117 protein-coding genes and 6 tRNA genes (2 of these 123 cut by a window edge) are annotated in these 115,343 nt (G+C 37.0%); 76 read left to right on the top strand and 47 right to left on the bottom strand.

The window, feature by feature from the left end:
- Positions 1–256, bottom strand: the 5' portion of a protein-coding gene (locus G415_RS09720) for a MoaD/ThiS family protein (protein ID WP_022670244.1). Its footprint begins 11 nt before the window's first position; only the first 256 of its 267 coding nucleotides appear in the window; it begins with the start codon at positions 254–256; the stop codon falls past the left edge of the window.
- A 93-nt stretch (positions 257–349) separates the two neighbouring features.
- Here G415_RS09720 and G415_RS0103700 point away from each other — a divergent pair.
- Positions 350–434 (top strand) — tRNA-Leu (locus tag G415_RS0103700).
- Here G415_RS0103700 and G415_RS0103695 read toward each other — a convergent pair.
- The 4 genes from G415_RS0103695 to G415_RS0103680 form a co-directional block, all read right to left on the bottom strand.
- Positions 435–815, bottom strand: coding sequence for an HIT family protein (locus G415_RS0103695; protein WP_022670243.1), 381 nt, complete (start codon positions 813–815; stop codon positions 435–437).
- On the bottom strand, positions 808–1,098 hold the full coding sequence (locus G415_RS09715) for a DUF134 domain-containing protein (RefSeq protein ID WP_022670242.1): 291 nt from the start codon (positions 1,096–1,098) through the stop codon (positions 808–810). The genes G415_RS0103695 and G415_RS09715 overlap by 8 nt, the downstream gene beginning before the upstream one ends.
- A gap of 46 nt (positions 1,099–1,144) precedes the next feature.
- Positions 1,145–3,028, bottom strand: a complete 1,884-nt coding sequence (locus G415_RS0103685; protein WP_022670241.1) for an oxidoreductase — start codon at positions 3,026–3,028, stop codon at positions 1,145–1,147.
- 109 nt (positions 3,029–3,137) lie between these two features.
- Positions 3,138–5,015, bottom strand: coding sequence for an EAL domain-containing protein (locus G415_RS0103680; RefSeq protein ID WP_155825430.1), 1,878 nt, complete (start codon positions 5,013–5,015; stop codon positions 3,138–3,140).
- Positions 5,016–5,156: 141 nt separating this feature from the next.
- On the opposite strand from G415_RS0103680, the gene cobT reads away from it, so the two are divergent.
- Genes cobT through G415_RS09710 form a run of 5 tightly spaced genes read left to right on the top strand, consistent with a single transcriptional unit; the run spans position 5,157 to position 10,320 of the window.
- Positions 5,157–6,230, top strand: coding sequence for a nicotinate-nucleotide--dimethylbenzimidazole phosphoribosyltransferase (gene cobT / locus G415_RS0103675; RefSeq protein ID WP_022670239.1), 1,074 nt, complete (start codon positions 5,157–5,159; stop codon positions 6,228–6,230).
- Positions 6,227–6,943 (top strand): adenosylcobinamide-GDP ribazoletransferase, encoded by a 717-nt coding sequence (gene cobS / locus G415_RS0103670; RefSeq protein WP_022670238.1) that lies wholly within the window; start codon positions 6,227–6,229, stop codon positions 6,941–6,943. Before cobT ends, cobS begins: the two co-directional genes overlap by 4 nt.
- Positions 6,924–7,964 carry a pyridoxal phosphate-dependent aminotransferase gene (locus G415_RS0103665; protein WP_022670237.1) on the top strand — a complete coding sequence of 347 codons (1,041 nt, stop codon included), beginning with the start codon at positions 6,924–6,926 and terminating at the stop codon, positions 7,962–7,964. Before cobS ends, G415_RS0103665 begins: the two co-directional genes overlap by 20 nt.
- The gene (locus G415_RS0103660; protein WP_022670236.1) at positions 7,949–9,337 is read left to right on the top strand and encodes a cobyric acid synthase; all 1,389 of its coding nucleotides are present in this window, start codon (positions 7,949–7,951) and stop codon (positions 9,335–9,337) included. Before G415_RS0103665 ends, G415_RS0103660 begins: the two co-directional genes overlap by 16 nt.
- Positions 9,334–10,320, top strand: a complete 987-nt coding sequence (locus tag G415_RS09710; protein WP_022670235.1) for a cobalamin biosynthesis protein — start codon at positions 9,334–9,336, stop codon at positions 10,318–10,320. The genes G415_RS0103660 and G415_RS09710 overlap by 4 nt, the downstream gene beginning before the upstream one ends.
- On the opposite strand, the gene G415_RS10660 is transcribed toward G415_RS09710, so the two are convergent.
- The 3 genes from G415_RS10660 to G415_RS0103640 form a co-directional block, all read right to left on the bottom strand.
- Positions 10,309–12,270, bottom strand: a complete 1,962-nt coding sequence (locus G415_RS10660; protein WP_155825428.1) for a diguanylate cyclase — start codon at positions 12,268–12,270, stop codon at positions 10,309–10,311. The two genes, G415_RS09710 and G415_RS10660, sit on opposite strands and share 12 nt — an antisense overlap.
- 64 nt (positions 12,271–12,334) lie before the next feature.
- Positions 12,335–14,050 carry a DUF2207 domain-containing protein gene (locus tag G415_RS0103645; protein WP_022670233.1) on the bottom strand — a complete coding sequence of 572 codons (1,716 nt, stop codon included), beginning with the start codon at positions 14,048–14,050 and terminating at the stop codon, positions 12,335–12,337.
- Positions 14,031–14,585 (bottom strand): LemA family protein, encoded by a 555-nt coding sequence (locus G415_RS0103640; protein WP_022670232.1) that lies wholly within the window; start codon positions 14,583–14,585, stop codon positions 14,031–14,033. The genes G415_RS0103645 and G415_RS0103640 overlap by 20 nt, the downstream gene beginning before the upstream one ends.
- A gap of 112 nt (positions 14,586–14,697) precedes the next feature.
- Here G415_RS0103640 and G415_RS0103635 point away from each other — a divergent pair, with 112 nt between their 5' ends.
- Complete coding sequence (locus G415_RS0103635) at positions 14,698–16,167, top strand: bifunctional metallophosphatase/5'-nucleotidase (protein WP_022670231.1); 1,470 nt, start codon at positions 14,698–14,700, stop codon at positions 16,165–16,167.
- Positions 16,168–16,200: 33 nt separating this feature from the next.
- Here the strand turns inward: G415_RS0103635 and G415_RS0103630 are convergent, their stop codons facing one another.
- Together G415_RS0103630 and G415_RS0103625 are read right to left on the bottom strand one after the other, a co-directional pair.
- On the bottom strand, positions 16,201–16,902 hold the full coding sequence (locus G415_RS0103630; protein ID WP_022670230.1) for a peroxiredoxin: 702 nt from the start codon (positions 16,900–16,902) through the stop codon (positions 16,201–16,203).
- Positions 16,903–17,046: 144 nt separating this feature from the next.
- A tRNA-Leu gene (locus G415_RS0103625) sits at positions 17,047–17,133 on the bottom strand.
- 185 nt (positions 17,134–17,318) lie between these two features.
- Here G415_RS0103625 and G415_RS0103620 point away from each other — a divergent pair.
- From G415_RS0103620 to tsaA, 3 genes are all read left to right on the top strand, one after another.
- Entirely contained in the window at positions 17,319–18,758 is a 1,440-nt protein-coding gene (locus tag G415_RS0103620; RefSeq protein WP_022670229.1) for a 4-hydroxyphenylacetate 3-hydroxylase N-terminal domain-containing protein, read from the top strand.
- Positions 18,759–18,826: 68 nt separating this feature from the next.
- Positions 18,827–19,744 carry a calcium/sodium antiporter gene (locus G415_RS0103615; protein ID WP_022670228.1) on the top strand — a complete coding sequence of 306 codons (918 nt, stop codon included), beginning with the start codon at positions 18,827–18,829 and terminating at the stop codon, positions 19,742–19,744.
- A 197-nt stretch (positions 19,745–19,941) separates the two neighbouring features.
- The gene (tsaA, locus tag G415_RS09700; RefSeq protein ID WP_022670227.1) at positions 19,942–20,400 is read left to right on the top strand and encodes a tRNA (N6-threonylcarbamoyladenosine(37)-N6)-methyltransferase TrmO; all 459 of its coding nucleotides are present in this window, start codon (positions 19,942–19,944) and stop codon (positions 20,398–20,400) included.
- Here the strand turns inward: tsaA and G415_RS0103600 are convergent.
- The 5 genes from G415_RS0103600 to G415_RS0103580 form a co-directional block, all read right to left on the bottom strand.
- Positions 20,370–21,587: a molybdopterin molybdotransferase MoeA gene (locus tag G415_RS0103600; RefSeq protein WP_022670226.1), complete on the bottom strand. Its 1,218-nt coding sequence runs from the start codon at positions 21,585–21,587 to the stop codon at positions 20,370–20,372. The genes tsaA and G415_RS0103600 overlap by 31 nt on opposite strands.
- A 120-nt stretch (positions 21,588–21,707) precedes the next feature.
- Positions 21,708–22,241 carry a YqhA family protein gene (locus G415_RS0103595; protein WP_022670225.1) on the bottom strand — a complete coding sequence of 178 codons (534 nt, stop codon included), beginning with the start codon at positions 22,239–22,241 and terminating at the stop codon, positions 21,708–21,710.
- A 12-nt stretch (positions 22,242–22,253) separates the two neighbouring features.
- Complete coding sequence (locus G415_RS0103590) at positions 22,254–23,009, bottom strand: ABC transporter permease (RefSeq protein ID WP_022670224.1); 756 nt, start codon at positions 23,007–23,009, stop codon at positions 22,254–22,256.
- Positions 22,976–23,707: an ABC transporter ATP-binding protein gene (locus tag G415_RS0103585; protein ID WP_022670223.1), complete on the bottom strand. Its 732-nt coding sequence runs from the start codon at positions 23,705–23,707 to the stop codon at positions 22,976–22,978. The genes G415_RS0103590 and G415_RS0103585 overlap by 34 nt, the downstream gene beginning before the upstream one ends.
- A complete protein-coding gene (locus G415_RS0103580; RefSeq protein ID WP_022670222.1) occupies positions 23,691–24,611 on the bottom strand; it encodes an ABC transporter substrate-binding protein in 921 nt (306 codons plus the stop codon). Before G415_RS0103580 ends, G415_RS0103585 begins: the two co-directional genes overlap by 17 nt.
- A 118-nt stretch (positions 24,612–24,729) precedes the next feature.
- On the opposite strand from G415_RS0103580, the gene G415_RS0103575 reads away from it, so the two are divergent.
- From G415_RS0103575 to G415_RS0103430, 30 genes are all read left to right on the top strand, one after another.
- A complete protein-coding gene (locus tag G415_RS0103575; RefSeq protein ID WP_022670221.1) occupies positions 24,730–25,905 on the top strand; it encodes an iron-containing alcohol dehydrogenase in 1,176 nt (391 codons plus the stop codon).
- Positions 25,902–26,108, top strand: a complete 207-nt coding sequence (locus G415_RS0103570; protein ID WP_022670220.1) for a hypothetical protein — start codon at positions 25,902–25,904, stop codon at positions 26,106–26,108. The genes G415_RS0103575 and G415_RS0103570 overlap by 4 nt, the downstream gene beginning before the upstream one ends.
- Positions 26,108–26,620: a hypothetical protein gene (locus G415_RS0103565; RefSeq protein WP_022670219.1), complete on the top strand. Its 513-nt coding sequence runs from the start codon at positions 26,108–26,110 to the stop codon at positions 26,618–26,620. Before G415_RS0103570 ends, G415_RS0103565 begins: the two co-directional genes overlap by 1 nt.
- Positions 26,617–27,576, top strand: a complete 960-nt coding sequence (locus G415_RS0103560) for a 6-phosphofructokinase (protein WP_022670218.1) — start codon at positions 26,617–26,619, stop codon at positions 27,574–27,576. Before G415_RS0103565 ends, G415_RS0103560 begins: the two co-directional genes overlap by 4 nt.
- A gap of 63 nt (positions 27,577–27,639) precedes the next feature.
- On the top strand, positions 27,640–28,176 hold the full coding sequence (locus G415_RS0103555) for a 2-oxoacid:acceptor oxidoreductase family protein (RefSeq protein WP_022670217.1): 537 nt from the start codon (positions 27,640–27,642) through the stop codon (positions 28,174–28,176).
- On the top strand, positions 28,173–29,309 hold the full coding sequence (locus G415_RS0103550; RefSeq protein ID WP_022670216.1) for a transketolase C-terminal domain-containing protein: 1,137 nt from the start codon (positions 28,173–28,175) through the stop codon (positions 29,307–29,309). The genes G415_RS0103555 and G415_RS0103550 overlap by 4 nt, the downstream gene beginning before the upstream one ends.
- On the top strand, positions 29,306–30,178 hold the full coding sequence (locus G415_RS0103545) for a 3-methyl-2-oxobutanoate dehydrogenase subunit beta (RefSeq protein ID WP_022670215.1): 873 nt from the start codon (positions 29,306–29,308) through the stop codon (positions 30,176–30,178). Before G415_RS0103550 ends, G415_RS0103545 begins: the two co-directional genes overlap by 4 nt.
- A gap of 10 nt (positions 30,179–30,188) precedes the next feature.
- On the top strand, positions 30,189–30,488 hold the full coding sequence (locus G415_RS0103540) for a hypothetical protein (RefSeq protein WP_022670214.1): 300 nt from the start codon (positions 30,189–30,191) through the stop codon (positions 30,486–30,488).
- A gap of 4 nt (positions 30,489–30,492) precedes the next feature.
- Positions 30,493–32,841 (top strand): Lon protease family protein, encoded by a 2,349-nt coding sequence (locus tag G415_RS09695; protein ID WP_022670213.1) that lies wholly within the window; start codon positions 30,493–30,495, stop codon positions 32,839–32,841.
- Positions 32,834–33,985, top strand: coding sequence for a chorismate synthase (gene aroC, locus G415_RS0103530; protein ID WP_022670212.1), 1,152 nt, complete (start codon positions 32,834–32,836; stop codon positions 33,983–33,985). The genes G415_RS09695 and aroC overlap by 8 nt, the downstream gene beginning before the upstream one ends.
- The gene (locus G415_RS0103525; protein WP_022670211.1) at positions 33,982–34,482 is read left to right on the top strand and encodes a shikimate kinase; all 501 of its coding nucleotides are present in this window, start codon (positions 33,982–33,984) and stop codon (positions 34,480–34,482) included. Before aroC ends, G415_RS0103525 begins: the two co-directional genes overlap by 4 nt.
- Entirely contained in the window at positions 34,479–35,339 is an 861-nt protein-coding gene (locus G415_RS0103520; RefSeq protein WP_022670210.1) for an HDOD domain-containing protein, read from the top strand. Before G415_RS0103525 ends, G415_RS0103520 begins: the two co-directional genes overlap by 4 nt.
- Positions 35,336–36,244, top strand: a complete 909-nt coding sequence (locus tag G415_RS0103515) for an NAD-dependent epimerase/dehydratase family protein (protein ID WP_022670209.1) — start codon at positions 35,336–35,338, stop codon at positions 36,242–36,244. The genes G415_RS0103520 and G415_RS0103515 overlap by 4 nt, the downstream gene beginning before the upstream one ends.
- Positions 36,231–37,250, top strand: coding sequence for an S-methyl-5-thioribose-1-phosphate isomerase (gene mtnA, locus G415_RS0103510; protein ID WP_022670208.1), 1,020 nt, complete (start codon positions 36,231–36,233; stop codon positions 37,248–37,250). Before G415_RS0103515 ends, mtnA begins: the two co-directional genes overlap by 14 nt.
- Positions 37,251–37,252: 2 nt before the next feature.
- Positions 37,253–38,008 carry an enoyl-CoA hydratase/isomerase family protein gene (locus G415_RS09690; RefSeq protein ID WP_022670207.1) on the top strand — a complete coding sequence of 252 codons (756 nt, stop codon included), beginning with the start codon at positions 37,253–37,255 and terminating at the stop codon, positions 38,006–38,008.
- Positions 38,009–38,012: 4 nt separating this feature from the next.
- Positions 38,013–38,924: a signal recognition particle-docking protein FtsY gene (gene ftsY / locus G415_RS0103500; protein WP_022670206.1), complete on the top strand. Its 912-nt coding sequence runs from the start codon at positions 38,013–38,015 to the stop codon at positions 38,922–38,924.
- Positions 38,925–38,940: 16 nt separating this feature from the next.
- Positions 38,941–40,203: a phosphopyruvate hydratase gene (gene eno, locus G415_RS0103495; protein ID WP_022670205.1), complete on the top strand. Its 1,263-nt coding sequence runs from the start codon at positions 38,941–38,943 to the stop codon at positions 40,201–40,203.
- Positions 40,172–40,477, top strand: coding sequence for a hypothetical protein (locus G415_RS0103490; RefSeq protein WP_022670204.1), 306 nt, complete (start codon positions 40,172–40,174; stop codon positions 40,475–40,477). Before eno ends, G415_RS0103490 begins: the two co-directional genes overlap by 32 nt.
- A gap of 5 nt (positions 40,478–40,482) precedes the next feature.
- Positions 40,483–41,781, top strand: coding sequence for a methylenetetrahydrofolate--tRNA-(uracil(54)-C(5))-methyltransferase (FADH(2)-oxidizing) TrmFO (gene trmFO / locus G415_RS0103485; protein WP_022670203.1), 1,299 nt, complete (start codon positions 40,483–40,485; stop codon positions 41,779–41,781).
- Positions 41,762–42,436, top strand: a complete 675-nt coding sequence (gene thyX / locus G415_RS0103480) for an FAD-dependent thymidylate synthase (protein ID WP_022670202.1) — start codon at positions 41,762–41,764, stop codon at positions 42,434–42,436. The genes trmFO and thyX overlap by 20 nt, the downstream gene beginning before the upstream one ends.
- Positions 42,433–43,110, top strand: coding sequence for a 16S rRNA (cytidine(1402)-2'-O)-methyltransferase (rsmI, locus tag G415_RS09685; RefSeq protein ID WP_022670201.1), 678 nt, complete (start codon positions 42,433–42,435; stop codon positions 43,108–43,110). The genes thyX and rsmI overlap by 4 nt, the downstream gene beginning before the upstream one ends.
- Positions 43,085–44,542, top strand: coding sequence for a murein biosynthesis integral membrane protein MurJ (gene murJ / locus G415_RS0103470; RefSeq protein WP_022670200.1), 1,458 nt, complete (start codon positions 43,085–43,087; stop codon positions 44,540–44,542). Before rsmI ends, murJ begins: the two co-directional genes overlap by 26 nt.
- Entirely contained in the window at positions 44,539–45,393 is an 855-nt protein-coding gene (gene nfo, locus G415_RS0103465) for a deoxyribonuclease IV (protein WP_022670199.1), read from the top strand. The genes murJ and nfo overlap by 4 nt, the downstream gene beginning before the upstream one ends.
- The gene (locus G415_RS0103460; protein WP_022670198.1) at positions 45,393–45,704 is read left to right on the top strand and encodes a hypothetical protein; all 312 of its coding nucleotides are present in this window, start codon (positions 45,393–45,395) and stop codon (positions 45,702–45,704) included. The genes nfo and G415_RS0103460 overlap by 1 nt, the downstream gene beginning before the upstream one ends.
- Before the next feature lie 119 nt (positions 45,705–45,823).
- Positions 45,824–46,903, top strand: a complete 1,080-nt coding sequence (locus G415_RS0103455; RefSeq protein WP_022670197.1) for an ATP-binding protein — start codon at positions 45,824–45,826, stop codon at positions 46,901–46,903.
- Positions 46,904–46,967: 64 nt separating this feature from the next.
- Complete coding sequence (locus G415_RS09680) at positions 46,968–47,564, top strand: 50S ribosomal protein L11 methyltransferase (protein WP_022670196.1); 597 nt, start codon at positions 46,968–46,970, stop codon at positions 47,562–47,564.
- A complete protein-coding gene (gene purL / locus G415_RS0103445) occupies positions 47,561–49,762 on the top strand; it encodes a phosphoribosylformylglycinamidine synthase subunit PurL (protein ID WP_022670195.1) in 2,202 nt (733 codons plus the stop codon). Before G415_RS09680 ends, purL begins: the two co-directional genes overlap by 4 nt.
- On the top strand, positions 49,716–50,051 hold the full coding sequence (locus G415_RS0103440) for a cupin domain-containing protein (protein ID WP_238321441.1): 336 nt from the start codon (positions 49,716–49,718) through the stop codon (positions 50,049–50,051). Before purL ends, G415_RS0103440 begins: the two co-directional genes overlap by 47 nt.
- Positions 50,048–51,847, top strand: coding sequence for an excinuclease ABC subunit UvrC (gene uvrC, locus G415_RS0103435; protein ID WP_022670193.1), 1,800 nt, complete (start codon positions 50,048–50,050; stop codon positions 51,845–51,847). The genes G415_RS0103440 and uvrC overlap by 4 nt, the downstream gene beginning before the upstream one ends.
- 1 nt (position 51,848) lies before the next feature.
- The gene (locus G415_RS0103430; RefSeq protein ID WP_022670192.1) at positions 51,849–52,850 is read left to right on the top strand and encodes a hypothetical protein; all 1,002 of its coding nucleotides are present in this window, start codon (positions 51,849–51,851) and stop codon (positions 52,848–52,850) included.
- Here the strand turns inward: G415_RS0103430 and G415_RS10655 are convergent.
- A complete protein-coding gene (locus G415_RS10655; RefSeq protein ID WP_051129534.1) occupies positions 52,847–55,168 on the bottom strand; it encodes an HD domain-containing phosphohydrolase in 2,322 nt (773 codons plus the stop codon). The genes G415_RS0103430 and G415_RS10655 overlap by 4 nt on opposite strands.
- 127 nt (positions 55,169–55,295) lie before the next feature.
- On the opposite strand from G415_RS10655, the gene G415_RS0103420 reads away from it, so the two are divergent.
- Positions 55,296–56,396: an ABC transporter substrate-binding protein gene (locus G415_RS0103420; protein ID WP_022670190.1), complete on the top strand. Its 1,101-nt coding sequence runs from the start codon at positions 55,296–55,298 to the stop codon at positions 56,394–56,396.
- A gap of 55 nt (positions 56,397–56,451) precedes the next feature.
- Here G415_RS0103420 and G415_RS0103415 read toward each other — a convergent pair whose 3' ends face one another.
- The 3 genes from G415_RS0103415 to G415_RS0103405 are packed head-to-tail and all read right to left on the bottom strand — an operon-like array spanning position 56,452 to position 60,091.
- Entirely contained in the window at positions 56,452–56,955 is a 504-nt protein-coding gene (locus G415_RS0103415; protein WP_022670189.1) for a biotin/lipoyl-containing protein, read from the bottom strand.
- Between the two features lie 18 nt (positions 56,956–56,973).
- Complete coding sequence (gene accC, locus G415_RS0103410) at positions 56,974–58,530, bottom strand: acetyl-CoA carboxylase biotin carboxylase subunit (RefSeq protein WP_022670188.1); 1,557 nt, start codon at positions 58,528–58,530, stop codon at positions 56,974–56,976.
- Positions 58,531–58,546: 16 nt separating this feature from the next.
- The gene (locus tag G415_RS0103405) at positions 58,547–60,091 is read right to left on the bottom strand and encodes an acyl-CoA carboxylase subunit beta (RefSeq protein ID WP_022670187.1); all 1,545 of its coding nucleotides are present in this window, start codon (positions 60,089–60,091) and stop codon (positions 58,547–58,549) included.
- Positions 60,092–60,330: 239 nt separating this feature from the next.
- On the opposite strand from G415_RS0103405, the gene G415_RS0103400 reads away from it, so the two are divergent.
- The 5 genes from G415_RS0103400 (at position 60,331) to G415_RS0103380 (ending at position 64,114) form a co-directional block, all read left to right on the top strand.
- Positions 60,331–61,734 (top strand): phosphomannomutase/phosphoglucomutase, encoded by a 1,404-nt coding sequence (locus tag G415_RS0103400; RefSeq protein WP_022670186.1) that lies wholly within the window; start codon positions 60,331–60,333, stop codon positions 61,732–61,734.
- Positions 61,727–62,806 carry an aminofutalosine synthase MqnE gene (mqnE, locus tag G415_RS0103395; RefSeq protein ID WP_022670185.1) on the top strand — a complete coding sequence of 360 codons (1,080 nt, stop codon included), beginning with the start codon at positions 61,727–61,729 and terminating at the stop codon, positions 62,804–62,806. The genes G415_RS0103400 and mqnE overlap by 8 nt, the downstream gene beginning before the upstream one ends.
- The gene (mqnC, locus tag G415_RS0103390; protein ID WP_022670184.1) at positions 62,803–63,870 is read left to right on the top strand and encodes a cyclic dehypoxanthinyl futalosine synthase; all 1,068 of its coding nucleotides are present in this window, start codon (positions 62,803–62,805) and stop codon (positions 63,868–63,870) included. Before mqnE ends, mqnC begins: the two co-directional genes overlap by 4 nt.
- A gap of 47 nt (positions 63,871–63,917) precedes the next feature.
- Positions 63,918–64,009 (top strand) — tRNA-Ser (locus G415_RS0103385).
- A 10-nt stretch (positions 64,010–64,019) separates the two neighbouring features.
- Positions 64,020–64,114, top strand: a tRNA-Ser gene (locus G415_RS0103380).
- A 222-nt stretch (positions 64,115–64,336) separates the two neighbouring features.
- Here the strand turns inward: G415_RS0103380 and G415_RS09670 are convergent.
- Positions 64,337–64,795 (bottom strand): hypothetical protein, encoded by a 459-nt coding sequence (locus G415_RS09670; RefSeq protein ID WP_022670183.1) that lies wholly within the window; start codon positions 64,793–64,795, stop codon positions 64,337–64,339.
- Between the two features lie 64 nt (positions 64,796–64,859).
- Positions 64,860–64,950: transfer RNA gene (locus G415_RS0103370), tRNA-Ser, on the bottom strand.
- A 102-nt stretch (positions 64,951–65,052) separates the two neighbouring features.
- Between G415_RS0103370 and G415_RS0103365 the strand changes: the two genes are divergently transcribed.
- From G415_RS0103365 to G415_RS0103275, 19 genes are all read left to right on the top strand, one after another.
- The gene (locus tag G415_RS0103365) at positions 65,053–65,322 is read left to right on the top strand and encodes a hypothetical protein (RefSeq protein WP_022670182.1); all 270 of its coding nucleotides are present in this window, start codon (positions 65,053–65,055) and stop codon (positions 65,320–65,322) included.
- Between the two features lie 232 nt (positions 65,323–65,554).
- Positions 65,555–66,589 (top strand): 3-deoxy-7-phosphoheptulonate synthase, encoded by a 1,035-nt coding sequence (gene aroF, locus G415_RS0103360; RefSeq protein WP_022670181.1) that lies wholly within the window; start codon positions 65,555–65,557, stop codon positions 66,587–66,589.
- Positions 66,590–66,652: 63 nt separating this feature from the next.
- A complete protein-coding gene (locus G415_RS0103355) occupies positions 66,653–67,951 on the top strand; it encodes a homoserine dehydrogenase (RefSeq protein WP_022670180.1) in 1,299 nt (432 codons plus the stop codon).
- Positions 67,944–69,794 carry an argininosuccinate lyase gene (gene argH, locus G415_RS09665; protein WP_022670179.1) on the top strand — a complete coding sequence of 617 codons (1,851 nt, stop codon included), beginning with the start codon at positions 67,944–67,946 and terminating at the stop codon, positions 69,792–69,794. Before G415_RS0103355 ends, argH begins: the two co-directional genes overlap by 8 nt.
- Positions 69,757–71,466 carry a single-stranded-DNA-specific exonuclease RecJ gene (recJ, locus tag G415_RS09655; protein ID WP_022670178.1) on the top strand — a complete coding sequence of 570 codons (1,710 nt, stop codon included), beginning with the start codon at positions 69,757–69,759 and terminating at the stop codon, positions 71,464–71,466. The genes argH and recJ overlap by 38 nt, the downstream gene beginning before the upstream one ends.
- Before the next feature lie 10 nt (positions 71,467–71,476).
- On the top strand, positions 71,477–73,654 hold the full coding sequence (locus tag G415_RS0103340) for a vitamin B12-dependent ribonucleotide reductase (RefSeq protein WP_022670177.1): 2,178 nt from the start codon (positions 71,477–71,479) through the stop codon (positions 73,652–73,654).
- Positions 73,655–73,665: 11 nt separating this feature from the next.
- The gene (tyrS, locus tag G415_RS0103335; protein ID WP_022670175.1) at positions 73,666–74,883 is read left to right on the top strand and encodes a tyrosine--tRNA ligase; all 1,218 of its coding nucleotides are present in this window, start codon (positions 73,666–73,668) and stop codon (positions 74,881–74,883) included.
- Positions 74,883–75,641: a type III pantothenate kinase gene (locus G415_RS0103330; RefSeq protein ID WP_022670174.1), complete on the top strand. Its 759-nt coding sequence runs from the start codon at positions 74,883–74,885 to the stop codon at positions 75,639–75,641. The genes tyrS and G415_RS0103330 overlap by 1 nt, the downstream gene beginning before the upstream one ends.
- Complete coding sequence (locus G415_RS0103325; protein ID WP_022670173.1) at positions 75,634–76,629, top strand: NAD(P)H-dependent glycerol-3-phosphate dehydrogenase; 996 nt, start codon at positions 75,634–75,636, stop codon at positions 76,627–76,629. Before G415_RS0103330 ends, G415_RS0103325 begins: the two co-directional genes overlap by 8 nt.
- Before the next feature lie 46 nt (positions 76,630–76,675).
- The gene (locus tag G415_RS0103320) at positions 76,676–77,257 is read left to right on the top strand and encodes a flagellar basal body-associated FliL family protein (protein WP_022670172.1); all 582 of its coding nucleotides are present in this window, start codon (positions 76,676–76,678) and stop codon (positions 77,255–77,257) included.
- Entirely contained in the window at positions 77,254–77,532 is a 279-nt protein-coding gene (locus tag G415_RS0103315; protein ID WP_022670171.1) for a FliM/FliN family flagellar motor switch protein, read from the top strand. Before G415_RS0103320 ends, G415_RS0103315 begins: the two co-directional genes overlap by 4 nt.
- The gene (fliO, locus tag G415_RS0103310; RefSeq protein WP_022670170.1) at positions 77,529–77,846 is read left to right on the top strand and encodes a flagellar biosynthetic protein FliO; all 318 of its coding nucleotides are present in this window, start codon (positions 77,529–77,531) and stop codon (positions 77,844–77,846) included. The genes G415_RS0103315 and fliO overlap by 4 nt, the downstream gene beginning before the upstream one ends.
- Complete coding sequence (gene fliP, locus G415_RS0103305) at positions 77,833–78,579, top strand: flagellar type III secretion system pore protein FliP (protein ID WP_022670169.1); 747 nt, start codon at positions 77,833–77,835, stop codon at positions 78,577–78,579. Before fliO ends, fliP begins: the two co-directional genes overlap by 14 nt.
- 3 nt (positions 78,580–78,582) lie before the next feature.
- Positions 78,583–78,852 carry a flagellar biosynthesis protein FliQ gene (fliQ, locus tag G415_RS0103300; protein WP_022670168.1) on the top strand — a complete coding sequence of 90 codons (270 nt, stop codon included), beginning with the start codon at positions 78,583–78,585 and terminating at the stop codon, positions 78,850–78,852.
- 2 nt (positions 78,853–78,854) lie between these two features.
- Positions 78,855–79,643, top strand: coding sequence for a flagellar biosynthetic protein FliR (locus G415_RS0103295; RefSeq protein ID WP_022670167.1), 789 nt, complete (start codon positions 78,855–78,857; stop codon positions 79,641–79,643).
- A gap of 1 nt (position 79,644) precedes the next feature.
- Positions 79,645–80,700, top strand: coding sequence for a flagellar biosynthesis protein FlhB (flhB, locus tag G415_RS0103290; protein ID WP_022670166.1), 1,056 nt, complete (start codon positions 79,645–79,647; stop codon positions 80,698–80,700).
- A gap of 56 nt (positions 80,701–80,756) precedes the next feature.
- Complete coding sequence (fliD, locus tag G415_RS0103285) at positions 80,757–82,130, top strand: flagellar filament capping protein FliD (RefSeq protein ID WP_022670165.1); 1,374 nt, start codon at positions 80,757–80,759, stop codon at positions 82,128–82,130.
- A 15-nt stretch (positions 82,131–82,145) separates the two neighbouring features.
- Positions 82,146–82,547 carry a flagellar protein FlaG gene (locus tag G415_RS0103280; RefSeq protein WP_022670164.1) on the top strand — a complete coding sequence of 134 codons (402 nt, stop codon included), beginning with the start codon at positions 82,146–82,148 and terminating at the stop codon, positions 82,545–82,547.
- The gene (locus G415_RS0103275; RefSeq protein ID WP_022670163.1) at positions 82,544–82,933 is read left to right on the top strand and encodes a flagellar export chaperone FliS; all 390 of its coding nucleotides are present in this window, start codon (positions 82,544–82,546) and stop codon (positions 82,931–82,933) included. Before G415_RS0103280 ends, G415_RS0103275 begins: the two co-directional genes overlap by 4 nt.
- 2 nt (positions 82,934–82,935) lie before the next feature.
- Here G415_RS0103275 and G415_RS0103270 read toward each other — a convergent pair whose 3' ends face one another.
- Positions 82,936–83,571, bottom strand: coding sequence for a hypothetical protein (locus tag G415_RS0103270; protein WP_022670162.1), 636 nt, complete (start codon positions 83,569–83,571; stop codon positions 82,936–82,938).
- Between the two features lie 133 nt (positions 83,572–83,704).
- Here G415_RS0103270 and G415_RS0103265 point away from each other — a divergent pair, with 133 nt between their 5' ends.
- The 4 genes from G415_RS0103265 to G415_RS0103250 are packed head-to-tail and all read left to right on the top strand — an operon-like array spanning position 83,705 to position 85,739.
- Positions 83,705–84,016, top strand: coding sequence for a hypothetical protein (locus G415_RS0103265; protein WP_022670161.1), 312 nt, complete (start codon positions 83,705–83,707; stop codon positions 84,014–84,016).
- Positions 84,013–84,564 (top strand): dCTP deaminase, encoded by a 552-nt coding sequence (dcd, locus tag G415_RS0103260; RefSeq protein ID WP_022670160.1) that lies wholly within the window; start codon positions 84,013–84,015, stop codon positions 84,562–84,564. Before G415_RS0103265 ends, dcd begins: the two co-directional genes overlap by 4 nt.
- 15 nt (positions 84,565–84,579) lie before the next feature.
- Positions 84,580–85,335, top strand: a complete 756-nt coding sequence (locus G415_RS0103255) for a YebC/PmpR family DNA-binding transcriptional regulator (protein WP_022670159.1) — start codon at positions 84,580–84,582, stop codon at positions 85,333–85,335.
- Positions 85,335–85,739, top strand: a complete 405-nt coding sequence (locus G415_RS0103250; protein ID WP_022670158.1) for a PaaI family thioesterase — start codon at positions 85,335–85,337, stop codon at positions 85,737–85,739. Before G415_RS0103255 ends, G415_RS0103250 begins: the two co-directional genes overlap by 1 nt.
- A 2-nt stretch (positions 85,740–85,741) precedes the next feature.
- Here the strand turns inward: G415_RS0103250 and G415_RS0103245 are convergent, their stop codons facing one another.
- From G415_RS0103245 to G415_RS0103205, 9 genes are all read right to left on the bottom strand, one after another.
- The gene (locus G415_RS0103245; RefSeq protein WP_022670157.1) at positions 85,742–86,887 is read right to left on the bottom strand and encodes a glycosyltransferase family 4 protein; all 1,146 of its coding nucleotides are present in this window, start codon (positions 86,885–86,887) and stop codon (positions 85,742–85,744) included.
- Positions 86,888–86,919: 32 nt separating this feature from the next.
- Positions 86,920–88,236, bottom strand: coding sequence for a sensor histidine kinase (locus tag G415_RS0103240; RefSeq protein WP_022670156.1), 1,317 nt, complete (start codon positions 88,234–88,236; stop codon positions 86,920–86,922).
- The gene (locus G415_RS0103235; RefSeq protein WP_022670155.1) at positions 88,233–88,904 is read right to left on the bottom strand and encodes a response regulator transcription factor; all 672 of its coding nucleotides are present in this window, start codon (positions 88,902–88,904) and stop codon (positions 88,233–88,235) included. The genes G415_RS0103240 and G415_RS0103235 overlap by 4 nt, the downstream gene beginning before the upstream one ends.
- Positions 88,901–89,560: a phosphate signaling complex protein PhoU gene (phoU, locus tag G415_RS0103230; RefSeq protein WP_022670154.1), complete on the bottom strand. Its 660-nt coding sequence runs from the start codon at positions 89,558–89,560 to the stop codon at positions 88,901–88,903. The genes G415_RS0103235 and phoU overlap by 4 nt, the downstream gene beginning before the upstream one ends.
- A gap of 15 nt (positions 89,561–89,575) precedes the next feature.
- Positions 89,576–90,331, bottom strand: a complete 756-nt coding sequence (gene pstB, locus G415_RS0103225; protein ID WP_022670152.1) for a phosphate ABC transporter ATP-binding protein PstB — start codon at positions 90,329–90,331, stop codon at positions 89,576–89,578.
- Complete coding sequence (gene pstA, locus G415_RS0103220; protein ID WP_022670151.1) at positions 90,328–91,173, bottom strand: phosphate ABC transporter permease PstA; 846 nt, start codon at positions 91,171–91,173, stop codon at positions 90,328–90,330. The genes pstB and pstA overlap by 4 nt, the downstream gene beginning before the upstream one ends.
- A complete protein-coding gene (pstC, locus tag G415_RS0103215; RefSeq protein WP_022670150.1) occupies positions 91,166–92,101 on the bottom strand; it encodes a phosphate ABC transporter permease subunit PstC in 936 nt (311 codons plus the stop codon). The genes pstA and pstC overlap by 8 nt, the downstream gene beginning before the upstream one ends.
- 65 nt (positions 92,102–92,166) lie before the next feature.
- Positions 92,167–93,834, bottom strand: coding sequence for an HD-GYP domain-containing protein (locus tag G415_RS0103210; protein ID WP_022670149.1), 1,668 nt, complete (start codon positions 93,832–93,834; stop codon positions 92,167–92,169).
- A gap of 98 nt (positions 93,835–93,932) precedes the next feature.
- Positions 93,933–94,373 (bottom strand): hypothetical protein, encoded by a 441-nt coding sequence (locus tag G415_RS0103205; protein ID WP_022670148.1) that lies wholly within the window; start codon positions 94,371–94,373, stop codon positions 93,933–93,935.
- Positions 94,374–94,530: 157 nt separating this feature from the next.
- Here G415_RS0103205 and pstS point away from each other — a divergent pair, with 157 nt between their 5' ends.
- A complete protein-coding gene (pstS, locus tag G415_RS0103200; RefSeq protein WP_022670147.1) occupies positions 94,531–95,550 on the top strand; it encodes a phosphate ABC transporter substrate-binding protein PstS in 1,020 nt (339 codons plus the stop codon).
- A gap of 10 nt (positions 95,551–95,560) precedes the next feature.
- On the opposite strand, the gene G415_RS0103195 is transcribed toward pstS, so the two are convergent.
- The 12 genes from G415_RS0103195 to G415_RS0103140 form a co-directional block, all read right to left on the bottom strand.
- Entirely contained in the window at positions 95,561–97,207 is a 1,647-nt protein-coding gene (locus G415_RS0103195) for a molybdopterin-dependent oxidoreductase (protein WP_022670146.1), read from the bottom strand.
- Positions 97,195–97,914 carry a Wadjet anti-phage system protein JetD domain-containing protein gene (locus G415_RS0103190; protein WP_022670145.1) on the bottom strand — a complete coding sequence of 240 codons (720 nt, stop codon included), beginning with the start codon at positions 97,912–97,914 and terminating at the stop codon, positions 97,195–97,197. The genes G415_RS0103195 and G415_RS0103190 overlap by 13 nt, the downstream gene beginning before the upstream one ends.
- The gene (locus G415_RS0103185) at positions 97,904–99,427 is read right to left on the bottom strand and encodes an ArnT family glycosyltransferase (RefSeq protein WP_022670144.1); all 1,524 of its coding nucleotides are present in this window, start codon (positions 99,425–99,427) and stop codon (positions 97,904–97,906) included. Before G415_RS0103185 ends, G415_RS0103190 begins: the two co-directional genes overlap by 11 nt.
- 8 nt (positions 99,428–99,435) lie before the next feature.
- Entirely contained in the window at positions 99,436–99,993 is a 558-nt protein-coding gene (locus tag G415_RS0103180) for an isochorismatase family protein (RefSeq protein ID WP_022670143.1), read from the bottom strand.
- 15 nt (positions 99,994–100,008) lie between these two features.
- Positions 100,009–100,326 (bottom strand): hypothetical protein, encoded by a 318-nt coding sequence (locus tag G415_RS0103175; protein WP_022670142.1) that lies wholly within the window; start codon positions 100,324–100,326, stop codon positions 100,009–100,011.
- Positions 100,319–101,242, bottom strand: a complete 924-nt coding sequence (locus G415_RS0103170; RefSeq protein ID WP_022670141.1) for a Ppx/GppA phosphatase family protein — start codon at positions 101,240–101,242, stop codon at positions 100,319–100,321. Before G415_RS0103170 ends, G415_RS0103175 begins: the two co-directional genes overlap by 8 nt.
- 1 nt (position 101,243) lies before the next feature.
- Positions 101,244–102,491, bottom strand: a complete 1,248-nt coding sequence (locus G415_RS0103165) for an inorganic phosphate transporter (RefSeq protein ID WP_022670140.1) — start codon at positions 102,489–102,491, stop codon at positions 101,244–101,246.
- Complete coding sequence (locus tag G415_RS0103160) at positions 102,488–103,153, bottom strand: TIGR00153 family protein (protein WP_022670139.1); 666 nt, start codon at positions 103,151–103,153, stop codon at positions 102,488–102,490. Before G415_RS0103160 ends, G415_RS0103165 begins: the two co-directional genes overlap by 4 nt.
- Before the next feature lie 10 nt (positions 103,154–103,163).
- Complete coding sequence (locus G415_RS0103155) at positions 103,164–104,189, bottom strand: Mrp/NBP35 family ATP-binding protein (RefSeq protein WP_022670138.1); 1,026 nt, start codon at positions 104,187–104,189, stop codon at positions 103,164–103,166.
- A gap of 25 nt (positions 104,190–104,214) precedes the next feature.
- Positions 104,215–105,471, bottom strand: coding sequence for an adenosylhomocysteinase (gene ahcY / locus G415_RS0103150; RefSeq protein WP_022670137.1), 1,257 nt, complete (start codon positions 105,469–105,471; stop codon positions 104,215–104,217).
- Position 105,472: 1 nt separating this feature from the next.
- Positions 105,473–106,633, bottom strand: coding sequence for a methionine adenosyltransferase (gene metK / locus G415_RS0103145; RefSeq protein WP_022670136.1), 1,161 nt, complete (start codon positions 106,631–106,633; stop codon positions 105,473–105,475).
- Between the two features lie 28 nt (positions 106,634–106,661).
- A tRNA-Leu gene (locus G415_RS0103140) sits at positions 106,662–106,749 on the bottom strand.
- 129 nt (positions 106,750–106,878) lie between these two features.
- Between G415_RS0103140 and G415_RS0103135 the strand changes: the two genes are divergently transcribed.
- A complete protein-coding gene (locus G415_RS0103135; RefSeq protein ID WP_022670135.1) occupies positions 106,879–107,268 on the top strand; it encodes an ATP-binding protein in 390 nt (129 codons plus the stop codon).
- 89 nt (positions 107,269–107,357) lie between these two features.
- Positions 107,358–107,957, top strand: coding sequence for an ATP-binding protein (locus G415_RS0103125; protein WP_081639319.1), 600 nt, complete (start codon positions 107,358–107,360; stop codon positions 107,955–107,957).
- A 36-nt stretch (positions 107,958–107,993) separates the two neighbouring features.
- Here G415_RS0103125 and hemW read toward each other — a convergent pair whose 3' ends face one another.
- Both hemW and G415_RS0103115 read right to left on the bottom strand, forming a co-directional pair.
- Positions 107,994–109,106, bottom strand: coding sequence for a radical SAM family heme chaperone HemW (gene hemW / locus G415_RS09650; protein WP_162138532.1), 1,113 nt, complete (start codon positions 109,104–109,106; stop codon positions 107,994–107,996).
- The gene (locus G415_RS0103115) at positions 109,099–109,398 is read right to left on the bottom strand and encodes a hypothetical protein (RefSeq protein WP_238321440.1); all 300 of its coding nucleotides are present in this window, start codon (positions 109,396–109,398) and stop codon (positions 109,099–109,101) included. The genes hemW and G415_RS0103115 overlap by 8 nt, the downstream gene beginning before the upstream one ends.
- Between G415_RS0103115 and G415_RS0103110 the strand changes: the two genes are divergently transcribed.
- On the top strand, positions 109,355–110,464 hold the full coding sequence (locus tag G415_RS0103110) for a class I SAM-dependent RNA methyltransferase (protein ID WP_022670130.1): 1,110 nt from the start codon (positions 109,355–109,357) through the stop codon (positions 110,462–110,464). The genes G415_RS0103115 and G415_RS0103110 overlap by 44 nt on opposite strands.
- Here G415_RS0103110 and G415_RS09645 read toward each other — a convergent pair.
- The gene (locus G415_RS09645) at positions 110,432–110,887 is read right to left on the bottom strand and encodes a GIY-YIG nuclease family protein (protein WP_022670129.1); all 456 of its coding nucleotides are present in this window, start codon (positions 110,885–110,887) and stop codon (positions 110,432–110,434) included. The two genes, G415_RS0103110 and G415_RS09645, sit on opposite strands and share 33 nt — an antisense overlap.
- A 151-nt stretch (positions 110,888–111,038) precedes the next feature.
- On the opposite strand from G415_RS09645, the gene G415_RS0103100 reads away from it, so the two are divergent.
- From G415_RS0103100 to G415_RS0103090, 3 genes are read left to right on the top strand one after another with little or no spacing between them, the layout of a single operon-like run.
- Positions 111,039–111,905 (top strand): VIT1/CCC1 transporter family protein, encoded by an 867-nt coding sequence (locus G415_RS0103100; RefSeq protein WP_022670128.1) that lies wholly within the window; start codon positions 111,039–111,041, stop codon positions 111,903–111,905.
- Positions 111,906–113,090: an L-serine ammonia-lyase, iron-sulfur-dependent, subunit alpha gene (locus G415_RS0103095; RefSeq protein WP_022670127.1), complete on the top strand. Its 1,185-nt coding sequence runs from the start codon at positions 111,906–111,908 to the stop codon at positions 113,088–113,090.
- 12 nt (positions 113,091–113,102) lie between these two features.
- The gene (locus G415_RS0103090) at positions 113,103–114,776 is read left to right on the top strand and encodes a methyl-accepting chemotaxis protein (RefSeq protein WP_022670126.1); all 1,674 of its coding nucleotides are present in this window, start codon (positions 113,103–113,105) and stop codon (positions 114,774–114,776) included.
- A gap of 28 nt (positions 114,777–114,804) precedes the next feature.
- On the opposite strand, the gene G415_RS0103085 is transcribed toward G415_RS0103090, so the two are convergent.
- Positions 114,805–115,343: the 3' portion of a hypothetical protein gene (locus G415_RS0103085; RefSeq protein WP_022670125.1), read on the bottom strand. The gene runs 28 nt beyond the window's last position; 539 of the gene's 567 nt are visible here — the last part of the coding sequence; its start codon lies off the right edge, out of view; the stop codon is at positions 114,805–114,807.

Raw genomic sequence — 115,343 nt, 5'->3', positions numbered from 1 at the left:
CAGCCGAAGGGAATATGTCTATTATGTCTGAGTCGCTTATCTCTGTTGAGAAACAGTTTAGTTGGTGAAAATTTTTGCCATTTATTAGTATTAAGGTGCTCTCATTGTTTATTAAATCGTTGACGAAGTGCTTATTTATCTCTTTCTCTGCTTTTCTTAGAATTTGCATAAGGTCCATGTTTTTGCTTATTTTTATATCTATGTTATCCGTATTTAGTTTTTCTCTTAGTAAAGTGTAAAATCTCAATTTTGCCATGAAATGCCTCCTTTTTTGAAAATACAAAAAAACAGGATAAATTTCAAAATAAATTGACATTTGTAGTAAGGTTTTATATAAAATTTCCGCTTTGCGAGCGTGGCGGAATTGGTAGACGCGCCAGACTTAGGATCTGGTGCCGCAAGGCGTGGGAGTTCGAGTCTCCCCGCTCGCACCATTAAGAGAAGGGATATCGCATCTTTGATGGTATAACCCCCCTTACGCCACCTGTTGGGTTGTCAATATCACCTTTGTATCGCGGTATAAGATGGACATGTAGGTGCATTACGGTTTGGCCTGCATATTTTCCTATATTGACACCAACATTATAACCATCGGGTTTAAATTCACCATCTAAGTATGCTTTTGCTTCTTTTAAAAGTGAGAAAATTGCCTTTATTTCTTTTTCTGTTGCATCAAATAGGCTCTCTATGTGTCTGTATGGAATAATAAGCATATGCCCTTTATTGACGGGATATTTATCAAAAATCGCATAACATAACTCATTTTTTAAAATAACATTGAGTTCTTCATACTTACAAAATATGCAGCTATTCATCTTCGATGTGCTCTTCTATCTCTATGGCTTTAGAATGAATTAACGCTTCTGCAATCTTTTGATGTGCTCTCTCTATGATACGCGAAAATGTTGGTCTTGATACATTCATTAGTTGGCTTGCATCCTGTTGATACATGCCTTCTAAATCTGCAAGCCTAATGGCTTCAAGCTCATCATAGGTTAGAGTAACCTTATCAAGGTTGTATCGTGGCATTCCGCATGGTTTAAAACAAACCTTTCCAAATCTATATCCTATTCTTGCTCTTTTTCTTCTTCTTGGCATGGCTGTTTAGGAGGAAAGGGAAGGCTTTAGCCTTCCCTTTGATGTTTTAATACTTTGCAACGACATTATAAGCCTGTTGCGTTGCTTCGTAAATGTCTGCGACTTTGTTTGCATCGCCTATAAGTTCGACATGCTCAAACTTATCTTTTATCTCTTCATACAGCTTCTGATTCGGTCTTGTTCCAATGCAGGTTATTACAAGGTCAAACTTACCGATATTCTCTTCATTTCCAGCTTTGTTTATTATGACACCATCGCTTGTAAATCTCTCAAGTCTTGCACCTGTAATTATCTTCGCCTTCGGGTTTGTTCTCAATCTGGCAAGCGTGAAATCTTCTGGCAACTCTTCAAGTATATCAACACCTACAACTTCTTCAAATCTATGTTTTAGAATCAAATCTTCCATTATCTCTCTTCCTATCAATCCAACGCCTAAAACGAGAGCCTTCTTTCCTTCCGGTTTGCTTAATTCAAAATATCCAAATGCATCAACGGCGTTTTCGTTTTCAATACCTTCAATCTTTGGAAGTGTAGATGTTGCACCTGTTGCAACGACGACAACATCAGGATTTAATGCCTTGATTTTCTCATAGTCTGCTTCTTCGTATTTTACTTCAACATTATGTCTCTTTAGGTCTTCAATCATAGAATTAAGCGGCCTTCTCATTGAGTCTTTGAATGGTGGCAAGACGGCAAGGTTGAACTGGCCACCAAGCTTGTTTTTCTCAAACAGAACGGCAGAATAACCTTTCTTTGCAGCATAGGTTGCAGCTGCCATTCCAGCAGGACCACCACCAACTACAACAAACTTAAGCTGCTTGTCGCTCTTTGTAAACTCATCCCTATTGATAAATGGATTGACAATACATCCAAGACCTATACCAGCCTTGACTTTTAGTAAGCATCCCTGCAGACATCCGCCACAGTAATAGATTTCGTCATCTCTGCCTTCTTCAAGTTTCTTTACGAATGCTTGGTCGCAGGCCAAAGACTTGCCAAGACCGATAAAATCAGCCCATCCTTCATTTAGAGCCTGCTGAATCTTCTCTTTGTTTGCCATTCTTCCGTCAACGATTACAGGCAGGTTTGTAAGTTTCTTGATAGATTTAAATGCTTCAATCTGCTTTTCAACAGGTGTAAATGCTGCAGAATAGTACCATGGCGGTGTATCACACGCATTACCCAAACCCACATGAATTGCAGCTGCACCGTATTTCTCTGCAAGCTCCAAGATTGGTTTATTGTCTTCTGGTGTAATTCCACCTTCAACAAACTCATTGCCTGCAATTCTTACAATTACATCCATTCCATTTGCATTCGAAAAGATCTCTTCAAACACCTGTTTTGCAAATAGTAGCTTGTCTTTGCCGTATTCGTCTGTTCTTTTGTTTGTTCTCTCTTTTAGGAATTGTGCTATAAGGTAGCCCATTCCAGCCTGCAGTTCAACAGCATCAAAACCGGCTAATTTTGCCCTTTTTGTTGCAACACCAAATGCTTTAATTATCTCTTTAATCTGCTCCTGCGTAAGTTCAAGCGGTGTCTGTTTTGTTGCTGGACACATAACTGCGCTTGGTGCCAAAGGTGGCTGACCGCTTGCCTTTGGGTTTGCTGCCCTTCCTGCGTGGTTAAGGTTTAGGCACGCCAAAGAGCCGTTTTTGTGTATTACATCCGTTATCTTTTTTAGTTCATCGACACAATAATCTTCATCGATACAGAGCTGTTTTGGATGTTCTCTTCCGCTTTTCAAAACTGCAACAGGTTCTGTGATAATTAATGCTATTCCGCCCTTTGCCACCTTTTCGTAAAACTTAAGATGCAGTTCGTTAACTTCTCCTTTTGGATTGCCATATGCTGTTTTAACAGGAGCCATGACGAATCGGTTTTTAAGGTTTAGACTGCCCATCTTTACAGCATCAAACATACCAACCATTTGGAAGCCCTCCTTAAACTAACTAAAACATTTAATTTCTTTTTAAGTAAAAAATCCCACTTAAATAATAGGTTAAACTATATTTTTTGTCAATGATTGAGAAGAGTGGCTATAATTTATCGCATGGTTCTGGTTTATGCAGATAAAAACCCTGAAAGTAATCTATACCCAGTTTTTCCAATTTCTCTATTTTCTCTTTTGAATCAACAAACTCCGCAACGGTTTTTATTCCTATATTTTTGCACATATCAACCAACGATTTTATAAAAACAACCTGTTTGTCGTTTGTTAGTATCTCAGACACAAGGTTTCCGTCTATCTTTATGTAATCTGGATTCATGTTGAAGATATAGCTGTAATTTGCATACCCGCTACCGAAGTCGTCTATGGCAATTTTAACTCCAAGTTTTTTAATATCGGATATAAATTTCTTAACTTCTCTGAAGTTTTCTATGGCTTCTTCTTCTGTAATCTCAAATGTTATCTTCTGTGCTATTTCTGGTTTTTTAAGTAGAATTGTCTTTAGAAATTTTGTTGTGTTTTGGTTTATTATGTCAAGTACGCTTAAGTTGAAGTTTATCTCTATGTCTCTTCTTTCAATTACATCGACGCATTTGAGAAACATTATCTTTGTTGCTTCAAAGTAGAGATATGTATTTTTTAAAATGCTTAGAAATTCCTTTGGCGTTATTGTTTTCTCTTTAAATCTTATTCTCATCAATGCTTCATATTTTGCAGGTTTTGATAAATTGCATGCGTCAAATATACCCTGAAGATAAGGGACAATTTTATCTGATGCCACAGCCACCTTTAGCTGAGCATTGATTGAGAGAAGGTCTTTATTTGAGAGCGATACACCTGCTAAGTTGTTTTTTTCAGATTCTTCTAAATCTATTATATGGTTTTTTAACTTTTTGGTTTTTATTAAACCATATTCTGCAAGCTCGAGTATGTTTGGCTTAATTTTGCCTAAGGCTCCATAGAAAAAGAGCGATATTGTGTGATGATTTATAGTAAATGTCATAGATTCAAGGCTTTTTAGGATCTTGTGGGATTTCTCTTTTGAGTCAATAATAACCGCAAACTCATCGCCTATAAACCTATAAGCTCTGCAGTTTTCTATGCTTTTTAACACTTCTGCCGTGTGTTTTAAGATTTTGTCGCCCGTATCGAATCCATAACTTATGTTTATCTCTCTGAAGTTGCTTATATCTATTAAAAGCAGGTATTTATCCGCATACTTTTTCAAATCTTTCTTCAGTTTAAACTGATTATCGAGCCCAGTTAGATAGTCTGTGTATATAGAGATAATCTCTTCGCTCATGAAGTTTAGAATCAACATGTTTTGCATTTTTGACGAATATCCCATAAATTCCCTGTAAAGCACAGAAAAATAGAAATACTCTCCATTTCTATAAGCTTTCAAAAGTCTTTTTGCCGTTTCTTTAAGAGAATTGTTTATCTTTTTGTAGGTATTGTTATCAAGATTCGGTATCTCAGTTTGTTGAGTTTTGTCTATCCAGCTGTCGAGTTCGCTGTTTTCGTAAATCGTTCCATCAAGGATAGAGTTTATAAAATTGATAATCCAACTTGTATGCATATTTAAAGCTTCCGATAGTTCTTTGCTTTCTGCTGCTATTTTTCTGTTTTTGTATCTTTCAAATAGGTGTTTGTCGAATTTTAACTCTTCTTTAATGTATCCTTTTGCAAGCTCTCTTTTTGCTGAAAGCATATTCTCTAATCTTAGGTTCTTTTTCTCACCTTCAAGAAGGGATACAACCTTTTCAAAGATGTAAAAAAAGTGAGAAAGCAAGATTCCTGATAGAAATAGCCTTTCTCCTAATTTGCTTAAGGAATCCATTTTGTGGTTTAGTAGGCTATAAACAGCTTCGCTTAAAAGTTCAATATCTTTTTTGTCTGCTATATGAGAGAAGTGTTTGGTAAAGTTTTCTCTTATAATCTCACCAATCCTACCTTTTTCGAGCATTTCTTGAATCAGTCTTATTTTTGAAAACCTAATACTTTTCTGAGATAAATTCAAGTTGTTTATTGCTCAATATTCTGATTGTTGACATAAGCGTTTTATATTGTTAAATATTTCCTTAAAGTTTATTAACAGGAGGTTTGTATGCACTTTAATGAACTCATAGTTTCTATAAAAAAACCGGATGAAAAAATACTAAAGAAAGCACAAGAGAGAACCTCCCAACTTATTATGCCTTTTAGGGCAATGGGAAAATTGAATGATATATCTGAGCGGCTTTGTGCTATTCAGGAGACACTTAAGCCTTCAACTGATAAAAGATGCGTATTTGTTATGGCAGGCGACCATGGCGTTGTCGAAGAAGGTGTGAGTGCATATCCACAGGTTGTAACATGTGAAATGGTAAAGGCATTTATAGCTGGTATCGCAACAATTACTGTTCTTGCAAGACAAAATAACGCAAAGGTTGTTGTATGCGACATAGGGACAAAGTGTGAGTTTGATGAAAAAGAGATAGATGGTGAAAATGAGTTTATAAGCAGAAAAGTGAAAAACGGCACGAATAATATGACAAAGACTGCAGCGATGAGTAGAGAAGAAGCTATAGATGCAATAATGGTTGGTTTTGAAATTGCAGACGAAAAGATAAAGAGTGAAGGTTTAAATCTTGTGGCAACGGGTGATATGGGAATAGGCAACACAACGCCATCTGCTGCAATTGCTTCTGTTATTTTAAATAAAAGTCCAGAAGAGATAGCAGGAAGAGGCACGCTCATAAGCGATGATGCTTATTCGAGAAAAATAGATGCCATTAAAAAAGCTATAGAATTAAACAAGCCAGACAAGAACGACCCGATAGATGTGCTCTCTAAGGTTGGTGGGCTTGAGATTGCAGGTATTACAGGCGTTATTCTTGCTGCGGCTTATAACAGAATTCCTGTTATTATCGATGGTTTTATATCAACTGCAGCAGCTTTGATAGCCTATGAGCTAAATGAGAGCGTTAAAGATTACATGTTTGCTGGGCATTTGTCAGAAGAGAAGGGACATAAGCTTATGCTTGAATATTTAGGCCTTGAGCCGATTTTAAGGCTAAATATGAGATTGGGTGAAGGAACAGGTGCAACACTTGCCATGCATATCATAGACGCTGCAGCAAGAATAATAAAAGAAGTTGCAACATTTGAAGAAGCGGGTGTTTCAGAGGCTGAAACTTGAACTCACTTTTAAGCGCTCTATCGTTTCTTACAATTATACGCATAAACTGCAAATTCAATGCAAAAGAGAGCGTTAAGTTTTTCCCTGTTGTCGGGTTGCTCATAGGAGCTGGGCTTTATGGTTTATCCTTTTTAAAAGAACCTTTCTCTGTCTTTTTTATGCTGTTTTATCTTGTTTTTATAACAGGTGGTTTGCATATAGACGGACTTGCCGATGCTTCGGATGCGTTTTTCTCTCACAGAGACAGAGATGAGATGCTAAAAATAATGAAGGATAGCCGAATAGGGACATTCGGCGTCCTTGCTATCTTTTTCGTGCTTTTTGCTAAGTTGCTTGGTTTCTTTGTTGTAAAAGATAAGTTGTTTTATATTTTTCTGCCTGCATACAGCAGGTTTTCGGTTGTTTACTTGATGAAAAAGCTTCCATATGGAAGAGAAAAAGGCACAGCGCATGATTTTTTTAAAGAATTTAAGTTTTTTGATTTTGCTTTTGGATACATAATTGTTGTTTTAAGCTTTTTTGTTTTGCCTATTAGAGTTGCTTTGATTGTAAATTTTGCATTCTTTTTATATGTTTTCTTTATTTTTGAATATTTCAAAAAGAAACTGGGAGTTATAACAGGTGATATGCTGGGTTTTTCCATAGAGACAACAGAAGCGCTGCTTCTTATAATTCTATCACTGGTAAGTGTGTATGCTAAAACATGGTGGTAATCTTTTATATTTTTCAGAAAAATACGGCATAGACAAAAAAAGTCTTATAGATTTAAGCAGTAATACCGTTGAGCCAGAGAGTGCTCTGTTTGATGATTTGGACTATAAATTTCTGCTTTCTGGTTTGTTTTCAGAAACTCCATACAGACTAAGAGATGCAATATCTAAAAAGTTTTCTCTTGATAAAGAAAAGATAATTGCAGGCAGTGGGAGTTTGAGTCTTATTAAAGATTTGTGCATGATTTTTTCAAAAAGAGAAGCACTGATTTATGAGCCTGCATTTTCTGAGTATGAGATTTTGGCTAAAGCATTTGATATGAAAGTCGATTTTAGGTTTGCAAAAGAAGAAAAGAATTTTGAGTTTGAGCTTTTGGAAATCAACCATGACATTGTCTTTATCTGCAACCCAAACAATCCAACAGGTGGTTTTATATCACCGTTAAAACTCAGTCAGTTTATAGAAGAGAACAAGGACACATTTTTTGTTGTTGATGAGTCTTATATAGAGTTTGCATCAGACACTTCGGTTTTTAATTTTGCAAAAAGCGATAATTTTGCCGTTTTGAGAAGTTTTTCCAAGCTTTATGGACTTGCAGGTGCAAGGGTGGGTTGGCTTTATACTCCAAACAGCGAAATTATAGAGAAACTTAATAGAATTAATCTTTCCTGGTCTGTATCGGCTTTAGCCGAAGAGCTTGCTATAAGGGCTTTAGATCTGGATTATTCTAACAAAATAGCTCAGATTGTAAATGTTAGGGATTGGCTAAGAGAGGAGATGAAAAAGAGTGGGTATGTTGAAACCTTCGAAAGCAAGACAAACTTTTTGTTGTTTAAATTAAAGAGAAAAGACTCAGCCTGGCTTTTTGATAAGATGATAAAAGAAGGCTTTTTGATAAGGGATTGCTCGAATTTTAGGGGATTGAGTGATAAATTCTTTAGAATTTCTATCAAGGATAAAAGAACTACGGAGAAGTTTTTAAACTCTTTTTTGAAGGTTTATGGAAGATGGCTAAAGCGATAATGTTCTGCGGAACTGCATCGGGGGTTGGGAAAAGCATAATAACGACTGCATTCTGCAGAATTTTAGCAAATAAAGGATACTCTGTTGCACCGTTTAAATCTCAAAATATGTCGCTAAACAGCATAACAACGCCAGATGGCTTTGAGATAAGCATAGCTCAGAATCTACAGGCAACTGCGGCACGAGTTATGCCGGATTGGAGAATGAACCCTATACTTTTAAAACCAGATGGCGGGAAGACATACATAGTGAGAAAGGGTAAACCATTCAAAACCGTATCTTATGGTGAGTATTACAAGTTCGCAGATGAGCATTTCGAAATAGCAAAGGATGCCTTTGATAGTCTAAGTAGAGAGTTTGACTTTATTGTTATGGAAGGTGCAGGCTCACCAGCTGAGATAAACCTTCAAAAATACGATATTGTAAACTTAAGGATGGCAGGCTATGCCAAAGCGAATGTTTACATAGTTGGAGACATAGACAAAGGTGGTGTGTTTGCAGCATTTAAGGGCACATTCGATTTGATAAAAGATAAATTTAAACCGTTGGTCAAAGGCTTTATAATAAACAAGTTTAGGGGTGATATAAATCTTCTAAAACCTGCCTTTGATATGTTTAAAAATTATTGTAGTGTGCCGATTTTGGGTGTTGTGCCTTTTGTTAGATTGAAGCTTGATGAAGAAGATTCTCTGTTTAAACCATCAAAAAAAGAAGGCTTTGTAAAAATCTGCGTAATAAAGTTGCCCTATATGTCAAACTTTACAGACTTTGGAGTTTTTGAGTTTATCGATGATGTAAGTCTTAAATTTATAGACAAACCAGAGTTTGATGATTGTGATATGGTGATTATTCCGGGTTCAAAAGCTGTTGATTATGATTTAAATTACCTTTATAAGGCAGGTTTTTATGAAGCCTTGTGTAAGATTCTCTCAAAAAAGCTATTGATTGGTGTCTGCGGCGGTTATCAGATGCTCGGTGAAGTGGTTGGTTTAAGTAAGGGATTTGGTTTTTTGAAAATGACGACAGAGTTTTCCAAAGATAAAAAGCTTATCAATAAAACATACAAAGGCATAAATTACCTAAAAGGTGCAAACCTTGAAGGCTATGAGATTCATCACGGTTTATCAGAAGTTGAAGGTGTTATTCAGCTTGCAGAAGACAGTAATGTTTGCGTGTTTGAAGAAAGCAAAAAAATCATAGGCACATATCTGCATGGCATTTTCAACAATAGAGAGTTTCTAAAATTTATTTTTAATGTTATTGGCAAAAAGATTGATGTGAATATTGATATAGCAAAAGAGAAGGATAAACAGATAGATATGCTTGCTGAAATAATTGAAAATAGTCTTCCTGTTGATAAGATGATACAGTGAAAGAGATAATATCACAGCTTGTTTATTATAATGCCATAGCGTTTGTTGTTGGGTTTATACTGGATTACTTCTTTGGTGAGCCACCTGTAAAGATTCATCCCGTCGTTTGGATAGGAAAACTTATACGGCTGTTTGAAAATGTTTTTTATCCTTTTAGAGATAAGCTTTTTGCAGGTTTTTTGTGCGTGTTATCTGTTCTGTTTATTGTTCTTAGTTTCGCTTTTGTTGTTATCATGCTCTTTGTGATGTATAGAGATTACTTTTTTGTTAGGCTCTTTTACTCTCTTGTTGCAACTTACATATTTTTTTCATCAATCAGCGTAAAGTCTTTAAAAGAGCATGCACTTAGGGTTTACAAAGCCTTAGAAAATGGAGATATACAGAAAGCACGCTTGTATCTTTCACATATGGTTAGCAGAGATACTGATGATTTAGAAGAAGATAAAATTATAAAGTCAACAGTTGAATCTGTATCTGAAAATTATGTCGATGGCGTTTTGTCGGTTATGTTTTACTTCTCTCTGTTTGGCATTGTTGGTGCTTTGATTTTTAAAACCATCAACACATTTGACTCGATGATAGGATACAAAAACGAGCAATACATTGAGTTTGGTAGGTTTGCTGCTAAATTTGATGATGTTTTGAATTTTATACCGGCAAGGTTGAGCATTGTTTTTATTGCTATAGCTTCTGTTTTGATTGGTCGTGGTTTTGAGGCTGTTATTTATACTTTCGGAAAATATAGAAAAGCCCATTCAAGCCCGAACTCAGCGCATCCTATGAGTGCTTTTGCTGGCAGTTTGAAGCTTATGCTTGGTGGAAGGACAAAGTATAACGGTGTATGGATTGATAAACCTATAATCGGTGAATTCGATAGAAAACCCAAGATTTCTGATATAACTCTTGCTGTTCATCTGCTTGAAGTCTCTTCATTTTTATCGTTTATATTTTTTCTTTTTTCTACGATGCCTTTAGCCAGTTGATGTTCTATTCCTTCCGTTTTCTTTGGAAGAGTATAATGCACTGTCTGTGCGTTTTATGAAGTTATCTGCCGTCTCATTTTCTGAGTATTGAGCAACGCCAAGACTTATCGTAATTTTGCCAACCTTATCAAAGTTTTCGTTCTCTACACGTTTTCTTAGTTTCTCTGCAACCATATAGGCTTTTTCTAAATCGGTGTTTGGAAGTAATATGCTAAATTCTTCTCCTCCGGTTCTGAACACATAGTCTGAACTTCTAACATTACTTTTTACAATTTCGCTGAGCCTTTTTAAAACTTTGTCTCCAACAAGATGACCGTGAGTGTCGTTAACTCTTTTGAAATGGTCTATGTCATACATTATCATTGATAGTGGCTCTTTATATCTATTTGCTCTCAATATTTCTCTGTTTAATATCTCGTTGAAATGCCTTCTGTTAAATAGTCCGGTTAGCTCATCCTTTATACTTATTTGTTTTAATTTTCTCTCTTCTGCCTTTTTTATTGTAATATCGAAAATTATGCCTATGACGCCCTCAGGTTCTCCATTAATATCTGTGTATACAGAGTAGAAAATCTCTATTATGCTTTTCTCTGTTTTGCATACATCAACTTGTATCTCTTTTGAGTTATTATTTTCTCTTTTTTCAAAGAAGTTTAAGGCATGCTCTTTTAATTCTTCAATGGTTTTATCTTTAACTTTACCTTTAAGCAAGGAACTTTCATCAACGCAGAAAAACTTTTCAAAAGCTCTGTTTACCCTTACGAAGTTTCCATTTTTGTTAAGTATAAATAACGGATTTGGTATAGATTCTATAAGATGAATTTGAAATTTCTCTTTCTCTTCAAGTTGATTTCTGTATCGCGCTATCCTTTTCATTATTATGTTAACAAATCCCACAAAGACAAGCAGAAGAAGCAAATTAAATACTGCAAGTTCGGATGTAAGGCTTAGTATGTACTTTTTAAAAATCTTGTTTAAATTTTTGTCTCTCTTGTATAGGTCGTTTTTGTATAAATCAGGATAAAAACCACTACCTATTATCCAGTTCCATGGTTTGTAATATTTTATGTATGTTATCTTTGGAGATATTTTGTTTTCACCTATAATCTTGAAGTAATATTCGACAAACCCTTCTCCTTTGTTTAAGGCAATACTTACTATTTCTTTCACGAACTCTTTTCCTTTTATATCCTTTGTATCTAAGGGTATTTCTTTATTCATAAAACTTTTTGGTCTATTTGGGTTTACAAGCCTTATGAGCTTTATTTTTCCATTTTTCTTTTCGACTCTCAAAACAAACATGTATCTTTTTCTTGATATTCCATATCTGAACTTGTTTATTTCTTTCTTAAATTTATCCTTTAGTTTTTCTTCTATCTTTGTCATATTTTCAAGTGTCAATATGTAAGCTTTTTCTTTTGAATTGTAGATGATAAAAGCCAGATATTTATTCGTTTCTCCATTTTTAGATTTTAAGTAGATTGTTCTGAAGATAGGCCTTATATATACCGTCTTTATAAGTTCTAAAAGTATTTTTTTGTTATTTTCTATTTTTGAAAGAGGACAGTATAATCTCTTTCTTTTGGAGAAAATAACACAAATGGAAGGGTCTTGATAGGAGACCATTCTTAAAAACTCTTTTCTGTCTTTTTCCCTTTCAAAACCCATCATCACATTTTCTATCTTCTTAGCTTTTCTGCGAAGAGAGACTTTTATGTCTTCAAAGGCGTTTTCTCTTTCAAATTTTATGCTTTCAATGAAGTAGTTTACTACATTTTTAATCTCACTTTTACTTTTGTGTATATATACGGTTTCATAGTCCTTAAAAACATCTCGATGAATGGCCGTAAGGTCTTTGTAGAAAATAAAAGCCGTAAAAAAGAGAGATATAATCAATAGAATTATCGATAAAGCTATGAAGCTATTTTTTATTCTTTTTTCTTCTCTCATGCCAAAAGGCAATTTATCATCAATAGTTGATTGATGCAATATTTTTATTGGTAATTTTTATTGTTTACCAGCTGCTTCCACCGCCACCACCCATGCCGCCGCCTGAGAATCCACCACCACCACCTGAGAATCCGCTTGAGCCACTGCCGGATGGAGAGCTGGTGAATTCTGTTGCCATTGTTGATAGGTTGTGGTCTATGGTATCGGCAAAACTCATTACACTAAAGGTGTGGAAATGATCGCTTCTATACCAGTTTGGTGGTTGAATATTTAAGTCTTTGAACTTTTCAGCCCACTTCTTTAGGTCTCCGAATGCAACAGCATAGGCTAAGGTGTCAAAGAAGTAATTAGGGTTTTCATCAAGCAGTCTCTTTAATCTATCCTTTTCAGCTCTATCCATAAACTCTTTAAATCCCTTTATGGCTGAGTATTTTTTTAATCCAACAGATGTCTTCTGCGGCATAATTCGTCCAAACACAAAACAGATTATAGCTGTTATAAGAAAAGCAAAAGCAGAAGAGAGATTAAAATCAAAGAAATTAATGCCAGCAAAACCAAGCATTATCATACTTATGAAAATTAAAGTTATTCCTATTCCTCTTGAACCTTTTGTGTAAAGATTGTCTTCTTTGATACGCTCATCGAGCATATCTTTTGCCAGCTCCATCGTCTTGTAAAATTTGTTCCTTAAAGAGCTTACTCTAACTGCATTTACATTTTTTGTTGGAAACAGGCCGTTGAATATAACTTTTTCATACTCTTCTGCATCGTCTGGTAAATCCTTTTTCTTTATTAAAACGATATCTTTCTTTTTAAAAAGTGCTGATTTTTTTGTTGTTTCTTCAATCTCTAAGTATCCTTTGTTTGCCCACCAGAATATTAATGCTATTAGGTCGTGATTGTCTATTCTATCGTTTATTAAAACACCGGCTTCAGCAGGCGTTATATTTTCTGGTGGTTTATACCTTGCCATGATAGGAATCTTCTCATCTTTGCCTTTGTAATACCAGATAAGAAACAGTATAAGGAATGTGAATATGGGTAAAGCAAAGATTTTGTTGTTTAAAAGGAACAGTTTTATACTGCCTGCGAAACTCTTTTTTAGGTATCCTTTTGGCATCCATAGAACAACGGTTAATCCGTTTCTTGGTTTTAATTGGTGCATAAGTTCGCAGCTCAATATTCCATCTGAGTATGTTGCTTCTTCTTTGTGTGTTGAGCCGTATGTTCCGCTAAACACGAGATATTTTATTTCTGATTTTGGCAGCGTGGTTGGAAGCATTATATCAAATGAAGCTTTTTCTATTTTTACGGGCCACTCAACTCCTATGACATTGTAATACAGCTCAGAGTGGTCTTTGAAAAAATTAATTGCTCCGTTTATTGTATAGCTGATTTTATATACAACATCACCGTTTACATATTTCAGTCTGTCGCCGATTTTTATGTATAGGTATTTACCCCTTTTTCTGGTTGAGTATTTGAAGTTTTCAACCTTCACATTGTATATTGATATCTCATAATAGTCTCCAGAAGTTCTGAAATGCTTTTTTGCAGAGTCAGATACCCTATACTTATAAGGGATTTTTCTTATAATTCCGTGTCTTGGTTGCAAGAAGTGAACCTTAATTGTCTCTTCAACATCTATTACGGCATCTTTATGTATGTATAGGTTTACATGGTAATCTTTTATGTAAAAGTATTCTGCTTTTGATGATATAGGCACAAAGGTAATAAAAAGAACTATGACAGCAAGCAGTTTAGAATTTAACTTTGACATTCTCTCTTTCTCTCTCTTCTATCTCAAAGAACTCTCGTTTTTTGAATCCAAATTGATTGGCTATTAAAACGGAAGGGAAAGATTCGCATAAGACATTGTAATCTCTAACAACGGCGTTGTAATACCTTCTTGCAAGCTGAATCTCATTTTCAATATCTGAGAGCGTTTTTTGTAAATCAAGGAAGTTTTGATTGGCTTTTAAGTCAGGATAGTTTTCTGCTAATGCAAAGATTGTTTTTAAGGCATCTGTAAGCATGTTCTCTTTTTGGGCTTTATCTTGAATACTCGTGGCACTCATTGCCATATTTCTTGCTTTTATAACATTTTCGAGCGTTTCTCTTTCGTGTTTTGCATATCCTTTAACTGTTTCGACTAAGTTTGGTATTAAATCGTATCTTCGTTTTAGCTGAACATCTATATCGCTCCATGCGTTGTCTATCATGTTCTTCAGCTTTACAAACTTGTTGTAATAGTAAATAAGGGCTATTATGAGTATTAAAATAAGGCCCAAAAGGATAGAGATTAGAAGGCTCACAGCTTACCTCCTGTGGACAATATTTGTTAGAGAATATATCATTCTTTAATATAATTTGCAACCTATTTATAAGTTAAGTAAAATTAAAAAAACAAAAAAAGGGGAGGGCAAAATGAGAAAACCCATTATCGCTGTTTTCTTGTTTCTTTTTCTATCTGTTTATGCGTATGGAAGCGCTTTTTATCATCTGACAGTTGTGGGCACGGGTGACCTTCAAGGAAATTTAGAAGGGATATCCCGTTTGGCAACGCTGATAAAGAAAGCAGTTGAATCCAACCCTAAAGGGACAATGGTTGTTGCAACAGGTGATGAGTTGATGGGAAGGTATTTTGATAAGTTTCACGGTAAAGCCATTTATAGCTTAATGTATGATGCAGGGTATAGATTCTGCGTTTTGGGTAATCATGAATTCGATAAGGGCGATAGAATTCTCAAAGAAGCTTTAGGTTATGCAAAATGTAAGTTTATCTGCTCTGATTTGGCTACAAAAGGAACACCGCTTGAAGGTAAATGCAAGAAGTATCTTATTGTTGAAAAAGATGGTCTAAAAATAGGTATTTTCTCTTTGATGACTCAGGAGTTACCTTTAATAAGCTCACCAGAGAAGGTTAAGCTTATCTCTAACAATATAGAGACGGCAAAAAAGATGGTTAAATTGCTCAAAATCAAAGGTGCAGATGTAATAATTGCCCTTACACACATAGGTTTTTCTCACGACAAAACCGTTGCTGAAAATGTTAAAGGTATAACTCTCATATTTGGCGGCCATTCGCATGTTTATCTAAAAAAGGCGTTTATAAAAGGCGATACGGTTGTCGTAAATGGCGGCTCTTTGGGAAGGTATCTTGTAAGGGTTGATTTGTATTTTGATAAAGGCAAAAAGCTCATTAAGAAGATGACAAGATATAAACTTATACCTGTTGACGAAAGGGTTGAAAAACTTGCTTCTGTTGAACAAAAACTTCAGCGTTTCAAAAAGAGACTTCCAAAAGCAGTTGTTTTGGGAAAAACAGAAACTGGTTTTGATTTAAGAGAGTCTGTTTTGAGATTTAAAGAGTCTGGCTTTGCCGATACGATAAACGACATATTAAAAGACAAGTTTAGGGTTGATGTTGTGTTTAACAACTCTGGCCTGTTTAGAGGAGATAGCAAAATCCCAAAAGGCAATATAACCGATGTTATGCTGCATAAAATCTTCCAGTTTGACAATGTTGCTTTTCTTCTCAAGCTAAAGGGCAGATATATAAAAGATGTTCTTGAGTTTAGTGCTGACAGCTTTGGTAACGGTGGTTGGCTTCAGGTTGCAGGTATAAGATATACTGTTGATTTAAAAAAGCCTAAAGGAGAAAGGGTTAGCGATATAACAATTAACGGAAAGCCATTGGATACAAACAAAACTTATACTGTTCTTATAAACGACTTTTTAGCTAAAGGTGGCAACGGCTATTTCTGGTTTAAAAAGTGCGGAGAAGAGCTCTTTAACACTTACACTTCTTTCTATTCTATCGTTGCATCGTATCTGAATAAAAATAGAGTTTTGAATGAAGAGAAACCAGACGGCAGGATAAAAATAATAAAATGAAAAAGCCGACCCTAAAGGCCGGCTGATTGTTTTTTAAGATAACAGCTCTTCTACCGTTACATAATCGCCTACGCGACCTGTAAGCTCTTCTGCTTTTGTGTTGACAGGCAAAGTCTTTTTGCCCGGTCTCCAGTTAGCTGGGCAGACTTCTCCAGTTTTGTAAACATGCTGCCATGCCTGAATTTGTCTGATAAACTCATTTACGCTTCTTCCTACAGATGGTCCCTGAACTTCTTCGGCTACGACGACGCCATCTGGGTTGATTAGGAATCTTCCTCTTAAGGCTAAGCCTTCTTCTTCTATTAAGACGCCGAATTTTCTTGATACTTCACCTGTTGGGTCAGCACCGATGACAAGTTTAAGGTCTTTCAAAAGCGGCTCTGTCTCTGCAAATCTCTTGTGAGAGAATTTTGTGTCGGTTGATACTGCCAATACTTCAACACCCAATTTCTGAAGCTCGTCGTATTTTGCATTCATTGCTGCAATCTCTGTTGGACATACGAATGTAAAGTCTGCTGGATAGAAGCATACAACAAGCCATTTACCCTTGTAATCATCACTCGATACAGTTATGTACTTGCCTGTTTTTGGGTCATAAGCATCCATTTTAAATTCTGGCATTTTCCTTAATACCAATACTCCTGCTTGTGTCCTTTCCATTTTCTCTTCCTCCTTTAAAGTTTTTTCTTCTTTTTTAGGCTCTTCAATTGCCTTAAGTTCGCTGTCGCAACCCATGGTTCTTTCACCTCCTTAGGTTTGAGTGTAATATACACCTAAAATAATTTTTTGTCAAGGAAAAAAATTATAAATTAGGAACAAAATTTTAAACCCAACCATCACTTTCAACTATAGGATTTTTATAAAAAAAGTAAAGGAAAATGGTGCCGAGGGCGGGACTCGAACCCGCACGGGAATACTCCCACCACCCCCTCAAGATGGCGTGTCTACCAATTCCACCACCTCGGCTCTTTAGGTAGGCGCTAAATTCAATACTCAATTTTTTATGAGTTGTCAAGAAAAAGAATTGAATTATTGGAGATGATTTTTAGTTTACTACCACACTTTGCCATTTTTTTGTTATCTTTTTGACAAAATCAATAAATAAAACTACAATTTATTATTAAATATCAATAAAGTCAAAGGAGGATGTCATGATAACTACATCTAAAGATTATTTAAATAGGCTTTCCAAAAGAAAAGTTAGGGTATATGTAAACGGTGAAAGGGTTGAGGATTATGTAAATCATCCAAATATAAAACCCATCATTGATTCCATAAGTTTAACTTATGATTTGGCTCATGAAGATGAGTTTAAGGATATAGTTACCGCTCATTCTCAGTTTATAGACGAGCCGATAAATAGATTTTTGCATGTGTATATGACGAAGGATGATTTAATAAAACGGATAAAATTAGCGAGATTTTTTAGTAGTAAGCTGGCCACATGCAATTATAGGTGTGTTGGGTGTGATGCTATAAACTCATTGTTTGTTACTACTTACAGAATGGATGAGAAGTTTGGCAGTGAGTATCACAGAAGATTTGTAAAATTTGTTGAATCTGCCCAGAAAGGCGATTTTTCGGTGTCTGGTGGGTTGACAGACGTTAAAGGCGACAGGTCAAAAAGACCACACGAACAGGACGATATGTATTTAAAAATTGTGAAAAAAAGAAGCGATGGCATAGTGGTAAAAGGGGCAAAGATTCATCAATCCGGAGCAGTAGTGTCTGACTACACTCTTGTTGTACCCACTATAGCTCTGTCAGAAGAAGATAAAGAGTATGCTGTTGCTTTTGCTGTTTCGCCTGATACAGAAGGACTAACCTATGTGATGCAAAATAACGCATTTGAGGCAAAAAGAAGAGAAAGTCAGGATTGGGAATCCGGTAACCCTTATGGCGTTAGAGGAACATCTCTTATGATATTTGATAATGTTTTCATACCCTGGGAAAATGTTTTTATGTGTGAAGAGTATGAGTTTGCTATAGATTTTGTTACTAATTTTTCAAACATACATCGCTATGTGGGAGCAGGGTGTAAAGCAGGGTTTATAGATACGATAATAGGAACTATGGCTCTTATGGCAGAGTATAACAACACTTATAAAGCCAAGCATGTTAAGGATAAGATAATAGATACAATTAAGGCATCAGAAGCCTGTTATGCCTGCGGTCTGGCGGCAGGATATGAAGCTGTAGAGACTGAGATAAAGGTGTGGTTGCCGAACACTCTCTTTTCAAATGTTTCAAAGGCTTTGGGTCTGCCTGCTATATCAGAAGCTATTATAAATCTTGCTGATATAACTGGCGGTATATCCGTAACCTGTCCGTCCAAAAAAGATATTGAAAATCCTGAGATAGGAGATTATTTAAAGCATTATCTTAAAGCTTCTGATAATGTAGATACAGAAGAGAGGATGAGACTTATAAAGTTTGCCGAGTTCTGGGTGGCAGGTCCACATCTGGGAGGAGCTGTTCATGGAGGTGGCTCTCCTATAACCTCAAGTATATTTATTGAGCGCTCGGCAAATATAGATAGCAAAAAAGAGAATGTAAAGGAACTGCTAAAAGTTTGGGATAGTTTAAAATAAAAAAGAGCAATAAACAGATAAAATTTTATCCTATTGACACATAAAGATACAATGTTAAAATCGCTGTCATGTTAATAATTCAGTTTCTTATTTTTGTCGTCTCTCTGTTTGTTGTTGTTAAATCTGCTGATTATTTTACCGAATCAGCTGAAAGAATTGGCATAGCCTTAGGCCTTTCTCCATTCATTGTTGGTGCTATAATCTTATCCATAGGCACAAGTTTGCCCGAGCTTGTAACGAGTATCGCAGCAGTATTACAAAAACATTCCGAAATTGTTGTTGCTGATGTTGTGGGTTCAAATACGACAAATATACTGCTTGTGCTTGGTGCGTCTCTCTTATTTTCAAAGAGTGAAATTTTGAAGCATAATGCAGCTATAGTTGACCTTCCCATTCTCATATTCAGTGCGTTTTTTGTCTATTTTGCCTTTTTGGGCGGCAGTTTCGGTGTGATAGAAGGCATATTCTCTTTAGCTGCTCTGTTCATCTATGTGCTTTATGCGATAAACTCAAAGAAGATAGAGATAGAAGAAGAGAGTAAAAAAATCTCGCTGAAAGACCCTATAATTTTGATATTGAGCCTTATATTTCTCGATCTTGGTTCAAAATACACAATAAAAAGTGTTATAGAGATATCAAAGGGATTGAGTATAGCAACCGATGTCATAGCAGCAACTGTTATAGCCTTTGGAACGAGTCTTCCCGAGCTGATTGTTAGTATAACTGCGGCAAGGAAGGGCAAGCTTGAGATAGCTATAGGTAATGTTATTGGCTCTAATATATTCAATGCATTGGGAGTATTAGGGTTCTCTTCGCTTGTTGGAGTATTGAAGGTTGACAGAAGCACATCTGTTTATGGCTTTGCCTTTATGATAGCATCGAGCATAATATTGGGTTTTGTTGTTCAAAATAGAAAACTCTCAAAATGGGTCGGAGCTATCTTTATTCTACTGTATCTTTTCTTTATTTACAAGATGTTTATCTGAACCTAAAAAATTTGACGATTTGTGTCGATGAACTATAATCAATTAGGAAGGATTCATCTATGCAAATACGTATTTTAAAAAACGAGAAACTCTTAGATATAAGCAAAACATGCCTTATAAAAAGGAAGAGCTTCTCTTTACATTGGATGTCGAAGTTATTAGTAATTTAAGGATAAAAGAAAAGAAAGGTTGATAAGTTGAATTTAAAACCGGTTATTTTCTATCCGATAGGTATTCTAAAGACTAAGTTCAAGAAGAGAAGCCAACAGTTTGAAAGGGATGATAATGCATTTATAGAGATAAAAAGAGAATTAACTAAAGGGCTAAAGGAACTTAAAGGTTTTTCTCATATTGTTGTCATTTTTTACTTCAATCGTTCAAGGGGAGTTGAACTTTTAGTCAAACCGTTAAAATATAATCCTTACAATAAACTGTGCGGTGTGTTCGCTACTCGTTCTCCTTATAGACCTAATCCAATAGGTTTCTCTATCGTTAAGCTAAATAAGATTGTAGATAACAGGGTTTATATCTCCAATAAAGATATACTTAACGGGACACCAATTCTGGACATAAAACCGTATTTACCAGAAGAAATAGAAAATCCTGTTTTTGGATGGTATAGCCATTATTCTTCAAATACAGACTCAAAATCGTAAAGATAGACTAAAATCTCCCTTCCTGCTTCAACTACTCCAACGACATCCGACTCAATCATGCCAAATCCGTTGCATGTTGCTATTGACTCTATTATGTTTGAACCCTGCGTCTTGAATGGTGTTGCAAGGAATCTACCATCTTTAAACTCAACCCTAACCCTGTTGAAGTGAACCCTGTTGTTGCTCTTCTTTATTGGCTCTGTTAAAATTGCTTTTATTGGTGTGTGTCTGTATTTTTTGTATCCGAGCATCTTTTTTAATGCAGGTATTAGGTAAAAGAATGAACAGAACGCCGTTGAAACAGGATTACCGGGAAATGAAAAGATAAAACTATCCTTTAGCCTGCCGAATGCAAATGGCTTACCCGGTTTCTGTTTTACATACTTGAATGCCCACTCTATACCAACTTCCTTCTCAACATTTGTAACTACATCATAATCGCCAAAGGATATACCTGCAGTCGTGATAATAATGTTATACTCCTTTGCATGACTCAGTGTCTCTTTCAGCTGATTTTCATCATCTTTTACTATCCCAAGATAAGAGATATTTAAGCCGAGCTCTTTTAAAATAGACCTGATGAAGTGGCTATTTGAGTCTATTGTCGAATCTTCGTTAAAATCATCAAGGTAAGCAAGCTCGTTTCCCGTCGATATAACGCATATAGATGGCTTTTTGTAAACATCAACAAACACATTTCCCGTCGATACGATACGAGCCAACCTATATGCATTCAAAGGCTCGCCAACAAAATTTATCTCATCGCCTTTCTTTATATCTTCTCCTTTAAATCTAACATTTGCGTATTTTTTCTTTTGCTTCAATATCTTCACCATACTTCCGTTTTCTTCCGTTGCTTCAAACTCAACAACGGTATCAGCTCCTTCAGGAATAAACGCACCCGTCATAATTCTAAAGCACTCACCTTTGTTTACCTTTAGCCCCTCAATATTATCACCTGCCTTAATTGTTCCAACAACCTTAAGATGAGCGGGAATATCCTTTATATCTTCGAATCTAACAGCATATCCATCCATCGCAGCGTTGTCTTTGGCTGGAAGATTTAATTTTGAGTAGAGCTTTTCTGCTGCAACCCTGCTTTCTGCTTCAAAGATAGAGATTTTCTCTTTTCCTAAGGGTTTTATGCTTTCCAAAATAATATCAAGCGCATCAAACGGCATTATCATTTTTCTTACTCCTTCAATTTATTATCTTTTCAAATGCTTTTTCATACAGCCTATTATTTCATGAGAAGTTATCATTTTGGAATTTTATAAACATCTTTATCGACTCCTTTTTTCATGCATCTATAAGTGTTTATCCTTCTTATGTAAAAAATACAATGCCAACGCTAAAAGTGCAATACTTATTGAGAAATAGAGCATGTCTATCGGTTTGGAAAGGCTCATATGCAAAATCCTTTTAAAGAAACTGACAATGAGCACCATAACGACAACTTTGCCGAGTTTGTCTTTTAGTTCATCCAAACTGTGTATAGATAGAATCCTATTGCCAACCTTTGTATCCAAAGCATCGTCTATATCGCTTATAAACAGTTCGTATATGCCGAAGGAGAAGATAAGCATGACCACAGCTATCAAATATAAATCAACCGCTCCTATTATCTGACTTATCAGAATACCATGAAACTCGTCGTGAGACGGTGTGTGCTTTGTTAAGAAGATGAAGGTATCTTTTGCCGTGTTTATTACATCGAGACTTGCGACTATGAACATAATAATTGCACCAATCATGCCGAATATCACAGCAGCAATGGATATTAGCCTACTTTTCCATAAAACAAACTCAAACACAGCTTCTATTATGTTTCTCTTTCTCATTTTTGTCCTTTCTTAAGAGTTTTGATACAACCATTTGCATGTTTTTCTCTCTAAAATCCCAACAGCGATATACATAAAAAGCCCCATCATGGCAAAAGCCATCATAGAAGCATACAGAGCCGGATAGTTAGCACTGCTCCACGCATCCATAATCATAAAACCAAGTCCTTTAGATGTTGCAAACGACTCAACAAAGAAGAGTATCGCAATTGATGTTCCAACACTTATTCTTAAGCCCGTAAAGATTTTTGGCAAGACATAGGGTAAAACAAGGTGTCTATATATGTCAAATCTATTTGCTCCAAGACTCAGAAGCGAGTATGTATACTCTTCTTCTATGTTTCTTGCTGCATCGCTTACACTCATCCATATCTGAAAAAAGACGACAAAAGCTATAAAGAGTATCTTTGATGTTTCAGTAAGGCCAAACAGGATTAAAAACAGTGGCAGAAGAACAATGTGTGGTATAGGATAAAGCACATAGAGAAAAGATGAAGAGATAGCATCAATCTTTTTTGAATAACTCAAAAGCCCTAAAGGGACGGCGGTAAGAAACGCCGTTAAAATCCCTAAGAACACCCTTAAAAAACTCACTTCGGCGTTGTTCATAACACTTCTTAAATTCTCAAAAAAATAGACCCATATTTTAAACACATCTGGGATTGATGGAGTGTTAATCAGTATCGATAAAATCTCCCAAATAGCCGTTAAAGTGATTATAGCAAGAAGATAGCTTAAAGCTTTATATACTCTCTTATTAGCTTGCATTTCTCCAAGAATGCTGTTGTGTTTCTGTAATTTGTTTCTCCTGCTGACTCATTTTTAATAACCTTTACAAGACGAGCAGGTCTGTTTGAGAATACAAGTATCTCTTTGCCTAAGAATACTGCTTCTTCGATGCTGTGAGTTATTACTATCATCAAAACCTTCTCTTTTTTCCATAAATTTACAAGGAAGTTCTGCATTTTCTCTCTGTTTAAAGCATCAAGAGAAGATAACGGCTCATCTAAAAACACAATCTCTGGTTTTAATGCAAATGCCCTTCCAAAAGCCACTTTTTGTCTCATGCCGCCAGATAGTTGAGAAGGGTAAAAATCTTTAAACTCATACAAACCTATTGCTTTCAATGTTTCATTAACCGCTTTTTCTATTTCTCTTTTCTTGAATCCTTTTATCTTCAATCCTAAAGCGACATTCTCATAAACCGTGTACCAGGGCAGAAGTCCAAAGTTTTGTAATATCGTTGCAGATTTATCGTAAGGTTTTTTTAGCTCTTTTCCTTTTATTAAAAATTTTCCAGAAGTAGGTTTTAAAAGGCCTGCTGCCATGAGCAGAAATGTCGATTTTCCGCATCCAGATGGCCCTATTATCGAGTATGAGTTGTGCTCTTTAAACTCAAAACTTATTTTATCAACAGCTTTTGTGTTATCTTTGTAGGTTTTTGATACATCAATGGCTTGTAACATACACAACAGCAGAATACGGGATTGGATGCTTTAACAATCCCTTCTCAATGAGCCACTTCTCATAACTGGCAAAACTCTCTTTTGTAAGTAGGCTAAAGTGAGAGAAGTGCGGTATCTTGTATATTGATAGAATCTCTTTTGGAACCCGTGCTATGGCGGTGATTGTATCTTTATATCTTGAAGGATTGGCATTTATCAGATTTACGCTTTCGTTGTATGAGCTTTTGAATGCTTCGATAACCTTTGGATGCTTTTCTATGTATGAACCGTTGAAAATCCACACTGTTTGAGAGAGACTCTTTTTCAAGGAGCTGTCTGAAAATATGAGTCTTGCTCCTTTGAATCTTGCATAAGTAGCCAATGGTTCGGGCAGAACGGCAGCATCAACCTTTGAAGCAAGAAGCATTTGAACACGCAACGGCATCTTTCTTATCTCTATCTTTTTAACCTTTATACCTTTTGGTTTTAGTATTTCATCCGTTATGTATTCGATAATGGAGTTTCTCGATATCGCAACTGTTTTACCAGCTAAATCTTTTAATGTTTTAATCTTGCTTTTTGGTGACGCCAAAAACGAGAAGACTCCATCTTTTGGACTTACTCCTAATGCAATAGATACGATTTTCACATTATAACCTGATGCCCTTAGTAAAATAGCTGCAATCGGGTCGCTAATAACACAATCAACAGCGCCTGCTTCTAATGCCGCATCCCTTTCTAATGCGCTATTGAAATAAGTAATTTTTGCATCAATGCCGTGCTTTTTAAATATGCCGTCTTTTAAAGCAATAACGACAGGTGCAGCATCTTCTATTTTAAGAACGCCTATTCTGAGTATTTCTGCTTTTATAGATATGTTAAAGGTAAAAAGTATGATAAAAATCAAAGCAACCTTTTTAAACATACCACACTTTATATACACTATTGTTCTTTTAAGGTAAAGTCATTTTTGGTTGATTTTTTCGAATAATTGATTTATTGCTAATTTTTAGGTAATATTCTCACCTAAAAGGAGTGAAAAGATGAAGGGTTTTAGTTTTTATGCACCTTTAAGGATTATATTTGAGAAGGGTGGAATAGAGAAGCTTGCCCAGTTAACTTCAAGAAATGGAAGAAGGGTTCTGCTTGTCGTTGGCAGGAATCACCTTAAAAAAACAGGGCAACTCGATAAGATTTTGGATATTTTTAAAAGAAGCAGCAAGATAGAAGAAGTCGTCCTGTTTGACAGAACGCCACAAAATCCAGATATAGAAGCAATCGAAGATGCAACAGAAGAGATTAGAAAAAACAGGTTGGATGTTGTCGTTTCTGTAGGCGGCGGCAGTGCAATGGATTTGGCTAAGGTTGCATCTCTGTGTGCTAAGAACAACAGAACTGTTTGGGATTTATACAACGATGACTCTCTAAGTGTACTTGATGCTTTTAACCTTGTGTGTGTTCCAACAACTTCTGGCTCTGGCAGTGAAGTGACAAGATATGCAGTGTTTAACGACAACAGGAAAAAGGTTAAAATAGCACTCTCTTCTTTTTCCATATATCCAAAGGTTTCTTTAATAGACCCAACACTTACCTATACAATGCCAGAAAGTGTGATAGCAAATACAGGTTTTGACGCTTTGAGTCATGCGATTGAAGCATACACATCAAAATCAGCATCGCCAATAACCGACCTTTACTGCAGAGAAGCTATATCGCTTATAGGTGTAAATCTTGTCGGTGCTTTTAAAGAAAAAAGAGAGAAGTATATGGATAATATGAGTCTTGCAGCAATGTTTGCAGGAATGGCGTTAAATGTTGGCAGAGCTTCCCTTCCACATGCACTTGAACACAACCTAAGCGCATACAACCCAGACTTACCGCATGGACTTGGCCTTGCAATGGTTATGATTCCCTTCTTAAAAAGAGCCGTTTATTGCAATAAAGAGAAGTTTTCAGATATTGCCTATCTGTTGGGAAGGGATATATCTAACGAGAGTCTTACAAAGGCTGCAGAGATGTGTATAGATGCCGTTGGTGAGTTGATTGACAAGCTAAACCTTAAAAAGAGTTTAAAGGATTTTGGGTTTGATAGAAAAACCATAGAGAGGATGGTTGAAGACAACTTCTGGACAATGTCTCACGGCATACAGAACAGCCCGTGTGAGTTTACAAAACAGGACATCCTTAATATCTATTTAGAAGCATTGGAGGGAAGATGAAAAAATTAGCCTTTGCTTTGATAGGTTTATCTCTTCTTCTATCCACAACATCCTGCACACCTTTGCTTGTATGCGGTGCAGCAGCAGGCGGAGCATACTTAGGATACAAAGCATCAGAAGAAGGATACTCTATTAAGATTACAAAGCCTGTAAAGGGCAAAAAGGTAGATACAAATAAAGACAATAGCACGAGTTCAGAGTAATGGGAGTAACAAACTGGATAATAAAGCTTCAAAAGTCAAAGTTTGCAAGGCGTTTTCAATATGAACCATACATTATAAAGTCTGTTGAGTATGTTGACCCAAATCCAGACGAGAAGCTGTTTGTAATCTATAGAGAGGTGGACTATTTTAAATCTCTGTGCATCCAGATAACAGAGAATGAAGAGAATTATTTTTCATGGAATGTTGAAACGGATTTTCCTTTGAAGGATAAGATAAAGTTCGACAAAATTGTTTTTTTTGTAAGCACATACTATACAGACAAAGAAAGCATAAAAAAAGCACTTGAACATGCAAGAGATGATACTGAAGTTTACTGTATATGTTTTTTAAAAGGGAGTAAGTTTTTTGAAACAACGCTAAAGTTGACAGATAAGAAGGCATTTAGCCAGTTGGGTAAAGAGCTTGAGCTATTCGATAAGTGCACTGTTTTGGAAAAGAGAGAGTTTAAAAGTGCACACATAAAAGTCGTAAAGTTGAGGTGTAAGCAATGAAAGTAGCCGTTTTTACATCCGGCGGCGATGCTGCAGGCATGAATCCAGCTTTGAAAGCGTTTGTCGAGTTGAGTTATTCTAAAGGCATAGAGCCTTATTTTATTTACAATGGACTTGAAGGTTTAATAGACGGAAAGATAAAGAAAGCAGACTATTCTGATGTTGCAGGCATTCTTCACAAAGGCGGAACGATTATAAGATCTTCAAGATCAAAAAGGTTTTATGAGTATGATTACAGAAAGCAAGCCTTTGAGAATCTTAAAAAGTTTGGCATAGATAGACTTGTTGTTCTTGGTGGAGATGGCTCTTTTAAAGGCATGGATGTATTTTATCACGACTTTGGAGTAGGTTTTGTTGGGATACCTGTAACCATAGACAATGACATATACGGCACAGATTACTGTCTCGGCGTTGATACGGCTTTAAATGTGATAAGGCACATGCTTGACAATATAAGGGATACGGCATCTTCGTTTGGCAGGGCTTTTGTTGTTGAAACAATGGGAAGAAACTGCGGTTATTTGGCGCTTGTAAGCTCAATTATAAGTGGTGCCGAGATACTTTCAATCCCAGAGCTGCCCATTGATTATGAGTCCATAGAGAAGAGATTGAAAAAAGAGATAGAGCAGGGCAGGAGTTATGTTGTTGCCGTTGTTGCTGAAGGCACAAAACAGACATACAAGATGGCTGAATTCTTAGAGAAGAATCTTAGTATGGAAACAAGGATTACGATTCTTGGTCATGTTCAGCGTGGTGGCAATCCAACAGTATTCGATAGATTGATGGCGTATAAGTTTATGGAGTTTGCACTTGAACATATAAATAATGAAGAGATACATGATATGGTTGCATATAAAGATGAGCGTCTCAAACTTATAGATATAGATACTGTTGTTAACAATAAGTATTCTCTAAATCCCTTCTTGTTAAAGCTGGGGGAGAGACTTACCAGATAAGGAATATTTACAAATCATAACTTTTTTCTTATAATGCCTAAACTTTTTGTAAGGGGTGGGTTGATGAAGGAGATTGGTTTGCACGGCAGAGGCGGACAAGGCGTTGTGATGGCTGGTGAGCTGCTTGCCAATATCTATTTTAAAGAAGGCTATCAGGTTCAATTTATGCCATCATACGGAGCAGAAAGGAGAGGCTCACCATCAAACGCTTATGTCAGGATAGACAAAGAGAGAAAGATTTTAAACCGTTATTCAATTAAAACTCCCGATGCCGTTATAGTGTTCAATATTACACTTCTTAACAATGTTGTTTTAAAGGAAGACGGTTTGGCTCTTCTCAATCTTCCTGCAAAGATAGAGAAGAGACCTTCAAGGGCAAGGATATTTTTTGTTGATGCAAACGCCATAGCCCTAAAACTCAATCTTGGAACAGCAGCAATGCCACTTATCAATACTGCTCTGCTTGGAGCATACTGCAAGGTTAGTGGAGATTTCTCGTTTGACACGCTTAAAGCGGTTTATGAAGAGAAAATGGGCAAAAGAGCAGATTTAAATATACAGGCGGCTTTAGCTGCCTACGAAAGTGTGAGGGAGCTATGAAAAGTCTGGTATTAGGTGGAAACGACGCTGTGGCTTATGCCGTAAAACAGAGCTATGTTGATGTTGTAAGCGCATATCCTATAACACCGCAAACATCCATTGTTGAGAAGATAGCATCATTTATAGCCGCAGGCGAGATAAACACGCGCTTTATAAGGGTTGAGAGTGAGCATTCGGCTATGGCTGCTGCAATGGGCGCATCGGCTGCAGGAAGCAGGGTTTTTACTGCGACAAGCTCTCAAGGCCTTCTTCTGATGCATGAAGTTCTGCACTGGGCTGCAGGAGCCGGTCTGCCAATCGTCATGGCAAACGCAAACAGGGCTGTTGCACCGCCCTGGAGCATCTGGGCTGAACAGACAGACTCTTTGAGTCAAAGAGATACAGGATGGATTCAGCTCTATGCTTCTAACTCTCAGGAAGTGTATGACCTTGTCTTTATCTCTTTTAAACTTGCAGAAGAAGTAAAAAATCCAGTAATGATATGCTTAGACAGTTTTCTTTTGACTCATACAAAAGAGCCTGTTGCTGTATTTGAAGGTGAGATAGACGGATTTATAAAAGAGAAAAAGTGGAAGGCTTTGCTTGATGTTGACAATCCCGAAGCATTCGGTGCATTGGCATTTCCAAAGGATTACATGCCTATAAAAATCCAGCAGTTTGAAAGAATGAAAAAGGCAACAGCTGTGTTTGAAAAAATAGCAAATGAATTTAAAAATTTTTCAAATAGACAGCATTCAGTAATAGAAGAGTATGGCGATGAGAATGCTGAAGTCGTTTTAATCACGATGGGTTCTTTGGCTGAGACTTCTCAGCTTGCTATAGACAAGCTCAAAGAAGAAGGCATAAAAGCAAAACTCGTAAAAATAAAGATGTTTAGGCCATTTCCAAAGGATGAGCTAAAAGAGTCTTTAAAAAACGCTAAAAATGTAATTGTGTTTGACAGAAATGTATCAATGGGCAAGGGTGGTATAGTAAAGGATGAGTTGGTCGGTGCCTTAGGATTGTCAAACTGCATAGGTATAGTCTGTGGACTTGGCGGTTATGATGTTGATGAAGACGATTTAGTCAAAGCCACAAAAGATGTGCTTAGTGGAAAAATAAAAGAAGACACTTTCTTGTGGGGTGAAAAATGAAAATACCAAAAGATGAGATATTAAAACCGAATCATCTTGCCTGTCCTGGATGTGGTGCTGCATTGGCTATGAGATTAGCTTTGAAGGCTTTGGGAAGAAAGACGGTGATTGTAATCCCAGCATGCTGCTGGACTGTCATAAATGGTCCATGGGGTAAAAATTACGCAGGTGTTCCTGTGTTTCATACGGCATTTGAGACAACAGCTGCAGTTGCTGCAGGTATAAAAGCATCTCTTGAAATGCAGGGTAAAGACGACATAACTGTTGTCGGTTGGGCAGGCGATGGCGGAACATTTGATATAGGATTGCAGGCATTAAGCGGTGCAGCAGAGAGAAACGACGACATCATCTATGTGTGCTATGATAATGAAGCTTACATGAATACGGGTATTCAGAGAAGTTCAGCAACACCGATTGGAGCTGAAACAACGACAACACCAGCACCAATGCTCAAAAACAGACCCAAGAAAGATTTAATGGAGCTTGTTGCAGCACACTCGGTTCCTTATATTGCATCTGCAACAGTTGCATATCCTGTTGATTTGATAAAGAAGTTTGAGAAGGCAAAGAGTAAGAAGGGCTTTAAGTTAATCCACATACTTACACCCTGTCCACCGGGACATAAATTTCCAGAAGACAAAACAATTGAGATATCAAAGCTTGCCGTTGAGACTGGCATATTCCCGCTTTATGAGATTGAAGATGGCAGGTATAAGCTCAATAAAAAACCAAAGTTTACAGGTATTGAAGAGTATCTAAAACTTCAGGGAAGATTCAGAAACATCTCAGAGAAAGAGATGGAAGTTATAAAAGAGAACATAAAAGAGAGATGGAGAAGGCTTGAAATAAAATTCGAATACTTTAATTAAAGGTGCGCTTATGAAGTGCGAAATAGACATTATTACCGACAGAAAAAAGAGATGGACGATTAAAGAGATGCTCTCAAAAGAAGGGATAGAGATAAAGGAGTGGTTCGTCGAGTTTACAAATGAGAAGTCTATCTTGAGTTTTGAAGTGGAAAAGGAAGAAAAAGAGATATTAAAAAGCCTATTTGAGTTTTTAAAACAGGATGAGACAGGCAGCAGGATAATATTACCAAACGGCAGAAGGGTAAACCCAACGAAGGAAGAGTTTGAACACTTCTATCAGCTTGTCTGTGAATACATCGTCAAGGAGTGATTAGATGATAAAAGAGCTGAAGTTTGAAGATGTTAATCTTGAGTTTGACATAGAAGCAGATGGTATAGAGTCGGATAACTCACTCATCTATCAACGCAGGATAGAGCTTGCGCTTGAGAAGATTAGCTCAATTGATAGTTTTGACCACAACCTTTACATATCTGGTGATTTAAGCAAAGCTGACAAATACACGATTCTTGAGATGCTTAAAAATTTCAATAAAGAGAAGAAGCTCGAAGTTTACGATTACTGTTATGTAAATAACTTTAAAAACCCAAAGATACCAAAGGTTATAAAGCTAAAGCCCAGGGAAGGCAAAAAACTTCAAAAATGCATGGACGATTTTGTTGATTATCTAATTAAAAGCGTTCCCAATGTGTTTGAAAGCAAGGAGTATGAAGAGAAAATTCAGGAAGTCTTGAAGCATTACGATGCCAAACAGAAAGAGCTTTACGATGAACTGCAAAAAAAGGCAAACGAGCTTGACTTTGTTGTTAAGTTTTCCCAGATGGGGATTGTTGTAAATCCCGTCATAGCAGGAAGGGTGATAACCGAAAGGGAGTATTCTTCTCTTTCGGATGATATAAAGGAGACAATAGAGAAAAAGAGAAGAGAGCTTGAGAAACACATAGATGAGTTTTTAGCCGAATCTAAAAAGCTTGAGAAAGAGAAACAGGATAAGCTCAAAAAGATAAACGACGAGATGAGCCTGTTTATCGTCTCTGGCAAGTTGGACGAGATAAGGAAAGAGTTTGAAGGCAACAGCGATGTTGAAGAGTATTTGGATGAAGTTGAAGAGTTTACGCTTAAGAACATAACTATATTCCTGCCGCAGAAGAATCAGAACTTTCCGTTCTTGCAGATGCCAATGAAATATACAGAATACAAGGTTAATCTCTTTGTTGACAATAGTGAAACAAAGAGCGTTCCTGTGATGTATGAAGAGAACCCGACATATTACAATGTGTTCGGAAAGTTGGAAAAACAGGCGTATTTTGGTGCGTTTATTACGGATTTTACACATATCATAGCTGGTTCAATTCATAAGGCAAATGGTGGATATCTTCTGCTTGATGCCTTTAATGTGCTTGTTAATCCCGGCGTGTGGGATACATTAAAAAGGTGTCTGTTGAGTGGCAAAAGCATCATAGAAGAGTGGAGCGAGAAATACGGTATTATAGCATCAGAAACCTTAAAACCCGAGCCGATAGACTTAAAATTAAAGGTTATACTCGTTGGGCCTGAGTATCTGTATGATATACTCTTTGAGTTTGACGATGAGTTTAGAAAGCTGTTCAAGATAAAGACGAACTTCGATTATGCCGTTCCAAAGAAAGAGACTGTTTTGAAGAAATACACTTCAAAGATTGTCTCGTTCTGCAAGGAGAACAAGCTCAAAATTCCAACAAAAAGGGCTATATCTGAGCTGTTTAAATACTCATGCCGACTTGCTGAAGATAAAGAGAAGCTGTGGGCTTACACCGATGAGATTTTTGATGTGATAAAGCAGGCTCAAACAATCAGCAAGACAGACGAGCTAACGGAAGATGACATAAGGGTTGCGATAGAAGAGAACAGATTTTTAAAGAGCTTATGGAAAGAGAAAATCTATGAGATGATAACCGATGGTCAGATAATCGTCGATTTGAAGGGTAAAAAGATTGGCGAGATAAATGGACTATCGGTTAGTGAAATAGGCGATTTTGCATTCGGCAGACCAAATAAGATTGTTGCAAAAACATACTTGGGCAAAGATGGTGTTGTGAGTATAGAAAGGGAGAGCAAGCTCTCAGGTCGCATATTTGACAAAGCATCGTTTATCATAGCAGGATACATAAACGGCATGTATGGGTTTAACAAAAACTTGAGTTTTTCTGCATCTTTGAGCTTTGAGCAGTCATACTCTATGATAGAAGGCGACAGTGCATCAGTTGCAGAGACGCTTGCTATACTTTCGTCTTTGGCTGAAGTTCCACTCAAGCAGAACCTTGCAGTTACGGGCTCAATGAACCAAAACGGTGTTGTTCAGCCAATTGGCGGTGTTAATGAGAAGATTGAAGGATTTTTCGAAGTTTGCAAGTTAACGGGCAATTTAGAAGGAGCAGGTGTTGTCATACCGGCTAAAAATGTCAAAAACCTTGTTCTAAGCAAGGAAGTTGAAGAAGCAATCAAAGACGGCATATTTCACTTATATGCGATTGATACGATAGATGATGCAATAGAGATATTTACCGATATGAAGGCAGGAAAAAGAGAGAAAAACAGCTTTGAGAAGGATAGCTTTCACTATCTTGTCGATAGAAAATTAAGAAAGATAAACGAGATATTGAGAAAAGAGTCTCAGGATGATTAGGTTTTTAGATGCCGGTGAATCTCACGGGAAAGCACTAATTGCAATAATCGAAGGGTTACCAGCAGGCTTAAAAATAGACTCAGACTTTATAAACAGACAGCTTCTTTTAAGGCAGTCAGGTTACGGCAGGGGCGGCAGGCAAAAAATAGAAAAAGACAGAGTTGAGTTTTTAAGTGGCGTAAGGTTTGGCGAAACAATAGGCTCTCCCATTGCGATACTCATAAAGAACAGAGACTTTGAGAATTGGCGAGACATAATGGAGCCGTTTGCTGAAAAGAGCCGGCAAAGAAGGGTGAATAGGCCAAGACCTGGGCATGCTGATTTAACGGGCTATTTAAAGTATGATAGAGACGATATAAGGGATATACTTGAGCGTTCAAGTGCGAGAGAGACGGCTATAAGAGTGGCTGTTGGTTCAATCTGCGAGCTTCTGCTTAAAGAGTTGGGTGTGAGAATTATAAGCTTTGTTAGAAGCATAGGAAAAATCAAAACAGAGATAAAGCCAGAAGTAAATGATGAGTTTGAAAGAAAAATTATTGACTCTTTAGTTTTCTGTCCAGATAAAAAAGTAGAAGATTTAATGATAGCTGAGATTGAAGAAGCAAAAAAAGAAGGCGATACGCTTGGCGGTGTTGTTGAAGTTGTGGCTTCTGGCGTGGTTGCTGGCGTTGGCAGTTATGTGCAGTGGGATAGAAGATTGGATGCAAGGGTGTCGTTCTCTCTTATGAGTATTCAGGCCGTAAAGGCTGTCGAGATAGGCGATGGTTTTGAGAATGCCTATAAATTTGGCAGCCAAGTTCACGACGAGATTGTTTACGATAGTGGATATAAAAGAGTGTCAAATAGGGCAGGTGGTATAGAAGGTGGTATGTCAAACGGTGAAGATATAGTGGTAAGGGCTTACATGAAGCCTATACCAACGCTAAGAAAGGGCTTGAAATCTGTCAATATTGACACGCATGAAGAAGATATCTCTGCTTTTGAGAGAAGCGATGTGACGGCTGTTCCATCTTTAAGTATTGTTGCTCGCTCGGTTGTTGCTTTTGAGCTTGCCAATCTTTATGCAGAAAAATTTGGAGGGGATACTCTCAAAGAGCTGAAAGAGAGAGTTGAAGCATACAAAAAGTATCTGTCCGTCAAATGAATATTATTCTCGTTGGATTTATGGGTTCTGGCAAAACGACAATAGCACGCATTCTCTCCCGCCGTTTAAAATTGAGATTTGTGGATACGGATAAGCTGATAGAGAAACAACAGGGATTGACTATTGCCGAAATTTTCGATAAAAAGGGTGAAGGCTATTTCAGAGAGCTGGAAAGAAAGATAATAAACAGTCATCTAAAATTCTGTGATGGCTGTATTGTTGCAACGGGCGGTGGAATGCCCTGTTTCTTTGACAATATGGAGAGACTAAAATCAATTGGGCTTGTCGTTTGGATTGATACGGATTTTGAAGAGATAAAAAATAGGGTGAAAAATTCAAAAAAAAGGCCGCTCTTTTTAGACCAAGAGAGAGCTTTTGAGTTGTTTAAAAGAAGAAAAGAGTGTTATAATAAGGCACATATAAGGATAGATGGCAGAATGGACAAAGAGAAAGTTGCACAAGAGATTGAAAAACTTATCGGCGGGAGTTTTCTATGAAGGTTTCAATAAAGGATTTGGTTGATAGCGTCAAGGATAAGCTAACCTTTCCAAAGGTTGCTATGAGAATTTTGCGTCTTTTTGAAGAAGATGATTTGAGCGCCTATCATTTGGCTAAAATTGTATCACTTGACCCAATTCTTGCAGCTTATATCTTAAAGGTGTCAAACTCGGCATTTTACAATTTTCCCGGCAAGGTTAAGACGCTTTCTGATGCTATAACATTAATTGGTTTTGAAGAAGTGAAAAAGATTGTAATTATGATATCTGCCAAAAACGCCTTTAAGGTTAGTGATGAGTTTGATAAGATTTTGTGGGAGCATTCGCTTGCTGTGGCTGTGGGTTCGTCTGTTGTGAACGAAAGGGTAAAGATTACTGAAGATGGTGTTGCTTATATCTCAGGCCTTCTTCACGATATAGGAAAAATCGTTTTTAAGAAGAGTGAGCTTACAGATTACATGGAGATATTAAAAAAATCATACGAAGATGGCGAAGATATAAGGCTGTTGGAAGAAGAGAAATACGGATACAATCATGCCGATGTTGGTGGTTATATACTTCAGGAGTGGAATTTCGACCAGGAGATAATTGACGCTGTCTCTTTTCATCATCTAAACTTCTCACTTAAAAAGACAAGCGATTTTCTAAAAAAGGCGGCTTTGGTTAATTTCTCTGATTTTATCGTTAACAACCTTCTCGGAATAGGGAAAAAGTATAAGATTGACGATGAGAGCATAGTTTTAGGCTTATCGTCTGCTAAAGTTATAGGTTTTGAAGAAGAGCATCTCAGTGGTTTGACCGATGAGATAGAAAGAAAGTTCGAGATTCTCGCATCAACAATGGAAGAAGGCGTATGAAGATACTTTTGACAGGTGCAACGGGTTTTGTGGGCATAAATGCCGTCAATTACTTGAAAAAGAAGCATGAAGTTGTTGCCTTTTTAAGAGATAAAAGTAAAGCGAAAGTCCTAAACGGTGATGTTGAGATAACAATAGGTGATATAGTTGATAAAGAGTCCATCGATAGGGCGATAAAGGGCGTTGATGCTGTTGTTCATATAGGCGGACTGATAAATGCGTCAAACTTAGAAAAGCTGTATTTAACAAACAGAATTGGAAGCAGAAATATTGCCCAAGCATGTATAGAAAACGGCATAAACAATATCGTCTATATCTCTTCACTTGCAGCAAGGGGGCCTGATGGATTTCAAAATCCCGTCTCTCATTACGGGTGCTCAAAGAGACTTGGCGAACTTGAGTTTATACATCGTTGTTATAATGGAAATCTTAAAATCATAAGACCGCCAATAATCTATGGACCTTACGATAAGGGCTGCTTTGAACTGTTTAGGATGGCAAAAAGGGGAATTCTGCCAAAACTAAACAGAAGGTATAGCTTTGTTTTTATAGATGATTTTGTTAAAGCAATAGAAAAGCTTTTAAACTTAGAGACAAGCAGACCTGAAATCTTCTATATCAGCGGTTCAAAAGCTAAAACAGATAGAATAAACAGGGCTCTGTTTAATGCCGTCTCAAAAAGCGGTATTGAGATACCTATACCGGATGCTTTCATAGGCGTATTTTCTCTTTTGAAGTTTGAGTCAAAGGTATTTAGCAAAGACAAGATACGAGAGATAAGACCCAAAGCGTGGACTTGCAACAACGATAAGCTTTTTGAAAGGACAAAATTTAAACCTTCTGTTGAGATAGAAGAAGGCTTTAAAATCACTGCAAGGTGGTATAAAGAGCATGGATGGTTATAGTCCAATAGTTGTGAAGGATAGCGATGAGTTCTTTCTGCTCGATCAGAGAAAACTGCCCAGCGAGAAGCTTTACCTAAGGGTTGATACGGTTGAAGATGTATGCAAAGCTATAAAGGAGATGGTCGTAAGGGGGGCACCATTAATAGGCATAACGGCGGCTTTTGGCGTATATTTGGGAATAAGAGATGCAGAAAGCAAAGACGAATTTTTAAATAAACTAAACAAATCAATTAAGTGTTTATCAAAAACAAGACCAACGGCTGTAAATCTCTTTTTTGCTTTGGATTATGTGAAAAAGACGATAGATGAGTTTTTCGAACTTTTGCCTTTGGAGAAGCTTATCAAAAAAACAAGGGCGTGCGGTTTCAATCTGTGGGAAGAACAGAAAGCTCAGGATAGAGCAATTGGCGAGTTTGGAGCAGGATTTTTAAAAGGCAAAAAAAGGATTTTAACGCACTGCAATACGGGAACATTGGCAACAGGTGGCATAGGCACAGCCTTAGGCATCATAAAGACAATGTTTAAAAATGGAGAGATTGAGATAGTCTATGTTGATGAGACAAGGCCTTATCTTCAGGGAGCAAGATTGACGGCATTTGAACTAAAAGAAGAAGGCATACCTTACAAAATCATAACGGATAACTCCTGCGGTATGCTATTCAGAAAAGGGCTTGTTGATGCTGTGATTGTGGGTGCAGATAGAATTGCAAGAAACGGCGATACGGCAAATAAAATCGGGACATACTGTTTGGCAGCGATGAGCAAAAGGCATGGTATAACATTCGTCGTTGCAGCACCAGAGTCAACAATAGACAGAAACATTGAAAGTTTAAATGAGATACCCGTTGAAGAGCGCTCAAAGGATGAAGTGCTAAAGATAGCAGGCATTCAAGTCGCACCAAAGGAGTCTGATGCCTTGAATTTTTCATTCGATTTAACAGACGCCAATCTAATTGACGCAATCATCACAGAAAAAGGCGTTTATCAGTATCCTTATGAGTTTTGAAAATGAGTTATGTAAAATTTGAAAAAAGCGACGAGATAGGTGTTTTAACGCTAAATAGGGCAGACAAACACAACTCAATCAATCAGGATTATATGAGAGACTTGGAAGAGTTCTTAGATTTTGCAGAAAAAGAGAACATGAAGGTATTGGTTGTTAGGTCTGCTGGTGAGAATGTATTTGCTGCAGGTGGTGATATCTCATACTTTATAACATTGAAAAGCCATGAAGATGCCTTTAAGATGGCATTTAGAATGCACAACATTCTAAACAGGTTTGAAGATTTAAAGTATCCGACAGTATGTGCGATAAACGGTTCTGCTATCGGTGGCGGAGCAGAGATTGTGCTTGCCTTTGACATAAGGTTTGCAAGAAGCGATATTTACATTCAGTTTAAAGAGAAGAATATGGGCGTTACGACAGGGTGGGGCGGCACATACAGACTCGTTAAGCTGCTTGGATACTCAAAAGCGCTTGAGATTCTTCTCTCTGCAGACAAAATAGATGCAAAAAGAGCCAAAGATATAGGGCTTGTGAATGAGATTTACGATAAGAGTATTTTGATGGATAAAGTGTTTGAGTTCTGTTATAAACTAAAAGATGACGATGTGAAGCTGTTAAAACAGATTAAAAAACTCGCCAAAGAGTCTGCTTTGCTTGATAGAGAGTCAGCTATGAGACTTGAGAGGGAGCTGTTTTCTGCAAGCTGGATGTTTGGAAAGAGAGAAAAGCAGATGGAAAAATTTTTAAACAGGGGATAGTCAAATGGGATTTTTGAAGTCCATCTCAGATAAGCTTTTTAAAACAAAGAAGAGTTTTACAGAGAAGATACACGAAGAGTCTAAAAAAGATGAACCGATAACGCAGGAGTATTTGGATTTTATTGAAGAGCTTTTGATAGAGTCTGACTTTGGTGTAAAGACAACAATGAAAATCATGGAAGCAATCGAAGAAGGTATTGATTCAAAGGAGATTAAGACAAGACACGATGTTGAGCTAAAAATCAGGGAAGTGATACTAAATGTGCTGAAGCAGGTGGAAAAACCACTCGAGATAAGGCATAAAAAGTTTGTTGTTTTGGTTGTTGGAATAAATGGTTCTGGTAAAACAACAACCATAGGCAAACTTGCAAGTTTAAATACAGATAAAGGCAAAAGGGTGATGCTCGTTGCTGCAGATACATTCAGGGCAGCAGCCATAGAACAGCTTGAAGAGTGGGCAAAAAGAAGCGGCGCTCTGATTGTTAAACAGGAAGAAGGAGCAGACCCTGCAGCCGTTGCATACGATGGTGTATCAAGCGGTATAGCAAGGGATGTTGATGTTATATTTGTCGATACAGCAGGCAGACTGCACACGCAAAAAAACCTGATGAACGAAGTGATAAAGATAAAAAAGGCGATTCAAAAGGCATACCCAGAAGCACCACACGAGACGCTTCTTGTTCTTGATGCAACAATTGGCCAAAATGCCATAAATCAGGCAAGGGAGTTTAATAAAGCATTGGGAATAACGGGTATTGTTCTAACAAAGATGGATGGCACAGCCAAAGGCGGAATAATCGTTGCAATAAGCGAAGAGTTCAAAATTCCGATAAGATACATTGGAATCGGCGAACAGTTAGAAGACCTAAGGGCATTCAACGCAAGAGACTTTGTTGAAAGTGTATTTACGCCATAAATATTGGAGGTGATATATGAGTGTTATAGTTGATGTTTACGCCATTGAAATCTTAGATTCAAGGGGCAATCCAACAGTAAAATGCACGGTAAGAACAGAAAATGATGTGCTCGGCACAAGTGAAGTGCCAAGCGGTGCATCAACGGGCGATAATGAAGCCATTGAGTTAAGAGATGGCGATGAGAGATTCAGAGGCAAAGGCGTCCTAACAGCCGTCAACAACATAAACGACAAGATAGCAAATGAAGTTATAGGGTTAGATGTATTTGAGCAGGCAGAAATCGACAACACGATGCTTGAGCTTGACGGAACAAACAACAAATCAAACTTGGGTGCAAATGCTATTTTGGCTGTCTCTATGGCTGTTGCAAGAGCCGCTGCAAATGAACTCAAACAGCCACTTTATAGGTATCTCGGCGGACTTCATGCAAATTTATTACCACTGCCTATGCTCAACATTCTAAACGGCGGAAAACATGCAGATAACAATGTTGATTTTCAGGAGTTTATGATTGTGCCTGTTGGTGCTGAGAGTTTCAAAGATGCAATGAGAATGGCATCTGATACCTTCTGGGCTTTAAAAGGCATCTTGAAGGATAAAGGATTGGCAACGAGTGTTGGAGATGAAGGTGGTTTTGCTCCTAATCTTGAGTCAAACGAAGAGCCGATAAAACTGATTCTGCAGGCTATTGAGAAGGCTGGTTATAAACCAGAAGAAGATATAGCGTTGGCGCTTGACCCAGCAGCAAGCGAGTTTTACAAAGATGGGTATTACATGGTGGGCAATGAGAAGCTCTCAAGCGATGATATGATATCGTTATACAAAGAGCTGATTCAAAAATATCCGATTATAAGCATTGAAGATGGACTTGCTGAGAACGATTGGGATGGATGGGAGAAGTTAACTGACGAGCTTGGCGATGTGATTATGCTCGTTGGCGATGATATATTCGTAACCAACACGGAGCTTATAGAAAAGGGAATAGAAAATGCTATAGCTAATGCGGTGCTGATAAAGTTAAACCAGATTGGAACACTGACCGAAACACTTGATGCGATAAGATTGGCAGAAGATGCCGGTTATGGGTTTGTTATCTCGCACAGGTCAGGCGAGACGGCTGATACATTCATCTCTGATTTGGCTGTTGCGACGAATTCAGGATGGATTAAGACAGGTTCAGCCTGCAGAGGAGAGAGAATTGCCAAATACAACAGACTTATTGAGATAGAAGACGAGATGTTCCCATATGGTGAATACCCGAGCTGGAAGAGTATTTAACATACTGTTTCTCATAACAGCCGTTATAGTTGTAGGGTTGATTGCAAAGGGTATCTATTCAAGACAGATTCAATTAAGGGAGCTCAAGAAGGAGAGCTCCCTTTTAGATAAAAGGATAAGCGAAGTAAAGCAGCAGATAAGCACGATAAAGATGCACATAAAGATGGCAAAGAGTGACCCATATTACATAAAACAGAAGGCAACAGATAAGTATCTGATGATAAACAACAAAGACGAGACAATAATGATATTCCCAGACCCACAAGAAAAATAATCAGTATGAAAGTAAACATAGTTGGTGCAGGGCTTTCAGGTATAGAAACTGCTTTTGCCATAGCAAGAAGGGGATATAACGTAAATCTATTCGAAATGAAGCCAAAGCATTTTAGCGAAGTGCATAAAACAGACAGATTAGCAGAGATAGTCTGCTCAAACTCCTTTGGCAGTGTGAAGTTAACGACGGCAAGCGGTATTCTAAAAGAAGAGATGAAAATACTCGATTCGGTTTTGCTGAAAGCTGCCGAACAGGTTAGAGTTGAAGCAGGCGGTGCATTGGCTGTTGATAGAGAGAAGTTTTCGGCTTTAATCACAAAGTGGGCAGAAGAAGAGCCAAACATTACACTTATAAGAGAGAAAATTACAGAGCTGGACGATAATAATATCTGGATAGTGGCTTGTGGACCACTGTGCGATAGTGAACTTGTTGAATATTTAAAAGAAGAGATAATCGGTGATGAGATGCTTTATTTTTACGATGCGATAGCGCCGATTGTGTATGCCGACACTGTCGATTTTTCAAAAGGGTTTTGGGGCTCAAGGTACTCTTCAGATAAAGATTACTTCAATTGTGTGCTTACGGAAGATGAGTATAACAGGTTTTATGATGAGCTTTTGAAGGCTGAAAAAGTTGAACCAAAGGAGTTTGAGAAGAATTACTTTGAAGCATGCCTGCCGATTGAAGAGTTAGCAGAAAGAGGCAAGCAAACTTTACTTTTCGGCCCATTAAAACCCGTTGGTTTGAAATATGAAGGCAAAACACCGTTTGCAGTCGTTCAGCTGAGAAAAGAGAATAAAGAAGGCACACTTCTATCTTTGGTTGGCTTTCAGACTAAGCTAACATACCCAGAGCAGAAGCGTATCTTCAGACTTATTCCGGCACTTAAAAATGTCGAATTTGCAAAGTTGGGCAGTCTTCACAGAAATACATTCATCGATTCACCAAAACTTTTGAATGTTTTTCTTCAGTCAAAGAAAAAATCCAATGTCTTCTTTGTTGGGCAGATAACAGGTGTCGAAGGGTATATGGCATCTGCCGTAAGCGGCATATATGTTGGCATGAACATTGCACTTAAATTAAAGAAGAACAAAATGTTAGAGCCACCCGAAAATACGATGTTTGGTGACCTTATACGATACATCACATCAAAGGAAGGAGAGTTTCAGCCAATAAGCGAAAATTTCGGATTCATAGAAGTTGGTAAAGTGAAGAACAAAAAGATGAAAAGGGAACTGCAGGCTAAAATTGCACTTGAAAACACAAAGCGATGGAGAGAGAAATATGAGAGTGAGTTTAATTGAATATACACCAGGCCCAGACAGAACAGCAGCCTTTGCTGCAAGGGTCTGTTATTCTTCTAATCCGCACTCCTTAAAGCTTGACGATGAAGAGATAAGAAAAATCTTAAGAAGGGTTATAAAATCAGGACACCACTCGGTTTTAGAGCATGTGAACTTTACCTTTTTGATAGAAGGCATAAGCAGGGTTGCAACCCACCAGCTTGTAAGACACAGAATTGCAAGCTACTCTCAACAGAGCCACAGATACACAAAAATCAAACCAGACAGCTTTGCAGCTCCGCCGTCAATAGAAGAGAACAGAGAAGCAAAAGAGCTATTCGAAAAACACCTTAAAAACTCAATTGAGTTGTATGAGAAGCTGATAGAACTTGGCATAAAAAAGGAAGATGCCCGCTTTGTAATTCCGCAGGCAGTCGTGTCAAACATCGTCATAACAATGAACGCACGGGAGCTTTTACACTTCTTCTCCTTAAGGTGCTGCGTAAGGGCTCAGTGGGAGATAAGAGAAGCTGCAATCGAGATGCTAAAGCTGGCAAAGAGCAAGGCACCGATAATATTTGAGAATGCAGGCCCAACCTGTATGTGGGGCAGGTGTCCAGAAGAGAAACCCTGTCCAGATATACCCGCAATAAGGGAGTATTTTAGGAATCTATGAGTGGCAAGCTGTTTGTTGTTGCAACACCAATAGGCAATCTTGCCGATATAACCTATCGAGCCGTTGAAGTTTTAAAGAGTGTTGATTATGTGCTTGCTGAAGCTCCAAACCACTCTCGCAGGTTGTTTGAGAAATATTCAATAGACACAAGGCTTATAAAATACAACGACGATTACTATGTTGAAAAAATCATCAATCAGGCAATTACGGATGCAAAAAATGGGCAAAACATAGCTTTGATTACAGATGCAGGAACGCCCACAATTTCAGACCCGGGATACAGGATTGTTAAAGCGTTTAGGGATAATGGACTTGAAGTTGTCCCAATTCCCGGAGTAAGTGCCGTAATAACCGCTCTAAGTGCAAGCGGCCTTCCAACGGATAGGTTTGTCTTTTTGGGATTTTTACCAAAGACATCACCCAAAAGAAGAAAAGCTTTGCAGGAAGCAGATATAGATGCGACGATAGTGTTTTATGAGTCTCCAAACAGGGTTTTGAAGGCTTTAGTTGATGTTAAGGAAGCATTGGGCGAAAGGGAAGTTGTCGTTGCACGAGAGCTGACAAAGATACACGAAGAGTTTTTGGTTGGAACAGTAAGCGAAGTTATTGACATTCTCTCAAAAAGGCCGTCCATAAAGGGCGAATTCGTTGTTCTCGTTAAGAAAAACGCTTAAAAACTCAAAAACCATATCCATTTTTACGCTTTTAAGCAGAATACTGGGCTTTGTTCGGGATTTACTTATCGCTTCTCATCTTGGTGCAAGCGTTTATACTGACATGTTTTTTATCGCCTTTAGAATACCCAATTCGTTAAGAAGGTTTCTTGGCGAAGGAGCGATAAACTCATCTGTCGTTCCTGTTTTATCAAAGATAGAAGAAAAAGAGAAACCGAAGGCTATTTTTAACCTTATCTTCTATTTCTGCGTCGTTCTTCTTATTATAACCGTTTTGGGTATTGTGGCTTCAAAACTTTTGATGCTTCTGTTTGCAGGTGGATACATCAACTCACCTTACTCATCAACAATGAACAGCCTTATTAAACTTATTTTTCCCTATCTATTTTTTGTCGGATTGTATGTCCTTCTTATGGGAATTCTAAACAGCTATGAGCATTTTGCCATTCCTTCATTTGCACCTGCACTTTTAAATGTCTCTTTAATAGCTGCTGTTTTGTTGCTTCTGGGTAAGTTTAAAAATCCTGCCTATGCTTTAGTGGTTGGTGTTTTGATTGGTGGAGTTTTGCAGGTTTTAGTCTCTTTGATTGATTTTTTAAGCCTAAGGTTGCCGTTTAGATTCTCGTTAAAACTTGAAAAGTCAACAAAAGAGATATTCTCTTTAACAACCTTAACGGCATTAGGCAGTAGTGCATCTCAAATCTCGTCAATGGTGGACTCATTCGTTGCAAGTTTTCTTCAGGCAGGCAGCTTTACCTATCTTTTTTATGCAAACAGACTGTTTCAACTTCCGTTTGCTGTATTTTCTATAGCCATAACCCAAAGCTCTCTGCCAAGTTTATCAAAAATAGAGAAAGAGAAGATACCATCTGCCGTCGAAGTTCTGCTCAAGTTTATGCTCTTTTTGTCCATAGGCGTTGAGATTTACTTTATCGTGTTTGCAGACAAAATCATAGAAATTCTGTTTATGCACGGTAAATTTTCACTCACAGACACCCTAAACACAGCATTAGCCTTAAAAATCATGATGGTTAGCTTTATCTTTTACTCATTTTCGAAGATTTTGAACAATGCGTTTTACTCTTTAAAAGATGCAAAGACACCACTTAGGGTATCTGTTATCTCATCGATTGCAGCCATAATCTCATCATTAAGTTTGGGTTTTTGGCTTGGTTTCGTTGGGCTTGCCATATCAACGGCGATAACAGGATTTATAAACTGTATTGCTTTGCTGTTTTACATACCAAAGAAGATAGGCAGAATAAGGCTTAAAATGATTATTGATAGGTTTATTGCTCTTGAGTTTGTTCTGCTTGCTGTCTTGTCAATTATTGCAGCAGGGTATAGGTTTGGCTTTATTGTCGTAATTCCCGTTTACCTTGCTTTTTTGATTTATGGAATAAAGAGATTTTTAAAAGAGAAGACAGTATGAAACATATAGGAGCTCATGTTAGTGCTTCAGGTGGCGTATTTAACGCACCAGTTAGGGCAAAGCAGATAGGAGCAGACGCCTTTGCTCTGTTTGTAAAAAACCAGAGACAGTGGAAGGCGAAGCCTTTGGATAAAGATACCGTTGAGAAATTCAAACAAAATTGCAAAGAGCTGGGTTTTGAAAGTAAATATATCCTGCCGCATGCGGGTTATTTGATAAACTTGGGCAGTGTTGTTGAAGAGAACGCTAAAAAGTCGTTCGAATCGTTTAAAGATGAAGTATTAAGAGTGAAAGAGCTATCGCTGAACAAGATAAATGTTCATCCAGGTGCTCATCTGAATAAAATTTCAGAGATAGAGTGCATCAAGCTTGTTGCCAAAAACATAAACAGAATCATCGAAGAGACGGAAGATGTGATTATAGTTATTGAAAATACGGCAGGTGATGGAACGCATATCGGCTATAGGTTTGAGCATTTAAGGGATATAATCGATTCGGTCAAAGATAAAAAACGCATCGGTGTTTGTATTGATACATGCCATATGTTTGCTGCAGGATACGACATAAGAGATAAGGAGAGCTTTTTTAAAACATGGGAGAAGTTTGATGAGATAGTTGGGTTTGAGTTGCTAAAAGGTGTTCATCTGAATGATTCTAAGGTTGAACTCGGCAGCAGGGTTGATAGACACGAAAGCATAGGCAAGGGTAAAATAGGTATAGACGCCTTTAAACTTTTAATGAGAGATAGGCGGTTTGACGATATTCCTTTGATTCTTGAAACGCCAAATAATTCAATATGGGCAGATGAGATAAAAATGTTAAGAAAATTTGAGTCAGATAGGAGTTTGTGATGATAGCAAGGGTGTGGCATGGAAAGACAAGGGTTGAAGATTATGAGAGATACTCAGAATTTCTAAAAACTAAAGCAATACCGGATTATACCAACACTGAAGGGTTTATCAAACTTATCTTTTTAAGAAGAAAAGAGAAGCAAGAAGCTCACTTTACTCTCATCACATTTTGGGAGAGTTTGGATGCTATCAAAAAATTCGCCGGCGAAGATTACGAAAAGGCTAAGTATTATCCAGAAGATAAGGATTTTCTGCTTGAGTTTGAAGAGAAAGTGATACATTACGAAGTTTTTAGCGAGTTGGATAAATAGATGAGCTGTTTTTCGCTTTGTGAATGAAAGATTACTTAAAATTAAAAATTTTCATTTTTCTTGCAAACTCTTTTAAACTCCCTGTATAATAAAAACAAACTGACTAAAAGGAGCAACCCATGAACACAAGAACCTTCAGAAACAAAAAACTCATAGACAGAGATAAAGAGATAAACTTCCTCCTTGACTGGTTCAATCAATTACCAGAGTTAATCCTTTGGGTTTATGGCCCAAAATCTTCAGGCAAAACAACACTCATTGAGTATGTTGTTGAAAAGGAGCTGTTTGAAGATTTTGAGAACTTAAAACCCAAAGGGAACTATTGGGTTAGATATGTAAACCTAAGAAGAAAACTCATCTCAAGCTATGAGACATTTCTTGAATCGTTCATCAAACCTGAAGAAGAGTATGTAATGCAAAAGGGTATCTCTGCAGGAGTATCTGTTGCAGTATTTACATTGAAAGCAGAAATTTTAAAACAGGTAAAAGAGAGAAAAAAGGATTTATTTGATGCTCTAATAGATGAGTTAGATAAAAAGGTAAAGAAAGAGAATAAAAAACCAATTCTCATCATTGATGAGATTCAGACATTAGAAGAGATTTACATCAATGGAGAAAGAGAGCTTCTAAAAGAGTTTTTAAACTTCTGTGTCTCTTTAACAAAAGAGACACATCTGTCTCATGTTGTTATCCTAAGCTCAAATACTGTGTTTATTGATAGGATTTATAATGATGCAAAGCTAAAGAAGACAAGTGAGTTTTTTAAGATTGACCATTTAGATAAGAGTATAGTTGTAGAGTGGTTAAGTTCTGAAGGATACACAGAAGAAGAGATAAATCTCATCTATGACTATCTTGGTGGTTGTATTCCAGATATACAAAGAATGATGATGTTAAAAGACAAATACAAAAGCATTAAAGAGTATTTAGAGCATAGGGCGTTTTTGGCTTATTCGCAGATAGTAATGTTCTATCATCAAGGTAAGTTTCCAAAAGAAGAGATAGAAATATTTGAGAATATCTGCAAAGAGATTTTAAACAATGGCTCATTTGTTCTTTCAAAAGACAGAGATTCAAAATACTTAGAAGTCATCTCCAAGTGGGCAGAAAAAGAGATACTCTTCTTTGACCCGCTTACATTGGAAGTTAAAGGAAATAGCAGGATTTATGAGAAGGGAATGGAAAAACTTGAGTTGTGAATTTTGAATTTTGGATTTTGAATTGGAAGTTGTGGATGGGAGAATAAAATATCAGGAGAGATGAATGGGTTGGAGATTGAAAGATAAGGCAAAGGTTATTGAGATAGGAGAAAAATTCATAATAGCACCAGAAGATGTAAAAACAGACAGGATTAAAATTACGCTCGCTGAAGGTAAATCCTTTGGAACCGGTGTGCATGAGACAACCGTTAGCTGCATAGAAGTTATGGAGACACTCGACTTAAAAGACAAAAGTGTGCTTGATGTAGGTATAGGAAGCGGGATTTTATCTATTGCAGCCATGAAACTAAAAGCAAAAAGAGCAGTGGGTTTTGATATAGAAAAATTTGCCATCGACGAGTGCAAAAAGAATGCGAAATTAAATAATGTTGATATTGATTGCTTTGTCGCTGATTCGCCTGCAGCCGTAGATGAAAAATTTGACCTTGTTATCGCAAATATATTCGACGATATAATTTTGTCCATGAAGGATGAAATTTTAAGGGTTTTAAAAAAAGACGGCCATTTGCTTTTATCCGGTGTCTTAATAGAGGAAAATTTCAAGGTCAAGCGAGCTTTCGAAGAGAGCGGTTTAAGGGTACTGAAAAATATTTTTTTAGAAGAATACACCACTATTCTGCTTAAAAGGGAGGAGAAATGAATCTGGAGGAAAAGCTAAACGCAATAGGTTTGAAGATAGAAGAATACGAACTATTAAAAGAAAAATTGGGCAGAGAGCCAGAAGATATAGAGCTTGAGATAGCATCTGCCATGTGGAGTGAGCATTGCAGCTATAAGTCTTCGAAAATTCATTTGAAAAAGTTGCCCACAAAAGGCAAAAGGGTAATTATTGGGCCTGGTGAAAATGCCGGTGTTGTCGATATAGATGACGGTTTTGTTGCAGTATTCAAGATGGAATCGCACAATCACCCGAGTTTCATAGAGCCTTATCAGGGTGCAGCCACGGGAGTGGGTGGAATTCTAAGGGATGTTTTCACTATGGGTGCAAGGCCTGTGATGAATCTTGACGGCCTTTTTTTTGGCTCGATTGATTATCCAAGAACAAAATACCTGATAGACGGCGTTGTGCGTGGAATAGGTGATTACGGAAACTGTGTTGGAGTGCCAACTGTTGGTGGTATGACATTCTTTGATGAGTCATACAATACAAACAACCTTGTCAATGCATTCACGCTCGGCATAGGCAGAAAAGAGAAGATATTCTTAGGCATGGCAAAGGGTATAGGCAATCCTGTTTTTTATGTTGGCTCAAAAACAGGTAAAGACGGGATTCACGGTGCGACAATGGCGTCAAACTCCTTCGACGACAACGCAGAAGAAGAAAGACCTGCCGTTCAGGTGGGAGATCCGTTTACGGAAAAACTCCTAATTGAAGCATGCCTTGAGTTGATGGATAAAGATATAATCGAAGGTATTCAGGATATGGGTGCAGCGGGTTTGACTTCAAGCTCGTTTGAGATGGCAGACAGGGGAGGTGTCGGGCTTGATTTGTATTTAGACAAGGTGCCGACAAGGGAGAAAATGACGCCAAGTGAGATAATGTTATCTGAATCGCAGGAGAGAATGCTTGTTATAGCAAAAAAAGGCAAAGAGGAAGAAGTCAAAAGGATATTCAAGAAGTGGAATCTTGACGCTGAAGTTATAGGCAAAGTAACCGACACAAAAAGAATAAGGTTGTTTTATGAAAACAAGCTTGTTGCCGATATAGATGTTGAGTTTATGGTATCAAACGCACCGGTTTACAACAGAGAGACAAAAGAACCGGCATACATAAAAGAGAAAGAAGGTTTTGATTTTGATTCGATAAAAGAACCCAGCGATTACAATGGCGTTTTGCTAAAGCTTATAAAGAGTCCTGAGTTTGCAAATAAAGAGCCGTTGTATGAGCAGTATGATGCCACCGTCCAGACGAATACGATTTTAAGACCCGGAAGCGATGCTGCCGTTATAAGGGTTAAAGAGTCAAAAAAGGGCGTTGCTGCGACGATTGATGTAAATCCGAGATATGTATTTTTAAATCCTGATAAAGGCACTCAGCTCTCCTTTTTAGAAGCATACAGAAATCTTATAACAACAGGTGCAGAACCTATAGCCTTAACGGATTGCTTAAACTTCGGAAATCCAGAAAACCCAGAAATCATGTGGCAGTTTAAAGAGTCAATCGAAGGGTTAAAAAAGGCTTGCGAAACTATGGAAGTGCCGGTCGTTAGTGGAAATGTGAGCTTTTATAATGAAACAAGCGGCAAAAATATACTCCCGACACCGTCAATCGGCATGGTTGGAATAATCAACAAGCCGTTAAACGCTGCAAGTATCGGTTTTAAAAAGATAGGCAGTGATGTCTGTATGATTGGCAGGATAGAAGAGAAAGAACTTGGCGGTTCTGCTTATCTTAAGTGGATATACGGCAAAATAGAAGGCAAACTGCCAAAGATAAATTACGAAACCCATAAAAAGCTCAAAAGCGTTATGATTGAAGCAACAGAGAAGGGATATATCTTATCTGCTCACGATGTTTCAGAAGGCGGTATAGCAATCTGCTTAGCTGAGATGGTTTTGAAAGGAAAAACAGGAGCCAAAGTCAAGCTTGACATAAAAGACAGAGCCGATTTTTATCTGTTTAGCGAAACTCAGGGCGTTATAATCGTTGAGACGGACGATTCCGATAAGCTAAAAGAGTTGTGCGACAAAGCGGGGCTTGATTTTAGCATAATAGGAAAAACTATAGAACAAAGACTAATCATAAACGACATTATAGATATCGACAGAACAACTTTAAAAAAGAACAACGATGAGTTTTTCGGCTCAGTGTTTAACTGGAAAGATGAATGCATTTGAAAATATAAGGCTTGCAGACGAAGAGATTTTTGAGACGATAACAAAAAGCGAATATGTCAGGATAGAAAGAATTATCTCAAATGGCCAGAAATCGCCTGAAGGTTTCTTTTACGACCAGGATGAGTATGAGTTTGTTTTACTGCTTGAAGGTGAAGCCGAGCTGTTCTTTAAAGAAAAGGGCAGGGTTAGGCTCAAAAAAGGCGATTATTTAGTCATAGAGCCACACGAACTTCACAGAGTCGAATATACTTCAAAACCTGCCATCTGGCTTGCTGTTTTCTATAGATGAAGATTGATTTGTTTAAAGACCATAACCTTATAAAAGAGATACCTACACAATCCGGCGTCTATATCATAAAATCCGAAGACGATGAGATTTTATACATAGGCAAGGCAAAATCGCTAAGAGATAGGCTAAAAAGCTATCTGAAACCTTCCGATCTGGATATGTTCAAGATATCTCTTGTTAGAGAAGCTTCGTCAGTTGAGATTATCGTCGTAAACAGTGAGCTTGAAGCGTTGCTTCTTGAGTCAAACCTGATAAAAGAGTACAGACCGCCTTACAATATTGTTTTGAGAGACGATAAAAGCTATCCGTATTTGCGTATCAGTTATTCTGAAAAATTCCCGAGACTCACAATCGTAAGAAGAGTAAAGCAAAAGGGCGACTTTTACTTTGGGCCTATAACACCTGTTGATAAGCTGAGAACACTTGTTAAGTTGTTGAAATCATCGTTTAAGATTATTCAAAAAAACGACTCTCAATGCCAGGGCTCAGATAGGGCATGCATCTATTATCAGATGGGAAAGTGCACAGCACCCTGCATAGGAGCAATAAGCAGAGATAAGTATTTAAAGCTTATAGATGAGATAAGAGAAATTCTAACCAATCCGTCAAAAATCAAAAAGAAGCTAAAGAGTGAGATAGACAGGTGCGTTGAAGAGTTGAACTTTGAGAAGGCTATTGAGTTAAGGGATAAACTAAAAGCCATTGAGCTGCTTGAAAACAAGCAGACTGTAAGTGAGATAGACGAAGATTTCTGCGATGTTGTGGCATTTGCAGAAAAAGACGGCATCGTCTGTGTTTATGTGATGAGCGTAAGATTTTCAAACATAACAGGCGGCAGGAGTTTTTTCTTCTATCAGGCTCATATAGATGATGAGTTTATAGAGAGCTTTTTGACACAGTATTACCTTGTATCGTCGCAGGTTATACCTGATGTTATAATAACAGACGGCTTAAAAGATACAAATACTCTGAGTAAAGCCATATCAACGCTAAAAAATGTTCAGGTTATAGTGCCTAAAAAGGGTAAAAGAAGAAAACTGCTTGAGATGGCTTTGAAAAATGCCAAACTAAATCTCGACATCCACCTAAATCAGTTCTCAGAAAACATCAGAATACTCTCAAAACTAAAAGAGAGATTCGGTCTTTTAAAAATGCCACATGCGATAGACATAGCAGACATATCTCACATAAACTTTGAAAATGTCGTTGGCGGAGTTGTCAGATACAGTATAAGCGGATTTGATAAACAGATGTATAGAAGATACAAACTTGAGTCAAAATATGAGAGCGAAGCTATGGAAGAGATGTTGAGCAGGCATAAAAAGTTGCTAATCAGAAGCTCTTTAAAATTGCCTGACATTCTTCTTGTTGACGGCGGCGTTATTCAGGTAAAAGCAGCAAAAAGGATATTTCCGGAGATTATCGTTTTAGGCATAGCAAAAGAGAAAAAAGATGGTTTATCCAAGCGCTCTTTGGGTGATGTGGCTGACAAAATTTATTCAGAAGAAGGCATAATTGAGATAGATGAAGATTTGCTTAAGTTTTTCCAAAAACTCAGAGACGAAGCGCATAGGTTTGCCGTAAGCTATCATAGAAAAAAGAGAAAAGAGTATGTTTTAATGAGTGCGCTGGATAGAATAGAGTTTATAGGCCCAAAAAGAAAGAAGGCTTTATTTGAAAAATTCGGTAATATTGATAGACTAAGAGAAGCTGACATAGATGAGATTGCATCTGTTAAAGGCATAAGCAGAAGGATTGCCGAGATAATAAAAGAGAAGCTAAACGAAGGAGGGTAAAATGAGACTAATCCTTATCGTGGCGATAATGTTTTTAATCTCTTCGTGCACAACAGAGACGGTTAAAGTTAAAATGATAAAAAAGGGAAATTATAAAAACCTTACCTGCAAAACAGTGAAGCTGGGCAACATAAAAGGCGACACGGTGGGATTAAGAAGTTTTATATACAAAAAGTTATTGTCGAATGGTTTGCTTATAAAGAGAATAGGAAAAACATGCATAGTCTCTGGAAAGGTTGAAAACGGAATAAATATCATAAATTATAAAAAGAAGGTTAAAATCAATTACCAGGATATTCCAAGATGCGAGTATTTTGCCGCAACCTGCGTGGCAAAAAACGGCATAGTGTTCTGCTCAAAAGAGAATAAAATCACAAGCAAACTGTATTATTATATCTCAAACTCATTGAGAAACCCGCAGGGCTATTACTTGTATAAAAACAAAATCTATCAAATTCAAGAGAAGTGCAAACCGCTATACACTTACATAACCTGCCAGAGAGCAACAATAACCACAACAGCAACATTAAGTGTTGATGTATTCAAAAAGATATACACACAGAGCGATTTAGCAGATGCATGCTCTTCTATTGGCAGCATACCTTACAGCAGTAAGCCTTCTGTTTATAAGGTATCTCAAAACGAAATAAAATATTTACAGAAGATGCAGGCTATGAAGATAGCTGATGCTTTTATAAAGGACTTTTTCCCGCATCCGTTTACATTCAAGGTTGAGATATTAAAGCCAAAAACAGAAAAAGACGATGTTAAAAAATTCTTAGATGCCCTTCAATCTGGGAACTTTAGCGAAACGGAGCTTGAAAAGATGCTAAAATACAACACAGATTACAGGTTGATGTATGATGTGGCTGTTGGATATGAGCTGCTTGGAAACTTTGACAAGGCAGAAGCTATATTCGAGTATATCTTAAAAAATACAAATGACATAGAGTTAAAAAGCAAGATATTTGACCAGCTGTATTATCTGTCTCAAAGGGATTAAACAACACTTTTTCTTCTCTTTAGTAGCAGCAGGTATAAGGCATCTTCAAAGCTCTTTGCTTCATAGGGATAGGTGAGATACGACACTTCTATCTTTACAAAATGAACTATACTCTCATTTCTTTCATCCACAAAGCTTTTAAGTTCTGAGTTGTCTTCCACTATCTTCTTTATATCTTTTTCTATTGCATCCTTTAACTTTTCAAGCCTATTAAACCACTTCTCTCCTTCTTGTCTTACTATAAACAGAAATGCATCTTCATAAGCCCTTGAAGCATACTCTTCTGAATAGCCCATCTCTTCGAGTGTTTTTACGATATATTCTGTTATTAAATAGATAACCTTATCAACTGCATCGGGTGGAAATTCATAGTTTAAAAAAGCCATATCCCTTAAATAAATCATAAACATTGCAAACGGTTCGTTATTTGATTGAAACTGTTTTGCTTTCTCTATCAAAACCCTTCTTCTCTTTAATCCTGTTTTGTAATCTATATCGAAGATTTCGTTTCTTATTCTGTCAACTTCTTCTATCTCTGCATCGACTTCTTTTGTCTCTTCGAGTATGCAGTTCTCTATGAGTTCATTTTCAACCTTTGAGAGAATATCTTGGTCTAATTTCTCTTTTTTCATTATTTCTATAGCTTTTTCTGGAGATAATTTATCTCTATATGGCCTTTTTGATGTCAAGGCATCAAATACATCTGCAATAGCAAGGATTTTTGCTTCTATTTCTATCTCATCACATTTAAGTCCATCTGGGTATCCACTGCCATCACACCGCTCATGATGGTGTTTTATATAATTTGCCATCTCTTTGAATCTCGATATGTTTGCCACTATTTGATATGAGAAGATAGGATGGTATTGAATAATCTTATACTCATTTTTTGTTAACCTTCCCGGTTTTAGAAGTATGTTATCAGGGACACCAATTTTGCCTATATCATGCAAAAGGCCTGCTCTGTAAAGCTCTTCCTGTTTTGACTCTGACATACCCAACTTCTTTGCTATTATCTTTGAATAGAAGGCAACCCTTTGAGAGTGGCCTTTGGTGTAAGGGTCTCTTGCTTCTGTCGCTTTTATGAAGGCTTCAAGAAACTCATTCTCATAATCTCTAAATTTGAGCAAAGCAAGATTTATATAGCGAGTAAATTTCTCTATCTCTTTTATTTTGTATTTTTCTTGATTCAATATAGAATTATTTTTAAATGCATCTTCAATTTCATGCAGCAGGTTTTCAATCTTTCTTTTTGTAATATTAAAAGATACCCATGCAATCCCGGCTACAATAATAATCCCAATAATAAGAAGAACAAAAAAGCCCCTTTCAACAGTGATAATGCTCTGCTTGAGCCTATTGTTTATGTTACCTATCACAGCGTTAGCTTCATCAATATAAAACCCTTCACCAATTATCCATCCCCAATCGGCAAAACATCCGATGTAAGAGATTTTTCTTTCAACCTTTCCTGTTTTCGGTTCTATCCACGAATACTCTATAAATCCGCCACCTTTTTCGCAGGCTTTCAACTCTTTCTTAAAAACTTCCTTTGCTTTTTTGGGAACTTTGCTGACTTGCCACAACTTCCTGCCATCATTTATTACTTTATTGTTCGTTATTATAGCTTCTCCATCCATAGTGTTAATAAAAATATAGTTGTTCTCATTCACAACACCATTGGTCTTCTCTATATTAAAAATCACACTGTTTTTAACCCATCTATTATATCTATCAAGATTCACATAAGCCATAATATAGGCATTTAACTCCGGTAAAAATACAGCATAACCAACAAACTTGTTACCGTTTGCCATTTTACCATCTACGAAAAATTCATCTTCTGTATCCGCTTTTAGCATAAATGTTTTTCTTGTTTCTTCTGTTAAAGTAATATTATACTCATTTATATAGTTTCCCGTCTCTACTAAAACTGCAAATTTCCCACAATCGTAGAGAAAACTGCCTTCAGTAAACAATTTTACATACTTAAAAAAGTCTCTATCTCCCAAAAGTTTCAACAAATCGTCAACTCTCTCTTTCTGGTTAAACGCTTCTTTTCGTATAACTTCTCTCACCCTATATCTTGAATAACTGTATTGAGTTGCTATAAATTCAATCGTTTTTAAAACACTACCTTTGACCTCTTTTTTTCTCAAATTTATGTAATTATTTCTTATAACTTTAGAGTTTTTTATAAAAGCATCACTTAGGGATTTATGAAGAACAACTTCAAGAACGATCAACGCTAAAGTACCATATAATAGCACAAACAGTGCTATTATAAATGACAAAGATATAGACCTTCTTCTATTCATTATAGTCAATTATACTTTGAAATACAACAGAGTCAAAAATTTAAGCTTGACAGTAGAAGGCTTAACTGTATAATAACAATTGTTAATTTTTCTTTTAAAGACACTTAACAATGAAAGGAGAACAGAGATGGGAAGACTTATCGTAGGCATTTTTCTGTTAATCCTTACTTTCTCTTTACCATCAATGGCAGAATCGAATATCAAAGTTGGGGTTTACTTGTCCATGACAGGACCCGTTGCTGCTTGGGGTAGGGTAGAGTGGCAAGGTATAAAGATGGCACATGAAATGATAAAAAAAGTTAACAAAAAGAACATTGATTTACTTCTTGAAGACGTAGCAAGTAAGCCTGAAGGTGCGGCGCTTGCAGCGGAAAAACTTGTAGATGAAAGAGTTAAGTTTGTTGTAGGGCCTGTTGCAAGTTTCGCTGCCTTATCTGCCATACCTATATTTGAAAAGGCTAAGGTAGTAGATGTCATACCAACCGCAAACGCAAAAGGACTAACGAAAGGAAAGAGCTTTATTTCTCGCGTCTGCTTTAGCAATCAGCAACAAGCTAAGGTTATGGCGAACTACATATACTCATCTGGCAAAAAAAAGGGTGTTATTGTAGAAGATTTAAGCCAAGATTACTCCGTTGACCTCGCAAAGGATTTTATAAATTCATTTAAAAAAATAGGTGGGGAAATTAGTGAAATATTCTATATTTCAAGTTCAGACACAGACTTCAGTGCTCTTGCAGCACAAATAAAGAGCTCAAATGCTGATTTTGTATATTTTACAACATACTATCCATCTATTGCGCTGATACTTAGGGATTTGAGAATGATAAAGTGCAACATACCCGCATTCGCTGGTTCAGCAGCATCATCCTATGCCCTACTAAAAATTGCGGGTAGAGCCGCAGAAGGATTAATATTTACAGACGACTTCGACCCATTAATTCCACAAACGCAAGAAAGTAGAAAATTTATTTCTCTATTTAGAAAAAGATACAATAGACTTCCAGATTCCCCCGAAGCTTTAGCAGCTGATGCCTATCTACTACTCGTAAAAGCTATAGAAAAAGGTGATGAAAACCCTCAAAAGGTTGCACAATTTGCGAGAAATACAACATTTTATGGCATAACTGGAAAAATAATAATAAAGAACGGAATAGTTAAAAGGACTATCGTCTTACGGCAGGTAAAAGACGGAAAATTTAAACCTGTTGCAGTATTTGAACCCTAAAAAATAGAAATAGAAAAGGGCAGGCTAAAAACCTGCCCAAGAATAAACTTTTTCTTTACTCGATTGTTACAAGTTTTGCATCAGCTTCAATTGTCTCACCATCTTCAACAAAGACTTCTGTAACCTTTCCGTCTTTTGGAGATTTTATTTCATTTTGCATCTTCATCGACTCAAGAATCAGGAGCACATCGCCTTCTTTAACTTCATCATCAACTTTGACCTTAACTTCAACAACCTTACCGGGCATCTCACTCTTAACAGTGTATGCACCTTCAAGACCACCAGCACCGCCTCGTTTCTCAAGCATTCTCTTCTTTAATTCATCCATAACTTCAATTTTGAACAGGTCACCTTCGTTATAAACATGGTAAATTCCATCTTTGTAATCTAAGTCAACCTCAAACGATTTTCCATTAACTATCAGAGAATAAACGCTAATTTCAGATAACTGAGCATCAACTATATAAGACTTATCATCTATTATCACTTCGTATTTACCTTCATCCAGCTCTTTTACTTCAACTTTATACTCAACATTGTCAAGCGTTGCTATATACATCTTTTCACTCCTTCCTTTTTAGGTTGAATATTTATAAATATCACCAAAACTAACTCCGTACATAGCTGCCCTTCTTCCCGCTTCTTTCCATGGACTACCATAAGAGCAGGTCTCTTTAAATTCAAGCACCTTTCTTGCTAACTCTTTCTCTCTTAGATACTCCTTAATTGCCGCTGCTGCTATAGCAACCTCAACTGAACCTTCTCTTTTCTGTGGTTCAGCCAAAACTTCTTTATCTATGAAATCAGTGCTTATATTACCCTTTATAAAGTTTTCGTTTCTTAAGACCTTTTGATGGAATGGAATCGTTGTTTTTATGCCTTTAACTACAAACTCTTTTAGCGCTCTCTTCATTCTGGCTATAGCATTTTGCCTATCTGTATCCCAAACTATCAACTTTGCGACCATTGGGTCGTAATAGAGTGGCACTTCACCCCTTGAGTAAACTCCGCTATCAACTCTAACTCCAGGACCTCCGGGCATCCTTAAACCTGTAATCATACCTGGTGAAGGCATGAAGTTATTATCTGGGTCTTCTGCATAGATTCGGCACTCTATGGCATGTCCAACCTGTTTTATATCTTCTTGTTTAAACGGAATAGGTTTACCTTCTGCTATCTCTATCTGGAGTTTGACGATATCTATTCCTGTTACCATCTCCGTAACAGGATGCTCAACCTGAAGTCTTGTATTAACTTCAAGAAAATAGAAGTTCATATCCTTGTCAACCAAGAACTCAACCGTTCCAACGCTATCATAGTTTGCAGCAGCAACAGCTCTTATAGCAGCTTCGCCCATCTTATGTCTTACTTCGTCGTTAATTGCCATAGATGGAGACTCTTCTATAACCTTCTGATGTCTTCTCTGGATTGAACACTCCCTTTCAAACAGATGAATCGCATTTCCATGTTTGTCCCGTGCAATCTGAATCTCAACATGCCTTGGTTTCTCTATGGCTTTTTCAATATACATTCTATCGTCGCCAAATGCACTTAAAGCTTCACCTTTAGCTAAGTCATAAACTTCTTTAAACTCTTCAGCCGAACGAATCAATCTCATTCCCTTACCACCACCGCCGGCTGAAGCTTTAAACATAATCGGATAGCCTACTTCTTCAGCTATTTTTAGAGCATGCTCAAGACTCTCAACAGGGTCCTTGGTTCCAGGAACAACAGGAACTCCAGCTTCTATCATTCTCTGGCGAGCTCTTGTTTTATCACCCAAAATATACATTGACTCAGTATTAGGTCCAATAAATGTTATACCAGCCTCTTCACATGCTTTAACAAACTCGGAATTTTCACTCAAGAAGCCGTATCCCGGATGGACCGCATCGCAGCCAGACTTAACGGCAACTTCAACAATTTTCTCTATATTTAAGTATGACTCAGCAGGCGCAGGTGGACCTATATAGTATGCTTCATCGGCATACCTTACATGCAGAGCATTTCTGTCAACTTCAGAATAAACAGCAACCGTCTCAATGCCCATCTTTCTGCAGGCTCTGGCAACCCTGATAGCTATTTCTCCTCTGTTGGCTATCAAAACCTTTTTAAACTCTTTATACTTAGCCATAATTGCCTCCTATCTTTTATAGCGGAATATTTCCGTGTTTCTTCTGTGGATTAGATTCTCTCTTATTCTTTGTCATCTCCAATGCCTGTATAAGTTTAAGCCTTGTATCCGCAGGATCGATAATCTCATCAATATAACCCAAACCAGCAGCAACATAAGGATTAGCAAACTTCTCTCTGTACATTTGGACAAGCTCAGCTTTCTTCTGAACAGGATTTTCGGCTTCAGCAAGCTCTTTTCTGTAAAGAATGTTAACAGCACCATCAGGACCCATAACGGCAATCTCTGCTATTGGATAAGCATAGTTTACATCAGCCCTAAAGTGCTTAGAACCCAAAACATCGTATGCACCACCGTATGCCTTTCTTACGATGAGCGTAATTTTTGGAACTGTAGCTTCAGCATATGCGTAGAGCAACTTTGCGCCATGAACGATAACGCCGTTGTGCTCTTGAGCAACACCTGGCATGTATCCCGGCTGGTCTTCGAATGTTATGATAGGAATATTGAAAGCATCGCAGAATCTTACGAATCTTGCAGCTTTAATAGCAGCTTTATAATCCAAAGCGCCAGCAAAGAACTGCGGCTGATTAGCAACTATACCAACACTCCTTCCGCCCAATCTTGCAAATCCAATAACGATATTTTTTGCATAATTCTCTTGAATCTCAAAGAAATAATTATCATCAACAACTTTTTTAATTAAGTCCTTTATGTTGTATGGCTTGTTTGGGTCGGCTGGAACTAAGTCGTAGATAGACTCTTCTCTTCTGTTTGGTGGGTCATCCGTTGGCTTGTATGGTGGGTCTTCCATATTGTTTTGTGGGATAAACTGCAGAAGCTCTCTTACTATCATCAAAGCATCTTCGTCATTTTCTGCCGCAAAGTGGGCAACATTTGTCTTTGTAGTATGAACTTCAGCACCACCCAAGTCTTCTTTTGTTATCTTCTCGCCCGTCACAGCTTCAATAACATCAGGACCCGTAATAAACATAAAGCTTGTATTTTTAACCATTATAGTAAAGTCTGTAACAGCAGGTGAATAGACAGCACCACCAGCTGTTGGACCCATTATCACTGAAATCTGCGGAATGACGCCAGACATTAAAACATTTCTCAAGAATATATCTGCATAACCAGCTAATGACTCAACACCTTCCTGAATCCTTGCACCACCAGAGTCATTCAATCCTATTACAGGTGCACCAACCTTTGCAGCCAAATCCATTATCTTGCAGATTTTCTTGGCATGAGCACCACTTAAAGAACCACCAAATACCGTAAAGTCCTGACTAAATACAAAAACAAGCCTTCCATCAATAGTTCCATAACCTGTAACGACACTATCGCCTAAGATTTTCTTCTTTTCCATACCAAAGTCAGTGCATCTGTGAACAACAAACTTATCCAGCTCAACAAAGCTGCCTTCGTCGAGTAATAACTTAATTCTTTCACGGGCAGTTAATTTACCCTGAGCATGCTGTTTTTCAATACGGTCTAAACCACCACCCAACTCTGCCTGCTCTTCGAGTTTTTTGAGTTCTTCCAGTTTGTCGCGCATTTGAACAACCTCCTATAATATTTTTCAAGTCTAATATACTCAAAAACAAATAAAGTGTCAATAAAGTTTTTTATCCTTTTGTTAACTTCATAAAGAATATTTCTAAATATTGAAATAGCTATTTAACTTTTGTCCAAAAAAATGTTAAATTTTCAAGCATCTTCAATTGTCTGTTTTAATATTTGAAAAAAACTTGGGTTTATGTAATATTGTTCTCAAAATTTTTATCGGAGGAAACTATGAAAGTAGATAAAAGCGTTTTTCGTGAATATGATATAAGAGGAATCTGGAACAAAACCATAAACACGGATTTTGCCTTCGGATTGGGCATAGCCTTTGCCAAATATCTGAAAGATAAGCTAAATATAAGCAAAGGAAAAGTAAGTGTTGGTTATGATGCAAGAAGCTCATCTGTTGAAATCCTAAAGGCTTTAAGCAAAGGGTTGAACTGCGAGAACATCACAGTTTTAAATATAGGAATGGTGCCAACACCAGTTCAGTACTTTTCACTTTTTAACCTTGATGTTGATGGCGGTATCATGATAACAGCATCTCACAACCCTTCTGAATACAACGGATTTAAACTCTCAATAAAAACAAACACGATTTTTGGTTCCCAGATTCAAGAGATATATGAGATAATGAAAGAGTTAGAGATAGATGAAAACTGCGAAGCTGAAGAGCTTATGGAAGAAGTTGACATACTTTCTAAATACAAAGAGTTTATGATGATTCAGTTTGGCTATTTAAAAGATATAGAAGAGAAACCAAAGGTTGTTCTTGATGCCGGAAACGGTGTTGCAGGTTTTGTGGCATACGACATATTCACAAGCTTGGGATATAAGACAAAAGGTTTATATATAGAACCAGACGGCAGCTTTCCCAATCATCATCCAGACCCAACAGTTGAGAAAAACCTGGTTGATTTAAAAAAGGTTTTAGCCGAAGAAGGTTATGATATAGGCATAGGATACGACGGAGATGGAGACAGAATAGGTGTTGTCTTAAAAAATGGCGATATATTGTGGGGCGACCAACTTTTACTTCTTCTTGCCGAAGATTTGGCAAAAACCCAGAAAGGCGTCAAAGTTGTTGCTGATGTCAAATGTTCAGATGCCATATTCAAGAAAATGGAAGAAGCAGGCTGCAATCCAATAATGTATAAAACTGGCCATTCATTGATAAAGGCAAAAATGAAGGAAGAAAACGCTCCTTTAGCCGGAGAGATGAGTGGGCACATATTTATGGGCGATAGATATTTCGGCTATGACGATGCGATTTATGTATCGTTAAGACTTGTTGAGATAATCACAAGAGAGAAGTTAGACCTTATAGAGTGGAAAAACAACCTGCCAAAAGTTTACAACACGCCAGAGATAAGAATAGACTGTCCAGAAGACAAAAAACAGAAGGTTATAGAAAGTATAAAGGCATATTTAAAGGAAAACGGTGATAAGTTGGGCATAAAACAGATAAATACAATCGACGGTGTAAGGTTTAAAACGGACTACGGATTCGGACTCCTAAGAGCGAGCAACACACAGCCCGTCCTTGTTCTAAGATTTGAAGCAGATACAGAAGAAAATTTAAACAGAATAAAGGATACAATACTAAAACAAGTGGAGAAGTTTATAAATGAGTGATTTGAGAGAGATTGAAGAAAAAATAGACAATAACCAGGCGCTAAATTTTGAAGACGCAAAAGCAATTCTAAGAAGCAACGATTTGATAGAGATTGGTAGGCTTGCAAGAAAGATTAAGCTTAAAAAAACAGGCAAAAAGGTCTATTTTGTTTTCAACAAGCATATAAATTATACGAACCTTTGTGTATCTAAGTGTAAATTCTGTGCGTTTTATAGAAACGGAGACGAACCTGATGCATACACGATGGAAGTTGATAAGATAATCGAAGAGATATCACAAATGCCAGAAGGTATAAGGGAAGTGCATATAGTTGGCGGCCTCCATCCGACAAAACCCTTCTCATATTACCTTGATATGGTTTCAAGTATAAAAAAGCATTTTCCAAATGTTAATGTAAAGGCTTTTACCGCTGTTGAGATTGACTACTTCTCGAAACTTTCAGGGCTTGATTACGAAGGTGTGTTAAAGGAGTTAAAAAGGGCAGGGCTTGACTCAATGCCCGGGGGTGGAGCTGAAGTTTTCTCAGAAAGGGTAAGAAAAAAGCTCTATCCAAACAAAATACCTTATGAGAAGTGGGCTGAAGTCCATGCAATAGCACATAAATTGAATATACCGACAAATGCCACTCTGCTTTTTGGCCATATAGAGACAGACGACGAAATCATCGACCATCTGTTTAAATTAAGAAAACTCCAGGAAGAACACCCGGGTTTTTTATGTTTTATACCTTTGAGCTTTCATCCTGCAAATACGCCGCTTGAAGGTAAAATTGAGAAAGTCGATGCAGTAAAGGAGTTGAAAGTGCTTGCGCTCTCAAGGATAATACTCGACAACTTCCCACACATAAAAGCCTATTGGGTTATGCTATCGCCAAAAATAGGTCAGATTGGTTTGCATTTCGGTGCAGATGACATAGACGGCACAATAGGTCAAGAAAGGGTAACTCATGCTGCAGGCGCAAAAAGCCCGCTGGGCTTAGCAAAAGAACAGATGGTAAATCTAATAAAAAACGCAGGTTTTGTTCCTGTCGAAAGGGATGCCCTATACAACGAGATAGAGGTGTTCAATTGATAGAAAAAATATACAAGAAGATAGAAAACTTCGAAAGAATCAATCTGAATGAAGGTGTTGAGCTTCTAAAAAACGGCGATTTTTTAGAACTTGGCAGATTGGCAAACAGAATAAGGTTTAAAAAACAGCCATCGGATATAGTTACATTCATACTCGACACGAACATAAACTATACGAACATCTGTTATGTTGGCTGCTCTTTCTGTGCCTTTTACAGAAAAAAGAACGACCCGGATGCTTACACTTTAAGCATAGATGAGTTGATTAAAAAGATAGAAGAAGCACAAAGTAAAGGTATAACAACGGCTCTTATCCAGGGCGGTTTGAATCCCGATTTGCCTTACTCGTATTATCTCGATCTGGTAAGGGAGTTATCAAAAAGCAGCGTTCATGTTCATGCGTTTTCACCACCCGAGATAGACCTTATGTGTAAAATTTCTCAAAAAAGCGTTGATGAGGTATTCGAAGATTTAAAAAATGCAGGCTTAACGACAATGCCGGGTGGTGGAGCTGAGATTTTAACAGAAAGGGTAAGAAGAGAGATTTCACCCAAAAAGATAAGCACCGACAGATGGCTTGAAATAATGCAAAAGGCACATGAGCATGGCATAAAAACAACGGCAACGATGATGTTTGGACATATAGAGACAGAAGAAGACATAATTGAGCATTTAGATAGAATACGCAAGCTTCAGGATAAAACTCACGGTTTTACAGCGTTTATAGCCTGGGATTTTAAAAAAGAGAATAACGAGTTGGGTAAAAGGGTTGAAAGAAGCGTAAGTGGTATTGATTATTTGAAAATTGTTGCTATAGCGAGAATCTATCTTGACAATTTTGACAATATTCAGGCTTCGTGGGCATCTCAAGGCAAAGATGTGGGAGAAGTGGCTTTGCACTTTGGCGCAAATGATATGGGCAGTATGCTCGTTGAAGAGAATGTAATGAGACAGGCTGGCTTTAGAGCTGAAGCTTCCGTTGATGAGATAGCAAGGTGCATAAAGAAAGCTGGCTTTAAACCTGCACTCAGAACAACGGATTACAAAATCGTCAAAATGCTTTAGTTAACCACTTGAAAAATCAGGGTAAATGTGTTATTTATTTCAGCGACGGAGGAGTGGCCGAGTCTGGCTTAAGGCGGCGGCCTTGAAAGCCGTTGTACCCGCAAGGGTACCGTGGGTTCGAATCCTACCTCCTCCGCCATTTATTTTTTGGAGAGGTGGCCGAGCTGGCTGAAGGCGCTCGCCTGCTAAGCGAGTGTGTGGGCTAAAACCTGCACCGAGGGTTCGAATCCCTCCCTCTCCGCCAGTTTCTTAAACCTCCGATTGTGGTTATTTAACTTCAAGTTATTCTTAAAAACAACATAAAGCCGTAGATTTAAATTTTGATGTTTTACCTATTTTTGTTTTCTTCCTACGCTTATTTCTGCCGTTTTATTAAGAGAAAAGAAAAACTTTTTATCTTGTTTTAGTTGGTTTTTTGCTTCGTTTTTGTTTAATTGTATTTAATTATAGATTACTCCTATTTTCTCTACATCATATCATCCATAAGACGAGATAAACCATCGCCTCTACCTACTTGAATAATTATACAGTCTGAAGAATTGATAGCTCTGAACTCATCACCACTAGCCTGACTTTTTTTAATGGAACATTCTAAAACTTTGGAAAGTGAAATCCAGTACCAGTTCTTATATTCTTCCTCTCTTCTGCAAAACACAAACCATACCGGTAATTTAGTTATTCTCTCGAACGCTAAATATTTTTTTACTTCTTCTTCATCTAATATGAAATCTTTGTATTCTCTATTGTTTTTTTCTTTTACATCTACTGCTATTATTCCAAAATTTCTAACAATCACCAAAAAATCCGGTCTTTTAGTAAAATCTTTGAAAAAATTGGAGAAAGTATCTGTACCTTGATCTACATAGATATAAGGATACTTTTTGCTATCGAGCCACTCTTTGAATTTTTCCTCGCTTTTGTTCATTTTGTCCTCCTTTTTACCTGTTTTTACAACACTTTTAATATAAACAAAAGGGATTAGATTAAACTGGCGGAGAGGGCGGGATTCGAACCCGCGGTACGCCTAATGCGTACAGCTGATTTCGAGTCAGCCGCCTTCGACCGCTCGGCCACCTCTCCGTTGGTTTTTATAGCAAAAGTGCACATTGATAGTCAAACATATTGATTTTGAAGTAAAATCTGGTAATCTATCTGCGCTATGTATTGTTAAGAAGGTGTAAGATGAAAAGAAACATAAACAGTAAAATTGTGGCAGACTTAAACTACTTTGCAGATAGAATAGAGAAAACATTCGCAAACGATTGGCTATTTAAAAGTTTGTTAGACGACGAGATATCTTTGGAAAATGGTGTTCTTTTTTACAAAGGAGTTGATTTTAGACAACTCCATTTGGTTTTTAAGGAAGAAGAGATAAACCAGATAATGAAAAAGCTCAACAAAATTTTAAGTAAATATCTTGATGCTCTGTATCAAACACAAAGCAAAAAATAACTTGCAATTACTTAATCTTTGTGCTATAAGGGTTGCACTATGATGGGATTGGCTAAAAGTTTCAAGGGTTATTTTTATACATTTAACTATTATTATTGGTTTTTCAAAGGAGGGGGATAGTCTATTTAAACGGAGCTTGTTAGTTTTCGAGCCGTTTGGGTAGGCTATCCCAAGGATGGTCAACCCAAACGGCTTTTTTTATTGGCCGAAATTCTAATTGGGAGGTGTAAAAATGATAATTGTAATGAAATCAACAGCAAAAGAAGAAGACATTCAAAGACTAAAGGAGAAGATTGAAAGCTTAGAGCTTAAAGCCCACATATCAAAGGGTAGCACAAAAACGGTTATAGGTGTAATAGGCGACATAGACTCAAAAACAGAGAATTTGGATTTGATTGCCGTATTATCCCTTGACAAAGCTGTTGAAAGCGTCCATAGGGTATCTAAACCTTACAAGTTAGCATCACGAGAACATAGAGACTCAGACACAATCATTGATGTAAACGGTGTCAAAATAGGTGGAAATAGATTCACCGTAATTGCTGGTCCATGCTCGGTTGAGAACAGAGAACAGGTTATGACAACAGCTCTGGGCATAAAAAAATGTTCAGCCCACATGTTAAGAGGTGGTGCATTCAAACCAAGAACATCACCTTACAGCTTCCAGGGATTGGGTGAAGAAGGGCTAAAGATTTTAAAAGAAGCATCAGAAGAGACAGGAATGCCCGTTGTAACAGAAGTTATGAACCCAAGAGATTTAGATGTTGTGCTTAAATATGCAGATGTGTTGCAGATTGGTGCAAGAAACATTCAAAACTTCGCACTGCTCAAAGAAGTTGGAAAAACCGACAAACCAGTTTTACTTAAAAGGGGTATGGCAACGACGATTCAGGAGTTCTTGATGAGTGCAGAATATATAATGAGCGAAGGCAATGCAGATGTTATCCTATGTGAAAGGGGTATAAGAACATTCGAAACGGCAACAAGAAACACACTTGACATATCTGCCGTTCCAGTTTTGAAAAAAGAGACGCATTTACCTGTAATCATAGATCCGTCTCATGCTGCAGGTAAAAGGGACTATGTTCCGGCATTGTCAAGGGCAGCAATAGCAGCAGGTGCAGATGGATTACTGATAGAAGTTCATTACAATCCACAGATAGCAGTGTCCGATGCCGCTCAGCAGTTGACAATAGAAGAGTTTTGCAATTTAATGAAAGAGTTGAAAGCTATAGGAGAAGTCGTTGATAAAATCATAGAAGAATAATGCGTTGACACTTCTCTTGTTGTATTCTATATTAACCCTAACTCTTAGGGTAAAGGAGTCGCTATGGAAACGGTAAATGTGGGTTTGCTTGGCGTTGGAACTGTTGGAAGTGGCGTTGTTAAAATATTAACTGAAAATAGTGAGATAATTAAAAAAAGGCTCGGCTTTGAGCTGAACCTTAAAAGAGTATATGCAAAAAAGATTAAGGATGATGTAAAACCTTTGCTCGAAGGTAAGATAGCAAACAGTTACGAAGAGCTGCTAAATGATGATATAGATATTGTCGTTGAGCTCATTGGTGGAACGACATTTGCAAAAGAGTTTATATTAGAAGCCATAGAGAAGGGCAAAAGTATAGCAACTGCAAACAAGGCGCTGCTTGCCGAGTTTGGATATGAGATATTCTCAAAAGCCTTCGATAAGAAAGTGGATATAGGTTATGAAGCTGCGGTAGCTGGCGGCATACCAATAATCAAATCCATTAAAGAATCCTTAGCCGCAAATAACATACACTCAATAAAAGCTATAGTCAACGGCACTTGCAACTATATCTTAACAGAGATGTTTAACAAGGAGCTGCCTTTTGATAAGGTTTTAAAGGATGCACAGGAGAAAGGTTTTGCTGAAGCAGACCCAACATTCGACATTGACGGTATAGATTCAGCCCACAAGATGGCGATTTTAAGTTCCATTTCATTTGGAGATAATGTTGTCGCAAAGGAAGTCTATACAGAAGGCATAAGAAATATAAGTCTGCTTGATATAAAGTTTGCCGATGAGTTTGGTTATAGGATTAAGCTGTTGGGAATAACGCGATTAATAGACGATAAGATAGATGTAAGGGTGCATCCGACACTAATTAAAAAGGACGACACACTTGCAAAAACCGATGGCGAATTTAACGCAATAAAGGTTAGATGCGACATGGATGATGAGACAATTTATATAGGCAAAGGTGCAGGGAGCCTGCCAACAGCATCTGCCGTTGTTGGCGACATTATGGACATAGCAAGAAACATAAAGAATAAAACAAACCTAAGGGTTCCTTTGATGTCATTTCCGTTCAATTTCGTAAGAAAAAGAGAGATTCTAAATATAGACGACTTACAAATGAGTTATTACCTAAGATTTACCGTTAAAGACCAGGCTGGCGTTTTATCAAAGATATCGGGTGTCTTAGGCGATTACAACATAAGTATAAAAAGTGTTGTTCAGATAAATAAGGGTGATGAGTGGGTGCCTTTGATAATGTTTACCCACAAGGCAAGGGAAGCAGACATAAAACACGCCCTGTCAATTATAGAAAAGCTTGATATAGTAAAAGAGAAAGCCTTACTTATAAGGGTGGATAACGATGAATAAAAAACTGTGGGGTGGAAGGTTCTCGTCTGCCACAGACAATGTAATGGAGAAGTTTTCAGAATCGATAAGTTATGACAAAAGATTATATGAATACGACATAGCAGGCTCGATTGTTCACGCTCAGATGCTTGCAAAACAGGGCATCATAACCGACGAAGAAGCAGATAAAATCATAGAAGGCTTACGAAAAATAAAGCACATGATTGATGAAGGTGAGTTTGAGTTTCGCATAGAAGATGAAGATATACACATGAACATAGAGAGAAAACTGATAGAACTTGTTGGCAAAGTCGGTGGTAAACTTCACACAGCAAGAAGCAGAAACGACCAGATAGCTTTAGACATAAGGCTATTTTTAAGGGATGCATCAATTGAGATAATAGACAGACTAAATAAACTCTTGAAAAACATCGTTGAGCTTGCAAAAAAGTATGTCGATGTTGTAATGCCGGGCTTTACCCATCTTCAGCATGCCCAACCCGTTCTATTTTCCCATTATCTTTTAGCCTATTATGAAAAATTCAAAAGGGATAAAGAGAGATTCAAAGATACGATAAAAAGAATTGATGTTTTGCCTTTGGGCAGCGGAGCCTTAGCAGGCACAAGCTTCCCGATAGATAGAAAATTCGTTGCAGAACAGCTTAAGTTTTCAAAGATATCAAGAAACTCAATGGATGCAGTCTCGGATAGGGATTTTGCTATTGAGTTTTTAAACGATATAGCAATCTGTGCTATGCATGCATCAAGATTTGCCGAAGAGATGGTTATATTCTCATCTCAAGAGTTTGATTTTGTTGATTTGCCCGATGAGTTCTGTACAGGCTCAAGCATAATGCCACAGAAAAAAAATCCCGATGCAATGGAACTTGTGCGTGGAAAAACGGCAAGAACATACGGCAATCTCATCCAGCTTTTAACATTAATGAAAGGTTTACCTTTAACATACAACAGAGACATGCAGGAAGATAAGGAATCACTATTTGACTCAATCGATACAATTTTTGGCATTTTGGATGTTTTAAATGGATTTATACCAAAGATAAAGCCAAAAGAAGAAGTGTTAGAAAAAGCTTTAGAAAAGGGTTTTATAACGGCAACGGATTTGGCAGATTATCTGACGAGAAAAGGTATTCCTTTCAGAGAAGCACACAAGATAACAGGTGAAATTGTAGCTTATGCTGAACAAAACAACAAAAAATTGAACGAACTAAGCATAGAAGAGTTAAAGAAGTTCTCAGAACTCATAGAAAGCGACATAATCAATGTTCTGCATTACAAGAAAGCTGTAAATTCAAGAACAAGCTATGGTGGAACGGCAAAAGAGAATGTGCTTAAGGTGATTGAAGAGATAGAAAAAGAGCTGTCAACAAGAGAAGATGGCAATACGATTGAATGCCCAAGATGTGGTTATCCTGTAAAGGCTTATAAAAACCCTATCCCAACGGTTGATATAATTATTGAAGTTGATGGCAAGATTGTTTTAATAAGAAGAAAAAACGAGCCTTATGGATGGGCAATACCGGGCGGATATATAGATTATGGAGAGTCAGCCGAAAGTGCAGCAGTAAGGGAAGCAAAGGAAGAGACATCGCTTGATGTTAAGCTTAAGGGTCTGCTTGGCGTCTATTCCGACCCAGACAGAGACCCAAGAGGGCACACAATAACCACCGTATTTGTTGCAGAAGCCGAAGGTAAACCCAAAGCGGATGATGATGCTTTAGAAATAGGTCTATTTGATAAAAATAGTTTACCTGAACCGATAGTTTTTGACCATAAAAAGATTCTGCAGGACTATTTCTCAAAATATGGCACGGGAAATTCAACTGAACAGCATAACAGGTGAAAAGAAAAAGCTCATAATCAAAGATGAGTGCTTCAAAAACCCTTTAATAAGGGTTGGAAGGCTTAACATATACGAGATAACAAGAAAAATCCTATCACACAGGGGAATAACAACAGAGCATCAGATAAGAGAGTTTCTCTATCCTTCCCTTTCCCAGTTATACAATCCGTTTCTTCTTAAGGATATGGACATAGCCGTCGATAGAATTATTATGGCGATAAGAAGAAAAGAGAAGATTTTTGTTGTAGGTGATTACGACACCGACGGTGTCACATCAACAAGCCTTCTGCTCAAATTCTTTAAAGAAATAGGTGTAAATGCAAGCTTTTACATACCAACAAGGGATGAAGGATATGGGTTAAGCCTTGAAGCAATTAAAAAGGCCGTCCAAACAAAAGCCGGGTTAATAATCACCGTTGACAACGGTATCACAAGCATAGACGAAGTTGAGTTTGCAAAGAATGTTGGCATAGATGTGATAATTACAGACCATCACGAGCCGCAGGAGAGTCTGCCGAATGCATTTGCCGTAGTAAATCCAAAAAGGAGAGACTCAAAGTTTCCATTTAAAGAGCTCTCAGGTGTTGGTGTTGCATTCAATCTTATCATGGCATTAAGAAACAGGCTTAGAAAGATGGGTTTTTTTGACTCTATGGAAGAGCCAAACTTGAAGAAGTATTTAGACCTTGTTGCTCTTGGAACACTTGCAGACATCGTCCCACTTTTAGATGAGAACAGGGTTTGTGTAAAGGTTGGTTTATTTAACAAGAAACACTCAACTGTTGGGCTTGAGCTTCTAAAGAAGGTTTCGGGCATAGAAGGAAACTTAACATCAAAACATGTAGGCTTTGTTATAGCGCCAAAGATAAACGCAGCGGGCAGACTATCCGATGCTTCAATAGTTGTTGATATGTTCATGAAGGAAGATGAGAAGGAAGCAGAGCTAATAGCAAGAAAGCTTGAACAGATAAATGCCGAAAGAAGAAAACTTCAGATGCAGATAGTATCGGAAGTTCAAAAATTAGCCGAAAATACAGATGATTTGGTTATTGTCGCAGCAGATAGACATTGGCACAAAGGCGTCATAGGAATAGTGGCAAATGCCATATCATACAAATACAAAAAACCTGCAATTATTGTAAGCAAAGGCGAAGAGATAAGCATAGGCAGTGGCAGAAGTGCCGGAGATATAGACCTATTTTCTCTCATAAAAGAGACCGAAGTTTTTCTTGAGAGATTTGGCGGTCATAGAATGGCTGTTGGTATAACGATAAAGAATAAGTATTTAGATAAATTTAAGGAGAGAATTAACGAGATAGCAAAAGAGAGATATAGGGATTATGTGCCAACGGCAAGTTATGATATTGAGTGCGAAGTTTCGTTTGATGTGTTTAACAGGCAGTTTTTGGAAGAGTTGAGCCTGCTTGAACCGTTTGGTCATTCAAACGAAGAGCCATTGTTCTTCTCAAGAAACGCCATTGTAAAGGATGTTGGCTTAATTCTTGACAAATATCCAAAATACCTTCTTGATGATGGAACGGCGAGTTTATGGATGGTAAGTTTTGATAAACTGAACCTGAGCGTTGGGCATGTGTATGATGTGGCGTTTTATGCATACATAAAGAATGGATATATGTCCTATACGCTTAAGGATGCCTTTTTAGTTAAATAGGAGGTAAATTGTGAGATTATCTGAGAATGCGTTAGTTGTTTTAAAGAGCAGATACCTACAGAAAGACCCAGACGGAAACATCATTGAAACCCCCGACCAACTCATCGAAAGAGTCGCAAAAGCTATAGCCAAAGCAGACAAAAATTACAATGCAGACGATAAGCAGGTTGAAAAAACGACAGATGAGTTTATCGAGATAATGTCAGAGCTTAAGTTCTTACCCAACACACCAACGCTCGTCAATGCAGGACGCCCTTTAGGGCAACTCTCTGCCTGCTTCGTTCTCCCGATAGACGACAGCATGGAGAGTATCTTTGATGCCGTAAAGGCAACAGCTTTGATTCATAAGTCTGGTGGTGGAACGGGTTTCTCTTTTTCAAGACTCAGACCAAAAAACGACATAGTCAGTTCAACAATGGGTGTCTCAAGTGGTCCTGTCTCGTTTATGAAAGTGTTTGACTGCGCCACAGAAGCAATTAAACAGGGCGGCGTCAGGCGTGGCGCAAACATGGGTATCTTGCGTGTTGACCATCCAGACATTTTAGACTTCATTCATTGTAAAGAGAAAGAAGGAGAGTTTAGCAACTTCAATATATCTGTTGCCATAACGGATAAATTTTTAAAGGCTTTAGAAAACGACGAAGAATACGAGCTCATAAATCCAAGAAACAGTGAAGTGGTTGGCAGGCTCAAAGCCAGCTTTGTCTGGGATGAGATAGCCAAAGGAGCCCACAAAAACGGAGAACCGGGTATCATCTTCATAGACAGAATAAACGAAAAACACCCGCTAAGCAAAGAGGTGGGAGAAATAGAATCCACAAACCCCTGCGGCGAGCAGCCGCTTCTGCCTTATGAGTCTTGCAACCTTGGTTCGATAAATCTCGGTAAGTTCGTAAAAGACGGACAAATAAACTGGGAAGATTTAAAAAGAACGGTCAAAATAGCCGTTCATTTCCTTGACAATGTTATAGATGTAAATAAATATCCGCTTGACAAGATAGAAGAGAACACAAAGAAGAACAGAAAAATCGGCCTTGGTGTTATGGGTTTTGCCGATTTGTTGATAGATCTGGGCATACCTTATGATTCAGAAGAAGCTATCAAAACAGCAGAAGAAGTAATGAAATTTATTCAAGATACATCCAAAGAAGCATCAAGCGAGCTTGCAAAGATAAGAGGCAACTTTCCAAATTACAAATACAGCATCTATGCAAAAGAGAATATCCCAATGAGAAATGCAACAACCACGACCATTGCACCAACAGGCTCAATCTCCATGATTGCAGACGCATCAAGTGGCATAGAGCCTATTTTTGCTTTAGCCTATTACAAACAGGTTTTAGACGGCAAAAGACTGCCCTATGTCTATGAGAGGCTCTTTGACGCATTGAAAGAGAAGAGCATCTATTCGGATAGCTTAGCCGAGAAAATCATAGACAACAGGGGAAGCCTAAAAGGAATAGACGAAATACCAGAAGACATAAAAAGGCTCTTCGTCACGGCGATGGACATATCATACAAAGCACACATAGACATTCAAGCAGCATTTCAGAAATACACGGATAACGCCGTCTCAAAAACGATAAACATGGCAAACTCCGTAACGGTTGAAGATGTAAAGGAAGCATACGATTATGCTTACAAGAAGGGACTAAAAGGCATAACCGTCTATAGAGACGGCTCAAGGGAAGAGCAGGTGTTGGTTGTGCCAAAGAAAGAAGAGAAAACACAAACAAAATCATTCTCAAGGCCAATTGTTTTGAATGGGTTTACAGAGAAGGTAAAAACATCAAGAGGAACGCTCTATGTAACAGTAAATACGATAAATGGAGAGCCTATCGAAGTATTTGCAAACATAGGTAAATCCGGTGGTGATATATCTGCTCTTTCTGAAGCCATAGGCAGGCTTATCTCAATTGCACTTCAAAACGGTGTCAATGTGAAAAGCATAATAAATACGCTCATAAGCATAACAGGAGCTCAACCTATCTGGGATAAAGGCAGACTGATTAAGTCTGTCCCCGATGCCATAGCTCAGGTTTTGAGAGACCACTTCCTAAGAAACGGCTCAAGAAAGGAAGAGCCTAAAAAGATAGTGGGTGAGGAGTGCCCAGAGTGTGGCTCACCGCTTGAGATAGTTGAGGGTTGTGCAGTCTGCAGAAATTGTGGATATTCAAGGTGCGGATAAAAGGAGGCAAAATGGATTTAGAAAAAGAGGTTCAAAGGCAGTTCGAAATAATAAAAAGAGGGACAGTCGAGATAATAGACGAAGAAGAGCTGAAAGAGAAACTAAGGGATAGTATAAAAAACAACAAACCTTTAAAGGTAAAAGCAGGTTTTGACCCAACGGCACCAGATTTGCATCTTGGCCATACCGTCTTAATTCAAAAATTGAAGCACTTTCAGGACTTAGGACATGAAGTCTATTTTCTGATTGGTGATTTTACCGGAATGATAGGAGATCCAACAGGAAAAAGCGAAACAAGAAAAGCCCTAAGTAAAGAAGAAGTCGAAAGAAACGCTCAGACATACAAAGAGCAGATATTCAAGATTTTAGATAAAGATAAGACTAAAGTGGTTTACAACTCAGAGTGGTGTTCAAAATTAACAGCTGTTGATTTAATAAAACTTGCAAGCACAATGACTGTTGCAAGAATGCTTGAAAGAGACGACTTTTCAAAACGGTTCGAGAGCAACAAACCTATATCGATTCATGAGTTTTTGTATCCGCTTTTGCAAGGATACGATTCCGTTGCGATGGAAGCGGATGTTGAGCTTGGTGGAACAGACCAGAAGTTCAATCTGCTTGTTGGAAGGCATCTTCAAAAGTTAAACGGTCAAAGGCCACAGACGGTTATAATGATGCCGATTTTAGAAGGTTTAGATGGTGTTCAGAAAATGAGCAAATCACTCGGCAACTATGTCGGAATAACCGAAGAGCCAAACGAGATGTACGGCAAAATTATGTCGATTTCCGATGAGTTGATGTGGCGATATTACGAGCTTTTAAGCGACAGAAGTATTGATGAGATAAATCAGATGAAAAGAGATGTTGAAGAAGGCAAGCTCCATCCCAAAAAAGCAAAAGAGATGCTGGCATTTGAGATAACAAAAAGATTCCATAGCGAAGAGAAGGCAAAGGAAGCAGAAGAGCACTTCAGGAAGATGTTTGAGAAGAAAGATATACCAGACGACATTGAGATAATTGAAAAGGATATTGATGAAGATATATGGATATGCCATCTGCTTAAGGAGATAGGCTTTACAAAAAGCTCATCCGAAGCAAGGAGAATGATAAAATCAAAGGCAGTATCAATCGACGGCAACAAAATAGAAGACGAGAATTTGAAACTAAACAAAGGTGAATATATTATAAAAGTTGGAAAAAGAAAAATAGGTAAGGTGGTTTTGAAGTAATGCTTATAGCAGTTGATATAGGCAATACGAACATAGTTATTGGTGTCTTTTTAAAGGATAGGTTTTTAAATTTTAGACTCAGCACAAACTTAAAGCTAACCCAAGATGAGTACTGCATAAACTTTTACAATCTATTCAACCTATATGGCATAAACGAAAGAGCTTATGGTGCAATTGTATCAAGTGTCGTTCCACAGATAACACCACGAGTTATAAATGCCATAGAGACGGTATTTAATATAAAACCTTTGGAAGTTGGGCCCGGTATTAAAACAGGCATGCCGATAAGGTATAAAAACCCATCGGAAGTCGGAGCAGATAGAATCGTCAATGCTGTTGGAGCATACGAAGAGTTCAAAGATGCATTAATTGTTATAGATTCAGGGACGGCAATAACCTTTGATGTAATAAGCAAAAAAGGTGAATATATTGGTGGTGCAATAGTGCCAGGTATCCACATATCGGCTGATGCTTTAGCAGAAAAGACTGCAAAGTTGCCGCGGGTGCCTTTGGGAAAGCCAGAAAGTGTTATAGGGAAAACAACAATAAACTCTATACAGTCTGGTTTATTTTACGGATACCTTTCTTTAATAGAAGGCATGATAAGAAGAATAAAAAACGAAATGGAGACAGATTGCACGGTTGTTATAACAGGTGGAGATAGTGCCTTATTTTACAGACACCTAAATGAGATAGACCACTTCAGGCCTTATTTGACACTTTTTGGATTAAAGGTAATATACGAGAAAAATGCTTAGAGTTGGAGTAGTAGGTGCAGGAAGTTGGGGAAGTGCTATATCGATTCTACTTGCAAAAAATGGGCATAATGTTTCCCTTTATGTAAGGGAAGAAGAGATAAGAGAAAGTATAAAGAGAAAAAGGGTTAATCCTGTATATCTTCCGAATGTTGAGTTCCCAAAAAATATAGAAGCTTTAGGCGATATAAACGAAACGGTTAGGGATAAGGATTTTATTGTATTTGTTGTGCCTGTTAAATATTTAAGAGCTACAGTTGAACAGATTAAGGAAAAAATATTATCACCTGTAATATCTTTAAGCAAAGGCATGGAGAATGAGACATTCTGCAGACCTTCTCAGATAATAGAAAATACTCTCAAGATAGAAAAGATTGCGGCATTAAGTGGGCCGAATTTTGCACTTGAAGTGGCAAAAGGTCTGCCAACGGCAACGGTTGTAGCATCAAAAAAGAAGGAAACTGCTGAGTTTTTCCAGAAGGCTTTTAGTTGTGAGACATTCAGGGTATATACTTCTAATGACATAGTCGGAGTTGAGATTTGCGGTGCGCTGAAGAACATTATGGCTATAGCAGCGGGAATAAGCGATGGTCTGAAGCTTGGACACAATGCAAGAGCAAGCCTAATAACAAGAGGGCTTGCCGAAATAATGCGCTTTGGAAAGGTTTTTGACGCAAAAAGAGAGACATTTATGGGCCTTGCAGGGATTGGAGACCTTATGCTTACTGCAACGGGAAATTTAAGCAGAAACAGAAGGGTAGGGCTTGAGCTTGCCGAAAATAAATCCAAAGAAGAGATACTAAACTCAATGAAAATGGTGCCAGAAGGCATCAATACGACAAAATCCGTGTATGAGTTTGCTCAAAGGAATGATATAGAGATGCCAATTACAAGTGAGATTTACAAGATACTTTTTGAGAATAAAAACCCGAAAGAAGCATTAAGAGACTTGATGAACAGACCTTTAAAAGAAGAAAACTATTTACTTTAGATAAATTTTGTGTTAGTTAATAATAAACCAAAGAAGGAGTTAAAAAATGGCAAAGGATAAAGAAGAAACCCAAGAGCAGGAAGGTGGCAAGAAAAAGGGTAAAGGCAAGCTTCTTATTATAGTCATAGCCATTGTAGTATTAATAGTAGCTGGCGTTGCCGTTAAAATGTTCGTATTTGGTGGAAAGAAAGAGACACCAAAAAAGGCAAAAACAGAACATGCACAACAACAAGAAACTCAGCAAGAAGAAACCCCAGAACCAGCACCAGAACCAACATATGGAGATACCACAAATTTGTCTCACTTGACACCTGTCGAGATAGGTCCAATCATTGTAAACCTCGCTGATGTCGGCGGAGATAGATACCTAAAGATTAAACTTGTTCTTCTTGAAGCAAAAAGAGAAGCTAAAAAGGAAGAAAAAGAAGGTGAAAAGACGGGAATATCGCTTGAGGATGCTATCGTAAGGGATACGATTATCTCTATTATCTCATCTAAGACATCAGATGATTTACTCTCTGTATCAGGAAAAGAAGAGTTAAAAAACGAACTGATAAGTGCAATAAATCAGGCTTTGCATAGAAATCTTGTTAGGAAAATTTACTTCTTAACATTCATAATACAATGAGCAAAGAGATTAAAGAGAGGTTTGCGTTATATTTTGATATACCGTTAAAGCTTGTATTCGACCTTGCAAGCACAAAGGTAACCGTAAGAGACCTTCTCAAGTGGAAAGAAGGAGATATTATAGAAACCAACAAAATGGCAGGTGAATACATAAATATAAACATTCAGGATAAACCACTCGGAACAGGAGAGGTAATCGTTTTAGATAACAGATTTGCAATAAGAATAACCACAATATACTCAAAAGAAGACTTAATGGAATTAAATGTGAGATGAGATATATCCTTTTTTTTCTCTTTTTTATCCCTTCTTTAGCCTTTGCAGATACTAATGTGGATTACTTTGGTTATACACTTAAGGCATTTGGCAGTCTCGTTTTAGTCTTGGGTATTATCTTTGTCTTTTTTTACCTTACAAAAAGATTAAACTCTTTAAGCAGGGCTTCCAATTCAAGAATAAAGATGAAAAGCAGGCTGTATTTAGATAACAAGCACTATCTCTCCATCGTCGAAATAGACAAAAGAGAGTTTCTGATAGGTGTCGGTGAAAATGTAAATTTATTGAAAGAGTTGAAAAATGAAAAAGATTAGCATAATTGTTATCATACTTCTTATTCTGCCAACCTTAACATTAGCGGCGGATGTTGTGGCACCTTCAATAAATATAACTCTTCCTGCAACGAACAATCCAACAACCATAGCAGAATCGATAAAAATACTGATTCTGCTTACAGTTCTCGCACTTGCACCTTCAATCCTTGTTATGATGACATCTTTTACAAGGATTATTATCGTCCTTGCAATACTAAGACAGGCTCTTGGAACACAGCAGATGCCACCGAATCAAATACTTATAGGCATTGCACTCTTTTTGACATTTTTCATAATGACACCGCAGATAAAGTCTATCTATTACAACGCCTACCTGCCACTTGAAAAGAACGAGATAACACTTGAAGATGCTTACTACAAAGCAACAAAACCATTAAAGGAGTTTATGCTTAAACAGACAAGGCAGAAAGATTTGGCTCTCTTTTTGAGAATCGGGCATCTGCCAAACCCAAAAAATCCACAGGACTTATCAATGAGTGTCGTTATACCTGCATTTATAATAAGTGAGCTGAAAACAGCCTTTGAGATAGGGTTCATGATATACATTCCATTCCTTATCATAGATATGATAGTCTCAAGCATACTCATGAGTATGGGAATGATGATGTTGCCGCCGATTATGATATCTTTACCTTTTAAGCTGCTCATATTTGTTCTGGCTGATGGGTGGAATCTTGTTGTAATGTCTCTATTTAAAAGCTTTGCGAGGTAAAAGATGGACATAACAACGGTTGTTGCAATAGGCAAAGAAGCGATGAAGATAACAATGCTTTTGTCAATGCCTATTTTGATTGTCAGTCTTATAGCAGGTTTATTAGTCAGCATATTCCAAGCTGTTACGCAGATTCAAGAAATGACATTAACATTCATTCCAAAGATAATTGCAACAGCGGTGGCTTTAATCTTTTTGGCTCCTTGGATGACAAAGCTTATGGTTAACTATGTTGTTCAGCTATACTCAAGCATACCAGCAATAATTAAATAGACATGAACGAACTCATAACATACACAGCTTCGTTTTATGGGAACTTTGTTGTATTTTTGTTTATACTTTTAAGGGTTTCTGCGATAATAGTTTTTGCTCCTGTCTTCTCGTCTATGTCCATACCACCACAGGTAAAGATGGCGTTTTGTTTTGTCTTTGCGGCTGTTATATTTCCCGTCGTGGAGCCATTTATTAATATACACCAGCTGACGGCACTCTCACTTTTTGCTATTACGGTTAGAGAGATTCTGCTTGCTACACTGCTGGCTTTGACTATACATCTTATCTGGAGCGGAATAGAGCTCGGCGCTCAGCTTGTCGGATATAATATGGGTTTTTCTATAGCAAATGTCTTAAGTCCCGAAGAGAATACTCAAATATCGATACTCGCAGAGTTTGAAAGCATTTTTGCCATACTTGTATTTTTAGCAGTAGATGGACATTACGAGTTTATAAAAGCGATGGTATTGAGTTTTAAAGTTATGCCCATAGGAAGTTTTGCTCTTAACGAGCCTGTTATGAATATTTTTATCAAGCTTGTCTCTATGCTGTTTTCTGTAGCCTTTAGTGTTCTTGCACCAGTTATAATTGCCCTATTCATTACTCAAGTCGTATTTGGATTAATAGCCAGAACAATGCCACAGATAAACATAATGATTGTGGCATTTCCGTTGAACATAGCTGTTGGTTTTTTAGTGCTTGGTGCTGCATTCACTTTTGCAGCAAACACGATTGTGGCTTATTACAATGAAGCTTTTAAATACATTTATGCCATTTTAAAGGTGGGATAGTATGCCTGACGAAGAAAAAACCGAACCTGCGACCCCCAAACGGAGACAAGAAGCACGAGAAGAAGGTAGGGTCGCCAAGTCCATAGAACTAAACACAGCGTTTTTGATACTAACATCGATAATATTTTTTTACTTTAACGCCGATAAAGTTGCAACATCCCTAAAAGAGTCGCTCATTTACTTTTTTAGTCTTGCTTCAAACTTTGAGATAAACTTAGATAGCGTCTTTTTTCTTTTTAAAACATCGTTTGACTTGATGTTGAAGATACTTTTACCTTTCTTTATCGTGATGATAATCATATCTTTCTTCGTAAATGTTATTCAGGTGGGTTTTCACATTACACCAAAGGTTCTTGAGATTAAATTCGACAAGATAAATCCCGTAAATGGGCTTAAAAATCTCTTCTCTTTGCGTTCGTTTGGAGAACTAATAAAATCTCTTCTGAAAGCAGGCGTAATGACATACATACTCTGGATATTTATAAAGCATAACATACCCGTGTGGCTTGAAGTATCCGGCCAGCCGACCAATGTCGTATTCTTGACACTACTTAAAAGCGCATTTTTAATAGTGATATACATACTCATTTTTATAGTTTTTGTCGCAATTTTAGATTATCTGTTTCAAAGATACACATTTGAAAAAAGCATAATGATGACAAAACAGGAAGTAAAAGACGAATACAAGCAAATGGAAGGTGACCCCAAGGTCAAGCAAAAAATAAGAAGTATGCAGATGGAGATGGCAAGAAGGAGAATGATGGAAGAAGCAAAAAAAGCCGATGTTGTAATAACAAATCCAACACATTATGCCGTCGCTTTAAAATACGATTCAAACTCAATGACTGCACCAAAGGTTGTGGCAAAAGGCATCAATCTTATAGCTGAAAAAATCAAACAGATAGCAAAAGAGAACGATATACCAATCGTGGAAAAACCAGAGCTTGCAAGAGAGCTGTATATGAAGGTAAATATAGACAAAGAGATACCCGAAGAGCTTTATAAGGCTGTGGCAGAGATATTAGCGTATGTTTATAGACTAAAAAGGGCTTCTTGATTAAAGTTTTCTGTTTTTAATCCGATAATATAGATAGAAAAAATTGGAGGTAAGCCATGGACCTTGGCTCTTTTACCGTTTTAGGTTTAGGTAGTGGAATGGACCTACAGGGTCTTATAGATAAATTGGTAAAAGCCGACAGCCAACCACTCTTAATGGCTCAGGCTCAAAAGGTTCAATATCAAACATACGAGAAAAACTTTGATACCTTAGAGAATAAACTGATTACTCTAATGACCGATGCAAATAAAATGATTAGTGATTTCACTCTTCAGAGTGCAACAGTTAGCGATGAAGACATGGCTGAAGTTAACATAACAGGCAGTCCAACAAGTGGAGTTCACAATATTACTGTTAACAGTTTAGCTCAAGGCCAAACATGGGTATCGAATGAAGATGTTAGTTCACTTGATAATTCTATAACAACTACGGGTGGTAAATTTGTTTACAAGATAGGTGATAAGGAATATTCAATTGATTTAGACAACAATGTTCTGAGTTCTACTCCAACATCACTAAACGAATTCATAAACGCTATAAATAACAACGGTTCTGGTCTTCAGGCGAGTGTGATATTTGACGGAACGGGATACAAAGTTGTTCTTAAAACGCCCGAAGGAACTAACAACGATTTAACAATAGTTCAAAACGATACAAACTTAACCTTTGGCGATGGCAACGGTGGAACATCACCAGCCGTTGACTCATCAGATGCTGACTTAACAATAGATGGTATATCCGTAACTTCACACTCTAATACGCTAAATGATTACATCCCGGGATTAAGTGTAGAATTAAAAAAGACAGGCTCCTTTTCCATTTACATAAATACAGACTACTCAAAACTAACTACAGATATGCAAAATATTGTGAAAGATTATAACGATGTTATGAAATACATAAAAGACAATTCAAATTATGACGATCAAACCAATGTTGCTGATGCATTTTTCTGTAATAGCACTATCGAAGGCATAGAAAACAGATTGAGTGATATACTTATAGGTTCCTATGGAAATAGCAATTCCAAATATACATCTCTCGTAGATATAGGAATAAATTTAAAGAAAGATGGAACAATGGAATTTGATTCATCAAAGTTCTTAGACGCCTTAAGAGATGACTTTAAAGATGTAAAAGCAATGATGGTTGAGACTTCAACAGGAGCAAACGACGGAGTTTTAAGTGTTTTGCATGACACAATAAACAATATGACAAGTACAAATGGCTCAATAGAATTACAGAAGCAATATATATCAAATAAGATAGATAGTCTAAATTCTCAAATTGAGACTATGCAAAAACAATTAGACCAAGAAAGAACAATGTTAACTTTGACATTTGCACAAATGGACGAGTATATAGGAATGCTAAAAAACCAAAGCAGCTATATGGAAAATATCTTTGATAGCATGGAAAAGAAAAAGTAAGGCAAGGAGGCAAAAATGTCGGCGGGAATCAATAAAATTCCAGACCAGACAGCAAACTTACAAAGCAACATTAACAAACAACAGCAAAGAACAACTCAACACGTAAGCCAGCAAACAAAAATAGAGCAAATAAATACAAAAATTCAACAAAACCAAACAACAAAAAAAGCTCAAAAACTACCATCGCCTAAGGAACTTAAAAAAATCATAGACAAGATAAATGAAAATGTTAATCGATTAAACAAAGAAGTTAAATTTGTTTACAATGATACTTTAAAATCTCTCATCGTTAAAGTTATAGACGAAAAAACAGGAAAAGTTATAAGAGAAATACCACCTCAAGAAGTTGTAAACCTTCAGAAAAAATTATCTGAGATTGTAGGAATTATATTTGATAGCAAGGAGGTAGAAAAATGACAGCAAATGAAGCTTATAACACTTACAAAAACATGATGATAAATACAACGGTGGATAAACTCCAAATTGTAGCAATGCTGTATGAAGGTGCATTAGGGTTTGCAAGAAATGTTATCGAAGCTGCAAAATCCAAAAAAGAAGAAGAGTTCGTTGACAATTTAAACAGAGTCATAGGGATTCTACTTGCATTAAGGGACTCTCTTGATACAACCCAGGATAAAGAGACTGTTGCCTTTTTAACAGGCCTTTATAACTTTCTGCTTGAGAAGGCGATAAAAGCTGTGGATGAGTTTGACGAAGAAGATTTCTCAACCGTTGTAAGATACCTTGCAAAGATGCATGAGATATGGACAACGCAGGTTATGGGAAATAACGAAGATGAGTAAAATCACCCCGCTTTAAAATTGGTGATAAAGTCGTTTTTATCACCAAGCGTCGTTGCTGAAGAGAGCCCGCTAAAGAAGGTTGATAAGCTTTGGCGGGTTATCCCTTCGTTCGGAGAAGATGAAAGAATATCATTTAAGGTATTCAAAAACTTTTCAAATGTATCTGCAGCAAGTTCACTATTATCACTATTCAGAATGGTATTTGTCTGATTGATAAAGTCATCTTCAAAACCATACTGGGCAATACCGTTAAAGGCAGTAAGCCAAGCTGATAGACTTCCTGTTTTCTCTTTTACAAGATTTGCCGTTGAAAAGAAATTTTCAAATAACTCATTATTATTTTTTAGGGTATCAAGCCTATTAACCGTCTCCATCCAGTCAAGGTCAGTTGAACTACTATTTACAAACGAGAGAATAACATCCCTTGCACCTTCAAGGGCTCTGCTGTCTGCATTTGACTGAGACAGTGTCGTGTAAATCTCGTTGAGTTTTTTGCCAAAAGCTGATATTTCTGCATACTTCTCAGACAGCGTTTGAAGACCGCTTATTACTGAAGTGGAATCGTTTTTATCTGTTTTGTCCTTAAACAATTCATTTACCACATAAGAATTTATGTCGTTAATACTGTTTATTGCCATTTTATCCCCCCTCCTCTTGTGGCTCTTTTAATAATTTGCACTCTAAGCACAATAAAGTCAAGAGAAAATCTTGAAAATAGACATTAAATAAGTAATATTTCCAAGATGTGAAACAAATTTATGGAGGCAAAAAATGGCAAAAAATATTTTTGACCCTTTTGAAAGCTATGGAGAGACAAGTGAAACAACTTATGAAGATGTAAAAGAGTTCGTAAATACTGTTCTTGATAAAGCTCCACACTATGCCATAATAGAAGAGCTTGAAAGCATCGCTGAATATGTTGTTTTAATCGAGAAAATACTCGATGAGAACGGTATAGATTTCTCGGATGAAGCCTTATACTCAAAAAAAGCAGAAGACCCACGATATGTAGATGAACAAAAAAAGTTATTCCTATTGCACTTTGCAGGTAAAATAGTAAGAAAGGAAGGTTCTGTAGTATGAGCATCAAAAATGACCGCTGGATTATAGAGATGGCAAAAAAGGGCATGATAGAGCCCTTTGCAGACAGGCAGGTCAGAGAAAGTGTCATCTCTTATGGTGTAAGTTCGTATGGCTATGATATGCGTATAGCTGATGAGTTTAAAATTTTTACCAATGTGAATAATACGATTGTTGACCCTAAGGATTTTACGGAAAAGAACTATGTTGATTTTAAAGGTGATGTGTGTATCATACCACCAAACAGCTTTGTTTTGGCACGAAGTGTTGAGTACTTTAGAATCCCGCGAAATATACTTACAATATGCGTTGGTAAGTCAACCTATGCAAGATGCGGGCTCATTGTTAATGTAACGCCATTTGAACCAGAGTGGGAAGGTTATGTAACCATAGAGATATCAAACTCAACGCCAATTCCGGCAAAGGTTTATGCATTTGAAGGCATAGCTCAGGTGCTGTTTTTTGAAGCAGATGAAGAGTGTCTTGTAAGTTATGCAGACAAAAAAGGCAAATATCAAAAGCAGATGGGTTTAACACCGCCAAAACTATAAAAAAGGGAGGGTAAAATGTCCGGACACAATAAATGGAGCACAATAAAACATAAAAAGGCAAAAGAAGATGCAAAAAGAGGAGCGATATTCACAAAACTAATAAAAGAGATAACAATTGCGGCAAAATTGGGTGGTGGCAACCCAGAGAACAACCCAAGACTCAGGATGGCTATAGAGAAGGCAAAAGAAGCAAATATGCCAAAACAGAACATAGAAAAAGCTATAAAGAAGGGAACAGGCGAATTACCGGGTGTAACTTATGAAGATGTCGTGTATGAAGGATATGGGCCAGGTGGAGTTGCAATGATAATTGAAGCAACAACGGACAATAGACAGAGAACAACGGCAAGCATAAGGCATCTTTTGAATAAATTCGGTGGAAGTTTGGGTGAAACTGGCTGCGTATCGTGGATGTTTGACTATGTTGGATATATGACATTCGATAAGAACACAACAGATGAAGAAGCCCTGTTTGAAGCAGCTTTAGAAGCAGGTGCAACAGATGTTAGAGAGAACGAAGAAGACGGTGTTTATGAAGTTATAACAGAAGTCAAAGAGTTTATGGCAGTAAAAGACGCTTTAGAAGAAAAGGGATTCAAACCACAAACTGCAGAACTTACAAGAATCCCACAAACAACCGTTAAATTAGAAGGTGAGAAAGCGATAAGTATGTTAAAGCTTATGAGCGCTTTAGAAGATGACGACGATGTTTCTCATGTTTATGCAAACTTCGACATCTCTGATGAGATAATGGAAAAGTTTGAGCAGTAATGAACTTAGAAAGAATAAAGGCTTTTCTTTCTGAAAATGACAGGTTTGGCAAGCTTATAGATACAAAGCTTGTTGATGTTAAAGAAGGTTATGCAAAAGCTGTTGTGAAGGTTAAAAAGGAGCATCTAAACGCCGCCTTTGTGGCTCAAGGCGGCTTACTTTTTTCTCTTGCCGATTTCGCTTTTGCAGCAGCTGCAAACTCTTACGGCAGAGTTGCCCTTGCCATTAACGGACAGATATCATTTCTAAAACCCGCAAAAGAAGGCGACACCCTAACAGCCGAAGCAAAAGAGATAAGCAGAAGCTTAAAAGTGGCAGTATATAGAGTGGACATATTAAACGATAAGCAGGAGCTGATAGCAACATTCACAGGCACAGCATACTTTAAAGATAAGCAGTTTTAAGGTTAGCAACTTGAATCCAAGATTTCTATAATTTTATCAAAAACAGAACCAGAAGGGTAAGAAGAGATTGTTTTATAAGCATTCTTTGAAAGTGTATTAATATCGCTATTGATAGCTCTTTTCATCTTATCTTCTATCTCTTTTGGGTTTGTAGGGTCATTTATAAGAAAACCATTCTTGCCTTCAACAATAATCTCACTTGTTCCGTTATAAATGCTTGATACTGGCACAACCCCACATGCCATAGCTTCCAACACAACATTGGAACTAACATCAAAAAGGGTAGGGTAAATAAGCACATCAGACGCATTATATACAATCTCTATCTCTTTTACTTTGCCAAACCATATTACCACATCTTCTATTTTAAGTTTCTTGACCACTTTTAAGAAAAATCTATCAGAACCATTGCCAGCTATAAGAAGCTTAAAATTAAGGCCACTCTCCTTGAGTGATTTAACAGCGTAAAGCAAATATTGAAGCCCTTTTAATCTATGGTTCGTCGATACAAAGCAGAAAACAAACTCATTTTTAATGCCAAATCTCTTTTTTGCTTCACTCTTATTAGAAGGTTTAAATCGGTTCAAATTAACACCGTTTCTCAGGATAACGATTTTATCTTCATCAAATCCAAAGCAGTCAACTATCTGTTTTTTAACAAACTCAGATGGTGCTATTATTAATCTTGGTTTTTTTACCCTGAAAGTTAGATACTCTATAAATATATTTATCCAATGATAAAGTGAAAGATACTTTCTAAGTTTATAGAAAAACCTGCCAGTTTTAGAGACATACTTTAAAGCTGCCCTTTTAAAATAGTATTTGTGAACACCGCCGCCAGATCTGTAAATATCCTGATAAAATGTTTTTCCAAAACCAAATATACAGATACTATTATCTTCTTTTTTTAGGCTTTTTGCCTTCACATACGAAAAAATCGCAAAAAGAAGAGTTTTTACTGCACCATGTGGCACAAAAAGATTAACCTTTTTAAGGGTTATGCCGTCAATCTCTGGAAAATCTTTAATTTTGTATGAATAAACGACAACATCATACCCTTTCTTTGCAAGATAATGCGTAAACTCATAAACAACCTTCTCCTGACCGCCATATTTCTGATAAGATTTATAAAAAACAACTATCTTCATCGTAAGGATGTTATTAAAATAGACTCATATTTTCAAGCATAGGGTATCTTTATCGTAAACTTGCTGCCTTTTAGTGGTTCACTTTTCACATCTATACTGCCACCATATAACTGAACAATATGTTTAACTATGGAAAGACCAAGACCTGTCCCACTTATCCTTCTATTTCTTCCCTTCTGCGTTGTGTAAAATCTATCAAATATATACGGTAAATGCTTCTGACTTATACCTGAACCTGTATCTTCAACTATAATTGTAAACTCAGAATTGCTGCTTTTACACTCAATCTTTACATGTCCATTATCGGTGTATTTTATGGCGTTATCAACAAGATTCCAAAGTATGGATTTTATATAACCGCAAGGGACAGAGACACTTTTATCTTCTATCTCAACCATAAAATCAATACCCTTCTTTTTCGCTAAATTACCAAATGAGATTTTGAGCTCATCCAATATATTCGAAAGGTTGCATTCTCCCTTTATAGGCTCTTTCTGTTTTTCTAATCTGTGAAGCGTTAAAATATCTTCAACAAGTTCTGCCAAATTTTTTGCGTTCTGGTGTATATAGCCAAAAAACTTTAAGCTCATTTTCTCATCAATTCCGCCTCCAAGCAGTGTCTCTGAGTATCCCAAAATCGATGTAATTGGTGTTTTAAGCTCGTGTGATGCATCTTCAAAAAACTTGGCTTTAAGAAGTGCATAATTTTTCTGTTTGGTTATATCCCTTATTACTACCAATTTTCTATCGTCAAGAGTTATAGATTTTATAAAAAACCACCTGCCTTGACTTTCTATCTCCTTTTCAAGCTTATCGCTTTTTAAAATCTCTTCAAAAACATTAACAAACAGATGATTGGACAACAGGTCTATAATATTGCCACTTGAATCCTTTATACCCAAAAGCTCACAAGCCTTTTTATTTAAAAGCTCAAGATTGCCCTTATTAAGCAGAAGTATGCCATCATCTATTGAATTAATCACAAACTTCAGCTTATTTTTCTCTTCTTCAATTATCAAATTATTCCTTTTAAGGGTTTTATAAATCTCCTTTATACCAGAGAAGAGTTTAACAAGCTCCCTATCATTGAAGTGCGGAAATTCTGGCTCTTTTGAGTTTTTTAAATCGTCAACAACATCCCTTAGATATTTGTAAACCTTCTCTTCTCTATTGCTTAAAAAAACTGCAAACCCAAAGGCAAAAACAGTAAAAATAACCAAAAGAGAAGCAATACCATCAAAAAGTTTATCGACAGAGCAAACTCTTGGATAGAAATACACAGCTATAAAAAAGATTATCAGCAAACCACCAAGAAGAAATATGCTAAAGAGCCTGATAAACCTTTTCATAAAGAGAGCTTATATCCTATTTTGGGTATGGATTTTATTAATTTTCCCTTGTCTTTGAGCTTTCTTCTTATCTTTGAAACATGAACATCTATAGTCCTATCACTTACAGAAGCATCAATACCCCAAACAGTTTGAAGAATTCTATCCCTTGTCAACACCTTTCCTTTATTCTCAATCAACAACTTTAGTATATCAAACTCAGTTTTTGTAAGCTCAAGCTCTTCTCCATCAACCCTTGCAATAAACTCATCTGGCTGTATCTCAATGCCGAAAGCTTCAATAATATTAAAACCACCACCTTTTACCCTTCTTAATATGGCTTCAATCTTTGCAATCAACACCTTAACAGAGAACGGTTTAACCAAAAAATCATCTGCACCAGTTTTAAGAAGCTTAACAAACAACTCATCGCCCGTCTTTGCCGTTATTATCAGAACAGGTAAATCACTTTTACCTTTGCCTTTTATCAAATCCAAAAACTCTTCACCTTGAAGACCAGGAAGCATTAAATCAAGCAATATAAGGTCAATATCGCTGCTTTTTAAAAACATCAGTCCTTCGTTTGCATCTTTTGCAAGTATGACTTCATAGCCTTCCTTTGCCAAATTAAACTCTATAAGCTCGGCTATATAATCGTCATCTTCGATTATTAATATCGTCCCTTTCACTCTTTTTTCCTTCTATGTTTTACTATCTCACCTGTTGCAGTGAATATAGCAAGCTCGGCTATGTTTGTTGCCTGGTCTGCTATTCTCTCATACGCTCTTGCAACATACATAAGTCTTAATGCAGTTTTTATATTATGAGCATCTTCAAGTATATATGTCATAAGCTCTCTTATTATTTGAATTTCCAAATTATCAACAATCTCATCCTTTTTTATTATCTCCCTACTTCTGTCAACATTTCTATCAAGAAACGAATCAACAGCATCTCTAACCATTCCTACTGCTATGTCTCTCATTTTCGGTAAATCGATATATGGCTTAAGCTGTGGATACTTGTTTATCTTCAAAGCCCACTCAGCTATATTCACAGCATTATCAGCAACGCGTTCTATAGCAACATTCGCTTTAACACACGATAAAATAAATCTTAAATCACCGGCTTCTGGATGCCTTATAGCACATATCCTTACCACTGTCTGGTCTATATCATTATCAATCTCATCAACGAGATTGTCTGTTTTTATAACATCTTCAAGCAGCTCCGACCTTCTTTCAAATAAGCCTTCTGATGCTTTTTCAACCATATTTAGAGAAATTGACGCCATTTTTGATATCTTAATCCTTAACATTCTAATATCATCGTCTATTCTAACCATAAATCCCCCTTTTTATCAACCGAACCTTCCTGTTATGTACTTTTCAGTTAACTCTTCCTTCGGATTCGTAAACAGCTTTTCTGTTCTTTCAAACTCTATCAGATGCCCTTTAAATAAAAATGCGGTAAAATCAGAAACCCTTGCAGCCTGCTGCATGTTATGGGTAACTATGAGTATCGTTGTAATCTTTTTTAAGTTAAACAGAAGCTCTTCAATCTTTGATGTTGCTATAGGGTCAAGTGCACTCGTAGGCTCATCAAACAGTATAATATCAGGTTCAACAGCCAAAGCCCTTGCTATAACCATTCTCTGCTGCTGGCCACCACTCAAAGCCAAAGCAGACGAATACAGCTTATCTTTCACTTCATCCCATAAAGCGGCTTCAATTAAAGCTTTTTCAACCCTTTCTCTTATTATGTTCTTATCTTTTATGCCTTTGAGTTTTAATCCGTATGCAACATTGTCAAATATAGACATGGGAAACGGCGTTGGCTTCTGAAACACCATACCTATCTTACTTCTTAACTCTATAAGGTCTTTAACCTTCAAAATGTTTTCGCCTTTATAGAGTATCTCACCTTCGTATCTATTGCCTTTATAAAGGTCATGCATCCTGTTAAAACATCTCAAGAATGTTGTTTTACCGCATCCAGATGGGCCAATTAAAGCTGTAATCCTGTTTTTATAAATATCCATATTTATGTTGTGCAATATCTGGGTTTTGCCATAAAAAAAATTTAGATTCTTCACACTCAAAAGCACCTGATTCATCTTTTTGAGAACCTCCTATTTATGAGAAACCTTCCAATTAGAGAGAGAAATAGAACAGTTGCAACTATAACAAATGAAGCCCCCCATGCGAGTTTATGCCACTCTTCATACGGCCCCATCGCATACTGATATATCGTGACGGTTAGAGATGGCATAGGTTGGTTAGGGTTAATTGTGAAAAACGGATTGTTGAAAGATGTGAACAAGAGTGGCGCTGTCTCTGTTGCAACTCTGGCAACTCCAAGCAAAACACCGGTAAAAAGACCTGCGGCAGCAGAGCGATACACGACATCCTTGATAACTTTATAATAAGGCGCACCCAAGGCAAATGCTGCTTCTCTTAACTCCCACGGAACGAGATTAAGCATCTCTTCTGTTGTTCTTAAAATTGTTGGTATCATGATAATTGCAAGTGCTACCGCTCCTGCATATCCGCTGAAATGCCCCATAGGCCTAACCATTATGCTATAAACGAATGTTCCAACAACAATGGATGGCAAGCTTATCATTATGTCTGCAATGTCGCTTACCAATTTTGAAAACTTTGAATTTCTGCCATACTCTGCAAGAAATGTGCCACCCATGATGCCAATAGGTATCCCAACTATTGATGCTATAACTGTTATTATTCCTTGACCAACAAAGGCAGACCTTAGACCGCCACCGGAAAATCCAGGTGGTGCAGGGTCTTTTAAAAATAGAGACCAGTTTATAGCAGAAAAGCCTTTTTGAAGAACGCTAAGGATGATAAAAACAAGCCAAAAAAGACCTAAGCAAGCAGCAAAAACACTTAAACTTAAAGCTATCTTATTGGCTATCTTTCTTTTTTTTATCCTATCCATCCCTTTTTGCTCCCTTCTTGACCAAAAATTTTGCAATACTAAGTAAAAAGAAGCTCAAAAATAGCAAAATAAATCCCAAATAAAACAGAGATGAGACATACAGATTAAAGTCTGCTTCTGTAAACTCATTAGCAAGTGTAACGGCAATCGTCGTTGAAGACTTAAGGAGCGAAAGATGAATAGAATGGTCATTTCCAAGCACAAAAGCAACAGCCATTGTCTCACCCAAAGCCCTGCCTGTTGCTATGATAATGCCGCTTAAAAGCCCAACCTTTGAATACGGTATTATCACATCTTTTATAACTTCCCATTTTGTCGCACCCATAGCATAGGCAGACTCAGACAACTCCTTTGGCGTTAACTCGAAGTTATCCCTTGCTATAGAAGCTATAAATGGGATTATCATTATGCTTAAAACAAGGCCTGCGGTTAATAAATCTATACCTAAGGGTGTGCCTTCAAATAAGATTCTTAAGCCGGGTATTGGAAAAAATACTTTCTGCAGTGCTGGTTCAATGTAATTTCTCATAACGGGAGCTAAGCTAAACAGACCCCACATGCCGTAAATTATGCTTGGAATAGTTGCAAGCAGTTCAATGGCTGATGAGAATATGCCTTTTAATGACTTTGGGCATATTTGAGTTATAAAAATGGCAATACCAAATGAAGTTGGAATTGCAAACAGAAGAGCAATTATAGTTGTCATAATTGTTCCATAAATTGAAGATGCTCCACCAAATATATGCCTTGGCGGATTCCACTCTTCATGAAATATAAAATGAAAAACACCAAAATGCTTTATTGCATCAAGAGAAGCTATAAGAAGAACTATGAACATCGCAACAACTATAGCAACAGTTAAAATGGAAGATAGGACTGTTAAAAAGAGAAAAATCTTATCTTTTGCGGCAAATGTTCTTCTTCTCATCAAAAACAGGAGATATATAAAAAATGTTAAAAAAGTATTAAATTTGCATTAAAGAAATGTAAAAACTACAGCGGAGCGTTTTGTTTTGATTGTTTGTAGTAAATTGCCCTATGTATAAGTGCGTCAGTTTTTTCCGAAATATTGAAATATTCAAAATATACAAGCTCATACTCATGCCTATCCATAATATTAGAAACCACGGCAGGAATAGTTATAGTATCCTTTAATGGTTTCATTTTCAATAAAACTGTTTCTCCTACAGTCAATCTGACATTGGATTTTTCCACCCTTGCTGATAGTGATTTAGATCCAAACCTTTCAACTCTTATCTTCACAAATACTACACTCTCCTTTTTGGAATCAGCAGATTTTGGTGAAAATCTCAAGGGTATAGCTATAGCATCAAACTCCCAAAGAACACTCAAGTTACTGACACTAGTCTCAGAAGGCCCTTTTATGACCAAGCTAATGGATGATGAAGAGCTAGATATGACGGCAGCTTTAAAGTCGTATATAAAATCAAAAAATGGAAACTGAACCCTTATTATCTCCCTGTACGAAAATTCAATATCTACATCATCATTAAAGCTTACTCCTAACATCTTATTATTGGCATACTCAACAGAACCCTGCAAAAAAATAAGCTTTCCATTCTTAGATGCTATAATGGTGGCCGGCTTGCCAACACTATTTATGTTGTCAAGTATCGATACATCAAGCTCTTTTCTGGAATAAAATTTATCTATAGCTTCTATAGAATTTCTTACTATATCCTCGCCAAAAACATCATAAGACTTCTCTATCAATGAAATAATCTTCTTAACACCAAAACCCTTTCTATCTGGTCTATCGGAGTACAATCCATCTACAACTTCGCACAAAGCAAGTATTTTAGACTCAAGTGGTATATTGTCTCCTGTATAACCGTAATAACCTTTACCATCAACTCTCTCATGGTGATAGTAAGCAATCTCAACAATATCTCCCATGAGTGGGTTATGTTCAAAAATCCTCTTTAAATTCTTTGGATGTTGTTTTATTATCTCTAACTCTTCTTTTGATAATTTGCCTTCTTTATAAAAAACATCTCTAGGTATATACATCTCACCTATATCATGTATTAAACCAGCATAATACAACTTTCTTTGCGACTCTTTATCTAATCCCATTTTTTTAGCTATTGCAACCGCCAAATCAGCAACCCTAAAAGAGTGATAGAATGTTCTCGGCCTAGCACTTTTTATTATATTTAGAGCATTCATAGAGAAATATCTTCTCGCTGTATCATTTCTTATACTCATAAACACTTCAACCAAATAAGGCAAAGATTCGTTTATCAGCTTTTCTATAATGCTTTTTGTGGATTCTATTACTGTAATATCTCTTGCCAAAAATTCACAAATAGCTATTTCTTGTCCATACACTCTAATTTTTTTTATATAAATTGAAGAATCCTCGCCAAATCCATCATACAAAAACATATGCTCGCCAACAGCTTTGCCTGTAAATTCACTCTCAGATTCGTTACCTGTAAGTTTATCAATAGCATAAATATTAGATAGTTGCATACCTTTATAATCAGGCAAGAAACCTTTATGGGAATCGTAAACATTAAATAGAAAATATTGCCTACTACCAAGCACAAAAAACAAACTAAACCTAAACTTCTCATTCTCTATTTTGGACAGATATAAGGATATAAGCTCCTTTAGCTTTTTAGTTGGGTAACCCATTACACTAAGATTCTATCTTAACCTTAATAAAAATAACCATAAATTTATTATCTCTAAGTGAAGCACACATCTTATCTTAAAAAATTTAAAAATTATTATTACTCAACTTTATCAATCCCCATGTTTATGCAACCTAAAGCTGGGTTGTCTCCCGTTGTTGTAAAATACAAATAGTATGTCTTTGATGACCTTAGCTCTTCTTTGCAATCAAAGATGCGTTTCTGACTTTTTATGTTAAAATCAGTGCAATCGACAACAAGTTCGTAATTAAAATTTCTTGAAAGCAGTTTGCCTTCAAAATCAACCTTATCCGATGTTGAATATATCCTGTAATCACCATCATTTTTAACCCTAAACTTAAACAGGGCTTCTGCATTTTTAGAGTTCAAACAGACATCGAAGGATTTATGAGTTATGATAAGGTTTAGATTTTTTGCGCTCTTGAGCATATCTTCTATTTCGCTTGCTTCTTTAGCATAAGAAAAATAGGTAAATGCAAATAGAAGCAGACTTGCAATGAAAATGGATTTTTTTAACATAACAGCCCTCCTTCTTATTCTCAAACTAAAGATTACCATAATTTGCCTAATTTTCCATAAAAAAAATCACTTAATAACTTCTTAACAATTTTTACAAAAGCCCTTTACAGTTAAACGATAAATTCAAGGCGAAAATTCAATTTTAGGAGGTGTTTGTATGAAAAGCTTGTTCAAGCTCATCTTGGTTGTCGCAGTTATTTTTGGTTTTAACTTCTCATCTAACGCATCAAACCTAATAAACGGAGCTGGCGCAACTTTTCCCTATCCCGTTTACACGGCATGGGCTTACGAGTATTACGGTGCAACCGGAATACGGGTAAATTATCAGGGTATAGGCTCTGGCGGCGGCATAAGGCAGATAACAAAAAGAGTCGTAGATTTTGGTGGTTCAGACAAAATGCTATCTCCAAAAGAATTATCAAAAAGAGGGTTATATCAATTTCCGGCTATTGTTGGCTCTATAGTTATAGTTCAGAACATAAAAGGTGTAAAGGATGGTAAATTAAAACTTTCTAACAAAGCAGTATGCGACATATTTATGGGAAAAATTAAATATTGGGACAATCCAGAAATAAAAAAGGATAATCCATCACTAAATCTGCCGCACAAAGTTATAACCGTTATTCATAGGTCTGAAGGCTCAGGAACAACCTGGAATTTTACATATTGGCTATCCCACATTTGTCCAGATTGGAATAAAAAGGTTGGATACGGCAAGGTTGTTGATTGGCCGACAGGCAAGGGTGCTAAAGGCAATCAGGGTGTGACCAACTATATAAAACAGATACCTTACTCCATAGGTTATGTTGAGTATGCTTACAAACTTCAAAACAACCTAAAAACCGTTCAGCTTCAAACAAAAGAAGGCAACTTTATAAAACCAACCGATGAATCGTTCAAGTCCGCAGCAGCAAGAGCTTCTTGGTCTTCCAAATCGTCATTTTACATACCTTCAAATCTTCTGCTTGCAGATGGTAAAAACAGCTGGCCTTTAACCGTTGCCACTATGATACTGCTTGCCAAAGATAAACCGGAAAGCAACAAAGCAACAATCAAATTCTTCGACTGGGCATTCAAACACGGCGACAAAACAGCACAACAGCTTGGCTATGTGCCTTTGCCAGAAAGCGTTAAAAATATGATAAGAGATTATTGGAAAAACAGGGTTCTAAAGTGATAAGGAAGGGTTAATGCCCTTCCTTTTTTATCTCAACGAATGTATCGTTGTATGCTATAGCCCTTTTTGTATCCGTCGGAATGCTTTTAAAGATTCTGTTTGTTTTTGGACTTCTGCTTTTGTAAACAAGTGCTATATTGCCTTTTACTTTATCTGTAATCGAAGCAACAAATGTCTCGCTTTTCTCGTTATTGACAACATAAACAGTTTCACCTTCTTTTATATCAAGATTTGATGCTATCTCTTTTGACAAATAAACCGTCTCGTCGTTTAAATGTTTGCCCTGAGAGTTTAGATAATCTCCTTTTGCTATACTTAAAAACCTAACCTTTCCCTGTTCGTTAAACGGCTCTTTTAATCCTATCTCTCTAAAATTGACTCTTCTTGTTGGCTTTTTGGATGTAAAAATGTCATTCAAATTCACATCAATTTCAAAATCCAAAAGTTTAGCAACTCTTTTTGCGGCATCAAGATCACTAATTCCTTTAACAAGCGGTTCTTTTTTTAGGGTTTTGTCAAAAAAATAGCTCCCTTGAATATCCTTTTGAGCAAACATTCCGCTAACCTTTATAAAAATATCGGCAAGAGATGAAGACTCCGTAAGACTCGTATCAATAGAAACAAAAAACTTACTTTCTAAAGCCTTTTGCCAAATATCAGCGTCTGGCAAGCTCATAACAGGGTTTGAAGCCACAACAATAAAGGCATCAAAAAAGTTATCTTTTAACAAATCCGCAATATCACTTATAAAAACCCGATTTCTTGGTGAGATATTGGGCTTTTTTAAGCCTTCTTTTGATGAGCGAGAGTAAAACAGAAAATCGAGATTACCGCTTAAATAGGCAAGTCTGTTTATCCACTGAATTGAGTTTTTACCATTTCTATACCTTTGAAGGCCGTATCCTTCGATTATGGCTATATTTTTGTTGTTTTTGAACAACTCAACCAGATACTCAAACTCTTCATATCTTAAACCCGTCTTGTAAAAAGCAGACTCACTATCGGCTAAATTCTCATAACCCAAGGCATCTATTAGAGCATAAGCTAAAGACCCATCTGCTGCCGGATTTATTCTTATAAACTTGCCAAGTTTTGCCGTCTCTGTCCTTATCGGGTCGATATATACAATCGGTTTGTTTAAAATTTTCAAATACATGTAAAGGTGTGGCGACACCGCAAAGGCGTTTTTGCCAAAAATAACAACTGCATCGGCTTTTTCAATCTGTTTAATATCAGGATTAACACAACAACCAAAATCTTCAATATGAGCTTCTATACCCGTCTCATCACACGGACTGCCGTCAACAAAATAGACATTATCAAATTTAGAGAATACACAATCCCATCCAAACATTGCATACCCAAGATTACCAGAGCCACGATAGTAAAGAATCTTTTTATCTTTAGAGCTCTTCAAAAAATTGGCAAACTCTTTCAAGGCAGTATCAACACTTACCCTTTTACCATTAACCATGCTTTCTGCATTGTTATCCAATATCTCTCTTTTATAAAAATCGCTTAACTTCCTGCAGACAAATGGCTTTTTTAGAAAATCCCACCCTTTTGGCTGAATTTTAAGATTTTCACCTTCTATCCATGCATTAAACTCACATGTATCTGGGCAATCCTTTGCACAAAACATTCTCACCTTATCCATCTTGGCTTATTTAACTCCTTTCTGTAGAATAAAACCTGTAAAAACTCCTGCTCTATCCTTACCTTTTTCTCTTTCAAAAATTCCACCAGCTCTTTTAGGTGCTCAAAATCTTCAGACTCACACTCATCCTTAGGTAAAGGGAGATTATAATGCTCAACAATAAATTTAACAGTTTCAAAATCGGGATAAAACTCTATATTGCCAAAAAACCTTTTAAAAGAGTTGAAAATTGCAACGCCCTGACAATCAACATCACCGAAAAATACCAGTTTGTTGAAGGTTAACTTTTCAACAAAATGGCTTATCTGTTTGGTCAAGTGAAATCCTTTATTGTAAAGAAAGATTGAGTTGTTGGGCTTTTCGCTCATGAAAAATGAGAGATTCTCACTTATAATAACATCACACTTAACCTGTTTTATGCTTTTTACATCACCACCAAAAAAGGCTGCAAGATGCAGTTTCTCTGTCAAGTCCTTTATATTTACACCATTAATCTCAAGCTCGGTATCCGTTCTTATGTAAATAATGTTCGGTCTTTCAACTATAGCAAGAGAGTTAAACAAATCGGCAAGTGGTTTATTCTTTTCAATAAGCTTCGAATCACCAAATAGAAAAGCAGAGCAAAATCTTATATCTTCTCCTTTATACTCTGTTTTCATAAAGTTCAATATCTTCTCTTTGGCTTTTTCTAAATATCTATTGTCCATGAATTAAAAGAAGAGCTGTTCTTCTATCCTTATCTATCATGTTTGAATACAGAATTTTATAATCAAAACCCTTTAAATCACCCAAGTATTTATCCTTTGTGTATAAGAGATAATCCTTACTCTTAGGAAGGGCATTGACACTTCTATACTCTTTTTGACACAATCTTGTATAAGCCACGAGCGATTGGTTAAACACCCTATACTCAACTAAAGGCAAGTGAGTTTTTACAACTTCTCTCCAGACTTTTGGTGTTGCCCTGTATGGTTCAAACTGGACAAGAAATACAAAAGCAACAATCGTAAGGGCGATAGTTTTATAAAAAATTGACTTAACAGGGTCTTTGTAAAAGTTCAAAAGCCCAACGAAGAACATTCCAAAAAAGAGAGTCGGAATAGCATAATAGATGCCCATCTTGTAAACATAAAAAGAGAGAACAGCTCCTAAGATAAACTCAATCAGAAACACTACGGCTGCCTTAATCCTATTATTTTTAAATTTAGAAGCATATGCACCAAACATGATTGACAACGGCAAAAAACCAAATGCTATATAATGGGCAAGTTTGTTTCTCGAGATAGAAAAGAAAAGAAAAACCCACAGAAACCAAGCAATAAGAAACTGTGTTTTTCTATCCTTGAAATCAATGCTTCTAAAAAACTCAATAAAATAGGGCAACCACAGATACAAAACTGCTATAGCTATAGGAAAGAAGTAAAAGAATGAGTGCGGGTGTTGGTCTGCTCTTCCCGTAAACCTTTCTATATTGTGATAAATAAAAAACTTATTTACAAACTCCATCCCATACATTTTATAAACAGCTATATACCACGGAAGACTGACAAAAAGAAACAAGAGAAACCCAGCGCCATTTTTTAAAGAAAAAAACTCCTTTAGACCGCTTTTTCTTTCAACTATCCAGAGATACAAAAAATAGGTAAAACCAACACTAACAATGCCTATAGGCCCTTTAACGAGAAATGCTAATGCCGTAAAAAACCAACCCAAGCAGTATCTATTTTTAATAAAATAGTAAACACCCATAAGCTCAAACAGAATAAGGCTCATATCAGGATAAACAGCTCGAGAAAGATAGAAGAAAAATAGAGTTGAAACAAAACCAACAACAGACCTTTTTGCAGCTTCTTTATCAAACAACTCATCAGCTAACTTGTAAATATAAACAGCAGTAAACGAAGCTGTTATAATTGAAGGCAGTCGTGCTGCATACTCAACTATACCAAGCGGGTCTATTCCAGCCTTTATCAAGCCATCAACAAAAAACACTTTAAAAAACAAAACAAGCTCCCAATAGTAAAGGATGGGCTTGTCAAACCTGATATGGCAGTTAAAAAAGGGCACTACATAGTTGCCTGTTTCTATCATGCGCAGAGCTGCATCTACATATTTTGGTTCATCAGGCGGGAAAAATGTAATACCAAACGAACCTATTGAAAAGAGCAGAAGCGAGTATAGGAAAATAGACCGTTTATCTTTTAAAAATCTCTCAAACAATTTCTATCTTATTCTCTGCCAAGAATAATCTTCTGAAGCTTTTTAAACGAGTCTGTCCCAGCAAACTCAATCCAATAAAATACGATGGTTTCTGCTGGTATTACTGCTATGTTCTGGCCGTTATAAAAGTCCATAGCAGTGCTGTAAAACTCATCTTCCCTTGAAGTTGTTCCGTCTTTAGCTATGACAACATCGTATCCTGCATTTTTAAGGTCAATGGCTGTTGAAAGAACACAGATATGAGACTCTATACCAGTTAAAATTATTGTTTTTTTGGAAGAACTTTCTATCTCTTTTTTTATCTCATCAATTTTCAATGCAGAAAAAGACATCTTATCAAAGCGCTTAGCGTTATACTTCTCAAGTAAGGACTTCAAAGGCTCTATCGTCTCACCAAGTCCCTTAGGATACTGCTCTGTGTAAATCATAGGAACATTAAACTCATTTGCAGCTTCTATGAGCAACCTTATGTTCTTTGTTGTTCTTTCAAGATTTTTCATAACTTTGCAGAGTTTCTCCTGCATATCAATGACAATTAGCATGCAGTTATCCCTTTTTAGCTCCATAACTGCCTCCTTCTTTTAACCTTTTAGATAGGTTGAGATTTTTGACACATCCGACTTTTTCTTTCTAAACTCTTTCTCCATCTCTTCTTTCTTTTTTGTTATCATCTCAAGCAGCTCGTTATTATCCTTTATCATATTCTCTATCTCTTTGGCTTCTTCATCATCGACACTCTCCAAAACAAGCACATCCTTAAGCTGATAAAAAAGAGTGTTTCTCTCTCTAAAAAGTTTATCGGCTTCTGCAAGATTAAACTCATCAGCGTTTAGAATCTCTCTTAAAATTTTAGCATTCTCTTTTAATTTCTCATAAACTTCTTTTCTTGAGCTATCCACTGCATAACTCCTTAAGCACAACACCTTCCCTTAAGCTGCCGTTTGTTGTAATAAGATACTCCTTTGAGAAAAAATCAAGCAGTCTGTAAACAAGATAAGCTCCCACAACTATAACATCTTCTCTGCCTTTCTCTAATATAGAGAAATGTTTTAGTCTCTCTTCGGAATTAATTTTCATCATGTATGTTAAGATATCGTAAATTTTAGATTTATTCAAGCGATACCCTTCAGTTTTTTTATACGAATACTCTTTAAGTCTCATATCTATTGCTGCAAGCGTTGTTACAGTTCCAGCATTTGCCACAACAAGTTCAACATCTTTGTCGGGATTGAATTTTTCAAACTCAGCAATAAAATAATCTATAGCTTCTCTAAGTTCATCCATAGTCGGCGGGTCATTTTTAACAAAACCTTCAAGCAGCTTAACTACGCCCAAAGGCACACTAAAAGAGCTCTTCAACTCATCAGAAAAAGAGAACATAAACTCTGTGCTTCCACCACCAATATCGAATGCAACCCACTTTTTACCCTTAACAACATCTTTTAAAAAGAAAACAATACCAAGATGGGTAAGTTCTGCTTCTTCCTTCTCATCTATAACCCTTATATTCAAGCCAATTTGTCTTTTAGTTTCATCTATAAACTCATCTCTGTTTTTTGCTTCTCTTACGGCACTTGTTGCAACGGCAAAGATATCTTTACAGTCAAACTCATCAATTATGTTCTTGTAACCTTTCAGTATATTCAAAGCTCTTTGGATTGCCTGCGGTTTTAGAGTCTTTTCAGGTAAAAAAGATTCACCAAGCCTTGCTATTCTGCTTTTTTGGTAAAGAAAATCAAACCTGCAACTATCTCTTTTTTCAACAACAAGAAGACGGATGGTATTTGTGCCTATATCAATCGATGCATATCTCATCTCAACCCAAAAATAGACCCTTCAAAGCCATAAATATTGCAGCAGAAAGGGCAGCAGCTATAGGCAAAGTAAGAAGCCAAGAAACAACTATATCCTTCAAAACCTTCAAATTCAAAGCGCCTATACCACGAGCAAGACCAACACCTATAACAGCACCAACAAGCGTGTGAGTTGTCGAGATGGGCAAACCCATCTTGGAGCAAACCAGAACAGTTGTTGCAGCACCAAACTCTGCGGCAAAACCTCTTGATGGTGTCATGTCGGTGATTTTACGCCCGACAACCAGGATAACCTTATATCCATACATAGATAAACCGGCAACTATACCAACGGCACCAATACTCAAAACCCACATAGACATCTCAAGATGCTTATGAGAAGTCAAAGCAGCAGCATAAACAGCACCCATCAAAGGCCCAACAGCATTTGCCACATCGTTTGCACCATGAGAAAACGCCATGTAAGATGCGGTTATAACCTGCAAAATAGCAAAAACACGCTCAACCTGTGGATATCTTCTCTTGTAGGGTAGGGTAGTATCAACGGGTATATTGCTAACTATCTTATAAATAACGGCATAGAAAACAACACTAACACCTGCAGCAATAAGTAAAGCGTTTGTAAATGTAAAGTTTAAATGTAAGTTTTTCAAACCTTTATAAAGCATCGAGAAAACTAAAACCATAGAAACCATAAAAGCCAGAAATGGAGCATACTTTTTTGCAGCAACAACGGGTTTCTCATCTGCTAAAATCTTTTTCGAGATAAAGAGAAATATAAAAAATGATATAATCCCACCGGTTATTGGTGAAACAACCCAGCTTGCCACTATTGTTGCAACCTTTCCCCACTCAATCGAAGACAAACCATGCGTAACAATACCAAAACCCATAACACCACCAACTATGGAATGAGTGGTTGATACAGGCATTCCAAGTTTTGTTGCAAGGTTAACCCATAAAGCTGCAGCAAGCAGTGTGGCAAGCATTCCGTAAGCAAAAATCATTGCATGCTTAGAATAAGCAAACGGGTCAACTATGCCTTTGGCAACAGTGAGACTAACATGGTTGCCAACAAGCATAGCTCCAGAAAATTCAAATATAGCGGCGATTATTATAGCCTGACGAAAGGTTACACTACGGGCACCAACGCTTGTTCCCATTGCATTGGCCACATCGTTGGCTCCTATGTTCCAAGCCATATAAAAGCCAAACGCTGCGGCCAGAAGAACAATTATTAGCGGACTCATTGGGATATAATTAGCCTAATCCTGTTTGCCATTTTTTCAGCAGCGTTGGCTATATCGCCCGTAGTCTCAATTATCTTCATCCAAAGCATTAACGACGCGCAGTCAAGACCTTCTGTATTCAAAACGATTTTTGTCAAGTCATACTGAAAAACATCAGACTCATGTTCGCTTTCGTTAATTTTGTCAAGCAGTTCAACTATGTGCCTTGCTTCAGGACCTGTAAAACTTGCCTCTCTTAGTGTTTCGAGTTCGTCTATAACACTTTTCGAAAGTTCAACAACTTTTAGTACAACTTTAACAAAGTCATCTATCTTTTTCTTTAACTCTTCCGGAACGGCAATCTTTTTAAAGGTCATCAACACTCCTAAATCTTCTGTCCTATCAGCTATAGCATCCATAGATGTTATAATCTGGAGCAAATCACCTCTTGCAACAGGCATAAATATACTGTTTGGCAAGCTTTGCCTTATACTATTCTTTATCTCATCCGTTCTATATTCATGGTCAGATATCTCTTTTGCTGTCTGCTGCACTTTCTCATAATCACCATTAACAAAAGCATCGTAAAGCGATGGTATCCTGTTTGTGCACTCCATCACTTCCCGCATCATCTCGCCTATTGCTATAAACGGCGACTTCCTAAATAAATCAAAAATACCCATAAAGCCTCCTTTAGCTTAGGGCTTTAACCTTTTCAACAATATTCCTTGCTACATCTTCAAAGGCTTGAGCCACAGGCGAAGTTGGATTTGCAATTACAATTGGTTTACCCTTATCTCCACCTTCTCTGACTTCAACATCTATAGGTATCTCACCTAAAAATGTCAAACCTTTATCTTCTGCAAATTTTCTTGCTCCACCATGGTCGAAAATGTCCGTTCTTGCTCCACAATGTGGACAGACAAAATAACTCATATTTTCCACAACACCCAAAGTTGGAATCTTTAGCTTTTCAAAAAAGTCATAAGCCTTTGCAGCATCGCTCATGGCAACATTCTGCGGGGTTATTACTATTATCCCACCTGCAACTTTTGTTTCTTGAGCTAAAGTAAGCTGAGCATCACCAGTGCCAGGGGGTAGGTCAACCATAAGAAAATCAAGATTACCCCAGCTCACGTCTTCCAAGAACTGCTTTATTGCCTGATGAATCAAAGCACCTCTCCAAATTATTGCTGCATCCTTAGGCACAAGATTCCCTATGGATAAAACCTTTATCCCATACTTCTCCGTTGGCAGAATCTTATCTTTATGATTAGGGTCAAGCATTACAGGCACACCTTCAATACCCATCATTGTTGGTATATTAGGACCATAAATATCAGCATCAAGCAATCCAACTCTATACCCAAATTTAGCCAACGCCAACGCAGTGTTAACACTTACCGTGCTTTTTCCAACACCACCTTTACCCGATGTGGTCGCTATAACCCATCTAATGTTTGCAACCTTCTCTTTTTCTTCAACAATTTTTTCTATCTGAAGTTCAACATCTTCAACACCGTCAATCCTTTTTAGAGCAAGTGGAATGCTCTTCTTAAGCATATCAATTACGGCTTGATTCTTCTCTTTCGTCTTTATCTTAACAATAACTTTTCCACCATCAACTTCTACATCATCAATTATCCCTTCTTTCACAACGCTATGGGTTTTTCCCGGATAAAAGACCTTCTTTAGCTCATCCATCACTCTATTTTTCATGGCTTATCTCCTTAAAAACTTTAAATTATGTTCCTATCGTCCAACTTACCAAATACTCCCTTTGCTCTTCTGTTAACTCATCATGTTCAATGCCCATAGATTTAAGCTTCAGTGTTGCTATCATATTGTCAAGTTCGTCTGGCACTTTATAAACCTTTTTCTCAAGCTCAGCTCCGTGCTCAACAAGATACTTCGCAGCCAAAGCCTGATTGGCAAAACTCATATCCATAACAGAAGATGGATGGCCTTCAGCAGCAGATAAATTAACAAGCCTACCTTCAGCAAGCAGGTAAATTCTCTTTCCGTTTTTGAGCTTATACTCCCTTACAAACGGCCTTATATCCCTTTCTGATACAGATATCTCCTTTAGACCTTTCACATCTATCTCTATATCAAAATGCCCAGCATTGGCAACAATTGCACCATCCTTCATCAACTCAAAATGCTCTTTTCTTATAACATGCATATCACCCGTAACCGTGCAGAAGAAATCACCAACCTTCGAAGCTTCAGCTATGGGCATAACCCTAAAGCCATCCATAACAGCTTCGAGTGCCCTTAAAGGGTCAACTTCCGTTACAATAACATTCGCACCCATTCCTTTAGCTCTTGCTGCAAGGCCTTTTCCACACCAACCATATCCACAAACAACAAACACACTGCCTGCAATTAGTCTATTTGTTGCTCTAATTATACCATCAATTGTTGACTGGCCTGTTCCGTATCTATTGTCAAACATGTGTTTTGTGTTTGCATCGTTTACTGCAATAACAGGAAATGCCAAAACGCCGTTCTTTTCCATACTTTTTAGTCTTATAACACCTGTCGTTGTCTCTTCCGTTGAGCCTATAATATTCTTTGCTTGCTCTTTTCTGTCTGAATGCAATAAAGAGACAAGGTCTGCTCCATCATCCATTGTAATATTTGGGTTTTTATCCAAAACAGCATTTAAATGCTTGTAGTATGTATCTCTGTCTTCACCCTTAATAGCAAAAACTGGTATGTCGTAATGCTTAACCAAAGCTGCTGCAACATCATCCTGTGTCGAGAGTGGGTTTGATGCACACAGATAAACATCAGCACCGCCCTTTTTTAGCGTTATCATCAGATTTGCCGTCTCTGTCGTAACATGCAGACATGCACCTATGGTTTTACCTTCTAAAGGCTTATTCTTCTCAAAATCATTCTGAATGGACTTTAAAACATCCATTGTTTGAAAAGCCCATTCTATTCTGTCTTTACCTAAATCAGCTAAAGACAAATCCTTTACATCGTAATCCATTTTATAACCCCGCCTTTTTTCTTAACTCTTCTGCTTTATCTGTTCTCTCCCAGGTGAAATCCTTATCGTTTCTTCCAAAATGTCCATAAGCTGCTGTCTTTTTATAAATTGGTCTTAGAAGGTCAAGTGTCTCTATCATGCCCTTTGGCGTCATATCAAATGTGTCAACAATCAGTTTTTTGATATCTTCTTTGGGCAATTTACCCGTGCCGTATGTGTGAAGCATAATGCTGACTGGCTCTTCAACGCCGATAGCGTACGCAAGCTGAACTTCACATCTTTTTGCTATACCTGCTGCAACAATGTTCTTGGCGATATAGCGAGCCATATAAGCACCGGATCTATCAACCTTTGTTGGGTCTTTTCCAGAAAAAGCACCGCCACCGTGAGCTGCAACACCACCGTATGTATCAACTATAATTTTTCTTCCTGTTAAGCCTGTATCTGCATGTGGACCGCCGAGCACAAATCTACCTGTTGGGTTTATGTAAAGTTTAATGTCTGGGTCCCATAGCTCCTGCGGAATTACATATCGTATAACATATTGAACTATATCCTTTCTTAGTTGCTCAAGCTCTATGTTTGGGTCATGCTGAGCAGACACAACAACAGCCGTAACCTTATCCGGATTAAACCCCTTGTATCTAACTGTAACCTGCGTTTTACCGTCAGGCCTTAAGTAAGGCAGCAATCCCTGTTTTCTAACATCTGCAAGCCTTTTTGATAGCTTATGAGCCAGCACAATTGTAAGTGGCAGATACTCTTCAGTCTCATCTGTTGCATAGCCAAACATCATACCTTGGTCACCTGCACCAAGCTTTTCTCCCTTGTCAACACCCATTGCTATATCAGGAGATTGCCTATCAATAGAAGTAACAACAGCACAGGATTTATAATCAAGGCCATAATCGGCATTTGTATAACCTATCTCCTTAATGGTCTGTCTTACGATTTCTGGTATCTCCGCATATGTTGTCGTTGAGATTTCACCAGCAACAAAAACAATGCCTGTTGTCAACATAGTCTCACATGCTACGCGACAATTCTTATCTTCTGCTATGATAGCATCTAAGATTGCATCTGAAATCTGGTCAGCAACCTTGTCTGGATGACCTTCTGTTACGGATTCTGATGTAAAAAGGAAGGTTTCATTGGCATTCATCTGGCAGGCTCCTTTCTATACGAAAAAATGGTGCCGAAGAGGGGAGTCGAACCCCTACGGGCGTAAAGCCCACTAGACCCTGAATCTAGCGCGTCTGCCAATTCCGCCACTTCGGCACTTCTGAGTGCAGATTATAATAAAAAGAGATTGCATGTCAACGATTAAAGAAATTTGTTTCAATTTTTCTTGCAAACTCTTTTAAACTCCCTGTATAATAAAAACAAACTGACTAAAAGGAGCAACCCATGAACACAAGAACCTTCAGAAACAAAAAACTCATAGACAGAGATAAAGAGATAAACTTCTTCCTTGATTGGTTCAATCAATTACCAGGGTTAATCCTTTGGGTTTATGGCCCAAAATCTTCAGGCAAAACAACACTCATTGAGTATGTTGTTGAAAAGGAGCTGTTTGAAGATTTTGAGAACTTAAAACCCAAAGGTAATTGGTGGGTGAAGTATATAAACTTGAGAGAAAAGCTAATATCAAGCTATGAAACATTTTTAAACAGCTTTATCTTTCCAGAAGACAAGACTTTGGATAAAACGCTTGGCATAACCTTTCATTTAGGAGTTATAAGGCTTGATTATAAGATATTCAACAAGATTAAAGAGAAAAAAAATAGATTTATTTGATGCTCTAATAGAAAAGTTTAAAAGTCTTAATAAACTCCCTATTCTCATCATCGACGAAATCCAAACACTTGAGGATATATACATAAGAACTGCTCAAAGAGTTTCTAAACTTCTGTGTCTCTCTAACAAAAGAGACCCATCTATCTCATGTTGTTATCTTAAGCTCAAACACTGTGTTTATAGATAGGATTTATAATGATGCAAAACTGAAGAAAACAAGTAAATTCTTCAAGATTGACCATCTTGATAAGAGTATAGTTGTAGAATGGTTGAGTTCTGAAGGATTTAAAGAGAATGAAATAGAACTCATCTGGGATTATCTTGGTGGTTGTATTCCAGATATACAAAGAATGATGTTTGAGAAGAAAGAGTTTAAGACATTGAAAGAGTATTTAGAGCATAGGGCGTTTTTGGCTTATACGGAGATGGTTGATTTCTTAGCAAGAGAAAATAGTCAAGAAGAAGAGAAGATATTTAGAGAAGTTGCAAAGATAATAATTAAAGATGGCAAGTTTATTTTAAAAGATAACTCTCCAAACAAACATGAGCTTATCAAAGTTATCTCCAAATGGGCAGAAAAAGAGATTCTCTTCTTTGACCCGCTTACATTGGAAGTCAAGGGAAATAGCAGGATTTATGAGAAAGGGATGGAAAAACTTGAGCTGGGAATTTTGAATTTTGGACTTTGAATTGGAAGTTGTGGATGGGTGAATGGGTTTACCGTATTAAATAAAATGACTCAGGATGGCGTTTGAGACAGACATGGATTTGCAGCCTTTGAGTTTGAGACCGTCTAACTCTTTCTCCAAGAATCCCATTTCGACAAGCTCATTGATTTGATGCTCGAACAGTTTTTGCAAGTCAACTCCTGTCTGAGTTTTTACTTTACTAAAGCTTATGCCTTCATTCTTTCTCAAACCAAAAATCAGCATCTCTTTTGCAAGCTCAACTTTATCAAGTTTCTCTTCAACTTTATAGCACGATGTTGGATTGCTAAGGTAAATATCGAGCTTTTCGCTATTCTTAAATCTTGTGAAATCAACAAAAGAACTTGCAGATACACCAAAACCTTTATACTCCTTCAACTCCCAATAAGCCAAATTATGCTTACTCTCAAAACCGCTTTTTGCAAAGTTTGATATCTCATACTGCAAAAAGCCTAAGCCTTCCAACGCATCACACAAAAACAGATAAAAATCAGCAAGCTGCTCATCATCGTTAACTTTAAGTTTACCATTTTTATACATATCAAAAAATGGTGTTCCTTTTTCAATAGACAACATATAGGTTGAGACATGCTTAAAAGAATAGAATTTTAAATACTTTATCTCTCCTTCCAAATCACCCAAACTTTCACCTACTCCATATATCAAATCAACACTAACATTATCAAAACCAACATCAAATACATTATTAATAGCTTTTAAATTATCTTCTTTTGAGTGGAGTCTTCTTAGCTTTTTTAGTTTAAAGTCCGAAAATGACTGAACCCCAAGACTGATTCTGTTCACACCTAAGCTCTTCAAACCCTTTAGATACTCCACTTTTAATCCCAACGGGATTGCTTCGATAGTTATCTCTCTAATATCACTCTTAAACCGCTTAAATATCTCGCTTAAAATCTTATCTATATACTCAATCTTAAGAACAGTTGGTGTTCCACCGCCAAAGTAAACTGTTCTTACTATACTGTCAGTTTTAAACGCTCTAATCTCCTTTAAAAGTGCATCCACATACTCATCAACCAAACTCAATTTTTTCTCAAAAGAGACAAACGAGCAGTAAGGACACTTCCTATAGCAAAACGGTATGTGAATATAAAAGTAAATATCACTCATAGCTGCCATGCGTTGTAAATCTTCCCTGTCTCATTTTGAAGAATGCACCAGCATCAACGCCCACAATCTCGTCACACTTAGGACACTTCATAAAAGAGCCTTCTTTCGAAGTGTAATCTTCAACAATTCTATCCTTCCAGCAGCGCAAAAGTTTGCCTTTGCCGACTTTTCTATACTTTAACAGCTTGGTTTTGCACTTTGCACATTTTACAACAAACATAGCTTTTGATATACTATTAACTTGAGCTATGATTGTAAAGATTGAAGGCTTTGCAAACGGTGGATACGGCATTGCCAAAATAGATTCAAAGACGGTGTTTGTAAGGTATGCTCTGCCAAATGAGACTGTTGAAATAGAGATAACAAAAGAGAAAAAGAGCTATACTATAGCTCAAACAACAAAAGTTTTAGAACCATCGCCCTTTAGGGTTAAGCCAAAATGTAAGTATTACGGCAGGTGTGGTGGATGCAATCTTCAACATGCAACATACGATTATCAATTAGAACTTAAAAAGGAAGCCTTTAGAAATGTGCTTAAAAGAATAGCAAAAATAGAGATAGACAGCATCGAGATAGAAGCATCACCAAAACAGTTCAATTACAGAAAAAGGGTTGAATTTAAGTGCAGGTTTGGACACTGGGGACTTTTCAAAGAAAAGAGCAACGAGTTTATCAAAGTCGATTACTGTCATATTGCGGACAACCAGATAAACGAGTTTATCAAAAAATACAGATGTTCTTCACTAAATAGAATAGAAGTTGACGATTTTTCGAATATAAACGCCGATGAGATGATGCTTGATTTAGGTTTAAATAAACCGCTCTTTTACAAAAAGGGAGCATTCAGCCAGATAAACAGAGAAATCAACTTAAAACTCATTGAAGAGCTAAAAAACACAATAAACAGTCTAAACATTTCAACAATAGTCGAATTTTTCTGCGGAATAGGTAATTTTACCCTACCACTTGCTATAGAAGGTTACAAGATAACGGCAATAGAGTTTGATACAAAAGCCATCTCTTCTTTAAGAAGAAACATAAACAGCTTTGAGCTTAAAAATGTCAGATATAAGAAAATCAATTTAATGGAGCCATTTAAGTTGAAAGATAGGTTTGACCTTGCGCTTCTTGACCCACCACGGGACGGAGCAAAACTGGTAAGCGAATGGATAATAAGAAAAAAGCCACAATATGTAATCTATATCTCCTGCGATTCTGCAACCTTAAGCAGAGACCTAAATATCTTAAAAAACCTGTATTCTATAGAAAAGATAAAGTTATTTGACATGTTCCCACAAACTCATCATATAGAAAGCTTCACACTTTTAAAACTCAACAAAAACAGAGCTTCTTCTTAAGGCTTTAAATAGAGTTTCTATCAACTTTTCTCTATCTTTACAGAAAAATAGATGGCTTTTTAGTTTTGAATCACTACTTCCAAAACCCTTTACAAATTTAAACCTTTTAATCAACTTTTTTGCTATCTTGTCTTCTATTCTCTTGTTCGACTCCCAAACCATAACACCAACAACTTCAGCCTTTTGAAGCAGGTAATCAATATGCCACCTTAACTTCTTGTTCTTAGAGAGATGCCTTTTTAATCTATGATTCAATCCACCCATAGCAGAGCCCACATAAACATAAAACCCTTTTTTAAAACTTACATTCCCCAAAGCTCCAATAACAATATCCCTGTCCCTATCAACCTTTATAAGTAAAGCGTAAGCACCTTTTGTTTTAAAAAATCCACCAAATTTAACGCAAGGCTTTTCAATCTTCATGCTATCACCTATAAATCGTTTTTACCATTCTTAACAAAATCAACCGTTTTGTCAAAAAATAATTAAGTTAAAAATTATTTAATAATATTTTAACCTGATTTCACTTGCATTTACGGAAACTAGATATATAATGTGCTCGGGGGAGAAAAGAATGGAAAAAGAGTTGAAAGCGAAGCTTCTTAGGTTTGAAAAGGAAGAACTTACAGGACATCTCATTTACAAAAAACTCTCCAAAATAAAAAGCGTAAACGAGAAAAATAAAAAGATACTCTCAAAAATAGCAGAAGATGAGCTAAATCATTACAACATACTCAAAAAATACACAGGTAAAGATGTAAAGGTAAACAAGCTTGTTGTATTTTTTTACATATTAATAGCCAGAATATTTGGTATCGTCTTTTCTGTAAAAATGATGGAAGCATCTGAAGATACGGCAATAGAAGAGTATCAATCAATCATAGGTAAAATACCACAAGCAAAACAGATAATCGAAGATGAGACAAGACACGAAAAACTCCTTGTCGATATGCTCAAAGAAGAGAGAATTGAGTATATAAGCTCAATGGTTTTGGGCATAAGTGATGCGATTGTTGAGCTCACGGGTGCTTTAGCTGGTGTATCACTTGCACTTCAAAACGCAAAGCTTATAGGAATAGTCGGTGTAGTTACGGGTATATCTGCCGCATTAAGTATGGGTTCTTCTGAATATCTATCGCAAAAAGCGGACAAACACGAGCATCCACTTAAAGCTGCATTTTACACAACCGTTGCTTACTTTTTAACCGTCTTAATGCTTGTTGTCCCGTTTTTTATCTTTTCAAACTTCGTATATTCTTTGATTCTTATGTTTGTCGATGCAACCATAGTGATATTAATCTTTAGTTTCTTTGTTTCTGTTGTAAAAGAGACATCGTTCAAAAGAAGTTTTCTTGAAATGTTCTTAATAAGCTTCTCTGTAAGCGTTGTATCCTTTTTCATAGGGTATCTTGCAAGAAAAATTCTCAATGTGGAGATTTAAATGGAACTAAAAGAGAAGATGTTAAAGATGATAGAGTTCTCCTTAGGATGCACAGAACCGGCAGCAATTGCACTAAACTGCGCATATCTAAGTGAACAGCTCAAAGATGCAGACAAAATTGAGATAGAGATAGACAGAATGACTTTTAAAAACGCATTCGGTGCAGGAATTCCAAATTCAGGAGGCTTAACTGGAACAAAATGGGCCGCACTGCTTGGATATTTCATATCTGATACATCAAAAGAGCTTGAGATATTCTCCTTATTGTCAAAAGAAGTTGTCAAAAAAGCAAAAGAGACTAAAATAAAGATAGATATTCGCTTAAGCGATAAAAAACAGTTGTTCATAAGGTCAAAAGCGAATAAAGGCAATGAGTATGCCGAAGTTATAACAAGAAGGACGCATACAGGCATAAGTCAGATAACAAAAAATGGTAAAATTATTCTAAAGAAAAAAGCTTCTAAGGTTGAAGAAGAGATAGAATTTGAAGAAGCACTGTATAATTACAAGAATTGGGAGAAGATTGTAAACAAACTTTACGAAGATAAGGAGATAAAAGAAAAGATAAAAAAGGCTGTTGATGTAAATATGAAAGCTGCCGAATACGCAAAAAAATACTCAAGCAACAATAGGCTATTCGGCGCAGTTTATGCCAGAATGGGAGGTGATAGCATAGAAGTTGCAAGCTGTGCGGGAAGCGGAAACAAAGGTTTAACAGCCATTATACCTGTGGTAAGTTTTGGAAGAAGCCTAAAAAAAGAAGAAAAAGAGATTCAAAAGGCTTCTCTTTTATCCTGTTTTATAACATCAATCGTAACATCGAAATTTGGGTTTGTTTCATCAGAATGTGGTGTTGTTCATGCAGCCGGCGTTGGAATAATAGGTGGCATACTGTATCTTAAAGGCAAGATGGGTCTGTTTTTTGATGCGTTTAAAAACTACATTCAGGGTGTTGCGGGTGTATTTTGCGATGGTGCAAAAAAGGGCTGCTCTTCAAAGGCTTTGTTGGCAGAAGATATGGCTCTTAAAAGCATAGAGTTAGCAGAAGAAGGTATAGTACAGTCAGAAAAAGACGGATTTTTGGGTAGAAATTTCTACGAAACCATAAATAACTTATTTAAATACGACCCATATTTTAAACTATTTGACAGGGAAACAATAGAAATACTATCAAACAAAAATTAAGAGGTGACTAAAATGAAGTTCAAAGGAAAACTGATAGCATACGGCATTGGTTCTGTACTAATATTTCTTCTTATATTCGGTATTTACGCTGTATGGTGGAACATCAAACAAATAAATGTAAGATATCAAAACACTTATGACTTACTCCTAAGATTAAAAAAACACAAAGTAAAAACACTTGTTGAGGAAGTCTCATCAAAATACATCGCTTGTATACTAAAAGAGAACAAACCAATAGATGTTGTGAAGCAAGAAATTATTCAGGATTTAAGCAAAATAAGATACGATAATGGAAATTATTTCTTTGTGATTGACCAAAACGGCACAATGATATTGGACCCACCAAAACCACAGCTAAATGGTAAAAATGTCATAAATGTAAAAGATAAAAAAGGAGAATACCTATTTCAAAAAATGATTCAAATTTCAAAAACAAAAGGTAACGGATTTGTGTATTACTGGTGGGTTAAACCAGGCGGAGGTGTGGCACCTAAAATCTCCTACATAAAAACAATTCCAAAATTAAATTGGATTATAGGAAGCGGAGTATATTTAGATGATGTTCAAAAAGAAGCTTTAGCCTACAAAAAGAAAATAGAGAAAGAAATGCTGAGCTCAATTATCGTCTCTATTATAGTTGCCATCGCAGCATTGATTGTTATTGCCCTAATAGGTTCAGCTTTAGCAAACAAATTGGTAAAACCAATAAATCTCATGGCTAAAGAACTTGAAGACTTAGAGAGCGGAGAAGGTGATTTAACAAAAAGAGTTAAAATAGATACAGGAGATGAGTTTGAGAATCTCGCTAATAAATTAAACAATTTCCTTGACACAATACAACAACTCGTAAAAGACATAAGAAGCTCCGCCGAAGATGTCATGAACAAATCAGAAACAACAGCATCATCTGCTCTCGAAATGGCATCGACAGTTGAAGAAACAACAAGAAACCTTGAAGAGATGGCTCAAGCCGTAAACGACATGGCAGAAGCTGTAAATAATGTGGCACAATCAACAGAAGGTATTAATATGCAAGCCGAAACGGTAAGCGAAATCAACCAACAAATGCTTAAAGATATAGAAGAGCGCGTGAAGAGAATGAACAAAAATGCAGAACTTGCAAGAAAAGCAATGCAACAGATTAACGAAGTTGGAGAGTCGTCAAAACAGATTGGCCAAATCGTTAATGTAATCAACGAAATTGCAGACCAGACAAACCTACTTGCTCTAAACGCTGCAATCGAAGCAGCACGAGCAGGAGAAGCTGGTCGTGGTTTTGCCGTCGTTGCCGATGAAGTAAGAAAGTTGGCAGAAAAAACACAAAGGGCAACTGAAGAGATAAGAGAGATGATTGTAAAGATGCAGAAGGATGCCCAAAAGTCCATAGAGATGACAAAAGAAGCAGAAGAAGGCATACTGAAAGAGAGAGAAAAGGCTTTAGAAGATGAGAATAATATAAACTCTATGGTTGAGCAGATTTCAAAGACAATAGAAGAGATTAACTCAACTTCTGCTGCAACAGAAGAGCTCTCTTCAACCGTATCAGAAGTAAACGCTCAGGCCCAAGAGATAAGACAAGCAGCTGAAGACAACGCAAAAGTAGCAGAGCAGATTGCATCACTCTCTGAGCAACTTAAAACCGCTTCAGAGAGACTTACAGACCTTGTAAGAAAATTCAAAGTATGAAATTGATAAGGGGAAGCTTTGCTTCTCCTTATCTTTTAAAGTATAAGATAAGCTTTGCTATAGAATCCTTAATAGTAGAACGGGTAAGCTCATTCAAACCATTCACAACAGCATAAATGGAAGGTTTTTTTAACTTTTTTTCTTTGCAGACCTTAAAATTTAGAAGCGTTGAATCGTTTTTTTCATCCTTAAGCCAAAAATCAGAGCAGACTGAAACTGTCTTACTATCTTCGTTTTCATTAAACCTTTCCAAGGAGAAAAGAATCTCGTATCTTGAAACTCCGTAATCGACAACATCAAAACCCGCTTTAAGAAGTGCTTTTTTTAACGCATTTTCAAACATGGAGCACTCAGAATCAACCCACGAAACATTAGGAAACGGCATATAAACTGTTCTATCTCTAACTTTATATATAGATAAATCTCTAAATACTTCAGGGCAAGCAATAGATGAAATCCTTATTTTAATATCTTTCGTTATTACTTTTTGTTGCTTAATGTTCTCATTTATACCAAACTGCTTGAGAGCAGGATATGGTTTCAAACTGCAACCATAAAGTAGCAAAA

Origin of the sequence: Hippea alviniae EP5-r (genome assembly GCF_000420385.1) — a bacterium.
Taxonomy (GTDB): Bacteria; Campylobacterota_A; Desulfurellia; order Desulfurellales; family Hippeaceae; genus Hippea; species Hippea alviniae.
The sequence above is the reverse complement of the archived record's forward strand: the minus strand, read 5'-3'. Positions and strand labels throughout refer to the sequence as shown.

What these genes read in the sequence shown, in the direction of transcription:
- G415_RS09715 (WP_022670242.1), bottom strand. Translation starts at nt 1,098, where the DNA reads ATGCCAAGAAGAAGAAAAAGAGCAAGAATAGGATATAGATTTGGAAAG.
- G415_RS0103270 (WP_022670162.1), bottom strand. Translation starts at nt 83,571, where the DNA reads ATGGCAATAAACAGTATTAACGACATAAATTCTTATGTGGTAAATGAA.
- G415_RS0103210 (WP_022670149.1), bottom strand. Translation starts at nt 93,834, where the DNA reads ATGGGTTACCCAACTAAAAAGCTAAAGGAGCTTATATCCTTATATCTG.
- pstA (WP_022670151.1), bottom strand. Translation starts at nt 91,173, where the DNA reads ATGGATAGGATAAAAAAAAGAAAGATAGCCAATAAGATAGCTTTAAGT.
- G415_RS0103135 (WP_022670135.1), top strand. Translation starts at nt 106,879, where the DNA reads ATGAACACAAGAACCTTCAGAAACAAAAAACTCATAGACAGAGATAAA.
- G415_RS0103255 (WP_022670159.1), top strand. Translation starts at nt 84,580, where the DNA reads ATGTCCGGACACAATAAATGGAGCACAATAAAACATAAAAAGGCAAAA.
- G415_RS0103525 (WP_022670211.1), top strand. Translation starts at nt 33,982, where the DNA reads ATGAATATTATTCTCGTTGGATTTATGGGTTCTGGCAAAACGACAATA.
- G415_RS0103590 (WP_022670224.1), bottom strand. Translation starts at nt 23,009, where the DNA reads ATGCAAGCTAATAAGAGAGTATATAAAGCTTTAAGCTATCTTCTTGCT.
- G415_RS0103195 (WP_022670146.1), bottom strand. Translation starts at nt 97,207, where the DNA reads ATGGATAAGGTGAGAATGTTTTGTGCAAAGGATTGCCCAGATACATGT.
- cobT (WP_022670239.1), top strand. Translation starts at nt 5,157, where the DNA reads ATGCACTTTAATGAACTCATAGTTTCTATAAAAAAACCGGATGAAAAA.
- G415_RS0103620 (WP_022670229.1), top strand. Translation starts at nt 17,319, where the DNA reads ATGATAACTACATCTAAAGATTATTTAAATAGGCTTTCCAAAAGAAAA.
- G415_RS0103665 (WP_022670237.1), top strand. Translation starts at nt 6,924, where the DNA reads ATGCTAAAACATGGTGGTAATCTTTTATATTTTTCAGAAAAATACGGC.
- hemW (WP_162138532.1), bottom strand. Translation starts at nt 109,106, where the DNA reads ATGAGTGATATTTACTTTTATATTCACATACCGTTTTGCTATAGGAAG.
- aroF (WP_022670181.1), top strand. Translation starts at nt 65,555, where the DNA reads ATGATAATTGTAATGAAATCAACAGCAAAAGAAGAAGACATTCAAAGA.
- G415_RS09670 (WP_022670183.1), bottom strand. Translation starts at nt 64,795, where the DNA reads ATGAACAAAAGCGAGGAAAAATTCAAAGAGTGGCTCGATAGCAAAAAG.
- G415_RS0103160 (WP_022670139.1), bottom strand. Translation starts at nt 103,153, where the DNA reads ATGGGTATTTTTGATTTATTTAGGAAGTCGCCGTTTATAGCAATAGGC.
- phoU (WP_022670154.1), bottom strand. Translation starts at nt 89,560, where the DNA reads ATGGTTAGAATAGACGATGATATTAGAATGTTAAGGATTAAGATATCA.
- G415_RS0103280 (WP_022670164.1), top strand. Translation starts at nt 82,146, where the DNA reads ATGTCGGCGGGAATCAATAAAATTCCAGACCAGACAGCAAACTTACAA.
- G415_RS0103645 (WP_022670233.1), bottom strand. Translation starts at nt 14,050, where the DNA reads ATGTCAAAGTTAAATTCTAAACTGCTTGCTGTCATAGTTCTTTTTATT.
- G415_RS0103205 (WP_022670148.1), bottom strand. Translation starts at nt 94,373, where the DNA reads ATGTTAAAAAAATCCATTTTCATTGCAAGTCTGCTTCTATTTGCATTT.
- ftsY (WP_022670206.1), top strand. Translation starts at nt 38,013, where the DNA reads ATGGGATTTTTGAAGTCCATCTCAGATAAGCTTTTTAAAACAAAGAAG.
- dcd (WP_022670160.1), top strand. Translation starts at nt 84,013, where the DNA reads ATGAGCATCAAAAATGACCGCTGGATTATAGAGATGGCAAAAAAGGGC.
- G415_RS0103320 (WP_022670172.1), top strand. Translation starts at nt 76,676, where the DNA reads ATGGCAAAGGATAAAGAAGAAACCCAAGAGCAGGAAGGTGGCAAGAAA.
- G415_RS0103490 (WP_022670204.1), top strand. Translation starts at nt 40,172, where the DNA reads ATGGTGAATACCCGAGCTGGAAGAGTATTTAACATACTGTTTCTCATA.
- G415_RS0103570 (WP_022670220.1), top strand. Translation starts at nt 25,902, where the DNA reads ATGAAAAAATTAGCCTTTGCTTTGATAGGTTTATCTCTTCTTCTATCC.
- G415_RS0103565 (WP_022670219.1), top strand. Translation starts at nt 26,108, where the DNA reads ATGGGAGTAACAAACTGGATAATAAAGCTTCAAAAGTCAAAGTTTGCA.
- G415_RS0103580 (WP_022670222.1), bottom strand. Translation starts at nt 24,611, where the DNA reads ATGTTTAAAAAGGTTGCTTTGATTTTTATCATACTTTTTACCTTTAAC.
- mtnA (WP_022670208.1), top strand. Translation starts at nt 36,231, where the DNA reads ATGGATGGTTATAGTCCAATAGTTGTGAAGGATAGCGATGAGTTCTTT.
- thyX (WP_022670202.1), top strand. Translation starts at nt 41,762, where the DNA reads ATGAGAGTGAGTTTAATTGAATATACACCAGGCCCAGACAGAACAGCA.
- G415_RS0103430 (WP_022670192.1), top strand. Translation starts at nt 51,849, where the DNA reads ATGAGACTAATCCTTATCGTGGCGATAATGTTTTTAATCTCTTCGTGC.
- G415_RS0103190 (WP_022670145.1), bottom strand. Translation starts at nt 97,914, where the DNA reads ATGGACAATAGATATTTAGAAAAAGCCAAAGAGAAGATATTGAACTTT.
- flhB (WP_022670166.1), top strand. Translation starts at nt 79,645, where the DNA reads ATGCCTGACGAAGAAAAAACCGAACCTGCGACCCCCAAACGGAGACAA.
- G415_RS0103695 (WP_022670243.1), bottom strand. Translation starts at nt 815, where the DNA reads ATGAATAGCTGCATATTTTGTAAGTATGAAGAACTCAATGTTATTTTA.
- G415_RS0103165 (WP_022670140.1), bottom strand. Translation starts at nt 102,491, where the DNA reads ATGAGTCCGCTAATAATTGTTCTTCTGGCCGCAGCGTTTGGCTTTTAT.
- G415_RS0103420 (WP_022670190.1), top strand. Translation starts at nt 55,296, where the DNA reads ATGGGAAGACTTATCGTAGGCATTTTTCTGTTAATCCTTACTTTCTCT.
- G415_RS0103575 (WP_022670221.1), top strand. Translation starts at nt 24,730, where the DNA reads ATGAAGGGTTTTAGTTTTTATGCACCTTTAAGGATTATATTTGAGAAG.
- G415_RS0103615 (WP_022670228.1), top strand. Translation starts at nt 18,827, where the DNA reads ATGTTAATAATTCAGTTTCTTATTTTTGTCGTCTCTCTGTTTGTTGTT.
- G415_RS0103585 (WP_022670223.1), bottom strand. Translation starts at nt 23,707, where the DNA reads ATGTTACAAGCCATTGATGTATCAAAAACCTACAAAGATAACACAAAA.
- G415_RS0103110 (WP_022670130.1), top strand. Translation starts at nt 109,355, where the DNA reads ATGATTGTAAAGATTGAAGGCTTTGCAAACGGTGGATACGGCATTGCC.
- G415_RS0103545 (WP_022670215.1), top strand. Translation starts at nt 29,306, where the DNA reads ATGAAAATACCAAAAGATGAGATATTAAAACCGAATCATCTTGCCTGT.
- G415_RS10655 (WP_051129534.1), bottom strand. Translation starts at nt 55,168, where the DNA reads ATGAATAGAAGAAGGTCTATATCTTTGTCATTTATAATAGCACTGTTT.
- G415_RS0103265 (WP_022670161.1), top strand. Translation starts at nt 83,705, where the DNA reads ATGGCAAAAAATATTTTTGACCCTTTTGAAAGCTATGGAGAGACAAGT.
- uvrC (WP_022670193.1), top strand. Translation starts at nt 50,048, where the DNA reads ATGAAGATTGATTTGTTTAAAGACCATAACCTTATAAAAGAGATACCT.
- G415_RS0103295 (WP_022670167.1), top strand. Translation starts at nt 78,855, where the DNA reads ATGAACGAACTCATAACATACACAGCTTCGTTTTATGGGAACTTTGTT.
- aroC (WP_022670212.1), top strand. Translation starts at nt 32,834, where the DNA reads ATGATTAGGTTTTTAGATGCCGGTGAATCTCACGGGAAAGCACTAATT.
- G415_RS10660 (WP_155825428.1), bottom strand. Translation starts at nt 12,270, where the DNA reads ATGAGAGAAGAAAAAAGAATAAAAAATAGCTTCATAGCTTTATCGATA.
- G415_RS0103555 (WP_022670217.1), top strand. Translation starts at nt 27,640, where the DNA reads ATGAAGGAGATTGGTTTGCACGGCAGAGGCGGACAAGGCGTTGTGATG.
- G415_RS0103330 (WP_022670174.1), top strand. Translation starts at nt 74,883, where the DNA reads ATGCTTATAGCAGTTGATATAGGCAATACGAACATAGTTATTGGTGTC.
- G415_RS0103405 (WP_022670187.1), bottom strand. Translation starts at nt 60,091, where the DNA reads ATGCGCGACAAACTGGAAGAACTCAAAAAACTCGAAGAGCAGGCAGAG.
- G415_RS0103100 (WP_022670128.1), top strand. Translation starts at nt 111,039, where the DNA reads ATGGAAAAAGAGTTGAAAGCGAAGCTTCTTAGGTTTGAAAAGGAAGAA.
- G415_RS0103180 (WP_022670143.1), bottom strand. Translation starts at nt 99,993, where the DNA reads ATGGAGCTAAAAAGGGATAACTGCATGCTAATTGTCATTGATATGCAG.
- pstC (WP_022670150.1), bottom strand. Translation starts at nt 92,101, where the DNA reads ATGAGAAGAAGAACATTTGCCGCAAAAGATAAGATTTTTCTCTTTTTA.
- G415_RS0103415 (WP_022670189.1), bottom strand. Translation starts at nt 56,955, where the DNA reads ATGTATATAGCAACGCTTGACAATGTTGAGTATAAAGTTGAAGTAAAA.
- G415_RS0103355 (WP_022670180.1), top strand. Translation starts at nt 66,653, where the DNA reads ATGGAAACGGTAAATGTGGGTTTGCTTGGCGTTGGAACTGTTGGAAGT.
- G415_RS0103440 (WP_238321441.1), top strand. Translation starts at nt 49,716, where the DNA reads ATGAGTTTTTCGGCTCAGTGTTTAACTGGAAAGATGAATGCATTTGAA.
- ahcY (WP_022670137.1), bottom strand. Translation starts at nt 105,471, where the DNA reads ATGGATTACGATGTAAAGGATTTGTCTTTAGCTGATTTAGGTAAAGAC.
- G415_RS0103550 (WP_022670216.1), top strand. Translation starts at nt 28,173, where the DNA reads ATGAAAAGTCTGGTATTAGGTGGAAACGACGCTGTGGCTTATGCCGTA.
- accC (WP_022670188.1), bottom strand. Translation starts at nt 58,530, where the DNA reads ATGGCTAAGTATAAAGAGTTTAAAAAGGTTTTGATAGCCAACAGAGGA.
- pstB (WP_022670152.1), bottom strand. Translation starts at nt 90,331, where the DNA reads ATGAATCAGGTGCTTTTGAGTGTGAAGAATCTAAATTTTTTTTATGGC.
- trmFO (WP_022670203.1), top strand. Translation starts at nt 40,483, where the DNA reads ATGAAAGTAAACATAGTTGGTGCAGGGCTTTCAGGTATAGAAACTGCT.
- eno (WP_022670205.1), top strand. Translation starts at nt 38,941, where the DNA reads ATGAGTGTTATAGTTGATGTTTACGCCATTGAAATCTTAGATTCAAGG.
- G415_RS09645 (WP_022670129.1), bottom strand. Translation starts at nt 110,887, where the DNA reads ATGAAGATTGAAAAGCCTTGCGTTAAATTTGGTGGATTTTTTAAAACA.
- G415_RS0103540 (WP_022670214.1), top strand. Translation starts at nt 30,189, where the DNA reads ATGAAGTGCGAAATAGACATTATTACCGACAGAAAAAAGAGATGGACG.
- G415_RS0103630 (WP_022670230.1), bottom strand. Translation starts at nt 16,902, where the DNA reads ATGGGTTGCGACAGCGAACTTAAGGCAATTGAAGAGCCTAAAAAAGAA.
- G415_RS0103680 (WP_155825430.1), bottom strand. Translation starts at nt 5,015, where the DNA reads ATGCTCGAAAAAGGTAGGATTGGTGAGATTATAAGAGAAAACTTTACC.
- G415_RS0103090 (WP_022670126.1), top strand. Translation starts at nt 113,103, where the DNA reads ATGAAGTTCAAAGGAAAACTGATAGCATACGGCATTGGTTCTGTACTA.
- metK (WP_022670136.1), bottom strand. Translation starts at nt 106,633, where the DNA reads ATGAATGCCAATGAAACCTTCCTTTTTACATCAGAATCCGTAACAGAA.
- G415_RS0103245 (WP_022670157.1), bottom strand. Translation starts at nt 86,887, where the DNA reads ATGAAGATAGTTGTTTTTTATAAATCTTATCAGAAATATGGCGGTCAG.
- fliP (WP_022670169.1), top strand. Translation starts at nt 77,833, where the DNA reads ATGAAAAAGATTAGCATAATTGTTATCATACTTCTTATTCTGCCAACC.
- G415_RS0103660 (WP_022670236.1), top strand. Translation starts at nt 7,949, where the DNA reads ATGGCTAAAGCGATAATGTTCTGCGGAACTGCATCGGGGGTTGGGAAA.
- pstS (WP_022670147.1), top strand. Translation starts at nt 94,531, where the DNA reads ATGAAAAGCTTGTTCAAGCTCATCTTGGTTGTCGCAGTTATTTTTGGT.
- G415_RS0103155 (WP_022670138.1), bottom strand. Translation starts at nt 104,189, where the DNA reads ATGAAAAATAGAGTGATGGATGAGCTAAAGAAGGTCTTTTATCCGGGA.
- G415_RS09695 (WP_022670213.1), top strand. Translation starts at nt 30,493, where the DNA reads ATGATAAAAGAGCTGAAGTTTGAAGATGTTAATCTTGAGTTTGACATA.
- recJ (WP_022670178.1), top strand. Translation starts at nt 69,757, where the DNA reads ATGGCACGGGAAATTCAACTGAACAGCATAACAGGTGAAAAGAAAAAG.
- G415_RS0103250 (WP_022670158.1), top strand. Translation starts at nt 85,335, where the DNA reads ATGAACTTAGAAAGAATAAAGGCTTTTCTTTCTGAAAATGACAGGTTT.
- purL (WP_022670195.1), top strand. Translation starts at nt 47,561, where the DNA reads ATGAATCTGGAGGAAAAGCTAAACGCAATAGGTTTGAAGATAGAAGAA.
- G415_RS0103560 (WP_022670218.1), top strand. Translation starts at nt 26,617, where the DNA reads ATGAAAGTAGCCGTTTTTACATCCGGCGGCGATGCTGCAGGCATGAAT.
- G415_RS0103095 (WP_022670127.1), top strand. Translation starts at nt 111,906, where the DNA reads ATGGAACTAAAAGAGAAGATGTTAAAGATGATAGAGTTCTCCTTAGGA.
- G415_RS0103325 (WP_022670173.1), top strand. Translation starts at nt 75,634, where the DNA reads ATGCTTAGAGTTGGAGTAGTAGGTGCAGGAAGTTGGGGAAGTGCTATA.
- G415_RS0103600 (WP_022670226.1), bottom strand. Translation starts at nt 21,587, where the DNA reads ATGATAATGCCGTTTGATGCGCTTGATATTATTTTGGAAAGCATAAAA.
- G415_RS0103365 (WP_022670182.1), top strand. Translation starts at nt 65,053, where the DNA reads ATGAAAAGAAACATAAACAGTAAAATTGTGGCAGACTTAAACTACTTT.
- G415_RS0103240 (WP_022670156.1), bottom strand. Translation starts at nt 88,236, where the DNA reads ATGAAAAGGTTTATCAGGCTCTTTAGCATATTTCTTCTTGGTGGTTTG.
- G415_RS0103315 (WP_022670171.1), top strand. Translation starts at nt 77,254, where the DNA reads ATGAGCAAAGAGATTAAAGAGAGGTTTGCGTTATATTTTGATATACCG.
- G415_RS0103685 (WP_022670241.1), bottom strand. Translation starts at nt 3,028, where the DNA reads ATGGTTGGTATGTTTGATGCTGTAAAGATGGGCAGTCTAAACCTTAAA.
- G415_RS0103515 (WP_022670209.1), top strand. Translation starts at nt 35,336, where the DNA reads ATGAAGATACTTTTGACAGGTGCAACGGGTTTTGTGGGCATAAATGCC.
- G415_RS0103635 (WP_022670231.1), top strand. Translation starts at nt 14,698, where the DNA reads ATGAGAAAACCCATTATCGCTGTTTTCTTGTTTCTTTTTCTATCTGTT.
- G415_RS0103275 (WP_022670163.1), top strand. Translation starts at nt 82,544, where the DNA reads ATGACAGCAAATGAAGCTTATAACACTTACAAAAACATGATGATAAAT.
- G415_RS0103115 (WP_238321440.1), bottom strand. Translation starts at nt 109,398, where the DNA reads ATGCCGTATCCACCGTTTGCAAAGCCTTCAATCTTTACAATCATAGCT.
- rsmI (WP_022670201.1), top strand. Translation starts at nt 42,433, where the DNA reads ATGAGTGGCAAGCTGTTTGTTGTTGCAACACCAATAGGCAATCTTGCC.
- G415_RS0103455 (WP_022670197.1), top strand. Translation starts at nt 45,824, where the DNA reads ATGAACACAAGAACCTTCAGAAACAAAAAACTCATAGACAGAGATAAA.
- fliQ (WP_022670168.1), top strand. Translation starts at nt 78,583, where the DNA reads ATGGACATAACAACGGTTGTTGCAATAGGCAAAGAAGCGATGAAGATA.
- G415_RS0103400 (WP_022670186.1), top strand. Translation starts at nt 60,331, where the DNA reads ATGAAAGTAGATAAAAGCGTTTTTCGTGAATATGATATAAGAGGAATC.
- G415_RS09680 (WP_022670196.1), top strand. Translation starts at nt 46,968, where the DNA reads ATGGGTTGGAGATTGAAAGATAAGGCAAAGGTTATTGAGATAGGAGAA.
- mqnE (WP_022670185.1), top strand. Translation starts at nt 61,727, where the DNA reads ATGAGTGATTTGAGAGAGATTGAAGAAAAAATAGACAATAACCAGGCG.
- G415_RS0103170 (WP_022670141.1), bottom strand. Translation starts at nt 101,242, where the DNA reads ATGAGATATGCATCGATTGATATAGGCACAAATACCATCCGTCTTCTT.
- argH (WP_022670179.1), top strand. Translation starts at nt 67,944, where the DNA reads ATGAATAAAAAACTGTGGGGTGGAAGGTTCTCGTCTGCCACAGACAAT.
- fliD (WP_022670165.1), top strand. Translation starts at nt 80,757, where the DNA reads ATGGACCTTGGCTCTTTTACCGTTTTAGGTTTAGGTAGTGGAATGGAC.
- G415_RS0103595 (WP_022670225.1), bottom strand. Translation starts at nt 22,241, where the DNA reads ATGAGAAAGAGAAACATAATAGAAGCTGTGTTTGAGTTTGTTTTATGG.
- G415_RS0103520 (WP_022670210.1), top strand. Translation starts at nt 34,479, where the DNA reads ATGAAGGTTTCAATAAAGGATTTGGTTGATAGCGTCAAGGATAAGCTA.
- G415_RS0103460 (WP_022670198.1), top strand. Translation starts at nt 45,393, where the DNA reads ATGATAGCAAGGGTGTGGCATGGAAAGACAAGGGTTGAAGATTATGAG.
- tyrS (WP_022670175.1), top strand. Translation starts at nt 73,666, where the DNA reads ATGGATTTAGAAAAAGAGGTTCAAAGGCAGTTCGAAATAATAAAAAGA.
- nfo (WP_022670199.1), top strand. Translation starts at nt 44,539, where the DNA reads ATGAAACATATAGGAGCTCATGTTAGTGCTTCAGGTGGCGTATTTAAC.
- G415_RS09690 (WP_022670207.1), top strand. Translation starts at nt 37,253, where the DNA reads ATGAGTTATGTAAAATTTGAAAAAAGCGACGAGATAGGTGTTTTAACG.
- fliO (WP_022670170.1), top strand. Translation starts at nt 77,529, where the DNA reads ATGAGATATATCCTTTTTTTTCTCTTTTTTATCCCTTCTTTAGCCTTT.